This window comes from Paractinoplanes tereljensis, assembly GCF_016862435.1.
GTDB lineage: Bacteria > Actinomycetota > Actinomycetes > Mycobacteriales > Micromonosporaceae > Actinoplanes > Actinoplanes tereljensis.
In genome coordinates, this window is the sequence record NZ_BOMY01000025.1 from 112,935 (window position 1) to 228,277 (window position 115,343).

The 115,343-nt window shown below is 71.1% G+C and carries 98 protein-coding genes, 1 tRNA gene, 1 pseudogene and 1 riboswitch (2 of these 101 cut by a window edge); of the genes and pseudogenes, 78 read left to right on the plus strand and 22 right to left on the minus strand.

The window, feature by feature from the left end; genetic code table 11:
• The 10 genes from Ate02nite_RS19530 to Ate02nite_RS19575 all read left to right on the plus strand — a co-directional run.
• Positions 1-361, plus strand: the 3' portion of a protein-coding gene (locus Ate02nite_RS19530) for an SAV_6107 family HEPN domain-containing protein (RefSeq protein ID WP_239147538.1). 116 nt of this gene lie to the left of the window's left edge; only the last 361 of its 477 coding nucleotides appear in the window; its start codon lies off the left edge, out of view; the stop codon is at positions 359-361.
• A 66-nt stretch (positions 362-427) separates the two neighbouring features.
• Positions 428-1,117, plus strand: coding sequence for a DnaE2-dependent mutagenesis accessory factor ImuA' (imuA', locus tag Ate02nite_RS19535; protein ID WP_203807510.1), 690 nt, complete (start codon positions 428-430; stop codon positions 1,115-1,117).
• Positions 1,110-2,942, plus strand: coding sequence for a DNA polymerase Y family protein (locus Ate02nite_RS19540; protein WP_203807512.1), 1,833 nt, complete (start codon positions 1,110-1,112; stop codon positions 2,940-2,942). The genes imuA' and Ate02nite_RS19540 overlap by 8 nt, the downstream gene beginning before the upstream one ends.
• A gap of 11 nt (positions 2,943-2,953) precedes the next feature.
• Positions 2,954-6,352 (plus strand): error-prone DNA polymerase, encoded by a 3,399-nt coding sequence (locus Ate02nite_RS19545; protein WP_203807513.1) that lies wholly within the window; start codon positions 2,954-2,956, stop codon positions 6,350-6,352.
• Positions 6,353-6,410: 58 nt separating this feature from the next.
• Entirely contained in the window at positions 6,411-6,803 is a 393-nt protein-coding gene (locus Ate02nite_RS19550) for an SSI family serine proteinase inhibitor (protein WP_203807515.1), read from the plus strand.
• A gap of 17 nt (positions 6,804-6,820) precedes the next feature.
• Positions 6,821-7,570 carry a methyltransferase domain-containing protein gene (locus tag Ate02nite_RS19555; protein WP_203807517.1) on the plus strand — a complete coding sequence of 250 codons (750 nt, stop codon included), beginning with the start codon at positions 6,821-6,823 and terminating at the stop codon, positions 7,568-7,570.
• Complete coding sequence (locus tag Ate02nite_RS19560; protein WP_239147523.1) at positions 7,567-8,721, plus strand: alkaline phosphatase family protein; 1,155 nt, start codon at positions 7,567-7,569, stop codon at positions 8,719-8,721. Before Ate02nite_RS19555 ends, Ate02nite_RS19560 begins: the two co-directional genes overlap by 4 nt.
• 40 nt (positions 8,722-8,761) lie before the next feature.
• On the plus strand, positions 8,762-10,057 hold the full coding sequence (gene dinB, locus Ate02nite_RS19565) for a DNA polymerase IV (RefSeq protein ID WP_203807519.1): 1,296 nt from the start codon (positions 8,762-8,764) through the stop codon (positions 10,055-10,057).
• A gap of 112 nt (positions 10,058-10,169) precedes the next feature.
• Positions 10,170-10,556, plus strand: coding sequence for an SCO2097 family morphological protein (locus Ate02nite_RS19570; RefSeq protein WP_203807521.1), 387 nt, complete (start codon positions 10,170-10,172; stop codon positions 10,554-10,556).
• A gap of 159 nt (positions 10,557-10,715) precedes the next feature.
• The gene (locus Ate02nite_RS19575) at positions 10,716-11,216 is read left to right on the plus strand and encodes a DUF402 domain-containing protein (RefSeq protein ID WP_239147539.1); all 501 of its coding nucleotides are present in this window, start codon (positions 10,716-10,718) and stop codon (positions 11,214-11,216) included.
• A gap of 25 nt (positions 11,217-11,241) precedes the next feature.
• Here Ate02nite_RS19575 and Ate02nite_RS19580 read toward each other — a convergent pair whose 3' ends face one another.
• From Ate02nite_RS19580 to Ate02nite_RS19590, 3 genes are read right to left on the minus strand one after another with little or no spacing between them, the layout of a single operon-like run.
• Complete coding sequence (locus Ate02nite_RS19580) at positions 11,242-13,689, minus strand: transglutaminase TgpA family protein (protein ID WP_203807524.1); 2,448 nt, start codon at positions 13,687-13,689, stop codon at positions 11,242-11,244.
• Positions 13,686-14,984 carry a DUF58 domain-containing protein gene (locus Ate02nite_RS19585; RefSeq protein ID WP_203807526.1) on the minus strand — a complete coding sequence of 433 codons (1,299 nt, stop codon included), beginning with the start codon at positions 14,982-14,984 and terminating at the stop codon, positions 13,686-13,688. Before Ate02nite_RS19585 ends, Ate02nite_RS19580 begins: the two co-directional genes overlap by 4 nt.
• Positions 14,985-14,986: 2 nt before the next feature.
• Entirely contained in the window at positions 14,987-16,036 is a 1,050-nt protein-coding gene (locus Ate02nite_RS19590; RefSeq protein WP_438871223.1) for an AAA family ATPase, read from the minus strand.
• A 313-nt stretch (positions 16,037-16,349) separates the two neighbouring features.
• On the opposite strand from Ate02nite_RS19590, the gene Ate02nite_RS19595 reads away from it, so the two are divergent.
• Both Ate02nite_RS19595 and leuS read left to right on the plus strand, forming a co-directional pair.
• Positions 16,350-19,196, plus strand: coding sequence for a M36 family metallopeptidase (locus Ate02nite_RS19595; RefSeq protein WP_239147524.1), 2,847 nt, complete (start codon positions 16,350-16,352; stop codon positions 19,194-19,196).
• Positions 19,197-19,511: 315 nt separating this feature from the next.
• On the plus strand, positions 19,512-22,310 hold the full coding sequence (leuS, locus tag Ate02nite_RS19600; RefSeq protein ID WP_203807528.1) for a leucine--tRNA ligase: 2,799 nt from the start codon (positions 19,512-19,514) through the stop codon (positions 22,308-22,310).
• Between the two features lie 63 nt (positions 22,311-22,373).
• Here the strand turns inward: leuS and Ate02nite_RS19605 are convergent, their stop codons facing one another.
• Entirely contained in the window at positions 22,374-23,099 is a 726-nt protein-coding gene (locus tag Ate02nite_RS19605; RefSeq protein ID WP_203807530.1) for a C40 family peptidase, read from the minus strand.
• Between the two features lie 102 nt (positions 23,100-23,201).
• A riboswitch (cyclic di-AMP (ydaO/yuaA leader) is annotated at positions 23,202-23,342 on the minus strand.
• A 404-nt stretch (positions 23,343-23,746) separates the two neighbouring features.
• Between Ate02nite_RS19605 and Ate02nite_RS19610 the strand changes: the two genes are divergently transcribed.
• From Ate02nite_RS19610 to Ate02nite_RS19755, 30 genes and pseudogenes are all read left to right on the plus strand, one after another.
• Positions 23,747-24,967, plus strand: a complete 1,221-nt coding sequence (locus Ate02nite_RS19610) for a Mur ligase family protein (RefSeq protein WP_203807713.1) — start codon at positions 23,747-23,749, stop codon at positions 24,965-24,967.
• Positions 24,957-25,670, plus strand: coding sequence for a type 1 glutamine amidotransferase (locus Ate02nite_RS19615; protein ID WP_203807532.1), 714 nt, complete (start codon positions 24,957-24,959; stop codon positions 25,668-25,670). The genes Ate02nite_RS19610 and Ate02nite_RS19615 overlap by 11 nt, the downstream gene beginning before the upstream one ends.
• 52 nt (positions 25,671-25,722) lie before the next feature.
• Entirely contained in the window at positions 25,723-26,454 is a 732-nt protein-coding gene (locus Ate02nite_RS19620) for a TVP38/TMEM64 family protein (RefSeq protein WP_239147525.1), read from the plus strand.
• Between the two features lie 228 nt (positions 26,455-26,682).
• On the plus strand, positions 26,683-27,642 hold the full coding sequence (locus Ate02nite_RS19625) for a DUF559 domain-containing protein (RefSeq protein ID WP_203807534.1): 960 nt from the start codon (positions 26,683-26,685) through the stop codon (positions 27,640-27,642).
• Positions 27,643-28,616: 974 nt separating this feature from the next.
• A complete protein-coding gene (gene mraZ / locus Ate02nite_RS19630) occupies positions 28,617-29,048 on the plus strand; it encodes a division/cell wall cluster transcriptional repressor MraZ (RefSeq protein WP_203807536.1) in 432 nt (143 codons plus the stop codon).
• A gap of 252 nt (positions 29,049-29,300) precedes the next feature.
• Positions 29,301-30,356, plus strand: coding sequence for a 16S rRNA (cytosine(1402)-N(4))-methyltransferase RsmH (gene rsmH, locus Ate02nite_RS19635; protein WP_203807538.1), 1,056 nt, complete (start codon positions 29,301-29,303; stop codon positions 30,354-30,356).
• Complete coding sequence (ftsL, locus tag Ate02nite_RS19640) at positions 30,353-31,411, plus strand: cell division protein FtsL (protein WP_203807541.1); 1,059 nt, start codon at positions 30,353-30,355, stop codon at positions 31,409-31,411. Before rsmH ends, ftsL begins: the two co-directional genes overlap by 4 nt.
• 6 nt (positions 31,412-31,417) lie before the next feature.
• Entirely contained in the window at positions 31,418-33,793 is a 2,376-nt protein-coding gene (locus Ate02nite_RS19645) for a peptidoglycan D,D-transpeptidase FtsI family protein (RefSeq protein ID WP_203807543.1), read from the plus strand.
• A 48-nt stretch (positions 33,794-33,841) separates the two neighbouring features.
• Positions 33,842-35,359 (plus strand): UDP-N-acetylmuramoyl-L-alanyl-D-glutamate--2,6-diaminopimelate ligase, encoded by a 1,518-nt coding sequence (locus Ate02nite_RS19650; RefSeq protein WP_203807545.1) that lies wholly within the window; start codon positions 33,842-33,844, stop codon positions 35,357-35,359.
• Positions 35,356-36,741 (plus strand): UDP-N-acetylmuramoyl-tripeptide--D-alanyl-D-alanine ligase, encoded by a 1,386-nt coding sequence (locus Ate02nite_RS19655; RefSeq protein ID WP_203807547.1) that lies wholly within the window; start codon positions 35,356-35,358, stop codon positions 36,739-36,741. Before Ate02nite_RS19650 ends, Ate02nite_RS19655 begins: the two co-directional genes overlap by 4 nt.
• Positions 36,738-37,844 carry a phospho-N-acetylmuramoyl-pentapeptide-transferase gene (gene mraY, locus Ate02nite_RS19660; protein WP_203807549.1) on the plus strand — a complete coding sequence of 369 codons (1,107 nt, stop codon included), beginning with the start codon at positions 36,738-36,740 and terminating at the stop codon, positions 37,842-37,844. The genes Ate02nite_RS19655 and mraY overlap by 4 nt, the downstream gene beginning before the upstream one ends.
• A gap of 83 nt (positions 37,845-37,927) precedes the next feature.
• A complete protein-coding gene (locus tag Ate02nite_RS19665; protein ID WP_203807551.1) occupies positions 37,928-39,316 on the plus strand; it encodes an FtsW/RodA/SpoVE family cell cycle protein in 1,389 nt (462 codons plus the stop codon).
• Positions 39,316-40,428 (plus strand): undecaprenyldiphospho-muramoylpentapeptide beta-N-acetylglucosaminyltransferase, encoded by a 1,113-nt coding sequence (murG, locus tag Ate02nite_RS19670; protein WP_203807553.1) that lies wholly within the window; start codon positions 39,316-39,318, stop codon positions 40,426-40,428. The genes Ate02nite_RS19665 and murG overlap by 1 nt, the downstream gene beginning before the upstream one ends.
• 13 nt (positions 40,429-40,441) lie before the next feature.
• Complete coding sequence (murC, locus tag Ate02nite_RS19675) at positions 40,442-41,878, plus strand: UDP-N-acetylmuramate--L-alanine ligase (protein ID WP_203807555.1); 1,437 nt, start codon at positions 40,442-40,444, stop codon at positions 41,876-41,878.
• A 6-nt stretch (positions 41,879-41,884) separates the two neighbouring features.
• The gene (locus tag Ate02nite_RS19680) at positions 41,885-42,655 is read left to right on the plus strand and encodes a cell division protein FtsQ/DivIB (RefSeq protein WP_239147526.1); all 771 of its coding nucleotides are present in this window, start codon (positions 41,885-41,887) and stop codon (positions 42,653-42,655) included.
• A gap of 297 nt (positions 42,656-42,952) precedes the next feature.
• Positions 42,953-44,071 carry a cell division protein FtsZ gene (gene ftsZ, locus Ate02nite_RS19685; protein WP_203807557.1) on the plus strand — a complete coding sequence of 373 codons (1,119 nt, stop codon included), beginning with the start codon at positions 42,953-42,955 and terminating at the stop codon, positions 44,069-44,071.
• Between the two features lie 6 nt (positions 44,072-44,077).
• Positions 44,078-44,785: a YggS family pyridoxal phosphate-dependent enzyme gene (locus Ate02nite_RS19690; RefSeq protein ID WP_203807559.1), complete on the plus strand. Its 708-nt coding sequence runs from the start codon at positions 44,078-44,080 to the stop codon at positions 44,783-44,785.
• A gap of 264 nt (positions 44,786-45,049) precedes the next feature.
• Positions 45,050-45,763 (plus strand): cell division protein SepF, encoded by a 714-nt coding sequence (locus Ate02nite_RS19695; protein WP_203807561.1) that lies wholly within the window; start codon positions 45,050-45,052, stop codon positions 45,761-45,763.
• 23 nt (positions 45,764-45,786) lie between these two features.
• On the plus strand, positions 45,787-46,092 hold the full coding sequence (locus Ate02nite_RS19700; protein ID WP_203807563.1) for a YggT family protein: 306 nt from the start codon (positions 45,787-45,789) through the stop codon (positions 46,090-46,092).
• 43 nt (positions 46,093-46,135) lie between these two features.
• Entirely contained in the window at positions 46,136-46,951 is an 816-nt protein-coding gene (locus Ate02nite_RS19705; protein ID WP_203807565.1) for a DivIVA domain-containing protein, read from the plus strand.
• 35 nt (positions 46,952-46,986) lie between these two features.
• Positions 46,987-47,172, plus strand: a pseudogene (locus Ate02nite_RS19710) (hypothetical protein); the annotation flags it as partial.
• 787 nt (positions 47,173-47,959) lie between these two features.
• Complete coding sequence (locus Ate02nite_RS19715; protein ID WP_203807567.1) at positions 47,960-48,283, plus strand: DUF167 domain-containing protein; 324 nt, start codon at positions 47,960-47,962, stop codon at positions 48,281-48,283.
• Entirely contained in the window at positions 48,280-49,815 is a 1,536-nt protein-coding gene (locus Ate02nite_RS19720) for a potassium/proton antiporter (RefSeq protein WP_203807569.1), read from the plus strand. Before Ate02nite_RS19715 ends, Ate02nite_RS19720 begins: the two co-directional genes overlap by 4 nt.
• Positions 49,816-50,066: 251 nt before the next feature.
• Complete coding sequence (locus Ate02nite_RS19725) at positions 50,067-50,489, plus strand: TraR/DksA family transcriptional regulator (RefSeq protein WP_203807571.1); 423 nt, start codon at positions 50,067-50,069, stop codon at positions 50,487-50,489.
• Positions 50,490-50,518: 29 nt separating this feature from the next.
• On the plus strand, positions 50,519-51,073 hold the full coding sequence (gene lspA, locus Ate02nite_RS19730) for a signal peptidase II (protein ID WP_203807573.1): 555 nt from the start codon (positions 50,519-50,521) through the stop codon (positions 51,071-51,073).
• A 38-nt stretch (positions 51,074-51,111) separates the two neighbouring features.
• On the plus strand, positions 51,112-51,996 hold the full coding sequence (locus Ate02nite_RS19735; protein ID WP_239147540.1) for an RluA family pseudouridine synthase: 885 nt from the start codon (positions 51,112-51,114) through the stop codon (positions 51,994-51,996).
• A gap of 43 nt (positions 51,997-52,039) precedes the next feature.
• The gene (locus Ate02nite_RS19740; protein WP_203807575.1) at positions 52,040-52,984 is read left to right on the plus strand and encodes a hypothetical protein; all 945 of its coding nucleotides are present in this window, start codon (positions 52,040-52,042) and stop codon (positions 52,982-52,984) included.
• A gap of 227 nt (positions 52,985-53,211) precedes the next feature.
• Positions 53,212-54,621, plus strand: a complete 1,410-nt coding sequence (locus Ate02nite_RS19745; protein WP_203807577.1) for a MinD/ParA family ATP-binding protein — start codon at positions 53,212-53,214, stop codon at positions 54,619-54,621.
• 77 nt (positions 54,622-54,698) lie between these two features.
• Entirely contained in the window at positions 54,699-58,232 is a 3,534-nt protein-coding gene (gene dnaE, locus Ate02nite_RS19750; protein WP_203807579.1) for a DNA polymerase III subunit alpha, read from the plus strand.
• A 55-nt stretch (positions 58,233-58,287) separates the two neighbouring features.
• Positions 58,288-59,022: a hypothetical protein gene (locus Ate02nite_RS19755; RefSeq protein ID WP_203807581.1), complete on the plus strand. Its 735-nt coding sequence runs from the start codon at positions 58,288-58,290 to the stop codon at positions 59,020-59,022.
• Here the strand turns inward: Ate02nite_RS19755 and Ate02nite_RS19760 are convergent.
• Positions 59,015-59,722 carry an LON peptidase substrate-binding domain-containing protein gene (locus tag Ate02nite_RS19760; protein WP_203807583.1) on the minus strand — a complete coding sequence of 236 codons (708 nt, stop codon included), beginning with the start codon at positions 59,720-59,722 and terminating at the stop codon, positions 59,015-59,017. The two genes, Ate02nite_RS19755 and Ate02nite_RS19760, sit on opposite strands and share 8 nt — an antisense overlap.
• Before the next feature lie 97 nt (positions 59,723-59,819).
• On the opposite strand from Ate02nite_RS19760, the gene hisD reads away from it, so the two are divergent.
• The 7 genes from hisD to priA are packed head-to-tail and all read left to right on the plus strand — an operon-like array spanning position 59,820 to position 64,674.
• A complete protein-coding gene (hisD, locus tag Ate02nite_RS19765) occupies positions 59,820-61,175 on the plus strand; it encodes a histidinol dehydrogenase (RefSeq protein ID WP_203807585.1) in 1,356 nt (451 codons plus the stop codon).
• Positions 61,172-62,248, plus strand: coding sequence for a histidinol-phosphate transaminase (locus tag Ate02nite_RS19770; RefSeq protein ID WP_203807587.1), 1,077 nt, complete (start codon positions 61,172-61,174; stop codon positions 62,246-62,248). Before hisD ends, Ate02nite_RS19770 begins: the two co-directional genes overlap by 4 nt.
• Positions 62,245-62,856, plus strand: a complete 612-nt coding sequence (gene hisB / locus Ate02nite_RS19775) for an imidazoleglycerol-phosphate dehydratase HisB (protein ID WP_203807588.1) — start codon at positions 62,245-62,247, stop codon at positions 62,854-62,856. The genes Ate02nite_RS19770 and hisB overlap by 4 nt, the downstream gene beginning before the upstream one ends.
• Positions 62,856-63,017 (plus strand): CG2302 family histidine operon protein, encoded by a 162-nt coding sequence (locus Ate02nite_RS19780; protein ID WP_203807590.1) that lies wholly within the window; start codon positions 62,856-62,858, stop codon positions 63,015-63,017. The genes hisB and Ate02nite_RS19780 overlap by 1 nt, the downstream gene beginning before the upstream one ends.
• Positions 63,014-63,634, plus strand: coding sequence for an imidazole glycerol phosphate synthase subunit HisH (gene hisH / locus Ate02nite_RS19785; protein ID WP_203807592.1), 621 nt, complete (start codon positions 63,014-63,016; stop codon positions 63,632-63,634). Before Ate02nite_RS19780 ends, hisH begins: the two co-directional genes overlap by 4 nt.
• Positions 63,635-63,958 (plus strand): hypothetical protein, encoded by a 324-nt coding sequence (locus Ate02nite_RS19790; RefSeq protein ID WP_203807594.1) that lies wholly within the window; start codon positions 63,635-63,637, stop codon positions 63,956-63,958.
• Positions 63,955-64,674 carry a bifunctional 1-(5-phosphoribosyl)-5-((5-phosphoribosylamino)methylideneamino)imidazole-4-carboxamide isomerase/phosphoribosylanthranilate isomerase PriA gene (priA, locus tag Ate02nite_RS19795; RefSeq protein WP_203807596.1) on the plus strand — a complete coding sequence of 240 codons (720 nt, stop codon included), beginning with the start codon at positions 63,955-63,957 and terminating at the stop codon, positions 64,672-64,674. Before Ate02nite_RS19790 ends, priA begins: the two co-directional genes overlap by 4 nt.
• Here the strand turns inward: priA and Ate02nite_RS19800 are convergent.
• Positions 64,626-65,546 (minus strand): LysR family transcriptional regulator, encoded by a 921-nt coding sequence (locus Ate02nite_RS19800; protein ID WP_203807598.1) that lies wholly within the window; start codon positions 65,544-65,546, stop codon positions 64,626-64,628. The genes priA and Ate02nite_RS19800 overlap by 49 nt on opposite strands.
• A gap of 71 nt (positions 65,547-65,617) precedes the next feature.
• Between Ate02nite_RS19800 and Ate02nite_RS19805 the strand changes: the two genes are divergently transcribed.
• Positions 65,618-66,499 carry an EamA family transporter gene (locus Ate02nite_RS19805; RefSeq protein WP_203807600.1) on the plus strand — a complete coding sequence of 294 codons (882 nt, stop codon included), beginning with the start codon at positions 65,618-65,620 and terminating at the stop codon, positions 66,497-66,499.
• Complete coding sequence (gene hisF, locus Ate02nite_RS19810; protein ID WP_203807602.1) at positions 66,496-67,257, plus strand: imidazole glycerol phosphate synthase subunit HisF; 762 nt, start codon at positions 66,496-66,498, stop codon at positions 67,255-67,257. Before Ate02nite_RS19805 ends, hisF begins: the two co-directional genes overlap by 4 nt.
• Before the next feature lie 3 nt (positions 67,258-67,260).
• Here hisF and Ate02nite_RS19815 read toward each other — a convergent pair whose 3' ends face one another.
• Together Ate02nite_RS19815 and yczE are read right to left on the minus strand one after the other, a co-directional pair.
• Positions 67,261-67,689 carry a hypothetical protein gene (locus Ate02nite_RS19815; protein ID WP_203807604.1) on the minus strand — a complete coding sequence of 143 codons (429 nt, stop codon included), beginning with the start codon at positions 67,687-67,689 and terminating at the stop codon, positions 67,261-67,263.
• A gap of 66 nt (positions 67,690-67,755) precedes the next feature.
• Complete coding sequence (gene yczE / locus Ate02nite_RS19820) at positions 67,756-68,394, minus strand: membrane protein YczE (protein ID WP_203807606.1); 639 nt, start codon at positions 68,392-68,394, stop codon at positions 67,756-67,758.
• Between the two features lie 59 nt (positions 68,395-68,453).
• On the opposite strand from yczE, the gene yczR reads away from it, so the two are divergent.
• Positions 68,454-69,911 (plus strand): MocR-like transcription factor YczR, encoded by a 1,458-nt coding sequence (gene yczR / locus Ate02nite_RS19825; RefSeq protein WP_203807608.1) that lies wholly within the window; start codon positions 68,454-68,456, stop codon positions 69,909-69,911.
• Between the two features lie 7 nt (positions 69,912-69,918).
• Here the strand turns inward: yczR and Ate02nite_RS19830 are convergent, their stop codons facing one another.
• The gene (locus Ate02nite_RS19830) at positions 69,919-71,676 is read right to left on the minus strand and encodes an ABC transporter ATP-binding protein (RefSeq protein WP_203807610.1); all 1,758 of its coding nucleotides are present in this window, start codon (positions 71,674-71,676) and stop codon (positions 69,919-69,921) included.
• Positions 71,673-73,454 carry an ABC transporter ATP-binding protein gene (locus tag Ate02nite_RS19835; RefSeq protein ID WP_203807612.1) on the minus strand — a complete coding sequence of 594 codons (1,782 nt, stop codon included), beginning with the start codon at positions 73,452-73,454 and terminating at the stop codon, positions 71,673-71,675. Before Ate02nite_RS19835 ends, Ate02nite_RS19830 begins: the two co-directional genes overlap by 4 nt.
• Before the next feature lie 108 nt (positions 73,455-73,562).
• Here Ate02nite_RS19835 and Ate02nite_RS19840 point away from each other — a divergent pair, with 108 nt between their 5' ends.
• Entirely contained in the window at positions 73,563-74,183 is a 621-nt protein-coding gene (locus Ate02nite_RS19840) for a TIGR03085 family metal-binding protein (RefSeq protein ID WP_203807614.1), read from the plus strand.
• Positions 74,184-74,248: 65 nt separating this feature from the next.
• Positions 74,249-75,532, plus strand: coding sequence for an APC family permease (locus tag Ate02nite_RS19845; RefSeq protein ID WP_203807616.1), 1,284 nt, complete (start codon positions 74,249-74,251; stop codon positions 75,530-75,532).
• On the opposite strand, the gene pdxR is transcribed toward Ate02nite_RS19845, so the two are convergent.
• Complete coding sequence (gene pdxR / locus Ate02nite_RS19850) at positions 75,421-76,827, minus strand: MocR-like pyridoxine biosynthesis transcription factor PdxR (protein WP_203807618.1); 1,407 nt, start codon at positions 76,825-76,827, stop codon at positions 75,421-75,423. The two genes, Ate02nite_RS19845 and pdxR, sit on opposite strands and share 112 nt — an antisense overlap.
• 204 nt (positions 76,828-77,031) lie before the next feature.
• On the opposite strand from pdxR, the gene Ate02nite_RS19855 reads away from it, so the two are divergent.
• A complete protein-coding gene (locus tag Ate02nite_RS19855; protein WP_203807620.1) occupies positions 77,032-78,270 on the plus strand; it encodes an MFS transporter in 1,239 nt (412 codons plus the stop codon).
• On the opposite strand, the gene Ate02nite_RS19860 is transcribed toward Ate02nite_RS19855, so the two are convergent.
• Entirely contained in the window at positions 78,236-79,120 is an 885-nt protein-coding gene (locus Ate02nite_RS19860; protein WP_203807622.1) for a carbohydrate kinase family protein, read from the minus strand. The two genes, Ate02nite_RS19855 and Ate02nite_RS19860, sit on opposite strands and share 35 nt — an antisense overlap.
• A gap of 128 nt (positions 79,121-79,248) precedes the next feature.
• On the opposite strand from Ate02nite_RS19860, the gene Ate02nite_RS19865 reads away from it, so the two are divergent.
• Positions 79,249-81,072 (plus strand): AMP-dependent synthetase/ligase, encoded by a 1,824-nt coding sequence (locus Ate02nite_RS19865; protein ID WP_203807624.1) that lies wholly within the window; start codon positions 79,249-79,251, stop codon positions 81,070-81,072.
• A gap of 42 nt (positions 81,073-81,114) precedes the next feature.
• Here the strand turns inward: Ate02nite_RS19865 and rpsD are convergent, their stop codons facing one another.
• On the minus strand, positions 81,115-81,723 hold the full coding sequence (rpsD, locus tag Ate02nite_RS19870; protein ID WP_203807626.1) for a 30S ribosomal protein S4: 609 nt from the start codon (positions 81,721-81,723) through the stop codon (positions 81,115-81,117).
• A 92-nt stretch (positions 81,724-81,815) separates the two neighbouring features.
• Here rpsD and Ate02nite_RS19875 point away from each other — a divergent pair, with 92 nt between their 5' ends.
• Complete coding sequence (locus Ate02nite_RS19875) at positions 81,816-82,541, plus strand: DUF2470 domain-containing protein (protein WP_203807628.1); 726 nt, start codon at positions 81,816-81,818, stop codon at positions 82,539-82,541.
• On the opposite strand, the gene Ate02nite_RS19880 is transcribed toward Ate02nite_RS19875, so the two are convergent.
• The 4 genes from Ate02nite_RS19880 to Ate02nite_RS19895 all read right to left on the minus strand — a co-directional run bounded on the left by Ate02nite_RS19880 (position 82,538) and on the right by Ate02nite_RS19895 (position 85,405).
• Positions 82,538-83,131, minus strand: a complete 594-nt coding sequence (locus Ate02nite_RS19880) for a TetR/AcrR family transcriptional regulator (RefSeq protein ID WP_203807631.1) — start codon at positions 83,129-83,131, stop codon at positions 82,538-82,540. The two genes, Ate02nite_RS19875 and Ate02nite_RS19880, sit on opposite strands and share 4 nt — an antisense overlap.
• Positions 83,132-83,141: 10 nt before the next feature.
• Positions 83,142-83,852 (minus strand): ABC transporter permease, encoded by a 711-nt coding sequence (locus tag Ate02nite_RS19885; protein ID WP_203807633.1) that lies wholly within the window; start codon positions 83,850-83,852, stop codon positions 83,142-83,144.
• Between the two features lie 64 nt (positions 83,853-83,916).
• Positions 83,917-84,633, minus strand: coding sequence for an ABC transporter ATP-binding protein (locus tag Ate02nite_RS19890; protein ID WP_239147527.1), 717 nt, complete (start codon positions 84,631-84,633; stop codon positions 83,917-83,919).
• A gap of 184 nt (positions 84,634-84,817) precedes the next feature.
• Positions 84,818-85,405: a TetR/AcrR family transcriptional regulator gene (locus Ate02nite_RS19895; protein ID WP_203807637.1), complete on the minus strand. Its 588-nt coding sequence runs from the start codon at positions 85,403-85,405 to the stop codon at positions 84,818-84,820.
• Positions 85,406-85,485: 80 nt separating this feature from the next.
• Here Ate02nite_RS19895 and Ate02nite_RS19900 point away from each other — a divergent pair, with 80 nt between their 5' ends.
• Positions 85,486-86,232 (plus strand): SDR family NAD(P)-dependent oxidoreductase, encoded by a 747-nt coding sequence (locus tag Ate02nite_RS19900; RefSeq protein WP_203807639.1) that lies wholly within the window; start codon positions 85,486-85,488, stop codon positions 86,230-86,232.
• Here Ate02nite_RS19900 and Ate02nite_RS19905 read toward each other — a convergent pair.
• Positions 86,229-88,262, minus strand: coding sequence for a hypothetical protein (locus Ate02nite_RS19905; protein ID WP_203807640.1), 2,034 nt, complete (start codon positions 88,260-88,262; stop codon positions 86,229-86,231). The genes Ate02nite_RS19900 and Ate02nite_RS19905 overlap by 4 nt on opposite strands.
• A gap of 212 nt (positions 88,263-88,474) precedes the next feature.
• Here Ate02nite_RS19905 and hisI point away from each other — a divergent pair, with 212 nt between their 5' ends.
• The 3 genes from hisI to Ate02nite_RS19920 are packed head-to-tail and all read left to right on the plus strand — an operon-like array spanning position 88,475 to position 90,899.
• Positions 88,475-88,840 (plus strand): phosphoribosyl-AMP cyclohydrolase, encoded by a 366-nt coding sequence (gene hisI, locus Ate02nite_RS19910; protein WP_307873285.1) that lies wholly within the window; start codon positions 88,475-88,477, stop codon positions 88,838-88,840.
• Entirely contained in the window at positions 88,837-90,369 is a 1,533-nt protein-coding gene (locus Ate02nite_RS19915; protein ID WP_203807642.1) for an anthranilate synthase component I, read from the plus strand. Before hisI ends, Ate02nite_RS19915 begins: the two co-directional genes overlap by 4 nt.
• Complete coding sequence (locus Ate02nite_RS19920; protein WP_203807644.1) at positions 90,366-90,899, plus strand: Trp biosynthesis-associated membrane protein; 534 nt, start codon at positions 90,366-90,368, stop codon at positions 90,897-90,899. Before Ate02nite_RS19915 ends, Ate02nite_RS19920 begins: the two co-directional genes overlap by 4 nt.
• Positions 90,900-90,930: 31 nt before the next feature.
• On the opposite strand, the gene Ate02nite_RS19925 is transcribed toward Ate02nite_RS19920, so the two are convergent.
• Entirely contained in the window at positions 90,931-91,191 is a 261-nt protein-coding gene (locus Ate02nite_RS19925) for a hypothetical protein (RefSeq protein WP_239147528.1), read from the minus strand.
• A 354-nt stretch (positions 91,192-91,545) separates the two neighbouring features.
• Between Ate02nite_RS19925 and trpC the strand changes: the two genes are divergently transcribed.
• The 6 genes from trpC to Ate02nite_RS19955 are packed head-to-tail and all read left to right on the plus strand — an operon-like array spanning position 91,546 to position 97,798.
• Positions 91,546-92,349, plus strand: coding sequence for an indole-3-glycerol phosphate synthase TrpC (gene trpC, locus Ate02nite_RS19930; RefSeq protein ID WP_203807724.1), 804 nt, complete (start codon positions 91,546-91,548; stop codon positions 92,347-92,349).
• On the plus strand, positions 92,346-93,587 hold the full coding sequence (trpB, locus tag Ate02nite_RS19935; RefSeq protein WP_203807649.1) for a tryptophan synthase subunit beta: 1,242 nt from the start codon (positions 92,346-92,348) through the stop codon (positions 93,585-93,587). The genes trpC and trpB overlap by 4 nt, the downstream gene beginning before the upstream one ends.
• Entirely contained in the window at positions 93,584-94,387 is an 804-nt protein-coding gene (gene trpA, locus Ate02nite_RS19940; protein ID WP_203807651.1) for a tryptophan synthase subunit alpha, read from the plus strand. The genes trpB and trpA overlap by 4 nt, the downstream gene beginning before the upstream one ends.
• Before the next feature lie 17 nt (positions 94,388-94,404).
• Entirely contained in the window at positions 94,405-95,613 is a 1,209-nt protein-coding gene (gene lgt, locus Ate02nite_RS19945; protein ID WP_203807653.1) for a prolipoprotein diacylglyceryl transferase, read from the plus strand.
• A 17-nt stretch (positions 95,614-95,630) separates the two neighbouring features.
• On the plus strand, positions 95,631-96,821 hold the full coding sequence (locus Ate02nite_RS19950; RefSeq protein ID WP_203807655.1) for an FAD-dependent oxidoreductase: 1,191 nt from the start codon (positions 95,631-95,633) through the stop codon (positions 96,819-96,821).
• Between the two features lie 5 nt (positions 96,822-96,826).
• Complete coding sequence (locus tag Ate02nite_RS19955; protein ID WP_203807657.1) at positions 96,827-97,798, plus strand: YihY/virulence factor BrkB family protein; 972 nt, start codon at positions 96,827-96,829, stop codon at positions 97,796-97,798.
• A gap of 22 nt (positions 97,799-97,820) precedes the next feature.
• On the opposite strand, the gene Ate02nite_RS19960 is transcribed toward Ate02nite_RS19955, so the two are convergent.
• On the minus strand, positions 97,821-98,717 hold the full coding sequence (locus tag Ate02nite_RS19960; protein WP_203807659.1) for a GNAT family N-acetyltransferase: 897 nt from the start codon (positions 98,715-98,717) through the stop codon (positions 97,821-97,823).
• 256 nt (positions 98,718-98,973) lie between these two features.
• Here Ate02nite_RS19960 and gltB point away from each other — a divergent pair, with 256 nt between their 5' ends.
• The 4 genes from gltB to Ate02nite_RS19980 all read left to right on the plus strand — a co-directional run bounded on the left by gltB (position 98,974) and on the right by Ate02nite_RS19980 (position 107,689).
• Positions 98,974-103,515: a glutamate synthase large subunit gene (gene gltB, locus Ate02nite_RS19965; RefSeq protein ID WP_239147530.1), complete on the plus strand. Its 4,542-nt coding sequence runs from the start codon at positions 98,974-98,976 to the stop codon at positions 103,513-103,515.
• Positions 103,508-104,980, plus strand: coding sequence for a glutamate synthase subunit beta (locus Ate02nite_RS19970; protein ID WP_203807663.1), 1,473 nt, complete (start codon positions 103,508-103,510; stop codon positions 104,978-104,980). The genes gltB and Ate02nite_RS19970 overlap by 8 nt, the downstream gene beginning before the upstream one ends.
• A 391-nt stretch (positions 104,981-105,371) precedes the next feature.
• Positions 105,372-106,808, plus strand: a complete 1,437-nt coding sequence (pyk, locus tag Ate02nite_RS19975) for a pyruvate kinase (protein WP_203807665.1) — start codon at positions 105,372-105,374, stop codon at positions 106,806-106,808.
• Positions 106,805-107,689: an acyl-CoA thioesterase gene (locus tag Ate02nite_RS19980; RefSeq protein ID WP_203807667.1), complete on the plus strand. Its 885-nt coding sequence runs from the start codon at positions 106,805-106,807 to the stop codon at positions 107,687-107,689. The genes pyk and Ate02nite_RS19980 overlap by 4 nt, the downstream gene beginning before the upstream one ends.
• Before the next feature lie 70 nt (positions 107,690-107,759).
• Here Ate02nite_RS19980 and Ate02nite_RS19985 read toward each other — a convergent pair whose 3' ends face one another.
• Entirely contained in the window at positions 107,760-108,569 is an 810-nt protein-coding gene (locus tag Ate02nite_RS19985) for a hypothetical protein (RefSeq protein ID WP_239147531.1), read from the minus strand.
• A gap of 512 nt (positions 108,570-109,081) precedes the next feature.
• Positions 109,082-109,155: transfer RNA gene (locus Ate02nite_RS19990), tRNA-Leu, on the minus strand.
• Positions 109,156-109,287: 132 nt separating this feature from the next.
• Here Ate02nite_RS19990 and Ate02nite_RS19995 point away from each other — a divergent pair.
• From Ate02nite_RS19995 to Ate02nite_RS20025, 7 genes are all read left to right on the plus strand, one after another.
• Positions 109,288-109,911 carry an ANTAR domain-containing response regulator gene (locus Ate02nite_RS19995; protein ID WP_203807669.1) on the plus strand — a complete coding sequence of 208 codons (624 nt, stop codon included), beginning with the start codon at positions 109,288-109,290 and terminating at the stop codon, positions 109,909-109,911.
• Positions 109,912-110,124: 213 nt separating this feature from the next.
• Positions 110,125-111,294, plus strand: coding sequence for a branched-chain amino acid ABC transporter substrate-binding protein (locus Ate02nite_RS20000; RefSeq protein ID WP_203807671.1), 1,170 nt, complete (start codon positions 110,125-110,127; stop codon positions 111,292-111,294).
• Positions 111,295-111,373: 79 nt separating this feature from the next.
• Positions 111,374-112,324, plus strand: a complete 951-nt coding sequence (locus tag Ate02nite_RS20005; RefSeq protein WP_203807673.1) for a branched-chain amino acid ABC transporter permease — start codon at positions 111,374-111,376, stop codon at positions 112,322-112,324.
• Positions 112,321-113,463 (plus strand): branched-chain amino acid ABC transporter permease, encoded by a 1,143-nt coding sequence (locus Ate02nite_RS20010; RefSeq protein WP_203807675.1) that lies wholly within the window; start codon positions 112,321-112,323, stop codon positions 113,461-113,463. Before Ate02nite_RS20005 ends, Ate02nite_RS20010 begins: the two co-directional genes overlap by 4 nt.
• Positions 113,460-114,347: an ABC transporter ATP-binding protein gene (locus Ate02nite_RS20015; protein ID WP_239147532.1), complete on the plus strand. Its 888-nt coding sequence runs from the start codon at positions 113,460-113,462 to the stop codon at positions 114,345-114,347. Before Ate02nite_RS20010 ends, Ate02nite_RS20015 begins: the two co-directional genes overlap by 4 nt.
• Positions 114,337-115,047 (plus strand): ABC transporter ATP-binding protein, encoded by a 711-nt coding sequence (locus Ate02nite_RS20020; RefSeq protein ID WP_203807677.1) that lies wholly within the window; start codon positions 114,337-114,339, stop codon positions 115,045-115,047. The genes Ate02nite_RS20015 and Ate02nite_RS20020 overlap by 11 nt, the downstream gene beginning before the upstream one ends.
• 20 nt (positions 115,048-115,067) lie before the next feature.
• Positions 115,068-115,343 carry the start of an ABC transporter substrate-binding protein gene (locus Ate02nite_RS20025; protein WP_203807679.1) on the plus strand. It continues 645 nt past the right edge of the window, so 276 of the gene's 921 nt are visible here — the first part of the coding sequence; its start codon is at positions 115,068-115,070; its stop codon lies off the right edge, out of view.

Consider the following 115,343-nt stretch of genomic DNA (forward strand, 5'->3'; position numbering starts at 1 on the left):
GCAGGGCCTGACCGAGGCGGCGCACACCCGCCCCGACGGCCTGCGTTACGCCGCGGCCCACCTCGCCGCGCTCCGGGCCGCCGCCGCGATCCTCGCGGCCCGCGCCCGCCCGGCCGCACCCACCCGCCGCCGCCCGGTGACCAGCGTCTGGTCCCTGCTGGTCCTGGTGGCCCCCGAGTTCGGCGACTGGGCCGGCTATTTCGCCCTGGGCGCCACCAAACGGGCCGCGGCCGAGGCCGGCATCCCCCGCGTCGTGACTCCCCGGGAGGCCGACGACCTGCTCCGGGCGGCCGAACAGTTCGTGGCGGTGGTCGAAAGCTCCCTGGGCCTGAGCTACCAGCCGCCGCTCGCCGCCGCCTGACCCGCGCGCCATGGCCGGCCCTGATCGCGGGCGGGCGGAAACACTGTGACACGGAGCGGGGCAACGATGGCGGGACGCATGATCAACGGTGCGGCCGCCCTCGCCGAGCTGATCCGGACGGCGGAGGAGACCGACGAACCGGGCGTGCACCGGGTCCTACCGGTGGCACCCGAGCTGAGCGGTCTGCTGCCCGGCCGTGGGCTGCGCCGGGGGAGCACGGTCGCGGTGGCCACCGGGCGGGCCGCGCCGGCCGGCGGTGGCACGTCGCTGATGCTCGCGCTGCTGGCCGAGGCGTCCCGGGCCGGTTCCTGGTGCGCCGTGGTCGGCGTGCCGTCGCTGGGTGCGCTGGCCGCGCAGGAGAGCGGCATCGTCCTGGAACGGCTCGCCCTCGTGCCCAACCCCGGCCCTGACTGGCCCACCGTGGTGGCCGCGCTGATCGACGGCGTCGACGTGGTGGTCACCGCGGTGCCCGGCCCGGTCGCGGCGACGGTGGCCGGCCGGCTGGCCGCCCGGGCCCGGCAGCGGGGCAGCGTGCTGGTGCCGTTCGGCCAGTGGGACGGCGCCGACGTGACGCTGCGGGTCACCGAGGGTCGCTGGGAAGGACTCACCGCCGGGCGGGGCCGGCTGCGCCGCCGCGAGGTGACGATCGTGGTCCGGGGGCGGGGCGCCGCCAGCCGCCCCAAGGAGATAACCATGTGGATGCCGGGCCTCACGGTCCGCCCGGCCGCGCGCGGGCTGCGGGTGCTCCGTGGCTGAGGTGCGCACCCTGCTGGTGTGGTGCCCGGACTGGCCGGTGACGGCGGCCGACATCGTCGACGGGGTGGACGCGGCCGGGCCGGTGGCCGTGCTGCGGGAGAACCGGGTGATCGCCTGTTCCGAGGCGGCCCGCCAGGACGGCGTACGCCGTGGGTTGCGGCGCCGGGAAGCGCAGAGCCGGTGCCCGCGGCTGGTGGTCGTCGAGCACGATTCCGGGCGGGACGCCCGGGCCTTCGAGGCGGTCGTCGCCGCGGTCGAGGCGGTCGCGGTGGGCGTCGAGGTGATCCGGCCGGGGGCGCTCGCGCTGGCCGCGCGCGGCCCGGCCCGCTATTTCGGCGGCGAGGAGGCCGCGGCCGAGCGGATCGTCGAGCAGATCGCCGAGACCTGCGCGGTGGAGAGCCAGGTCGGGATCGCCGACGGAGTGTTCGCGGCCGGTCTCGCGGCCCGCGACGGCCGGGTGCTCGGCCCGGGCGAGACGGTCGCGTTCCTGGCCGGCCTGCCGATCGCCGCGATCGACCGGCCCGAGCTGGTCGACCTGCTCAAACGACTGGGCGTCAAGACCCTGGGCGACTTCGCGGCGCTGCCGGCCGGCGACGTGCTGACCCGGTTCGGCTTCGACGGCGCGCTCGCCCACCGGCTCGCCGGCGGCCGCGACCATCGCCCCCTGGCGGTCCGGCAACCGCCCCCCGACCTGGACGTCGCCGACACCTACGACGAACCGCTGGACCGGGTCGACGTGGCCGCGTTCGCCGGGAAGGTGCTGGCCGAACGCCTGCACGACCGGCTCGCCGGGCACGGTCTGGCCTGCACCCGGCTCGGCATCGAGGCGGTCACGGCGGACGGCCAGGAGCTGCACCGGGTGTGGCGGCACGACGGCACGCTGACCGCGGCCGCCATCGCCGAACGGGTCCGCTGGCAACTCGACGGCTGGCTCACCGGCGCCCGGCGCGGCGCCCCCGCCCGGCCCACCGCCGGCCTGGTGCGGCTGCGCCTGATCCCCGACGGCGTCCTGGTCCATCTCGGACTCCAGCCCGGACTGTGGGGCGACGCCGGCGCCGACCGGGAGCGGGCCCACCGCGCCTTCAGCCGGGTGCAGGGCCTGCTCGGCCCGGATGCCCTGGTGACGCCGGTGCCCACCGGCGGCCGCTCCGCCGACGACCAGATCCGGCTGATCCCGTGGGGCGACGAACGAGACCCGCACCGTCCCACCGCTCCACACACCGACCCCATCCCCGACCTGGTCACCGTCCCGCTGCAGGCGCACGGCGGCGCCGAGGTGATCGAGCTGTCCGCCCGCCGGTCATCCCGGCCCGCGGAGAAGGAAACCCTGGCCACGGTCTCCCACCTGCCAGCACCGGCCCGGCGGCTCCTCGAGCTGGTGCCACCCGCAGCCTCGGTGCCCGCCGAGGCGCACGTCGGCGGGCTCACGGTGGTCGCCGTCCCGCCGGGTCCGCGTAAGGGCCGTGGGCGGCGGGTCGCCGATCCCGCCGCCGGGCTGCCGCCCTGGCCGGGCCGGCTGCCGAAACCGGCGCCGGCGGTGGTGCCGCTGCGGCCGCCGGCCGCGGTGGTGGTCGACGAGAGCGGTACGCCGGTCGGCGTCAGCGCCCGCCTCGAACTGACCGGCGAACCGGCGGCGCTGCTGGTGGAGCGGGGCAGCCCGATCGAGATCAGCGGCTGGGCCGGCCCGTGGCCGGTCGACGAGCGCTGGTGGGCCACCGGCGAGAGCCGCCGCCGGGCGCGGTTCCAGGTGGCGCTGATCGACGGGCGAGCGCTGCTGCTGACCCTGGCCGGCGGTCACTGGGCGGTGGAGGCGATCTATGACTGAGCGGAGCGGCCATGGGCTTCCATAACCCACGGATGCCCTGGTCGGAGCTGGAGGAGGCACTCACCGGCCGGCCGGTGAAACCGCCACCGCCGGAGGAGGGGACCCGGCGGATCGGGGTGGAGAAGCCGCAGCCGTTCGCGGTCGATCCCCTCGCCATCGACGCGGACGGCGGGGATTCGCCGGTCTGGAGCCGGAAACGCCAGCCCTATCAGGCGCCCGCGCTGGTGCGGGCGAAGGAGACCACCGTCCCCTACGCCGAGCTGCACTGCCACACCAACTTCAGCTTCCTCGACGGGGCCAGCCACCCGGAGGAACTCGCCGAGGAGGCGGCCCGGCTCGGGCTCACCGGGCTGGCCGTCACCGACCACGACGGGTTCTACGGTGTGGTCCGGTTCTCCGAGGCGGCCGGGAACCTGCGGCTGCCGACGATCTTCGGGGCGGAACTCTCCCTCGACCTGACCCGGCCGCAGAACGGCGAACCCGACCCGGAAGGCCGGCACCTGCTGGTGCTGGCCCAGAACGCGGCCGGTTACGCCGCGCTGGGCCGGACCATCGGCGAGGGGCAACTCGCGGGCGGCGAGAAGGGCAAACCGGACTACGGCTCGGTGGAGAAGATCGCCGAGGCGCTGCGTGGGCAGGTGCTGGTGCTGACCGGCTGCCGTAAGGGGATCGTCCCGGAGGCGCTGGCCACCGGCGGGATCGACCGGGCGGCCGACGAGCTCGACCGGCTGACCGAGCTCTTCGGCGCCGGCAACGTGGTGGTCGAGCTGACCGATCACGGCAATCCCGACGACGGCGACCGCAACGACGTGCTCTACGAGCTGGCCCGCAGCCGCCGGCTGGGCGCCGTCGCCACCAACAACGTGCACTACGCGACCCCGGCCCGGCGCCGGCTCGCCACCACCCTCGCCGCGGTCCGGGCCCGGCGCAGCCTCGACGAGATCGACGGCTGGCTGCCCGCGGCCGGCACCGCCCACCTGCGCAGCGGCGCCGAGATGGCCCGCCGGTTCGCCGCCTACCCGGGGGTGGTCGAGCACGCCGCCGAACTGGGTGCCGCGCTCGCCTTCGACTTGCACCTGGTCGCCCCGCAACTGCCGGCCTTCCCGATCCCGGAGGACGGGCACACCGAGATGAGCTGGCTGCGCGAACTGACCATGCGCGGCGCCCGGGAACGCTACGGGCGGCCGGAGGAGATGCCGGAGGTCTACGCGAAGCTCGAGTACGAGTTGCAGATGATCGAGGAGCTCGACTTCCCCGGCTATTTCCTGATCGTCTACGACATCGCCAGGTTCTGCCGGGAGCAGGACATCTACTGCCAGGGGCGCGGCTCGGCGGCTAACTCGGCGGTCTGCTTCGCGCTGTACATCACCAATGTGGACGCGTTCGAGTACGACCTGGTCTTCGAACGGTTCCTGGCGCCGGAACGGGACGGGCCGCCGGACATCGACGTGGACATCGAGTCGGACCGGCGCGAGGAGGTCATCCAGTACGTCTACGAGAAGCACGGGCGCCGGCACACCGCGCAGGTCGCCAACGTCATCTCCTACCGGCCGCGGTCCGCCGTACGGGATGTGGCCAAGGCTTTTGGATTCTCGCCCGGTCAGCAGGACGCCTGGAGCAAGCAGATCGACCGCTGGGGCAGCGTCGCCACGGTCGACGTCGAGGACATCCCCGAGCAGGTCGTGGCGTACGCCAACGAGTTGCAGACGTTCCCCCGGCACCTCGGCATCCACTCCGGCGGCATGGTGATCTGCGACCGGCCGGTGAGCGAGGTGTGCCCGGTCGAGTGGGGCCGGATGCCGGGCCGCACGGTGCTGCAGTGGGACAAGGACGACTGCGCCGCGATCAACCTGGTCAAGTTCGACCTGCTGGGCCTGGGCATGCTGTCGGCGCTGCACTACGCGTTCGACATGATCGAGTCCAAGCTGGACTTCACCAGCATCCGGCCGTCCGACAAGCAGGTCTACGCGATGCTGTGCGAGGCCGACTCGGTCGGGGTGTTCCAGGTGGAGAGCCGGGCCCAGATGGCGACGCTGCCCCGGCTCAAGCCGCAGGTCTTCTACGACCTGGTGGTCGAGGTGGCGCTGATCCGGCCGGGGCCGATCCAGGGCGGCTCGGTGCACCCCTTCATCCGGCGCAAGAACGGCCTGGAGAAATGGGAGATGCCGCACCCGACCATGGCGCGGGCCCTGGAGAAGACGCTGGGCGTGCCGCTCTTCCAGGAGCAGCTGATGCAGCTCGCGATGGACTCGGCCGGGTTCACCGCGGTGGAGGCCGACAAACTGCGCCGGGCGATGGGTTCGAAACGTTCGGTGCGGCGGATGGAGGAGATGCGGGAGCGGCTCTACCAGGGGATGGCTGCCAACGGCATCCGTGGCGAGCTGGCCGACGACCTGTACGTGAAGCTGTGTGCGTTCGCGAACTACGGCTTCCCGGAGAGCCACGCGATCAGCTTCGCCTACCTGGTCTACGTGAGTGCCTGGCTCAAGCGGTACCACCCGGCCGCGTTCTGCGCGGCGCTGCTCAACGCGCAGCCGATGGGCTTCTACTCGCCGCAGTCGCTTGTCGACGACGCCCGGCGGCACGGGGTGGAGGTGCGCCGGCCGGACATCAACCTCAGCGACGCGGCCGCCACCCTGGAGTGGACCCCGGACAGCAAGAAGAAGGCCGGCGAGGACGAACCCCGGCACGCGTGGGGGCTGGGTGGGCCGGCCGTCCGGCAGGGGCTCAGCAGCATCCGGACGATCGGGAAGGAGCTGGCCGGGGCGGTGGAGGCGGAGCGGCGGGCCGGCGGGCCGTACCGGAGCATGGCTGATCTTTCCCGGCGTACCGGATGTCAGACCGCGCACCTCGAGGCTCTCGCCACCGCGGATGCCTTCGCCGGGTTCGGGCTTTCCCGCCGGGAGGCGCTGTGGGCGGCCGGCGCGGCCGCCCAGGACCGGCCGGACCGGCTGCCGGGGACGGTGACCGGGACCGACGCGCCGATGCTGCCGGGCATGAGCGAGGTGGATCGGCTGGTCGCGGACGTGTGGGCGACCGGGCTGTCGCCGGAGGCGCATCCGGCGCAGTTCCTGCGGGCGGACTTCGACCGGATCGGGGCGTTGCGGATCTCGCAGCTGGCGGCGGTCGAGGCGGGCACCCGGATCCGGGTGGGCGGGATCGTCACGCATCGGCAGCGGCCGGCCACCGCGGGCGGGGTGACGTTCGTGAACCTGGAGGACGAGACCGGGATGCTGAACGTGACCTGCTCGCCGGGGTTGTGGCAGCGGTACCGGCGGGTGGCCCGGACCAGTTCGGCGCTGATCGTGCGGGGGCGGCTGGAGAAGGCCGAGGGGGTGCTCAACCTGGTCGCCGATCGCCTCGACGCGGCCACGCCGCCGGTCACTCCGGCCTCCCGCGACTTCCGGTGAGTTATTCTCCCGCTTTGCACCATTTATGGCTTACACCGGAAAAGCGGGGGAATGGCAGATGCTCAGCACCATCGTGGGTCTGGCGGCGTCGGCCGCGATCGTCGCCGGCGGAGCGGCAGCGCCGCCGGTGCGCGGCCACGCCGGCTATGAGAGCTCGAAGCTGACGCTCAGTTACCTGGCCGACGCCGGGTTCGCGGCCGCGGTCAAGCTCGAATGCGACCCGGCCGGCGGCGGGCATCCGCACCCCGACCTGGCCTGCGCCGAACTCGCCAAGGTCGGCGCCGAGGTGGACCGGATCGAGCCGGCCGCCAACAAGGTGTGCATCCACCTCTACGCGCCGGTCACCGCGCAGATCACCGGCGAGTGGCGCGGCACCACCATCACGTGGAGTCACAAGTTCGGCAACACCTGCGAGATGCGCCGGGCCACGGCCGACCTCTTCGAGTTCTAGGCCGATACGCTGCCGGGGTGGAAACCGCATCGACGCGCACGGCCCGCCCGCTCGTCACCGCCCGCACCGCCGCCGTCTGGGCGGTGCTGCGCCGGGAACTGGAACGACACGAGGGACGCGCGCTGACCGTCCTCGACGTCGGCGGCGGCACCGGAGGCTTCGCCGTGCCGCTGGCCGAGTCGGGACACACCGTCACCGTCGTCGACGCCAGCCCGGACGCGCTCGCCGCGCTCACCCGGCGGGCCGCCGACGCGGGCGTGGCCGCCCGGATCCGGGCCGTGCAGGGTGACGGCGACGCGCTCGCCGGCCTGGTCGAGCCGGGCAGCGTCGACCTGATCCTCTGCCACGCGGTGCTCGAGGTGGTCGATCAGCCGGCCGACGTGGTCGCCGCGATCACCGCCGCCCTGCGGCCGGGTGGTGCGGTCAGCGTGCTGGTGGCCGGCCGGGCCGCGGCGGTTCTCGGGCGGGCCATCAACGGGCATCTGCGGTCGGCGTCCGCGCTGGTCAACGACCCGGAGGGGCACGCCGGGGCGCGCGACACGCTGCGCCGCCGCTACGACGCGGAGACCGCGGCGGCCCTGCTGAGCGCGGCGGGCCTGGAGGTGGAGGAGACCCACGGCGTACGCGTGCTGGCCGACCTGCTGCCGGCGGCGGTCCTCGAGGAGGACCCGCAGGCGCTGCTCGACCTCGAACTGGCGCTGTCGGCCCGGCCGCCGTTCCGCGACATCGCCTCCCAGCTGCACCTCTTCGCGCGCCGCCGCTCGTGATCCCGGACCACCTGCCGGCCTCGGCGTTCGCGACGGTGCCGCCCGCCTACGGGTCGGGCAGTCTCGCCGACCTGATGCCCAGCGTCGGCTCGGTGCTGGGAGTGCCCGGGATGGCCGACACCCTCGGGCTCGCGGCGGCGCTGGACGGGGTCGAACGGGTCGCGGTGCTGCTGGTGGACGGCCTCGGGGCCTACCAGTTGCCGACCGCCGCGCCGTACTCTCCGGTCCTGGCCGACCTGACGCCCGGCTCGCGCACCCTGACCGCCGGTTTTCCGTCGACCACGCCGGTCAGCCTGGTCACCGTCGGGACCGGGACGCCGCCCGGGGCGCACGGGGTGCTCGGCTTCACCGTGCGGCAGCCGGACGGGTCGATCCTCAACCACATCCAGTGGGGTGACACCCCCGATCCGCGCGCCTGGCAGCCGGTGCCGACCATCTTCGAGCGCGCGGTCGCGGCCGGCCTGCCGGTCACCGTGGTCAGCCGCCCGGAGTACGCCGGGAGCGGGCTCAGCGTCTCGGCGAACCGGGGCGCGACGTACGTGGGTTCCTCGAACGCCGACGAGCTGGCCGACGGCATGCTCCGCGCGTTGTCGGCCGGCCGGGGGCTGGTCTACGGCTACCACCCCGAGGTCGACAAGGCCGGGCACGAGCACGGCGTCGACTCGCCCCAGTGGCGGATGGCCATCACCGGGGTGGACACGCTGCTCGACCGCCTGGTGCACGGCCTGCCGCCCCGGTCGGCGCTGCTTGTCGTGGCCGACCACGGGCAGCTGAACGTTCCGCTCGGTGGCCGGTTCGACCTGGCCGACCAGCCGGAGCTGTCGGCGGGGCTGGTGGCGGTGGCCGGCGAGCCCCGGGTCCGCTATCTCTACCCGGCGGCCGGCGCCCACGACGACGTGCTGGCCACCCTCCGCGGCCTGCTCGGCTCCGGGGCACACGTGCTGACCAGGGATGAGGCGATCGCCGAGGGCTGGTACGGCCCGGTGCCCGCCGGCCACCGGGGCCGGATCGGCGAGATCGTGGTGGTCTGCCGGGAGCGCACGGTCGTGCTGGCGTCCGGCCAGGAACCGCCCACGGCGGGCCGGCTGATCGCCTATCACGGCGCCCTGACCGCCGCCGAGATGACGATCCCGCTGCTGATCGCCCGCTGACCGCCGTTTTTTGTCAGGGGGTCCGGCTAGGGTCCGTGACGTGGGACGAAGTCAGGTGGTGCCGAAAGGGCGCGACCCGCGGTTCGGGCCGGATGCCGACGACGCGGGCTGCACCATCCTGCACGTCGACATGGACGCGTTCTTCGCCTCGGTGGCCGTCCGCTCACACCCCGAGCTGCGCGGGAAACCCGTGGTGGTGGGCGGGGTCGGGCCGCGCGGGGTGGTCAGCTCGGCCAGCTACGAGGCCCGCCGGTTTGGGGTGCGCAGCGCGATGCCCACCGCGCGAGCCCGGGCGCTGTGCCCGCAGGCGGTCTTCCTGCCGGTCGACGGCCCGGCCATCGCGGAGGCGTCCCGGGCGGTCATGGCCATCTTCCGGGACGTGACACCGCTGGTCGAGCCGCTCTCGTCCGACGAGGCCTTCCTCGACGTCGCCGGTGCGCAGCGGCTGCTCGGCCGGCCCGCCGAGATCGCCCGGCAGATCCGCACGCGGATGCTCGCCGAGCAGGAGCTCACCTGCTCGGTCGGGGTGGCGCCGACCAAGTTCGTGGCGAAACTCGGCTCGACCCGGGCCAAACCCGACGGCATGCTGGTGGTGCCGGCCGGCCTGGTGCTCGACTTCCTGCACCCGCTGCCGGTCGACGCGCTCTGGGGCGTGGGGGAGCGGGCCGCCGAGACGCTGCGCCGGCTCGGCCTGACCACCGTGGGTGAGCTGGCCCGGGCCCCGATGGGCATGCTGCGCCGGGCGGTCGGCGAGGCCTCCGCCGCGCACCTGCACGAGCTGTCCTGGGGGCGCGACCCGCGCCGGGTGACCCCGGAGCACGTGGAGAAGTCGATCGGCGCCGAGATGACCTTCGACGTCGACGTGGCCGACCCGCTGGTGATCCGGCGCAGCCTGCTCGCCCTCGCGGAAAAGGTCGGCGCGCGGGTGCGGGCGGCCGGTCAGGTGGGCCGCACGGTGTCGATCAAGGTGCGGCTGGCCGACTTCCGGACGGTCAATCGATCTCGCACGGTGCCTACGAGCACCGATGTGGCACGTGAGATCTTCGAGATCTCCTGGGGATTGTTCGAAGCACTCGGCGCGAGTGATCACATCCGGCTGGTCGGCGTGCGGGTCGAGGGACTGTCCGCCGCGGCCACCACGTCACGGCAGCTCAGCCTCGGTGAACCGGAGCACGGATGGCGCGAGGCGGAGGCGGCGGCCGACGCCGTGGCGGCCCGGTTCGGCGGCGCCAGAGTGGGGCCAGCCAGTCTTTTGGGACGAACTGATCTTCGCCGGGCCGAAAATCACCCGCAGCGGACGGTCGTCCCGCTTTCCGAGCCGCCCACCCCCTCGTAGACTTGCTCGGTAAGGCAGCCGACGGCTGTCCCGCGCCACCTACCTGTTTCACCCCGGCCCCGCCCTTGGGACCGGCTGAGTTTCATCAACGATGCGCCCGGGGAGGAATGCCGTGCCGCTCTCGGAGCACGAGCAGCGGCTGTTCGATCAGATCGAGCGGTCGCTTGCCGAGGACCCCAAGTTCGCCTCGGCTGTGCGGGCCAACGACCCGCGTTTCCATGCACGACGCCGGATCCTCGTCGCCGCCTTCTTGATCATCCTTGGTCTCGCCCTCCTCGTCTTCGGCACCGCGAGCAGCAACGCCCTGCTCGCTGTTGGCGGTTTCGTGGTGATGCTGGGCTCGGCCGCCTTCGCGATGCAGTCCCGTCGCAAGGTCAACGCCCCCGACCTGCACGCGGTCGGCGGCACGGCTACTCGCCGCACACGGCAGACGCGCAAGGCTGGATTCATCGATCGGCTCGAAGACCGGTGGCGTCAGCGCCCGGAGGGGCACCGCTGACACCGGCGCGCTCAACGACCGAGCGCGCGAACTGAACGAACGCCGGCGCCCTCCGGGGCGCCCGCGACCGGCAGATGGCGGCCACCGGCCGCCATCGCCGTTTCTCGATGCTTTGCGTGCTTTTGTCCGCGCTGCCGGGGGGTTCGAGCGTTGATCGAGGTGCGCTACACCAAGTGGGGCGGTAAGCGGCACTGGCGGTTCCTGGCGGAGCCGCTGGGCAGTGACGAGTTCGGCTGGTGGTACGGCTGCCCGGCCGGCACGTCGATGCGCCGCGGCTTCGAGGAGCCGGTCGTCGTCGACTACGAGTTCATCGTGCTGGTGCCGGCCGACGGCCGGTGGATCGCGTCCTGGAACGGCCCGGCGCACCGGCACGTCGCCATCTACGTGGACGTGACCGACCGGCCGGTGCGGGCGAACGGCCTGGTCGAGGCGGTCGATCTGGACCTCGACGTGATCCGGCTGCGGGACGGCAGCGTGGAGATGCTGGACGAGGACGAGTTCGAGGAACACCAGCTGCTCTACGGTTACCCGGCCGAGGTGATCGCCGAGGCCCGGCGGACCGCCGACGCTCTGTTCGCGATGATCGAACAGCGGCAGGAGCCGTTCGGCGAGGTGGGCGACGCCTGGCTGACCCGTTTCACCGCCGAGCGCCACCCCTGAATCAGGAGCGGCGCCCGGCAATGGGTCAGCGGCGGCCGGGCAGCAGCCGCAGCGGGCTGAAGCGGGCCAGTGAGTCCCGCAGCCGGCCGGAGACGGTGACCGTGCGGGTCGAGGCCTCGGCCAGGGCCAGCCGCCACCGCAGCAGCACCGACGGCGGCAGCAGCACCGCCATCAGGCGGGTGCGGCGGTTGGCCGAGCGGGCCAGGCCCTTACGGACCGTGCCCAGCGCCGCCGTCAGCTCGCCGCCCTGCATCGGCTGACGGGCGTACCGGGCCCGCTCCTCGGCCGTGCCGAGCAGGGCGGCCGCGGAGGCCGGCTGCTCGAGCAGGACCGCGTCCTGGATCAGCCGCTGGGCGGTGACCCGGGGCGTCTCGGTCGGGTCGACCGGGATCCGGAAGTCGATCATCGTGTCGAGGAGCTCCTCCCAGGCGGCGTGGGCGTCCTCGCGGGCGCGTGCCGCCTCGGGGGTGACCTCGATGTCGAGATCGACGCCGGCCCCACCGGACGCCGACAGCACCTTTGGTGTCCTGGGCACCGTCGCGGCGTGCCGGTGCCGGCGCAGCAGAACCCGGCGCAGGGCCGGGATCAGCAGCAACGCGATCAGCAGGGCCACGATGCCGAAGATCCACAGGGTGGTCGACGACGTGCCGCCGCCGGTCGTGTCGAAGGCGCTGGAGCCGGCCGTGTTGTTGCCGCCCCGGTCGGCTTCGTCGGGGCCGTTCGCGGCGGCCGACGGGTTGGTGCCGGGCGCTGCCGCCGACGTCGACGACGAGGCCGTCGGGATCGGGGCGTCGGTGTCCGGCGCGTAGTCGGAGCGGGCCGCGCCGAGCACGTTCGCCGCCGGGGTGGCGTCGAACGGGACCCAGCCGAAGCCCTGGAAGTAGACCTCGGTCCAGGCGTGCGCGTTGCGGTTGGTGATCGACCAGCCGCCGCTGTCGGGGGTGCCGCGGGTGAAGCCGAACGCGACCCGGGCCGGAATGCCGGCCACCCGGGCCAGCCAGGCCAGCGCCGCCGCGTACTGCTGGCAGTAGCCGACCTTGGTGCGCAGGAACGCCGCGATGTCCGAGCTGTTGCCGGCCGACTGGGTGGACAGGCTGTAGGTGAACCCGTTGTCCTTGGAGAAGTAGTCGTACAGCGCCCGCATCTTGTCGTAGTCGGTGCTCTTGCCCTTGATCTTCTCGGCGACCAGGGCATCGACCTCGGCGTCGCGCGGGGTGTTGGTGTACTGCGTGCGCAGCGGGTTGTCCTTGCCGAGCGGGTCGGCGGTGCGCAGCTCGGTGGGGGTGTAACTCGCCCGTACGTAGTCGAACTCGTACTTCTTGCCCTTGGTCGTCTGCCGGTTGGAGAAGATGACCTGCTGGTTGGGGTCGAAGGACCAGCCGCCGCCGATGTCACTGATCTGCACGGTGTTCGAGTAGATCGGCATCATGCTCTGCCGCAGCGCGTCGGTGACCTCGACCTCCGCGTGGTACTGCTGGAAGTCGCCGCCGGCGGTGCCGCCGCGCGGGTCGGGCAGGCCCCGGTTGACCGAGTTGCCGACCGGCGCGCGGTTGCCGAAGCCCAGGTTGGTGAGCTGGTCGGCGACCCCGAACCGCAGGTAGAACGGGTTCTTCTCGGTGGTCTTCAGCTTGATCAGCTGGGTGGTCTCGCTCTGCTGCAGCTGGCCGCTGAGCCCGGCGAACAGGCTGATCCGGCCGCCCGCGCCGTTGCCCGCCCCGGCTCCGCCGATCCCGCTGCCGCTCTGGGTGATCTGCGACAGCAGGCCACCGCTGACGGTCGGCACCAGCAGCGGCAGCACGACCGCCGCGGCCACGCCCACCACGCCGAGCCGGCGGCCGGCCGCGGCCAGCGGGGAGGGTTCCCACACGTCCACGTCGCGGCCGTCGCCGGTGAACCGGCGGCCGAACCGGCGGACCCGGTCGACGTTGTCGGAGACCAGCAGCCACATGAAGCCGACCGCGCCGATGATGAACGGCAGCACCGGCACGCTGTCGACGTAGACGGCCACCGGCACCGAGTAGATGGCCAGCATCGGCAGCCCGGCCAGGGCCGGGCGCCGGGCCACCACGGTGAGCAGGTCGACGGCGATCGCCACCGACCCGACCCCGAAGGTGGTGATGAACAGCAGGCCGTCGCGGTCGGGGACCGGCACGCCGTACGACCGGGTGTCCTGGCCGGCCTGCTGGACCAGCTCGGCGAAGTGGGTGAAGGTGGCCGGCTGGGGGATCAGGATCTCGTGGCCGCTCGGGTACATCCAGGTCAGGGTCAACAGCAGCACCAGGACCTCGGTGACCGCCACCGCCCAGACCGGGAACCGGAGGGTACGGGCGAGCAGTGCCGCCCCGGCGATCAGGCCGACCGCGAGGATGCAGCGCAGCAGCCAGGCCCAACTGTCGAAGATGGACGAGATCGGCGCGGCCGCGAGCAGCGTGGCCCCGGCCGCGATGACGCCCAGTCGCCTGCGCCCGGTCATCGGATCACCCCGCCGACCGTCTCGGCCATCGCGGCCCGCCAGGCGAACCCGCTCGAGCCACGGGCCGCGGCCGGCCACAGGTCGGGCAGGGTGGCGCCGTGCGTGACCGGCACCGACCGCCAGCCGGAGTGCACCAGGGCGAGCGCCGCGGCGGCGTGCTCCCGGTCGGCCTCCTGCCGTTCGCCGGCCGTCATCGACACCCAGGTGGAGCTGTCGATGGCGAAGCCGATGCAGGTCGCGCCGTTGCCGCGCAGCCCGGCCAGCAACTCGGCCTCGGCCACCGTGAGCGAGCCGAAGATGCCGATCACCAGGCCGCCGTCGGACCGCCGGCGCACCTGCTCGACCAGGACCGAGATGTCGCCGTTCTGGGCGAGCTTCGCGTCGGCGAGGGTGTCCAGGATCACGCCCTCGCCGGCCACCTCGGCGGCGTCGATGTCGACGCCCGAGCCGGTGACCAGGCGCAGCTTGTAACCGGCGTGCCGCAGGTGCATGGCGATGCTGGCGGTGGCCGACACCGCCCATTCGAAGCTGGCGGTCGGGCCCTCGCCGCGGTGGGCGTAGACCCGGGTGTCCAGCACCACGGTGGCCCGGCTCTCCCAGGGCTGTTCCTCGCGGCGCACCATCAGTTCGCCGGTGCGGGCGGTGGACCGCCAGTGCACCCGGCGCAGGTCGTCGCCGCGACGGTATTCACGGGTCGCGGCGTCGTCCTCACCGTGCACCGCGACCGACCGGGCGCGGCTGTCGCCGGTGCCGGCGTATTCCCCGGCCAGGCGCACCGTGGGCAGCGGGATCACCTGCGGGATGACGGTGAGCCGGTCGACGCTCGGGAACGAGCGGGTCAGTTCGCACAGGCCGAACGGGTCGGTCAGCCGGATGACCAGCGGGCCGATCGGGTAGCGGCCGCGCACGTCGGCACGCACCGTGTACGCCACCGAGCTGGCCTGGTGCGAGCCGAGCCGCTCCAGGACCACCCGGGGGCGGCTGCCCAGGGCGTACGGCAACTTGTCCTCCAGCAGCAGGGTGCCGGTGGGCAGCCGGGACATGTTCTGCAGGCGCAGGATGACCCGGGCGCTGGAGCCGACCGGGGCCCGGCCCGGTTCCAGCGACCGGGTGCAGGCCAGCTTGTAGCGGCTGCGACCGACGTACGCCGCGGCGAGCAACGGCAGCGCCGCGAGCAGCACCGCCACCCGCAGCAGGTCGCGTTCGCCCAGGACGATCGCCGAGATGCCGGCCGCCGCCGCGGCGGCCAGGAACGATCGGCCGCGCGTGGTGAGTCCCCGCAAGGCCTCTCGCATGATCAGTGCCCCCGCGCCTCGTACTGGGTGCCCCCGTTGGAGGACGGCCGGGTGTCGTACGGCGAGCGGTTGCGCTCGTGCGGCAACGGCAGCCGGTGCACGATCTCGGACACGATCGCGTCGGTGGTGCGCCGGTTGAGCTGGGCGTCCGCCGTCGGGATGATGCGGTGCGCGAGGACCGGCACCGCGAGGGCCTGCAAATCGTCGGGGAGCACGTAGTCGCGGCCGTCGAGCGCGGCGACCGCCTTGGCCGTGCGGATCAGCTGCAGCGTGCACCGCGGCGACGCGCCGAGCCGGATCTCCGGGGCCTCCCGGGTCGCGGTGACCAGCGCGATCGCGTACTGCTGGACGGCTTCGGCGGCGTGCACGCCACGGGCCGTGGCGATCAGCCGGCGGACCGTGGCGGCGTCGGTGACCGAGCGCAGGTCGTTCAGCGGGTCGTGGGCGCCGTGGCCGTTGAGCATGGCCAGCTCGGCCCGCGGGTCGGGGTAGCCCATCGCGATGCGGGCGGTGAACCGGTCACGCTGAGCTTCGGGCAGCGGGTAGGTGCCCTCCATCTCGATCGGGTTCTGCGTCGCGATCACCATGAACGGCGCCTGCAGCTCATAGGTGGTGCCGTCGACGGTGACCTGCCGTTCCTCCATGCACTCCAGGAGGGCGGACTGGGTCTTCGGCGAGGCCCGGTTGATCTCGTCGCCGACCACCAGGTTGGCGAACACCGCGCCCGGCTTGAACTCGAAGTCGCGCGTCTCCTGGTTGTAGACGCTGACCCCGGTCACATCGCTGGGCAGCAGGTCGGGGGTGAACTGAATACGGCGTACGGAACAGTCGATGGAACGGGCGAGCGCCTTGGCAAGCTTGGTCTTGCCGACGCCCGGTACGTCCTCGATCAGCAGATGGCCCTCGGCGAGCAGCACGGCCAGCGCCAGCCGGACCGTTGCGCTCTTGCCCTCGATGACCTGCTCGATGTTCGACATGATGGCCTGCGAGGCGGTGCGGAAGTCCTCGCCGGTCATCGGTCCACCGGGCGCGTCCCAGGTCGGGGTTGTCACGGGCCTCCTCCAAGTCGTTCTCGCCGCATTCCAGCGGCTCCGGCGCCGCGGAAAATAGGGCAGCGAAGAGTGCGCGGGCCGTCCAGGACGCGCCCGTCCCCACAGGTTAGCCCGATCACACCAACTCGCCGAGTGTCGCCGTCCGTCGCCATTCGGCGACCGTCAACCAGACACGAATATCGGATAGGTAAAGAATCAGACATCGGTCTAGTTGCATTTACCGATCTTCAGACAGAGTCAGCCATCGACGGGCGCCACCATCGGGCGCTCGGCCGAGAGGGGCTTAACTTTGAGACCGTTATCCGTACCGTCCGTGACCCGGCGGGTCGGGGCGGCGACCGCAGGCGTGTTCTTGCTGGCAGGACTGTTGCCGGCAACCGCGCAGGCCGCACCGGACCCGGCGAAGGCCGCCGCCACCGACCGCAAGCAGGCGGACCGCCGCGCCGACTACGACAGCCGGGACAGCCTCGGCGCCGCCGCGGCGGCCCAGCCGACCGCCGCACTGGCCGCCAAGGTCGTTCCGCAGGCGTCGGCCACGGCGGTCAACAAGCTGCGTGATTCGCTCGGCGTGCAGGGCATCGTCGACGTGGACAAATCGACCGGAACGCCCCGCCGGGTCGCCAAGCTCGACGGTTTCCTGACCGCCAAGAGCAAGGCCAAGCCGGAGAAGATCGCCCGGGACTACCTGGCCGCGCACGCGGACGTGTTCGGCCTGGACGCCGGCACGATCGCCAACCTCACCCTGCGCCAGGACTACGTCGACATCGAGGGCACCCACCACCTCAGCTTCGTGCAGAGCGTCGGCGGTGTCCCGGTCTTCGGCAACGGCCTGAAGGCACATATCACCTCCGATGGGCAGCTCGTCCAGCTCGACGGTGCGCCGCTGCGGCAGCTCCCGGCAGCGGCCGGCACTGCGAAAATCACGGCGGCCGGTGCGCGGGCGGCCGCGGTGAAGGACGTCTTCGGCACGTCCGCCGCCAAGGTCACCACGACCGACACGGGCGCCGTCAAGAAGACAAACTTCTCCGACGGCGGCAACGCCAAGCTGGTCTGGTTCCAGGCCGCCGGCGGGGCCCGCCTGGCCTGGCAGACCATCGCGGTCGACGAGGGTTACGTGCACGTCGTCGACGCGGCCAGCGGCGAGATCCTGTACCGGCAGAACACCGTCGACGCCGACTCGGCCGAGACCTGGACCAACTACCCGGGCGCGGCCAAGGGTGGCGTCCAGAAGAAGGTCAGCCTCAGCAAGTGGCTGCCGAACAACTCGCCGCGGCTGGCCGGCAACGTCGCGCACGTCTACTCGGACGTCAACGACGACGATGTCGCCAACCCGGCCGAGGAGGTCCTGCCATCCGGGAAGAAGAGCTTCGACTTCCCGTTCACCGACTTCTCGGCGACCGTCGGCGGTAACTGCTCGGCGACCAACCCCTGCTCCTGGGACCCGAACACGCCCAACTCGTGGCAGGTCAACCGGGCCCAGAACGCCACCCAGATGTACTACTTCCTGGGCACCTGGCACGACCACCTGCTGAGCAAGCCGATCGGCTTCACCCGCACCGCCGGCAACTTCGAGGCGGTCGACGGTGACGCGGTGCAGGGCCAGTCGGACGACGGCGCGAACACCGCGAACGGGCTGCCCGACGGCAACCACGTCGACAACGCCAACATGAACACCCCGCCGGACGGCACCCCGCCGACCATGCAGATGTACCTGTTCCTGCCGGACGACCTGTTCATCGCCGGCAACTCCGGCGACGAGGCCGACATCGTGTACCACGAGTACACGCACGGCCTGTCCAACCGGCTCGTGGTCGACGCCAACGGCAACTCCACCCTCGGCAACGTGCAGGCCGGCTCGATGGGTGAGGCCTGGAGCGACTGGTACGCGATGGACTACCTGATCAACGAGGGCCTGGAGAAGGACACCTCGAAGATCGGTGACGTCCTGGTCGGCAAGTACATCACCAACAACAGCACGATCCGCAGCGAGGCGCTCGACTGCACCGTCGACGCGCCCGCCACCGCCTGCCCCGGCACCGTCGGCGCCGGCCCCGGCGGCTACACCTACGGTGACTTCGGCCGGGTCTCCTCGCGAGGCGCCGAGGTGCACGCGGACGGCGAGATCTGGGCCCAGACGCTGTGGGACCTGCGCAAGGCGATCGGCAGCAAGCAGGCCGAGTCGCTGGTGACCCGGGCCATGGAGCTGTCCCCGGAGAACCCGTCCTTCCTGGACGAGCGCAACTCGATCCTCGCGGCCGACCTGGTGGTCAACGGCGGCAAGCTGTCCAAGACCATCTGGAAGGTGTTCGCCAAGCGCGGCATGGGCTACTTCGCGGCCTCGCTGGACGGCAACGACGGGGCTCCGGTCGAGGACTTCTCGGTGCCGCCGGCGGCGAACACCCCGAAGGGCGCGCTCACCGGCAAGGTGACCGACCAGGACACCGCCGGCCCGGTCGCCGGTCTTACCGTCGGTTTCGGCGGCCACGTCTCCGGCTTCGCCGGCGACCTCTCGGCCACCACGGCCGCGGACGGCACGTACACCATCTCCGGGATCATCCCCGGGACGTACGCCAAGGTCTTCGCGAAGGGCGCCGGGTACGACCAGCAGGTCGCCACGTTGTCGATCCCGTCGCACACGGTCCGCAAGGACTGGGTGGTCCGCAAGGACTGGGCGGCGTCGAGCGGCGGCGGCACAGTGGTCGACTTCACCGGCCCGGACTACTCGCCGTACGGCTGTGGCCCGGCCAAGCTGATCGACAACTCGCAGATCTCCGGCTGGGGTTCGGATGTCGCCGCCGACGGGCAGTGGATCATCCTCCAGCTGGGCGCCAAGGTGAACATCGCCGAGCTGGTGATCAACCCGTCCGCGACCTGTGGTGACGACACCACCGCGTCGACCGGCGGGTACCGGGTGGAGACCTCGGCCGACGGCACGACCTGGGCCGCGGCGGCGTCCGGCACCTTCCCGGACGGCACCGTCACGCCCACCGCGGTCGCGCTGGCCGCGGGTACCGGCACCGGCGTCGAGTACATCCGCTACACGATGCTGACGACGCAGGGCCAGGACGCCGGGCTCTGCCCGGCCGACCAGCCCCCGGCGTTCAGCGGCTGCGTCTTCCAGGACTCGACCGAGCTCGCGGTCTACGGAGGCGCTGCGTAACACAGTACCGGCGATTGCCGCCGGTGAGATGGCACGCGGTTCCCAGCGCCCGCGGGGTTTGCGGGTGTTGGGAACCGCGAGTCATCTCGCTGGCCTAAAAGGCAATCGCCCCGCGGAGCGAAGCGGAGCCAGCCAGCTCAGTGATACCGGTCGCCGTCTGCGGGCGGCGACCGGTACCATGCAAGCCATGGCCCGGCCGTTCCTGCTTCTTAGCCGGCCGTGCTGCCTCCGCCGCTAGTTGCGGGCACAGCACGGCGAACCCCTCCTGCGTGAGGGGTTTTTTCGTGCCCATCGACTGATTGAGATGCCGACACCATGAGCGAGTCAGAGACACCGCGGTTCCGTTACACGGCCGCGCTGGCCAACGAGATCGAGCCGCGCTGGCAGGCCTGGTGGGCCGAGCACGGCACGTTCCACGCCCCGAACCCGTCCGGTGATCTGGCCGACCCGGCGCACCCGCGGGCCGGCGCGCCCAAGCTGCACGTGCAGGACATGTTCCCGTACCCGTCGGGCGCGGGCCTGCACGTCGGTCACCCGCTCGGGTACATCGGCACCGACAGCTACACCCGCTACAAGCGGATGGCCGGTTTCAACGTCCTGCACCCGATGGGCTTCGACGCGTTCGGCCTGCCCGCCGAGCAGTACGCGGTGCAGACCGGCACCCACCCGGCGATCACCACGGCCGCCAACGTCGAGCGCTACAAGACCCAGCTGCGCCGGCTGGGCCTGGCCTACGACGATCGCCGCTCGTTCGCCACCACCGACCCCGAGTACTACCGCTGGACCCAGTGGATCTTCCTGCAGGTCTTCAACTCCTGGTACGACGAGAAGATCCACAAGGCCCGGCCGATCCCCGAGCTGATCGCCGAGTTCGAGGCCGGCACCCGGCCTGCCCCGGAACAGCCGTGGGCGGAGCTGTCCCCGGTCGAGCGCCGCAAGCTGATCGACGACCACCGCCTGGCCTACGTCAGCGAGGCCCCGGTCAACTGGTGTCCCGGGCTGGGCACGGTGCTGGCCAACGAGGAGGTCACTCCGGACGGCCGCAGCGAGCGGGGTAACTACCCGGTCTTCCAGCGCAGCCTGAAGCAGTGGATGATGCGGATCACCGCGTACTGCGACCGCCTGATCGAGGACCTGGACACGCTGGACTGGCCGGAGCCGGTCAAGCTGATGCAGCGCAACTGGATCGGCCGCTCCAAGGGCGCGCACGTCGACTTCCCGGTCGGCGACGACGTGATCACCGTCTTCACCACCCGGCCGGACACGCTGTTCGGCGCCACCTACATGGTGCTGGCGCCCGAGCACGAGCTGGTCGACAAGATCGCCCCGGCGGCCTGGGCTGCGGGGACAAATCCGACATGGACCGCTGGTGCGGCGACGCCGGGGGAGGCCATCCGGACATATCGGGCAGCGGCCGCGGCCAAGACCGACGAGGAGCGCACCGAGTCCAAGGAGAAGACCGGCGTCTTCACCGGGGCGTTCGCCACCAACCCGGTCAACGGCGCGCAGATCCCGGTGTTCATCGCCGACTACGTGCTGGCCGGTTACGGCACCGGCGCGATCATGGCGGTGCCCGGCCAGGACGAGCGCGACTGGGCCTTCGCCGAGGCCTTCGAGCTGCCTGTCATCCGTACGGTCAAGGCTCCTGATGATTTTGAAGGTGCCTTTACCGGCGACGGCCCGGCGGTCAACAGCGACTGGCTGGACGGCATGGGTGTGGCCGAGGCCAAGGCCGCGATGATCGCCTGGCTGGAGCAGCACGGGCACGGGCGGGGCGCGACCACCTACCGGCTGCGCGACTGGCTGTTCAGCCGGCAGCGCTACTGGGGTGAGCCGTTCCCGATCGTCTACGACGAGACCGGGCTGCCGATCGCCCTGCCCGACGCGATGCTGCCGGTCGTGCTGCCGGACGTCGACGACTTCTCGCCGCGCACCTTCGACCCGGACGACGCGAACAGCGAGCCGGAGACGCCGCTGTCCCGCAAGAAGGACTGGGTCAACGTCGAGCTGGACCTGGGGGACGGCCTGAAGTCGTACACCCGGGAGACCAACACCATGCCGCAGTGGGCCGGCTCCTGCTGGTACGAGCTGCGCTACCTGGACCCGCGCAACTCCGGCGCGCTGGTGGGCAAGGAGAACGAGGCCTACTGGATGGGCCCGGCCCGGGACGGCGACTCCGGCGGCGTCGACCTGTACGTCGGTGGCGTCGAGCACGCCGTGCTGCACCTGCTGTACGCCCGCTTCTGGCACAAGGTGCTGTACGACCTGGGTCACGTCTCGTCGTTCGAGCCGTTCCGCAAGCTGTTCAACCAGGGCTACATCCAGGCGTACGCGTTCCGCGACGCCCGCGGCGTCATCGTGCCCGCCGAGGAAGTCGTCGAGCGCGACGGTGCCTACTTCTACGGCGACGCTCGCGTGACGCGTGAATACGGGAAAATGGGCAAGTCGCTGAAGAACGTCGTCACCCCCGACGAGATGTGCGAGCAGTACGGCGCCGACACGTTCCGGGTGTACGAGATGGCGATGGGCCCGCTGGACGTCTCCCGTCCCTGGGAGACCCGGGCGGTCATCGGCTCGCAGCGCTTCCTGCAGCGGGTGTGGCGCCTGGTCGTCGACGAGGAGACCGGCGCGACCCGGGTCACCGACACCGCTCTGGACGAAAAAACCCGGAAGCACCTGCACCGCACCATCGCCGGGGTCCGCGAGGACATGGACGAGCTGCGGTTCAACACCGCGATCGCCAAGCTGATCGAGCTGACCAACACGCTGACCCCGCTGCCGGTGGCGTCGCGGGAGGCGATCGAGCCGCTGCTGCTGATGACGGCGCCGTTCGCGCCGCACCTGGCCGAGGAGCTGTGGAGCAAGCTGGGTCACGAGGGCACGCTGACCTACACCGCGTTCCCGGTGGCCGACCCGGAGCAGCTGAAGGCCGAGTCGATCACCTACCCGGTGCAGGTCAACGGGAAGGTGCGCGGGCGGGTCGAGGTGTCACCCGAGGCTGACGAGGCGTCGGTCCGGGAGGCGGCGCTGGCCGCCGTGGCCGAGGTGCTCGATGGGCGTACGCCCAAGAAGGTCATCGTGGTGGCCGGCCGCCTGGTGAGCGTCGTCGTTTAACACCAACCATGCCGAAAGGGGCGTCGCGCGAACCGCGCGGCGCCCCTTTCCGATCAACTACTTTCAGGCGACAAGCCGGCGTACGACGTAGTTGCTGCCGTAGATCTTGTGCTTGCCGACCCGGGCGCCGGTGTGCGGCGAGTCGTACATGTAGCCGCCACCCGCGTAGATGCCGGCGTGGTAGCCGTACGAGCCCGAGCGGAAGACGATCAGGTCGCCGACCTGCTTGTTGCTCTTGGCGACGGACTTGCCGTACTTCTGCTGGGTGTTGGCCTTGTGCGGCAGGGCCTTGCCGGTCGTCTTCTTGTAAACGTACTTCGTGAAGCCGGAGCAGTCGAAACGCGACGGCCCCGACGCGGCGAACTTGTACAGCGCGCCGGTGTGCGACTTGGCCTCGGCGAGCACCTTGGCACCACTGGCCTTCACCGTGAACCGGTAGCCGTTGGTGTACTTCACGTTGTAGTCGCCGTTGCCCAGGAACACGGCCCGGAAGTTGATCGTGGCCAGCGGCTTGGCGTACAGCGTGACTGCGCCGTTGCCGTTGACCTTCGCCGACCCCCAGGAGGTCCACGCGCCGCCGCGGTTGCCCTCGAGGCGGACGTAGCCGGTCGTAACCGCCTGGCCCGTCTGGGGGTTGTAGACCCGGGCGGTCACCCTGACTCTCGAACCCCACGCGACGGTGCGGGTGCTCGAGTTGATGGAGACGGCCGGGGTCACCTTGGCGGTGGCCTGGACTGCCGCTACGACGGGAGTTGACGTCGTGGCAGCGCTTGCCGCGGTCGGAGCCATGAGCTGACCTGCGCAGAGGCAGAGACCCAGGGACAGCGCGGCAGTACCGGTTCCGACGGACAGCCGTCGACGCCGGCTCGAGTTGTGCTCGTGCACGGTAAGGGATTCCCTCCGGCACGCCTGCGAGGTTAGCTGTCGGGTTCGGGCGGGAAGGTGTGCCCGGTCGCCGTGATGGCCGACTTCACCCCGAGGGCTGCTCCGTGGATCGCCACCGGAGCGGGTGGCGCGGAGCGGACCAGAATTGGGTCCCCCGTCCCTGCCCCCGTATGCCTATGTGGTCGTGAGCGTGGTCGCGGCGATCGACCCGGGGCAGGGCTCGGCGTGAGCCTGATCGTCGCGAGCCGGTTCGCTCGGAACCGGCCCAACCTTGCTACCCGAAATTTTCCATGATCGTCGGGCCGTTTTCGTCACTCTCCGTGTTTGGCATATTGGATGCTGTCCGGTTTGTTATCTCCGCGAGACAAATGCCATGACGTCGGGTAGCTGAGTTATTACTGAACGTCCAAGGTTACGGGTGAAACAGAACACACAAAAAGTGGCCGTAACCCCGCGTTTGCTGGCCCGAAACGGTTCAGTAGACTGCCCGCCCTCCGCAACTCGACGTAATCGCCGGGTCCGGTACCCTCGCTGGCGTGACGGACGGGAAGATGCCCCTGCGGGCCAAGGTCGCGACCTCCGTGTCGAAAACCGCGGCCGCGCTCTCCAGGGCGGCGGGACGCGGCGACGGCTCGGTCATCGGCGGATGGATCGGCCTCAAGATCGACCCGGAGCTGCTGAACCACCTGGCCGGCGGCCGCGCGATCGCGCTGATCTCGGGGACCAACGGCAAGACCACCACCACCCGGCTGGCGACCGCCGCGCTCGAGGTGATGGGCCGGGTCGCGACCAACTCGTTCGGCGCCAACATGCCCACCGGGCACACCTCGGCGCTGGCCAAGGCCGGTTCCACGCCGTTCGCGGTGCTCGAGGTCGACGAGCACTACCTGGCCCGGGTGATCGACGCCACCGAGCCCCGGGTCGTGGCTCTGCTCAACCTCTCCCGCGACCAGCTGGACCGGGCCAAAGAGGTCTCGATGATGGCCCAGATGTGGCGCGACGCGCTGGCCAACCACCCCGACGTGCGGGTGGTGGCCAACGCGGACGACCCGATGGTCGTGTGGGCCGCCGGGGACAGCGCCCACGTCACCTGGTTCAGCGCCGGTCAGCGCTGGCACGACGACTCGTTCGTCTGCCCGCAGAGCGGCCACCCGATCGAGCGCGCCAACGGCGACTGGTGGTGCGTCGGCTGCCCGCTGCGCCGCCCGCAGGCCCAGTGGCGGGTCGAGGACGAGGGCGTGGTCGACCCGCGCGGCGACTGGCACCTGGTCAAGCTGCAGCTGCCCGGCACGGTCAACCTCGGCAACGCGGCCACCGCGCTCGCGGTCGCGGCCGAGTTCGGTGTACGCCCGATAGAGGCTCTCCCGCGGCTCTCCAACGTCGCGTCGGTCGCCGGTCGATATGCCCAGGTTGACCGGGACGGACGAAATGTCCGCCTACTGCTGGCCAAGAACCCGGCAAGCTGGCTCGAGGCGTTCGACATGGCCGAGCAGGCACCCACCCTGCTCTCGGTCAACGCCCGGGACCCGGACGGCCTGGACACCAGCTGGCTGTACGACGTCGACTTCTCCCCGTTGCGCGACCGGCCGGTGCTGATCACCGGGGACCGGGCCTACGACCTGGCAGTTCGCCTCGAGGTGAACGCTGTGCCGTTCCGGCACGTTAGGACTTTTGACGAGGCGATCCAGGCCGTTCCATCGGGCCGCCTCGAGGTGATCGCCAATTACACGGCGTTCCAGGACATCCGAGCGGAGTTGGATCGTGTCCTCTGAGAGCACGCTGCGGATCGTGTGGATCTACCCCGACCTGCTGTCCACCTACGGTGACCGGGGCAACATGCTCATCCTGGCCCGGCGGGCCGCGATGCGCGGCATCCCGGTCGAGGCGTACGAGATCCGCTCCGACCAGCCGATGCCGTCCAGCGCCGACATCTACCTGATCGGCGGCGGTGAGGACGGCCCGCAGGCCCTGGCCGCGCAGCGCCTGATCGCCGACGGCGGCCTGCACCGCGCCGTCAACCAGGGCGCCGCGGTTCTGGCCATTTGTGCCGGTTACCAGCTGTTCGGCCACTCGTTCTTCGCCAAGGGCACCAAATGTCCCGGGCTAGGCTTGCTGGACCTGCACTCCGACCGGGGCGAGACCCGCGCCGTCGGGGAGCTCCGCGGCGACATCGATCCCCGGCTGGGCTTGCCCCCGCTGACCGGTTTCGAGAACCACGGCGGCCGCACCCACCTGGGCCCCGGGGTGTCACCCCTGGCCCGGGTCACCGCGGGCATCGGCAACGACAGCCAGACCGAGGGCGCCTGGCACGGCAAGATCCTGGGCAGCTACTCACACGGCCCCGCGTTGGCTCGCAACCCAGCTATAGCCGATCTGCTACTGCGTTGGGCGATCGGCGCGGATAGCCTTTCACCCGTTGACGACACCTGGGCCGACCGGCTCAGAGGCGAAAGGCTCGCAGCCGCGGGCGCTTGACCAGCACGTTCACAGATCATGAACCGACGATGAGTTGGGGCGGTTTGCCTGCATGACTGACACCTTGATCGCACCTCCGGCCCCTTCGACGGTCGCGCCGGCCCTGCCGGTCACCGAGCCCATGGGCTGGAAGCGCCGACTGATCCGCGTGGCGGCCCTGGCGCTGGTGGTGGGCGGCCTCGCCGCCGCCGCGGCGCTGCTGCCCCTGCGTGACATCGGCGACGCGATCCTGGCGCTGGGCCACGGCGCCCCCGTCGCGATCGCGGTGGTCGGCGGCCTGCTGCTGTCGGTCCTCGTCCCGCGCACCGCCATCACCCTCGCCTGCGGCGCCCTGCTCGGTGCGGCCACCGGCGCCGCCACCGCGCTGGCCGCGGCCGTGATCGCCGCCACCGCCACCTACTACGCCGGCCGCTGGGCCGGCCGGGGCGCCCTGAACGCCCGGGCCGGTGGCCGCCTGGCCCGCCTGGACGGCTGGCTCAACCGCCGCGGCCTGGCCGCGGTGCTGCTGGTCCGCTTCCTCCCGCTGGCCCCGTTCGGCCTGATCGGCTACGCCTACGGCACGACGAGCGTCTGCCGCAAGCGCTACCTGCTGGGCACCACGCTCGCCTCGATCCCGTCGGCGGTCAGCTACGCGGTGATCGGCGCCGCGGTCGCCAACCCGGGCGGCCTGAACCCGCTGAGCCTGGCGCCCGCCCTGATCGGCTTCACCTTGACCACCACGATCGTCTGGCGCTGGAAGCGCAGCGCCCGCCGAGAGGCCGCCCTGGCCACCGCCGCGGCCTGAAAGACCCAAGCTGACTGAAGGCCCGCCTCTCCAGGCGGGCCTTCAGCTTTTCCGTATATAAGAGGTGTACGGGGTTGCTACCGCCGATCTTGTTGACCTGCCGCTTCGACCGGCGATCTTGTTGAGCTGGCGCACCGGCCGAACGGGAAATCGACATCCTCGAGCGTCGCTGCGGAGTTATCCACAGGGCTGGAGCGGCGTCGGCGGCAGATGCGGCAAGGTCTGCCGATGCGCAACGTCCCCGGCCCCGACGCATCCGACCTCGACTGGCTGATCTTCGAGCAGGCCGGCGTGCTGACCACCGCCCAGGCGGAGCAACTGATCACCCCCGGAAAAGCGCGCGGCCACCTGCGCCTGAACCGATGGCGACGCCTGTGCCGCGGAATCCTGCTTGCCGAGAACGGTCTCCTCCGGCGCGACCAGCAGCTGTGGGCCGCGGTGCTGCTCGCCGGGCGCGACGCCCACCTGGCCGGCGCGACGGCGGCGACCGAGGGCGGATTGACCGGTTTGTCGCCGGACCCGATCGAGGTGCTCGTGCCGGCCATCCGCAGCCGAAGTCTCCGCATCCCGCAGCTGCCTCCGGACATGCCGCCGATCCGGCTGTACCGGACGGCGGCCCTGCCCGAGCACCACCGGCAGATCGGCCGGCCACCGCGTACGACGATCGCCCGCGCCGCTATCGACGGCGCCGCCTGGGCCCGGACCGACCGGGCGGCCGCCGGTCTGATCGCGCGGGCGTATCAGCAGGGCTGCGCGACTACCGGTGAGCTTCGGGCGGTGCTGGACATGTTCCCGACGATCCGCCGTCACCGGCTGATCGGGACGACGATCGCCGACCTGGCCGGCGGCGCCATGGCGCTCTCCGAGATCGACCTGCTCGCGTTGTGCCGGCGTCATCGGATTCCGGCGCCGAACCGCCAAGCCCCGCGCACCGACGGCACCGGCCGCATGCGGTTCGTCGACGCCCACTGGGCCGATGCGCGTCTGCTGGTCGAGGTCGACGGCGGGTATCACCTGGATGTGCGGCAGTGGGCAGCGGACATGCTGCGGCAGAACGAGATCTGGATCAGCGGCGATCGCATCCTGCGCTTCCCGGCGTGGCTGGTGCGCGCGGAGCCGGCCACGGTGGCCACCCAGATCCGCGCGGCGCTGGCCGCGGCCCTCCGCCCTCCGGCGCCACCCGGGTAGCCGAGGTTGTCGACCTCCTGTCCGGAGCTAGCGGCATTTCCACAAGATCGCGGGTGGGGGGAGCGCGAGGCGAGCGGGCGGCGGCGGTCGTGTTGCGCCGCAGGCCCGAGGCTGTGGAGTTGGCGCTCGGAGCGAGCGCCAACTCCACAAGATCGCGACAGGAGTAGGGCCGGGCGGCCGAGGTTGTGGGCTTGCCGTTTGGAGCGAGCGCGTTTTCCACAAGATCGCGGGGTGGGGGCGGGCCGCTGAGCGGTGGGGGCGGCGGGCCGGCGGGCCGGCGGGCCGGCTGCGGTTGTGCGGCCAAGGGCGGCCGAGGTTGTGGAGCTGGCGTTCGGAGCTAGCGCGTTTTCCACAAGATCCCGGGTGGGGCGGAGCGCGGAGCGCTGGGGTTGGGGCTGGCCGGCCGGCGCCGGCCGAGGTTGTGGGGCTGGCGCTTGGAGCTAGCGCGTGCTCCACAAGATCGCGGGCGGGGTGGAGCGCGCCAGCGCTCGGGCGGGGCGCCGGGACGGCCGCGCGGCCGTGGGCCGCCGAGGTTGTGGAGCTGGTGTCAGGAGCTCGCGCCAACCCCACAAGATCGCGATAGGGGGTGCGAGTGGCGGGCGTGCGTGTGAGGGCTGCTCGGCTCCACTTTGCTCCACTGGAGGGCTCCACTTCCCTCCCTAGGAGGGCTTGACAGGGTGTTGGATGCGGCGAAATGGGACATTTTGCGGTGGTATGTCGGAGGTGCCTGCGGGGGTGTCGGCTACCGGACGTGGATGATCATGGGAATGCCCTCCACCGGGTGGACTCGTCACTGACCAGGGGGTTTGGGCTTGACGATTGATTGCCGACGTGCTCAATCCGCTTGCGGGTGGAGGGAAGTGGAGTAGAGTGGAGCGCAGTGGCAGGGCCGATGGGGGAGCTAGACCGGGGAGCCTGCCGGCCCGAGTTGACAAGCGGACCGCGAACCGCTGGGGGCAGGGGGTGGACGGCCGATGTTCCTCGGCACCCATACCCCACGCCTCGATGACAAGGGGCGGCTGATCCTTCCGGCCAAGTTCCGAGATGAGCTGGCGGGAGGTGTCGTGATCACCAAGGGGCAAGAGCGCTGCTTGTACGTGTTCCCGATGCCGGAATTCCAGCGCATCGCGGGTCAGCTTCGTGAGGCACCGGTGACCAACAAGGCCGCCCGGGCATACAGCCGGGTGTTCTTCGCCAGCGCGCATGACGAAGTGCCCGACAAGCAAGGCAGGGTGACCATCCCGGCGCACCTGAGGGAATACGCGGCACTTGACCGCGACCTCGTGGTGATCGGGGCGAGCACCCGGGTGGAGATCTGGGACAAGCAATCCTGGGACGACTACCTCGCGGCGAGCGAAGACGAGTTCGCCGACATCGAGGAGGGGGTGCTGCCCGGCGGACTGTGAGGCGTGGCACCGGCCGGGCCTGCGATCAGTCCCGGACGTCACCGCCGCCGTACTGCGAGATCTCCAGCCGCTCCGGCTCCTGACACCTCTTCCCCGGTGCCAGGCGCCCGCCAGGCAACAGCGAGCCCGCTGGCAACGGGCCGCGAACACCGGGCACGAGCGGATGGGGATCTGGCGGTACGGACGCGGTGCGGACGACGTCCGGGCAGGTGCGACGACTTGGGGTACGGCCGGGGCACGAGGGGGGTCGACATGGGGGAGCCACGTGGCACGCACGTGCCGGTGCTGCTCGAGCGCTGCCTCGAGCTGCTCGCCCCCGCCCTCGAACTGCCCGGTGCCGTGCACGTGGACTTCACTCTCGGGCTGGGCGGGCACGCGGAGGCGGTCCTCGAGCGGCACCCGGACGCGGTCCTCATCGGACTCGACCGGGACACCGAGGCGCTCGCGCATTCCCGGCAGCGGCTGGCGCGGTTTCGCGCCCGGACCCATCTCGTGCACGCGGTCTATGACGAGCTCCCGCAGGTGCTCGCTGACCTCGGTTACGAGCGGTTCCACAGTGGCCTGTTCGACCTCGGTGTCTCCTCGTTGCAGCTGGACGAGGCGGACCGCGGTTTCGCGTACGCCCAGGACGCGCCGCTGGACATGCGGATGGACCAAACCGGGGGGATTACCGCCGAGGAGGTCGTCAACTCGTACGAGCCGGGCGATCTGGTCCGGATCCTGCGGCAGTACGGCGAGGAGAAGTTCGCTCCCCGGGTCGTCTCGGCGATCGTGCGGGAGCGCGCGAAGGGGCGGATCACCTCCACGGCCCGGCTGGCCGAGCTGGTCAAGGAGTCGATCCCGGCCGCCGCGCGACGAACGGGTGGAAATCCCGCGAAAAGAACGTTTCAAGCTTTACGTATCGAGGTAAATGGCGAGCTCGCCACGCTCGAATCGGCCGTACCGGCCGCTTTGGACGCATTGGCGCCGAAGGGGCGCCTTGTGGTGATGAGCTATCAATCTCTGGAGGACCGGATCGTCAAGCGCGCCCTCACCGCGAGGACGCGCAGCACGGGCCCGATCGACCTGCCGGTCGAACTGCCCGGAACCGGTCCCACCCTGCGGCTGCTGACAAGGGGGTCGGAGCCGCCGACCGACGAGGAAGTCGAGGCCAACCCGCGGGCGGCCTCGGTGAAGCTGCGCGCGGTGGAGCGCATCGGACAGAACCAGGCACCGGAGGCCGGCCGCGAGTGGCCCCGGTTGTCAACGCACGGGGGACGAGGGCGGTTACGCCCGGGGGAACGCGACGAGGGGGAGGGGAAAGCATGAGCGAGCGCACTGCGCCGCGGCCGGGGGGCCGGGCCACGGATCATGCGGACGCCCAGCGAAGTGACGCCCGGGGGGCGCGCCACTTCAAGGACGAGAAGTCCGACACGCGCCGGTCAGGGATCGGGCGGGAGGCCGCCGGCAAGCCGGCGCCGCGCAAGACCGACAAGACCAAGGCCGACCAGACCAAGACCGATGGCGTACGCGGTGAGCGTGCCGAATTGGTGCGGGGCAAGGGTCGTCGGCCGGAGCCGGCCATCAAGACGCGCCGCGAGGAGGCTCTCGAGGAGCGGGCGCAGCGGGACGGCAAGGGGCGCCGGCCGGTCGCCGACGCCCCGGTGAACGGCACCGCGGCGCTGCGCGTCGACGAGGTCGTGGCCGAGCCGGTGCTGGTCACCGGCGAGGTTCCCGCGCCCCGGTTGCGGGTCGCGCCGCCGGCTCCGATCAGCGCGCCGCGAGCGCCGTTCGTGGCCTCGGTGATCGGCGTGGTGGTCGTCGGGGTGCTCGGCATCCTGCTGATCAACACCAAGACCAACGAGAACTCGTTCCAGATCGCCGACCTGCAGAAGCAGGGCGCGGCCCTGGACAACCAGCAGCAGGACCTGGAAAACCAGCTGGTCGCGGCGTCCAGCATCGGCAACCTGGACGCGGCCGCCCGCCGGCTCGGCCTGGTCAAGGCGGACAACCCGGCGGTGTTCCGGCTGCCCGACGGCAAGATCATCGGCATCCCGAAGCCGGCCAACGGCCGCCCGGCCGTGACCGCGCAGGACGCCAAGACGCCGGGTTCGTCCGACGCGGGCGCCGGCAAGGTCGCTCCGGTGAGCCCGACCAACGTTAGTGGCGCGAACGTTAGTCCCACTAACGTTAGTGAGACGAACGTTAGTGAGACGAACGTTGGTGGCACGAACGTTGGTGGCACGAACGTTGGTGGCACGAACGTTGGTGGCACGAACGTTGGTGGGACGAACGTTGGTGGGGCTAACGGCACGGACAGCGGCGGCACGGCGAATGGGGCGACTGTGAGTGACGGGCAGACGCAGAGCGGCACGGGGCAGTAGGCCTTCATGTCGCCACGATCCGAAGACACACCGCGCCGGGGCAATCAGCCCCGGCGCGGTACGTCTCGTGACCTTCCGACCGGGGACACCGGCGCGGAGGAGACCGAGGAGACCGGCCGGGGCCGCGGCTTCGGCGGTATCGGCGACGCGCGGGCGTACACCCCGCGCGGGCGCACCATGGCCGAGCGCGACCAGCGCACCCGCTCACCGCGGGCCGGCCGCACCACCGACCCGTTCCGGCCGGCCCTGCAGGTGCTCGACGGCGGCCGCCCGCAGCGTGGGCGCCGCCCGGCCGAGCCGGCAGTGCCCGCCGACAAGACCACCACCGGCAAGACCGGCACGAAGACCGGGAAGACCGGCACCGGCAAGGCGGGCACCGGGGAGAAGGGTGACACCGGGCGCCGGGACCAGAGTGACCCGCGGCCGGCCCCGCCTCGCACCCGCCGGCCCGAGCCGGACGATCGCGACGAGCTCAAGCAGCGCCGCGACCGTACGCCGGCCCGCGGCTCCCGGGGCAGCGAGCGATCGCGCACCGGGGCGCCGTCGCCCCGCTCACCACGTGCACCGTTCGGTTCCCGTACGAAAAAATCGTCTGGCCCGAGCCGCGCCGTGCGGGCCATTTCGACGGAGCCGCCCAAGCTCGCGAATTCCACCCGCCGCCTGCGGCTGGGCACCGTGCTGGCCCTCTCCCTGTTTGTGATGATCGGCGTTCGCCTGGTCGTGCTGCAGGTCGCCTCGTCGCCCGGCGACGCGGCGCGGCTGATCAAGCTGCGTGAGCAGCGGATCACCGAGGTCACCCTGCCCGCGCAGCGGGGCAGCATCCTGGACCGGGACGGCACCGTGCTGGCGCACAGCGTCGAGGCGCGGTACGTCGGTGCCGACCCGGTGCTTGTCGAGAACGTGTCGCAGACCGCGGCCACGCTGGCGCCGCTGCTCGGCGTGCCGCAGTCGAAGCTCATCGAGAAGATGACCAAGCACAAGCGGCCGGGCGGTGGCGAGTCGCGGTTCGAGTTCCTGGCGCAGGGTGTCGACATCTCGATCGGTGACCGGATCACCTCGCTCGACCTCAAGGGCATCGTGGTCAAGCAGGATGAGCGGCGCGACTATCCCGGCGCCGACCTGGCCGCCAACCTGGTCGGGTTCACCGGCGCCGACAACTCCGGCCTGGAGGGTCTGGAAGGTCGCTACGACTCGCTGCTGCGTGGTACCGCCGGCAGCCAGGAGTTCGAGATCGGCAAGGGCGACCTGAACACCCCGATCCCGGGTGGCTACCAGAAGTACGTGGAGCCGCAGCCGGGCACGTCGCTGCAGCTGACCATCGACGCCGACCTGCAGTACGAGGTGCAGCGCATCCTGTGCGAGCAGGCCACCGACTGGAAGGCGACGATCGCCGGCGCGGTCGTGCTGGACGTCAAGACCGGTGAGGTGCTGGCTCAGGCGAGTTGCCCGACCTACAACGCGGCCAAGGCGCTTGACTACACGCCGGCCGACCGGGAGGACGTGCCGAGCGCGATCGTGGCCGACCCGGGCTCGGTCCACAAGGCGTTCATGATCGGTGCCGCCCTGCAGGAGGGCCTGATCAAGCCGGACTCGCTGATCACGGTCGGTCCGGCGCTGGAGCGCGGTGGTTACCGCTTCCAGGACAGCCACGTGCAGGACAAGGGCACCAAGATGACCATCCCGGGCATCCTGGCGCTCTCCTCCAACGTCGGCACCATCCTGATCGGCGACAAGCTGGGCAAGCAGAAGGTGTACGAGTATCAGCAGAAGTTCGGGCTGGGCAAGGCCACCAACGAGGGCATGGGCGGCGAGGCCACCGGCAAGATCCTCACGCCGGACGAGTGGAGCGGTTCGGCGTCGGGCTCGGTGCCGATCGGGATGAGTGTGGACGCCACGCTGATCCAGATGGCGGCCGGTTACGGGGCGATCGCGAACGACGGCACCTACATCCAGCCGCACCTGATCAAGGCGCTGGTCTCCGGCAAGGACGGCAAGGTGGAGCAGACCGCCAAGCCGGAGACGCACAAGGTGCTGGACCCGGGCGTCGCTTCCGAACTGCGGACCATGATGGAGTCGGTGGTCGACGACGCGGACGCCACCGGTACGCAGGCCGCGGTCACCGGTTACCGGGTGGCCGGCAAGACCGGCACCGGCAAGCGGCTCATCGACGGGCAGTACACCAGCAGCAACTACGGCTCGTTCATCGGGATGGCGCCGGCCGAGAACCCGCGGTTCGTGATCGCGGTGTCGGCCGAGGTGGCGCACGGCACCGGCGGCGACGTGGCCGCGCCCGCGTTCAGCAAGATGATGTCCTTCGCTCTGCTGCACTACCAGGTGCCTCCGTCGACCACGAAGGCGCCGACATTCCGCATCAAGGAGTAGACGTGGCGTTTTTCGTGGAAACCCGGGCACGGGGTAGGGTCTGACGCCGTGCCCGGAGTTCCACGTCCCGAGACCGTCGCGCCGCTGCGATTGACTCAACTGGCAGCGTTGCTGCCGGCCCAGCTCAGCGGCCAGGACCTCCAGGTCACCGGCATCACGCACAGCAGTCGCGAGGTGCGTCCGGGTGATCTTTACGCCGCGTTGGCCGGTGCGAACCGGCACGGTGCGGAGTTCGTGACGGGGGCCGCCGAGGCGGGTGCGGTCGCGGTGCTGACCGACGCCGCGGGCCGCGAGGCGGCCCTGGCGGCCGGACTTCCGGTGCTGGTGGCGGACGACCCGCGCGCGGCGCTGGGCGCCGCCGCGGCGGCGATCTACGGCGATCCCTCGGCCCGGCTGATGATGATCGGCATTACGGGTACGGCGGGGAAGACGTCCACTGCCTATCTGGTCGAGTCCGGGTTGCGGGCGGCCGGCCTGACCACCGGCCTGATCGGCACCGTCGAGACCCGCCTGGGCGACCTGGTGGTGCCGAGTGTGCGGACCACCCCGGAGGCGACCGACCTGCAGGCGATCCTGGCCGCGGCGGCCGAGCGGGAGGTGACCGCGGTGGTGATGGAGGTGTCCAGCCACGCCCTCGCGGTGGGCCGGGTCAACGGCATCAGCTTCGCGGTCGGCGGCTACACCAACTTCGGGCTCGACCACCTCGACTTCCACGCCGACGCCGACGACTACTTCGCGGCCAAGGCGAAACTGTTCGACGGCCGCTGCCGGTCCGAGGTGCTCAACTTCGACGAACCGGCCCTGCGACCGCTGTTCAAGCCGTCGACGATCAGCTACTCGGCGGCCGGCGACCAGACCGCCTCGTGGTGGGCGTCGCAGGTGCGGCCGTCCGCGTTCGGGCAGCGGTTCGTGGCGCACGGGCCCGGCGGCATCCAGGTCGAGGCCGGGGTGGCGCTGCCCGGCCGGCACAACGTGGCCAACGCGCTGCTGGCACTCGCCTCGCTGGTCGCGGCCGGTATCGACCCGGCCGTGGCGGCCCGCGGCATCGCGGCCTGCCCGGGGGTGCCGGGCCGGCTCGAGCAGGTCGACGCGCCCGGTGACGTGCTGGGCGTGGTCGACTACGCGCACAAGACGGACGCGATCGTGGCGGCGCTGAGCGCGCTGCGCGAGCTGGCCACCGGGCGCGGCGGGCGGGTCATCTGCCTGATCGGCGCCGGTGGCGACCGGGACAAGGGCAAGCGGCCGCTGATGGGCGCGGCCGCCGCCCGCGGGGCCGACCTGGTGATCGTCACCGACGACAACCCGCGCACCGAGGACCCGGCCGAGATCCGGGCGGCGGTGCGGGTGGGTGCCGAGGGTGCCGGTTCCTCCGCCAAGATCATTGAAGTGGCCGGGCGGCGGGCCGCCATCGACGAGGCGGTCCGGCTGGCCGGGTCCGGGGACGTCATCGCGTTGCTGGGCAAGGGGCACGAGCGGGGCCAGGAGGTCAACGGAGAGATGCTGCCGTTCGACGACCGGATCGAGCTGGCCGAGGCTCTGCTCACCGCTTCAGGGGGACTTTCTTGATCCGCATGACGCTGGACGAGATCGCCAAGGTAACCGGCGGGCGTCTCGTCAACGCCGCGCCGTCGGTGGTCGTGTCGGGGCCGGTCGAGTACGACTCCCGTCGCGTCGGCGCCGGTGGGCTGTTCGTCGCCTTCGACGGCGAGAAGGTCGACGGGCACGCGTTCGCGCCGACCGCCGTGGCCGCCGGGGCCGCCGCCGTGCTGAGCAGCCGGGACACCGGGCAGCCGGGGGTCGTGGTGGAGGAGCCCCTGGTGGCTCTGGCCGCCCTGGCCCGCGAGGTCGTGTCGCGCCTGCCCGACCTGACGATCATCGGGCTGACCGGCTCGTCCGGAAAAACTACGACGAAGGACTACATCGGGCAGTTGCTGGCCCGGGTCGGACCGACCATCGCACCGGCCGGTTCGCTGAACAACGAGCTCGGATTTCCCTACACCGTTCTGCAGGCCACCGAGGAGACCCGGTTCCTGGTGCTGGAGATGGGTGCGCGCGGCATCGGGCACATCCGGTACCTCTGCGACATCGCCCGGCCCAACGTCGGCCTCGTGCTGAACATCGGGGCCGCGCACATCGGCGAGTTCGGCTCGATCGAGGGCACCGCGCAGGCCAAGGGCGAGCTTGTCGAGGCGCTCACGCCGGCCGGGATCGCGGTGCTCAACGCGGACGACCCGCTGGTGGCCGGGATGGCGTCGCGCACCTCGGCCCGGGTCCTGCTCACCGGGGAGTCGCCGGAGGCCGCCGTGCGCGCCACCGAGGTGTCGCTGGACTCGGCCGGGCGAGCTTCCTACCGCCTGGGCTACGACGGACATTTCGGAAATGTACGGCTTGGGGTGGCCGGTCGGCATCAGGTCGCCAACACCCTCGCCGCGGCGGGGGTCGCGCTCTCGCTCGGGATGGACTTCGACGACCTGGTCGGCGCGCTCGGCGAGATCGGGATCGTGTCGAGCCGGCGGATGGACGTGTTCACCCGGCCCGACGGGGTCACGGTGATCGACGACTCGTACAACGCCAACCCGTCCTCGACCGCGGCCGCGCTGCACGCGCTCGCCGCGATGTCGGCGGGGGGCCGCCGGATCGCGGTACTCGGGTACATGGCCGAACTCGGCCGCCACGAGGTGTCCGGGCACGTGGAGGTCGGCCGGCTGGCGGCCGAACTCGGCGTGGACCGGCTGATCGCGGTGGCCGACAACGCCCGCTCGATCCTGGACGGCGCTTCCGAGGTGGGGGACTGGACCGGCGAGGCCATCTTCGCCGATGATCAAGCATCCGCCCTCGGGTTCGTCACGAGGGATCTGCGAGCCGGCGATGTCGTGCTCGTGAAGGGCTCGAGGTACCGCACGTGGGACGTGGTCGATGGACTGCGCCCCGAGGAGGGTCGCCCGTGAGGGCAGTCATCGTCGCGGCCGCGGTCGCGTTCATCATCTCCCTGTTCGGCACGCCGGTCGCGATCAAGGTCTTCACCGCGCTCAAGGCCGGCCAGCCGATCCGCGGCACCCTCGGCCTGGCCAGCAACCAGGGCAAGAAGGGCACCCCGACGATGGGCGGGGTCGCCTTCATCGTGGCGACCGTCTTCGCGTACGTGGCCGGGCACATCGCCCTGACCACCCTGCCCGAGCGGCAGATCGCGCAGGAGGGGCCGACGATGACGGCCCTGGTCCTGCTCGGGTTGTTCGTCTTCTGCGGCGTGGTCGGCTTCCTGGACGACTTCCTCAAGATCCGTAAGCGCAACTCCGACGGCCTGTCGGCCAAGGGCAAGCTGCTCGGCCAGCTGATCGTCGGCACCGGGTTCGGCATCGCCGCGCTCTACGTGGCCAGCACCAACGGGCAGACCGTGGCCAGCGAGCACATCTCGTTCATCCGGGATGTCAGCTGGCTGAACGTCGGCAAGGTCGGCTCGGTGATGGTGTTCGTCTTCGTCATCATGGCGATGTCGAACGGCGTGAACCTCACCGACGGCCTGGACGGCCTGGCCACCGGCGCGTCGATCCTGGTCCTGGGTGCGTACGCGCTGATCGGGTTCTGGCAGTACCGGCACTGGTGCGGTGACACCGCGTACCAGCGGGCCAACGACTACTGCTACCAGGTGCGAGATCCGCTGGAGATCGCCATGATCGCGGCGGCGGCGGCCGCCGCCTGCGTGGGTTTCCTGTGGTGGAACACCTCGCCGGCCCGGATCTTCATGGGCGACACCGGGGCGCTCGGCCTCGGTGGCCTGATCGGCGGGCTGGCCGTGGCCACCCGCACCACGCTGCTGTCGATCATCATCGGCGGGCTCTTCGTGATCATCACGATGTCGGTGGTGATCCAGATCATCTCGTTCAAGACCACCGGTAAGCGGGTCTTCCGGATGTCCCCGCTCCAGCACCATTTCGAGCTGGCCGGCTGGAGCGAGGTCAACATTGTGGTGCGGTTCTGGATCGTGGCCGGCATCTGCGTGGCGATCGGTCTGGGCCTGTTCTACTCGGACTTCCTAGCGGTAATGGGCTGAGTCCAATTCAAATCCGCATATCTCTTTGCGACACGCCACGGTCATGACAGGGGCTCGCGTGTCGCCGGACAGATGATGTGTCCATGGCGGACGACCGAACGCAAGCGGCGGCTCGCCCGTCACTCAGCCGGCAGCTGCTGCCCGCCGTGCACGGGCTGCTCGCCCGTCCGCTCTCCTCGTACTACCTGCTGATCGCCAGTTCCGGCCTGCTGCTGCTGATCGGCCTGACGATGGTGTTCTCGGCGACCAGCGTCCGGGAGTACGCGAAGAACGGCAACGCCTTCTCGGCCATCGCCAACCAGGCCATCTACGCGCTGTTCGGCCTGGTGGTCTTCTGGATCTGCCAGCGCCTGCCCAGCGGGACGCTGCGGGACCTCGGCAAGTACATCCTCGGTGTGGCGATCGTGCTGCTCGCGGTCCTCGACCTGCTCGGCGCGCTGGAGTCGGTCGGGGTGCTCAAGTCGGCGGCGCTCGGCCCGCTGCACGCCGAGCTGCTCTGGCTGTACGTCGGCCCGATCGGCATGCAGCCGGCCGAACTGGCCAAGCTCGGCATGGTGCTGTGGGGCGCCGACGTGATCGCCCGCAAGGGCCCGGCGCTCGGACACTGGCGGGAGTTGTCCCGTCCGCTGTTCCCGGTGATCGGGCTGCTGTTCGTGCTGGTCGGCTACAACGACCTGGGCACCATGCTGGTGCTGCTCGCGCTGATCGTCGGGCTGCTCTGGGCGGCCGGGGTGCGGTTGCGGGTGTTCGCGGCCCTCGGCGTACTCGGACTGGCCGGCATCGGCCTGCTCATCGCGGCCGCCTCCGGCGGCGCCGGCTCCGGGTCGACCGGCGCCGAGAACTACCGGCTGGCCCGGCTCACCGACTTCCTCAAGCCGCTCGACCAGTGCGACACGAGCGGGCCCTGCTACCAGCTCATCCAGGCCCGGTCGGCGATCTTCGAGGGCGGCTGGTTCGGGGTCGGGCTCGGCAAGGGCGTGATGAAGTGGAACTGGCTGCCCGAGGCCTCCAACGACTTCATCTTCGGGGTGGTCGCCGAGGAGCTGGGCGTGGTCGGCTGCGCCGTGGTGCTGGCGCTGTTCTCGGTATTGGCGTACACCGGGTTCCGGATCGCCCGCCGCTCGGCCGACCCTTTCCGCCGGCTCGCCGCGACCGCGATCACCACCTGGCTGGTCTCCCAGGCCGTCATCAACATCGGCGGCGTGACCGGCATGCTGCCCATCACCGGCCTGCCGCTGCCGTTCATCTCCGCAGGCGGTAGCGCCCTCGTGGTGACGCTCGCGGCGATCGGCATGCTCGCCTCGTTCGCCCGGGCCGAGCCGGACGCGGCCAAGGCCCTGAACGCCCGTCCGCCCGCGCGATGGGTACGCCTACTATGGGCCCCGCTGCCGCCCCTCCCCCCGCAACGGCAGCCGGCTCCCAAGAAGAGCAGCCGGGCACCTGCCGACGCCGGGGGTTTGAGGAGACGGTGATGGGTTTGCTGCGGTCGGTCGTGCTCGCCGGAGGAGGCACCGGCGGTCACATCTATCCGCTGCTCGCCTTTGCCGATGCCGTGAAACGGCACTTCCCGGATGTCCGGATCACCACTCTGGGCAGCCCGAAGGGCATGGAGAACGAGCTGATCCCGCCGGCCGGTTACGACCTTCGGGTCATCCCGGCCTTCCAGCTCCCGCGCTCGGTCAACCTGAACCTGCTGCGCACCCCGGACCGGATGTACAAGTCGTCGCACGCGGCCGGCAAGATCATCGACGAGGTGCAGGCCGACGTCGTGGTCGGCTTCGGTGGGTACGTGTCGGTGCCGGCCTACCTCGCGGCCTGGCGCCGGGAGCTGCCCATCGTGATCCACGAGGTGAACGTGCCGCCGGGGGTGGCCAACCGGATGGGCATGAAGTTCACCAAGAACATCGCGGTCGGCTTCCCCAACCAGCCGAAGGCCGCCGAGTCGCTCAAGGATGCCCGGGTCGTCGGCGTGCCGCTGCGCACCGCGCTCACCCACCTCGACCGGGCGGCGCTGCGACCGCAGGCGCTCTACCACTTCGGCCTGCGCCCCGACCTGCCGGTGCTGTTCGTCTCCGGCGGGTCGTCCGGGGCCCGCACGATCAACCTGGCGGTGGCGGCGGCGGCCAAGCGGCTCGCGCACGCCGGCATCCAGGTGCTGCACGTGCAGGGCGGCCGCAACGACCCGTTCGAGGTGCCCGCCGACCTCCCGGTGCCGTACGTGGTGATTCCCTACCTTTCGGACATGCAGCTCGGGTACGCCGCCGCCGACCTGATGCTCTGCCGGGGCGGGGCGATCACGGTGGCCGAGACGACCGCGCTCGGCGTGCCGGCGGTCTACGTGCCGTACCCGCACAGCAACCAGGAACAGAAGCGAAATGCCCTACCGGTGGTGGAGTCGGGTGGGGGCATGCTGGTGGACAACGCCGAACTGACCCCCGAGTGGATCGAGCAGCAGATCATCCCGTTGGCACGCGACCGCCAGCGGCTCGCGATGATGGGTGCCGCCGCTTCGCGCTACGGACGACGCGACGGCGACGAGGCCCTGCTGGAATTCGTTCTCGAAGCGGTGGCGAAGGCAAAGTGAAGGGGACTGGACAGTGAACACCGCGGAGCTCACCCCGGCCGGCAAGCTGACCGCCGAAGAACTGGGCAGCGTGCACCTGATCGGCATCGGCGGGGTCGGCATGGGCGGTCTCGCCCGGCTGCTGCTCACCCGCGGGGTGCCGGTCTCCGGCAGCGAGCTGCGCGAGTGGCCGGCCCTGGCCGCTCTGCGCGCGCTGGGCGGCACCGTGCACATGTCGCACGTGGCGTCGAACCTGGACGGCGTCGACACCGTCGTCTACTCCACCGCGATCCCGCACGACCACCTCGAGCTGGCCGAGGCGCGCAAGCGTGGCCTGCGCATCCTGCACCGCTCCGAGGCCCTGGCCGCGGCGATGACCAACCGGCAGGCCATCGCGGTGGCCGGCACCCACGGCAAGACCACCACCACCTCGATCATGACGGTGATCCTGCAGCACGCCGGGCAGGACCCGTCGTTCGTGATCGGCGGCGAGATCTCCGAGGCCGGCTCGAACGGGCACCACGGCACCGGCCCGCACTTCGTGGCCGAGGCCGACGAGTCCGACAAGTCCTTCCTGATCTACCGGCCGCACGTCGCGATCATCACCAACATCGAGGGCGATCACCTCAACAACTGGGGTGACCTGGAGGGGCTCAAGGCCGGGTTCCTGCAGTTCGCCGGGCTGACCGACGACGACGGCTTCGTGGTGACCTGCGCCGACGACCCCGGCACCCAGGAGCTGATCGCGGCCCTGCGGGCGGCCGGTCGCACGATCTACACGTACGGCGAGCGTGACGACGCCGACCTGCGGATCAGCGAGGTCGTCTCCACCGTCAGCGGCGTGCGCTACCTGGCGTGGCTGGACGGCCAGCCGCTCGGCGAGATCAAGCTGGCCCTGCCGGGCAAGCACATGGGCCTGAACAGCGCGGCCGCCGTGCTCACCGCGCTGCGCCTGGGCCTGCCGCTCGACAAGATCACCGAGGCGCTGGCCTCGTTCCCCGGGGTGCGCCGGCGCTTCGAGCGCAAGGGCATCGCCGCCGGGGTGCGGGTCTACGACGAGTACGCGTACCACCCGACCTCGGTCAAGGCCGCGCTGCTGACCCTGCGCGAGGTGGCCGGCGACGGCCGGTTGCTTGTCGTCTTCCAGCCCTACCGGGTCTACCGCACCCGCGACCTGCAGGCCGAGCTGGCCGAAGGGCTGGCGATCGCCGACCAGGTGATCGTGATGGAGGTCTTCGGACCGGGCGAGGTGCGCGGGCCGGGCGAGGGCGGGGTGTCGCTGACCGCGGCCATCGACCTGCCGGCCGAGCAGAAGGTGTTCGTGCCCGACTGGGAGGACGTGCCGGCCGAGGTGCTGCGCCGCAGCCGCCCCGGTGACGTGGTGGTGACCATGGGCGCCCCGCCGATCTCGATGATGGGCGACGAGCTGCTGACCGCGCTGGCCTCGGCCTCGCCGGACCAGGCGGAGTAGGCGACCGTGAGCGGGGGCGGCGGGCGCAACTGGCGGCTGGTCCGGGCGAACACCGACGCGGTGCCGCCCTCGGCCCGGCGTTTCATGGCGCGCGCCCGCCAGCGGCGGTTACGGGCCGTCCTGCCGTGGGCGGTGGCGGCCGGGGTGGCCCTGGTGATCGGCGGTCTGACCTGGGTCGTCTACGGCACGCCGCTGCTCGGGGTGCGGGACGTCAAGGTGGTCGGCGTCCAGTTCCTCACCACGCTGCAGGTCGAGGAGGCCGCCGCGGTGCCGATGGCCGAGCCGCTGGCCCGGGTCGACCTCGACTCGGTGCGGGCCCGGGTGCGTGGCCTGGCCGCGGTCGACCGGGTCACGGTGCGGCGCAGCTGGCCGTCGACCCTGGTGGTCGAGGTGGTCGAGCGCACGCCGGTGGCGGCGGTGCCGGTCGCGCCGGGCAAGCTCACCCTGATCGACGCGACCGGGGTGCCGTACCGCGAGGTGAGCCGTCAGCCGGACGGCCTGCCGCTGCTGCGCACCGCGTCGCCCGGCCCGACCGACCAGAACACCCGCTCGGCGCTGACCGTGCTGGACGCCCTCAGTGCCGAGCTGCGGGAGCAGCTGGTCGCGATCTCGGCGGCCACCCCGGCGCAGATCCGGCTGCAGCTGACCAAGGAGCGGGTCGTGGTCTGGGGCGACGACACCGAGAGCGACACCAAGAGCCAGGTGGCGACCGCCCTGCTGAAGAAGGCAGCGAAGCAGATCGATGTGAGCGCGCCGAAGGTCGTGACTATCCGCTGACCGGGTGACCAAGCGGACATTCGGGCAGGAACGGTGTATTTTTCTGGAGGTTACGGCCGCGTCGGATATTCGCCAGCTAAGCGCTCGTCGACACGCCGCGCCGGTCCTTGGTTGCGGCATTACATGCGTTTACGTTGCCCCCAGAGGTTGAATGGTTGACATAACCCTAAGCCTCTAGTAGAGGGTGAGGGTTTCCTCGCCCTCCCTTGTACGGCAGCGGATGTTCGAGTTGCGGTTCCTGGCCGGATCGCACGGGGCCCACGACATCCGCCAACCCCGAAGGGAAGGCTGAGCCCGATGACACCTCCACACAACTACCTGGCGGTCATCAAGGTCGTCGGGATCGGCGGTGGCGGCGTCAATGCCGTGAACCGCATGATCGAGGTGGGGCTCAAGGGTGTTGAGTTCATCGCGATCAACACCGACGCCCAGGCGCTACTGATGAGTGACGCCGACGTCAAGCTCGACGTCGGCCGGGAGCTGACCCGCGGCCTTGGCGCCGGGGCCCAGCCCGAGGTCGGCAAGAACGCCGCCGAGGACCACCGCGACGAGATCGAAGAGGTGCTCAAGGGCGCCGACATGGTCTTCGTGACGTGTGGCGAGGGTGGCGGCACCGGCACCGGCGGCGCGCCCGTCGTCGCCAACATCGCCCGCAAGCTGGGCGCGCTCACCATCGGCGTGGTCACCCGGCCGTTCTCGTTCGAGGGCAAGCGCCGCCAGGTGCAGGCCGAGGCCGGCATCGACGAGCTGCGCAACCAGTGCGACACCCTGATCGTCATCCCGAACGACCGGCTGCTCGCCCTGGGTGACCGCGGCATCAGCATGATGGACGCGTTCCGGCAGGCCGACCAGGTGCTGCTCTCCGGTGTTCAGGGCATCACCGACCTGATCACCACGCCGGGTCTGATCAACCTGGACTTCGCCGACGTCAAGAGCGTGATGAGTGGCGCCGGCAGTGCCCTGATGGGCATCGGCAGCGCGCGTGGCGACAACCGCGCCGTCGAGGCGGCCGAGAAGGCGATCTCCAGCCCGCTGCTGGAGCAGAGCATGGACGGCGCCCGCGGCGTGCTGCTCTCCATCGCCGGCGGTTCCGACCTGGGCCTGTTCGAGATCAACGACGCGGCCCAGCTGGTCACCGACGCGGCCCACCCGGACGCGAACATCATCTTCGGTGCGGTCATCGACGACGCGCTCGGCGACGAGGTGCGGGTCACCGTGATCGCGGCCGGGTTCGACGGCGGCACCCCGTCGTACAAGCCGGTCGAGACCACCCGCAAGGTCACGCCGCCGGTGCAGACCGCACCCGCGACGCCGGCCCCGCCGGTGGTCAGCACGCCGGCCCCGCCGGTGCAGCCGACGCGGCGGGTGCTGTTCGACGACGTGGACGTTCCGGACTTCCTCAAGAACGGCTCCTGAGGGCCGGTGACCGACGCCGCGCGGCGCGACGAACTCGCCGTTTCCCTCGCCGAGGTGCGGGAGCGGATCGTGCGCGCCTGCGTGGCGGCCGGCCGGGAGCCGGACGCGGTCACGCTGGTGGCGGTCACCAAGACCTACCCGGTCAGCGACGTGGTGTTGCTGGCCGGGCTCGGCGTCACCGACGTGGGGGAAAACCGCGATCAGGAGGCCGGGCCGAAGATCGAGGCGGCGCGGGCCGCCGGCGCGACGCCGCGATGTCACTTCATCGGTCAGTTGCAGCGGAACAAGGCCAAGTCGGTGGCCGGGTACGCGGACGTGATCGAGACGGTCGACTCGGTCCGGCTGGTGACCGCGCTGGACCGCGCGGCGGCCGACCGGCCGGAACCGCTCGGTGTCCTGGTGCAGGTGAGCATCGACGGGGACGTGGCCCGGGGCGGCGCGGTCGAAGACGATCTATGGCGGATATCCGACGCGGTGGCCGCCACGACCACGCTCCGGCTCGGCGGCGTGATGGCGGTGGCGCCCCGGGAGTGGGACCCGGACCGCGCGTTCGAGCAGCTGGCCGTCCGGTCCGCCGGGCTCGTCGAGCGGCATCCGGTGGCGACGGCCATCTCGGCCGGCATGAGCGGCGACCTCGAGGCGGCCGTCCGGCACGGTGCGACACACGTCCGGATCGGCACTTCTTTGCTCGGAATGCGAAACCTGCTGCGGTAGCCTTGCGGCGGGCAGCAAACTACATAGGTGTTGTTTAGCAACATGGCGTTGCCGGTCCGGATCGGACGGTCGGCACCGTGAGGGGGGAGCGGTTCGCCGGGGGGCGCGCACCGCGTAGCGGACTGAAGGTGGGGGACATGTCTGGTCGGGTCGACATCGCCCGGGTGCGGAATGGGGCGGGGGCATGAGCGAGCGCAGCGAGCGAATCAGCAGGCTCAGTGCGGAATTTGCTCTTGGCAGCTCGGAGCGAAGCGAGGAGCTGACATGAGCGCTATTCGGAAGGCGGGCGTCTGGCTGGGCCTGGTCGAGGAGGACGAGGACCGCGACTACGGCGAGCATGACTACCGCGAGTCCTCCTACCGTGGCCGTGAGCGCGATCGCGATCGCGACCGTGGCGACCGCTACTCGAGCTCCCGCTACATCGACGACGAGGACGACGAGGCCGAGGAGGAGGAGCGGGCCGTCCCGCGCGCCCGCACCGAGCGGACCCGCGTCTCGGAGCGGCTGTCCCGCGCCGACCTCGATGACCACGATCGGGTGGATTCCGGCGATCGGGCCCGGGTGCGTTCGATCACCCGGCCGAACACGTCGAGCGAGCAGGCCGCGCCGCTGAGTTACGCCACCCGGGACAACCTGGCCCTGGCGCCGCAGCAGGTGCACCAGCCGCAGCCGCAGGCCCGCCCGGTCGAGGAGGAGCAGCGGTACCAGATCACCACGCTGCACCCGACCACGTACCGCGAGGCGCGCACCATCGGCGAGCACTTCCGGGACGGTGTGCCGGTGATCATCAATCTCACCGAGATGGACGAGAGTGACGCTAGACGACTGGTCGACTTCGCGGCCGGTCTGGCGTTCGGTCTTCGCGGTACGATCGAGCGCGTGACCAACCGGGTTTTCCTGCTCTCACCGGCAAATGTCCAGGTCACGGCAGAGGACAAGGCCAAGATCGCCGAGGGTGGGTTCTTCAACCAGGCCTGACCCCGAACGAGGGACCCTCAGACGTGCTGTCGATCCTGTTCCAAATCCTCTACCTTGTGGTCTATCTTTTCGTCCTGGTCCTGCTGGCCAGGTTCGTTCTGTCCGCGGTACTCCAGTACGGACGGCGGTGGCAGCCCGGCAGGGGCGCGTCGGCGGCACTCGAAACGGTGTGGAGCGTCACTGACCCGCCTCTCAAGGCGTTGAGGCGTGTGATCCCACCGCTGCGCATTGGTAACGTGAGCTTGGACCTGGCTTCCATCGTGCTGCTGGTTATCCTGTTCGTGCTCATGGAACTAGTGCTAACAAAATTGATCTCGACGTACAGCTAGACAGCAGCCCCCACCGCGGCCGCGACTGACCCGAGGAGTTTCGATGCCGCTGACCCCGGCCGACGTGCACAACGTCGCCTTCAAGAAGCCCCCGATCGGCAAGCGGGGGTACGACGAGGAGGAGGTCGACGCCTTCCTAGACGAGGTCGAGCGCGAACTCGCTCGTCTTATCGAAGAGAACAACGAGCTGCGCGCCCAGGTGGAGCGCGGCGGCCGGGGTGGCGCGCCAGCCGTCTCGGGTGCCGACCCCCGTCTTGCCGCCGAGCTCAACGACGTCAAAGCGCAGTTGGACCGCGTCCAGCGGGACAAGGCGCAGGCCGAACAGGCCGCCCGGCAGATGCAGGCCGAGCTGGAGCAGGTCCGGGCCCAGGGCCCGGTCGGTGCGCCGGCTGGTGCCACCGGTGACGGTGAGCAGCAGGCCCTGCGCGTGCTGATGATGGCCCAGCGCACGGCCGACGACCACGTGTCGGACGCCCGTCGCGAAGCCGACAAGCTTCTCTCCGACGCCCGTTCCAAGGCCGAAGAGGTCACCCGCGAGGCCCGCGCCAAGGCCGACGCTCTCGAGCGGGACGCTCGCCAGCGCCACCAGGAAGCCATGGGCGGCCTGGACGCCAAGCGGTCGGCACTGCAGAAGCACATCGAGGAGCTCAAGCAGTTCGAGCGGGAGTACCGCACGCGACTGAAGGCCTACCTCGAGAGCCAGCTGCGCGACCTCGACGGTCGTGGCCAGGGCCTCGAAGCCGAGATGTCGCGAGCCGACTCGGCCCGCGCGGTCGGTGGTTCCGGCGGACTCGCCGCGGCCGGCCTCGCCGGTTCGTACGGCGGTTCCCGCACCGGTGCCATCGAGTCCGGGCGCTGACCCTCCACCCCCGGTAACCCCGACGAGGATGAGCCATGATCGTTGCTAGTTTGCTGCTCATCCTCGTCGCGGTGACGCTGCTCGTGCTGGGCCTCACCGGCGGTTCGAGCAACCTCCTGATCAGCTCGATCGTCGCCAGTCTGTTGGCCGCGGTCGCCCTGGTCATCGGCGCGCGCCAGAACGCGAGCGCCCGCCGCGCCGCGGCCGAGGCGGAACCGGCGACCGGCCGCACCGACGATTTTGCCGACCCGCCCCCGGCCTTCGCAGCCGAACCGGCATTTGCGGCCGAACCGGCATTTGCCGCCGAGCCCGAGTTCGCCGCCGACAGCCAGGACCGTCGCGAGACCGTCCAGTTCGACACCGGCCCGTTGCGTGACGACTTCCGCGACCAGGCCGATTTCCGCGAGCCGGACTTCCGCGAGCCGGACTTCCGCGAGACAGACTTCCGCGACGAGCAGGCCGAAGCCTTCGAGGCCGGGCGCCGGGACACCGTCGCCGGCATGACCGCCGGTGCCCCGGGTGCGCATGACGACCTCGACCTGATGGACGACTTCGACCTGGACCGCGAGCACGCCGCCGAGCCGGAACCCGACTACGAGCGGGCGGCCGAGGCGATCAACGCCGCACGCAGCGAGACCCCCGGCGTGGACGCCTGGCGCCGCCCCGACGCGCACGCCGAACCGATCGACGCCGACCTGGCCGACGACGACCTCGGCGAGGCCGACGACGACGATCCGGCCGACGAGCCGCTGCCGCAGGTGGTCAGCCCGGGCGACGCGGTCCGGGTGGCCCGGATGGACGCCGAGGTGCTTGTCGTCGACGGGCGCCCGCGCTACCACGTGCCCGACTGCCAGCACCTGGTCGGCCGGCTGAGCGAGCCGATCCCGGTCAACGAGGCCGTCGAGCTGGGCTTCAGCCCCTGCGGCCTGTGCCGCCCGGTCGACCGCCTGGTCGCCGCCGCCGCCCGCAACTGAGGCCCCAGGCGACCCTGCCTGCACAATGTTGGGCATGGTCAACCGCCGTCCCGCTGAAACCGCCGCCCTGTCCGTGGCCGTCCGGGTTCGTCCGGGGGCCGGCCGGGACCGGGTCGGCGGGCGATACGAGGGGCCGCACGGGCCCGCGCTGATCGTCGCGGTGGGGGCGCCGGCGGTCGACGGCAAGGCGACCGAGGCGGTCCGGCGGGCGCTCGCCGACGCGCTCGGGGTGCGCCCGGCGGCGGTGACGCTGCGACTCGGCGCGACCAGTCGCGACAAGGTCTTCACGGTGACCACGGAGAGCGACGAGACGCTCGCGCGCCTGGTCGCGGTACGTGACGGCGCCGGGTCGGCGTGACCGGCCACCTCGATATCGCGCTGCTCGTCGGGGCCGCGGTTCTGCTGGTCGCGGTGTTCGCGGTGCGGGTCTCCACCCGGCTCGGCCTGCCCAGTCTTCTCGTCTACCTGGCGATCGGCATGATCATCGGGGAGGCCGGCTTCGGCATCCGCTTCGACGACGCCGAGCTGACCCGGACGCTCGGCTTCTGCGCGCTCATCGTGATCATCGCGGAGGGCGGGCTGACCGCCCGGTGGAGCACGCTGCGGCCGGTGCTCGGTCTGTCGGTCTCGCTGGCCACCGTCGGCGTCGGGGTGAGCATCCTGGTAGTCGGCGTTGTCGCACATTTCGGCCTTGGTCTGAATTGGCGGTTGGCGCTGCTTTACGGTGCGGTGCTCTCCTCGACCGACGCCGCGGCGGTCTTCGCCACCCTGCGGCGCCTGCGGCTGCCGCGCCGGCTGGTCACCACCCTGGAGGCCGAGTCCGGCCTCAACGACGCCCCGGTGGTCCTGCTGGTCGTCCTGCTGAGCGCTACGACGGTGGGCCACCACCCCTGGTGGTACGAGGTGCTGCTGGTCGCGTACGAGCTGGCGGCGGGCACCGCGATCGGGCTGGCGGTGGGCGTGGCCGGCCGGTGGACGCTGCGCCGCGCGGCCCTGCCGTCGGCCGGTCTCTATCCGATCGCCGCGGTCGGGCTCACCGTTCTCGCCTATGCGGCCGGCACCGTCGCGCACGCCTCCGGCTTCCTCGCCGTCTATGTGGCCGGGGTGGTCCTCGGCAACGGCCGGCTGCCGCACCGGCGGGCCGTGCTGGGTTTCGCCGACGGCCTCGCCTGGCTCGCCCAGATCGGCCTGTTCGTGCTGCTCGGCCTGCTCGCCTCGCCCGACCGGCTGGCCGACGCCCTGGTTCCGGCGCTGGTCGTCGGCCTGGCCCTGGTGCTGCTGGCCCGCCCGCTGTCGGTGATCGTGTCGGCGGTGCTGGCCCGGCCGGTGCGCGGCCCGCGCCGGCCCGGCAACCGGGTCGGCTGGCGCGGCACCGCGTTCCTGTCCTGGGCCGGGCTGCGCGGCGCGGTCCCGATCGTGCTGGCCACGATCCCGCTCTCGGCCGGCTCGCCGGGCGCGGACGGCCTGTTCGACGCGGTGTTCGTGCTGGTCATCATCTTCACCCTGCTGCAGGCGGGCACGCTCGGCCGGGCCGCGAAACTGCTCAAGGTGACCGCGCCGGACGAGCCCGCCGAGATCCATGTGGAGACCGCGCCGCTGGAGAACATGCAGGCCGACCTGCTGCAGCTGGACGTGGCCCCGGGGTCGCGGCTGTCCGGGGTCTACATCGACGAGCTGCGCCTTCCGGCCGGCGCCTCGGTGACCTTGGTGGTGCGCGACGGTGCCGGCTTCGTGCCGGGCCCGGACACCCGGCTGCGGACCGGGGACGCCCTGCTGATCGTGGCCACCGCGGCGGTCCGCGACGTGGCCGAGCGGCGCCTGCGGGCGGTGAGCCGGCGCGGCCGGCTGGCCCGCTGGTTCGGCGAGGACGGCCGGGAACAGCAGTCCTGAATCGGGAACGGTCAGGTATCCGACCGGGAGATATATGACCTTTGTCGGGTCAAGATCGGTGGGCCGTGTTGTCGCTATCAGATACGTTCCGTATCCTTGCGAACCTCCGGAGTGCGCGGCTGACCGTTCAGCCGCGCCATTTGTGCAGGTGGGGCAAGATCTAACGACGTGCCCGCCTCCGGAGCCCGGCGCCGGCCGGGTCTCGAGGACCGCTGATCGCCGCGCCGGGGGGTGTGGCTGAGGGAGCGACGATGGCCAAGGCAACCGAAACCAGGACCGCCTCGACCGCCAAGGCCGCTACGCAGCGGACCCGCAGCGCGGCCGAGACGGAGACGATCCGGGTCGCGCTGACCGAGCGTCTGGACGAGCTGCAGACGGAGTACGACCAGTCGATCACCGAGCTCACCGAGCTCCAGCGGGATCGGCTGGCCGACTCGGCCGGGGACGACCAGGCCGACACCGGCAGCAAGACGCTCGAGCGTGAGCAGGAGATCACTCTCGCGAACAATCTGCTCGAGCGGATCAATCAGGTGGAGCGCGCCATCGACCGGGTCGGCGAGGGCAACTACGGTTGGTGCGAGCGGTGCGGCAACGCGATCCCGGTCGAGCGACTGGCGGCGTTCCCCTCCGCGACTCTCTGTGTGTCCTGTAAGCAGTTGGAGGAACGACGCTGAACGCCGACGAGGCAGCGGGCGCAACGGTCGTGGGCGAGCCGGAGCCGGGTTCGACACCCCGCTTCAGCGGCCGGGCCGTCGCCGTGCTGGGCGCTACCGCGGTGCTCGCCGTGGCGCTCGACCAGTGGGTCAAGTGGCTGTCCACGGAACACCTGACCGAGGGCGAGCCGGTACGCATCCTGGGCGGGCTGATCTACCTGTCGCTGCTGCGCAACAGCGGCGCCGCCTTCAGCCTGGGCCAGAACCACACCTGGGTCTTCCCGGTGATCACCCTGGTGGTGATCGGCTGGATCGTCTACATGGCCACCCGGCTGCGGTCGGTGCCCTGGGCGGTCTCGCTCGGACTGGTGCTCGGGGGTGCCTTCGGCAACCTCGGCGACCGGCTGTTCCGCGCGCCCGGCCCGTTCCACGGGCACGTGGTCGACATGATCAGCCTCTTCGCGCCGTACGCCGAGAAGTTCGCGGTCTTCAACATCGCCGACAGCTGCCTCACCGTGGGCGTCTGCCTCGCCGTACTTCTGGAATTGACCGGACGTCAGCGCGACGGCCGCAAGGTCGTTCGCAAGAAAGTTGAATCAGCGTGACCCAGCGCTCCCTGCCGGTGCCCGACGGGTTGGACGGCATGCGGCTCGATCAGGCCGTCTCCCGGCTCTTCGGGCTGTCCCGCACCGCCGCCGCCACCCTGGTCGAGTCGGGTGACGCGCTTGTCGACGGCTATCCCCGGCCGAAGTCCGACAAGGTCGCGGCCGGCTCCTGGCTCGAGGTCACCCTGCCCGCGCCGATCGTGGCGCCGGTGGTGGTCGCCGAACCGGTGACCGGCCTGACCATCGTCTACAGCGACGACGACATCGTGGTGGTGGACAAGCCGGTCGGGGTGGCCGCCCACCCGAGTCCGGGCTGGACCGGCCCGACCGTCATCGGCGGCCTGGCCGCGATGGGGCAGAACGTCGCGACCAGCGGCGCCGCCGAGCGCCAGGGCATCGTGCACCGGCTCGACGTCGGCACCACCGGGCTGATGGTGGTGGCCAAGAGCGAGATCGCCTACAGCGTCCTCAAGCGGGCCTTCAAGGAGCGCGAGGTGGACAAGCGTTACCACGCCGTGGTGCAGGGCCACCTCGACCCGCTGCGCGGCACCATCGACGCCCCGATCGACCGGCACCCCACCGCCGACTACAAGTTCGCGGTGATGAACGGCGGTAAGCCCAGCGTCACCCACTACGACACGCTCGAGGCGTTCCGCTCGGCCAGCCTGATCGACGTGAAGCTGGAGACCGGCCGCACCCACCAGATCCGGGTGCACTTCTCGGCCATGCGGCACCCGTGCGTCGGCGACCTCACCTACGGTGCCGACCCCACCCTGGCGGCCCGGCTCAAGCTGAACCGCCAGTGGTTGCACGCCCGAGAATTGGGGTTCATCCACCCCCGAACGCACGATGAGGTTCGGTTCGTCAGCGAATACCCTGACGACCTGAAGTACGCGTTGGACGTCCTTCAGGATGCGAGCTGATTCGGGGAGCAGTGTGGTGCCCGCCGGAGGAGTGCGGGAGCCGATGGTGGACCGCGGGGCAGTGATGCGAGTGCTGAGCGGACTGGCCGTGGTCGCGGCCGCCGTTCTGGTGCTCGGCATCATCTGGGCCACCCGCCGGGAAGCTGTGCCGCCCGGCGGCGATCCGGGCGACGTCGTGCGGGTCGGTGTCGTGCAGGGCCAGACCGTCGGTGGCTACCTGCACTCCAGCGCGACCGAGCTGGCCGCGCTCTCCGATCCCTCGGCGCCCGCGTCCGGCGACACCTGGGCGCTGGTGAGCCTGACCGACTACGTCCCGCCGGGTGCGCTGGGCCCGCTGTTCGAGGGGGCGGCGGTGGCGCAGGTCTACGCCCGGGTGCCGATCGCCGGGGCGCACACCCAGGTGGTCCGGATCCCGGTCTTCCGGCTCTCCTCCGACGTGCTGGCCGGGATGCTCGACGCGGCCCTGCAACGCGATCAGGAGCAGGCCGAATACGAGCAACTGGGCCGTCGGCTGGGCGGCGACGACGCGAACCGGCGGGCCCGGGCGGCGTACGAGTCGGCGGCGCGGACGGCCCGGAACGAGGCCGACGCGTACCGGTCGGGGTGTGCCTGTGTCTTCGCGGCCGTGGTCCGCGCTGCTCCGGCCGCGTTGCAGGCGGTCGCGGCCCGGACCGGGGTGCGCAGCGTCGATCCGGCGCCCGAGGTCCGGGAGCTCGAGCGGGCCGAGTTCCGGCCGCCGCAGCCGGAACAGGAGGGCACGATCCCGGCGGAACCGAGCGGATCTCCGATTCCTGTGCCAAACGGCGGTTCTGCCATTGCCTCGCGCACGCCCGCGCCGATAATCTCTTCGTCCGGAGCGCCTGTGACATCCAACTCACCGGCAGTCTCCGATCCCTCGCCTGATTCGTCAGCCACGGCACCGGAGGAGCGCACTGCCGTGCCCTCAGCAACAGACGTGAGCGCTGCTCAGGGCGTGCCGAGTCCTTGACGAACACATCTCCAGCGCCATCCGGCCGTTAGATTTCTCGTCCGCGAAACGTACGGTTGGCCAGTCGAGCACGACCATTGAGCCGTTGTTCGATCAAGGAGAACAATCAGGGTTGGTCGCTCGGGCAGTGGCCCGAACAGGGTTCGCTCCGTAGCCTGTCATGGGCGTAGCACGAGCCGTGGAATCACCGGAAGTAAACCGGAAGTAACGTGCAGGGAGGACGAGCCGTGGATGGGACCGAGACCGGCTGGGGCCGGCCTGCGGAACCAGCCCCGCGTTGGCGGGCGCTGCTCGATCGTGCCCGGCACGGCGCACGCGCCGCCGCCGAGGAAACCGAACCGGAGCAGGACGCACCGCAGGCGCCGCCGCAGCAGTTCGGCCAGCCGCTGCCGACCCGCCGGCCCTACAACCCGCTCGACCCGCGCGCCCAGCAGCCGCCGCAGCCGCACGACCGGGCCTACGAGCAGCGGGCGCCCGAGCAGCAGTTCGATCCCCGGCCGATGCCGCAGCGGCCGATCAACCCGCTCGACCCGCGCCATCAGGTCCGTCAGCCGCCGCCGGCCCCGCCGGTTCCGGCTCCGGCGCCACCGGCCGAACCCAACGGGAACGGCCGCCGGGGCGCTCCCGAGCAACCGCACAGCTACTTCAGCCCGGCTCCGGCCCGGTCCGCCCCGGTGGCGCCGCCGGCCCCGCCGCAGCGTGACTATCCGCAGATCCGGGCGTCCGCCGCGGCGCCGGTGCGGCCACCGGCCCCGGCTCCCGTTCCCGCGCCGGCCCCGACCTCACCGGCCGGTGCCCGCATCGAGTGGCGGCAGACCGAGCCGGCCGGCGAGATGGACCGCGCCGTCGCGGTGCTGCGCCGCAAGCTCGGCAAGCCGCGCGTGCTGGCCTTCGCCAACCCCAAGGGCGGCGTGCACAAGACCACCGCCACCGTGCTGGCCGCGGCCACCATCGGCAGTGTCCGCGGTCGCGGCGTGCTCGCCTGGGACGACAACGAGCTGCGCGGCACGCTCGGCCTGCGGGCCGGCAGCGCCCGGCACGCCCGCACCATCAAGCACCTGCTCGCCGACCTGATGCAGATCGAGAACCTGCACGGGGACGGCCTGCTCAGCGAGCTCGACGCCTACCTGCGGCACGCCTCCGACGGCTCCTACGACGTGCTGGCCGGCGAGGAGAACCCGCGCTTCGCCCAGCGGCTCGACCAGGGCACCGTGCGCCGGGTGATGGACCTTTTGCGCCGCACCCACGACGTGATCTGCGTCGACACCGGCAACAACGTGGAGAGCGTCAACTGGCAGACCGTGATGCGCCAGGCCGACCAGCTGGTGATCACCACGGTGCCCCGCGAAGATGCGGCGTTCACCGCCGACTGGATGCTCGACGTGCTCGACGAGAGCGGCATGGGCGATCTGGTGGCCAACGCCGTGACGTTGATCTCCTGTCCGTCGCCCGGGCCGCTGCCGATGCTTGCCGATTTCGCCAAGCACTTCGCCACCCGCACCCGCGCGGTCGCGGTCGTGCCCTACGACCCGTCGCTCGAGGTGGGCTCCTCGATCGAGTACCAGGATCTCCAGCCGGAGACCAAGCAGGCGTGGCTCAAGGCCGCCTCGCTGATGATCGAGCCCTTCGCCGAATAGGCACCGCGCGCCCCTCGAATCTTGTCGGGGGGTCGGACTAGAGTCGCTCGGGTCGTCATAACTTAAGGGGGCCCCGGGTGTCTGACTCGTTCGTGCATCTACACGTGCACACCGAGTATTCGATGCTCGACGGAGCTGCCCGGGTCAAGGAGCTGCTCGCCGAGGCCAAACGGCTGGGCATGCCGGCCGCGGCGATCACCGACCACGGCAACATGCACGGCGCCTACGACTTCTACAACCAGGCCAAGGCGGCCGGCATCACCCCGGTGATCGGCGTCGAGGCCTACGTCGCCCCCGAGTCGCGGCTCACCAAGAGCCGCATCAAGTGGGGCCGCCCCGAGCAGAAGAGCGACGACATCTCCGGCAACGGTGCGTACACCCACATGACCATGTGGGCCCGCAACGCGGTCGGCCTGAAGAACCTCTTCCGGCTCAACTCGCGGGCGTCGATGGAGGGCCAGCTCGGTAAATACCCGCGGATGGACTTCGACATCATCGCCGAGCACGCCGAGGGCATCATGGGCACCACCGGCTGCCCGTCCGGCACCGTGCAGACCCGGCTGCGGCTCGGCCAGTTCGACGAGGCGCTGAAGTCCGCCGCGAAATACCAGGAAGCCCTCGGCAAGGACAACTACTTCCTCGAGATCATGGACCACGGTCTCTCGATCGAGAAGCGGGTCCGCGACGGGCTGCTCGAGATCGGTCAGAAACTCGGCATCAAGCCGCTGGTGACCAACGACTCGCACTACGTCCACGAGGCGCAGTCCGAGGCGCACGACGTGCTGCTGTGCGTGCAGACCGGCAGCAACGTGGCCGACCCCAACCGGTTCCGCTTCGACGGCAACGGCTACTTCGTCAAGTCGGCCGACCAGATGCGCGCGGTCGACTCCTCCGAGGCGTGGCAGGAAGGCTGCCGCACGACGCTGCTGGTGGCCGAGCGAGTCGACATCGAGGGCATGTTCACCTTCAAGAACCTGATGCCCCGGTTCCCGATCCCGGACGGCTACACCGAAGAGGAATACTTCCGGCACGTCGCCTACGAGGGCCTGCACCGCCGGTTCCCGGACGGCATCCCCGACACGCACGTCAAGCAGGCGGAATACGAGCTCGGCATCATCATCCAGATGGGCTTCCCGTCCTACTTCCTGGTGGTCGCCGACTTCATCCAGTGGTCCAAGAACAACGGCATCGCGGTCGGCCCGGGTCGTGGTTCCGCGGCCGGCTCCCTGGTGGCGTACGCGATGGGCATCACCGACCTCGACCCGCTGCCGCACGGCCTGATCTTCGAGCGGTTCCTCAACCCCGAGCGCATCTCGATGCCCGATGTCGACATCGACTTCGACGAGCGCCGGCGCGGCGAGGTCATCAAGTACGTGACCGACCGCTGGGGCGAGGACAAGGTCGCGCAGATCGCCACGTTCGGCACGATCAAGGCGAAGGCCGCGATCAAGGACTCGGCCCGGGTGCTGGGTTACCCCTACTCGGTCGGCGACCAGATCACCAAGGCCATGCCGCCCGACGTGATGGGCAAGGGCATCACCCTCGGTGGCATCTTCAACAAGGACGACAAGCGGTACAGCGAGGCCGGCGAGGTCCGCAGCCTGTACGAGCAGAACCCCGACGTCAAAAAGGTGATCGACACCGCGCGCGGGATCGAGGGCCTGATCCGGCAGACCGGTGTGCACGCGGCCGGCGTGATCATGTCGGCCGAGCCGATCATCGACCACATCCCGCTGATGCGCCGGGCCGCCGACGGCGTGATCATCACGCAGTTCGACTACCCGACCTGCGAGACGCTCGGCCTGCTCAAGATGGACTTCCTGGGTCTGCGAAACCTGACGATCCTCGACGACGCCGTCAAGAACATCAAACTCAACCACAGCCTCGACCTCGACCTGCTGGCGCTGCCGCTGGACGACCAGGCGGCCTACGACCTGCTGGCCCGCGGTGACACGCTGGGCGTGTTCCAGCTCGACGGCGGGCCGATGCGGTCGCTGCTGCGGCTGATGAAGCCCGACAACTTCGAGGACATCTCCGCGGTCCTGGCGCTCTACCGGCCGGGCCCGATGGGCGTCGACTCGCACACCAACTACGCGCTGCGTAAGAACAAGCTGCAGGACATCACGCCGATCCACCCGGAGCTCGAGGCACCGCTGCGGGAGATCCTGGAGCCGACCTACGGCCTGATCGTCTATCAGGAGCAGGTGCAGCGGGCCGCGCAGATCCTGGCCGGCTACAGCCTCGGCCAGGCCGACCTGCTCCGCCGGGCGATGGGTAAGAAGAAGAAGGAGATCCTCGACAAGGAGTTCGGTCCGTTCCAGCAGGGCTGCATGGAGCGGGGCTACTCCAAGGAGGCCATCCAGGCGGTGTGGGACGTCCTGGTCCCGTTCGCCGGCTACGCGTTCAACAAGGCGCACTCGGCGGCGTACGGCCTGGTCTCCTACTGGACGGCCTACCTCAAGGCGCACTACCCGGCGGAATACATGGGTGGTCTGCTCACCAGCGTCGGCGACGACAAGGACAAGATGGCGATGTACCTGGCCGAGTGCCGGCGCATGGGCATCCAGGTCCTGCCGCCCGACGTCAACGAGTCGGCCGGCCCGTTCACCCCGGTCGGCAAGGACATCCGGTTCGGTCTCGCCGCGGTCCGCAACGTCGGGCACAACGTGGTCGAGGCGGTCGCCCGGTGTCGCCAGGAAAAGGGTAAATACCAGGACTTCTACGACTTCCTGTCGAAGGTGGACGCGGTCGCCTGCAACAAGAAGACGATTGAATCGCTGATCAAGGCCGGCGCCTTCGACTCGATGGGGCACAGCCGCAAGGGCCTGCTCGCCGTGCACGCCGAGGCGATCGACGCGTACGCGGACGTCAAGCGCAACGAGGCGGCCGGCCAGTTCGACCTGTTCGGCGCGTTCGGGGACACCGACGGCGGCAGTGCCGCCACGGTCGCGATGCCGACCATCACCGACAGCGAGTGGGACAAGCGCGACAAGCTGGCCTTCGAGCGCGAGATGCTCGGACTCTACGTCTCCGACCACCCGCTCGCCGGCCTCGAAGGGCTGCTGGCCAACGCGGCCGACACCACCATCGCCGCCCTCAACGAGGAGGGCTCGGTCCCCGACGGGCAGATCGTCACCCTGGCCGGCATCCTCACCGGCGTGCAGCGGCGCATCACCAAGCAGGGCCGGGCGTGGGCGTCGGCCACCCTGGAAGATCTGGCCGGTGGGGTCGAGGCGCTGTTCTTCCCGAACACCTACGAGGTGATCGGGCAGTACATCGCCGAGGACGCGATCGTGGTGGTCAAGGGCCGGGTCGACCGTCGCGACGACACCCCGCGCATCATGGCGATGGACATGTCGCTGCCCGACGTCACCCACAACCCGGACAGCAAGCCGGTCACCCTGACCATGCCGATCACCCGGTGCACCCCGCCGCTGGTGTCGGAGCTGAAGGAGATCCTGATCAGCCACCCGGGCGACTCCGAGGTGCACGTCCATCTGCAGAACGGCAGCCGCACCACGGTCCTGCGGCTGGGTGCGGTGCGGGTGGCGCCGACGCCCGCGCTGCGCGCCGACCTGAAGATGATTCTCGGTCCGTCCGCGGTCGCCTGAGCCGTGCCCGGGGCCGATCGCGACAGTTGCCCGGCGAACCTGGCAGGATCGTAGGGTGAATCCGAGTCAGGAGCCGGCGCAGCCGCCCGATGAACCGGTCGGTTACGGCCTGGCCCACCCGTTCGGCCCCGAGGGCGAGAGCCCCGAGGCGACCGGTCCGGAGCCCTGGTGGACGCTGAGCCGCACCCCGCGCCGGCCGTGGCGGCGCACCGCGCTGGTCGCGACCCTCGCCGCGGTCGTGGTGTTCGTGCTCGGCGCCCCGTTCGGCCTGCTGTGGGCTTGGCTGGCGCCGGCCGTCCCGGTCGTGCAGACCGGCACCGACATCGTCATCAACGACTCCTCCCCCGAGGAGTACATCGCCGCCGACGGTTGGTACACGTTGCTCGGCCTGGGCTTCGGCCTGCTCGTGGCGATCGTCGCCTGGCTGCTGCTGCGCCGCGACCGTGGCCCGTTCCTGCTGCTCGGCGTGGTGGTCGGCACGCTCGGCGCCGGTTACCTGGTCGGCCCGTGGATCGGCGAGATGATCGGTCGCGACGACTACCGGCGCTGGAGCGAGACCGCGGCCAAGGGTGCCGCCTACCTGGCCCCGCCCGAGGTGCACTCGACCGGGCCGCTGCTGGTGCCGGCGTTCGCGGCGGCGATCGTGCTGACCCTGCTGGCCGGCTGGTCCAACGACCCCGACCTCGACCAGCCGGGCGCGAAGCCCGGTTACGGGCCCAACGCGGCCGCCCAGGAGGACGCCTGGCCCGACCTCGAAGAGGCCGAGCCGGGGCGCCCGTCGGTCAGTTAGGGCTGGCCGGGCGGGCCAGGTCGGACAGCGGCACCGGCACCGCCCGCACCCGGGCCAGCAGGCCGGCCTCCCGGTTGAGCAGTTTCAGCTCGGCGCGCAGCCGGCTGGCGGTGTCGGGCGCGGCCAGCAGCAGCTGCCGCTCGTCGATGGTCAGCTGGGCGGTGGCGGCGATCAGATGGGACAGCACGGTCGGGTCGCCGGGCACCGCGTCGAGCGCCTCGGAGTCGGGGCGCAGCAGATCGAGATAGGTGCGGAAGGCGGCGAGGGCCCGCGGGGCCAGCTGGGCGGCGGTCTCGTCGGCGGACTCCTCGGGGAGCCACTCGATGCCGGCCGTCAGGTAGGGCTCGGGGCCCTGCCGGACGTCGAGGATGGTGAACCGGCGCCGGCCCACGGTCATGATGTCGAACCGGCCGTCGGGCAGCTCGGTGACCTGACGCAGCTCGGCCGTGCACCCCACCGGGTAGAGGTCGTCGGCCTTGATCGGTGGTGGTTCGGGGGCCGGGTCGTCCTCGGACTCGGGGGAGGGCGCCTCCACCCCGCGGCGGAGGGTCACCACCCCGAACTCGTGCGGGCCGTCCTCGGTGCTGGCCACCAACTCGCGGACCAGCGAACGGTAACGCTCCTCGAAGATGTGAAGGGGGAGCACAAGGCCGGGAAACAGCACCGTACCCAGGGGGAATACTGGTAGCCGCTCGCTCACGACCTCAGCCTATCGGCACCTTCACCATGGTCAACCCGTCCCCGGGCCGACCGAGGGCCGGAAACCGTCCCACGCGCTGGGCGCCTAGAATTGACGCGTGCTGAAACTGACTGACCTGCGTGGCTCCCGCCGGGATCCCCGAGGCATCCTGCCCCGGGCTCAGCTCGACGTCTCCGAGGCCGTCGAGCGCATCCGTCCGGTGGTCGAGGCGGTCCATCAGCGCGGATTCGCGGCCATCCAGGAGGCCACCGCCCGGTTCGACGGCGTCGAGCTGACCCGGCTGCGGGTTCCGGTGGAGGCCATCGCGGCGGCCGGCGAGGCCCTCGAGCCGGAGATCCGCGAGGCGCTGCTCGAAGTGATCACCCGCACCCGCAAGGTGCACCGCGATCAGCGCCGGGCCGACGTCACCACCCAGGTGGTCGACGGCGGCACGGTCACCGAGCGCTGGCTTCCGGTGCAGCGGGTCGGCCTCTACGTCCCCGGCGGCCTGGCCGTCTACCCGTCGACCGTGGTGATGAACGTGGTGCCGGCCCAGGAAGCGGGGGTCGACGCGCTGGTGGTGGCGTCGCCGCCGCAGAAGGAGAACGGCGGCCTGCCGGACGCCCGGGTGCTGGCCGCCTGTGCGCTGCTCGGGGTCGACGAGGTCTACGCGGTCGGCGGGGCCCAGGCCATCGCGATGCTCGGCTACGGCTCGGACGGCGCCGACGAGGGCGACCGCTGCGAGCCGGTCGACGTGATCACCGGGCCGGGAAACATCTGGGTCACCGCGGCCAAGCGGCTGCTGCAGGGCACGGTGGGCATCGACGCCGAGGCCGGGCCGACCGAGATCGCGATCCTGGCCGACGAGACCGCCGATCCGCGGCACGTCGCCGCCGACCTGATCAGCCAGGCCGAGCACGACCCGCTCGCCGCCAGTGTGCTGGTCACCGACTCGGAGCAGCTGGTCGCGGCGGTCGAGACCGAGCTCACCCGGATGGTCGCGGCCACCAAGCACTCGCAGCGGGTGCTCACCTCGCTGACCGGCGCGCAGTCCGGCGTCGTCCTGGTCGACGACCTGGAGCAGGGCCTGGCGGTCGTCGACGCGTACGCGGCGGAGCACCTGGAGATTCAGACGCGCGACGCGCGGCAGTGGGCCATGCGGGTCCGCAATGCCGGCGCGATCTTCGTCGGTGCCTGGTCGCCGGTCTCGCTCGGCGACTATGCGGCCGGCTCCAACCACGTCCTGCCGACCGCCGGCTGTGCCCGGCACTCCTCGGGGCTCTCGGTGCAGTCGTTCCTGCGCGGGATCCACGTGGTGGAGTACACCGAGGCCGCTCTGCAAGACGTTGCGAGGCACGTGGTGACCCTGGCCAACGCCGAGGACCTGCCGGCGCACGGGGAGGCCGTCCAGGTTCGTTTTCAGTCTGATCAAGGGCGGTCGGGTGGGGTGGCGGACGTGAGGTTCGACGGATGAGGATCGACGATCTGCCGATCCGGGACGACCTGCGCGGGCAGACGCCGTACGGCGCGCCGCAGCTCGACGTCGCGGTGCGGCTGAACACCAACGAGAACTCCTACCCGCTGCCCGACGACGTGGTGGAGGCGATCGGCAAGGCCGTGCAGGGCGAACTGCGCGACCTCAACCGCTACCCCGACCGCGACGCGATGGCGCTGCGCACGGTGCTCGCCGACTACCTCGGGCACGGGCTGTCGCCGGCCAACGTGTGGGCCGCCAACGGGTCCAACGAGGTGCAGCAGCAGTTGCTGCAGGCGTTCGGCGGGCCGGGGCGCAAGGCGCTCGGGTTCGGCCCGTCCTACTCGATGCACCCGCTGCTGGCGCTGGGCACCGGCACCGATTGGATCGGCGCGCTGCGCGATCCCGACTTCGGGCTCGACCCGGTGGCCGCCGTCGCACAGATCGAGGAACACGACCCCGACCTGGTCTTCCTCTGCTCGCCGAACAACCCGACCGGCACCGCCCTCGACCCCGAGGTGATCGCCGCGGTGCTCGACCGGGCCCGCGGCGTGGTGATCGTCGACGAGGCGTACGCCGAGTTCGCCCGGGCCGGCACGCCGAGCGCGCTGACCCTGCTGCCCGAGCACCCGCGGCTGATCGTCAGCCGCACCATGAGCAAGGCGTTCGGGTTCGCCGGCGGCCGGCTCGGCTACTTCGCCGCGCACCCGGCCGTGGTGGAAGCCGTCCAGCTGGTCCGCCTGCCCTACCACTTGAGCGCCCTGACCCAGGCGGCCGCGCGCGCGGCGGTGGCGCAACGTGACGCCCTGCTCGCGACCGTCGAGGCGATCAAGGAACAGCGTGACCGCATCGTGGACACGCTGCGTGAGCGCGGGTACCGCGTCGCCGACAGCGACGCCAACTTCGTGCTTTTTGCTGTGTCACCAGGCGAGGCGAGCGGCAACCAGAAAGTCACCTGGCAGCGACTGCTCGATCGAGGAGTGCTGATCCGCGATGTCGGCCTGCCGGGCTGGCTGCGGGTCACGGCCGGGACCCCGGCGGAAACTGATGCGTTCTTGGAGGCCCTCGGATGAGCCGGACCGCGCGGATCGAGCGCGTCACCAAAGAGACCAAGGTGCTGGTCGAGATCGACCTCGACGGCACCGGCAAGGGCGACCTGAACACCGGGGTCGGCTTCTACGACCACATGCTCAACCAGATCGCCAAGCACGGCGGCTTCGACCTGACCGTGCGCACCGAGGGTGACCTGGAGATCGACGCGCACCACACGATGGAGGACACGGCCATCGCCCTCGGCGAGGCCTTCTCCCGGGCGCTGGGCGACAAGGCCGGCATCCGGCGGTACGGGTCGGCGACCATCCCGATGGACGAGGTGCTCTGCCGGGCCGCGATCGATTTGTCCGGCCGGCCGTACGTGGTGCACGACGAACCGGAGCTGGCGCCCTACATCGGACCGGTCTACCCGACCAGCATGACCCGGCACATCTTCGAGTCGTTCGGGTTCGCGGCCAAGGTGACCCTGCACGTCAGCGTGCTGCGGGCGGCCCGCGACGGCGGCAAGCCGGACGCCCACCACGTGGTGGAGGCGCAGTTCAAGGCGTTCTCCCGGGCGCTGCGCGAGGCCGTCGAGATCGACCCGCGCAACGCCGGCGCGCTGCCGTCCACCAAGGGCGTGCTCTGATGGCGGTGGTCTGCTTCATCGTCGCGGGCTTCCTGGTCGGCGGCGTGATCCAGCTGGTCAGGTCGGGTGCCACCAAGTTCAGCGTGGGGCTGGTCGGCGTGCTCGCGGCGCTGGCCGTCGCGGGCGGCGTGGCCTGGATGCTCCCCGGAGGCGACTCGTGACCTCGGTGGTGATCCTCGATTACGGCTCCGGCAACCTGCGGTCGGCCGAGCGCGCCGTGGCCCGCACCGGGGTCGACGTCACGGTCACCAGTGACCTGCAGGCGGCGGCCGCGGCGGACGGGCTGTTCGTGCCGGGGGTGGGCGCCTACGCGGCGTGCATGGCCGGCATCGAGGAGCTCGGGGCCGGGCCGGTGATCGCCGAGCGGGTGGCGGCCGGGAAACCGGTCCTCGGCGTCTGCGTCGGCATGCAGATCCTCTTCGACTCGGGCGTCGAGCACGGCGTCGAGACCAAAGGGCTGGGCCTGCTGCCCGGCGTGGTCAGCAAGCTCGACGCGGCGCGCATCCCGCACATGGGCTGGAACACGGTGGACATTCCCGACGAGTCGCTGGTTCTGAAGGGGCTACCCGCGGAGGTGCGGTTCTACTTCGTCCACTCGTACGCCGCCTCGGATCTTGAAGGTCTTCGGCAAGCCGGCGGCAAAGTGACCACCGCGAGCCACGACCGGCCGTTCGCGGCCGCCGTCGAACTCGGCAGCCTCACCGCCACCCAGTTCCACCCGGAGAAGTCGGCCGACGCCGGCTATGCGCTGCTGCGCAACTGGGTCGCAGGACTGTAGGTGTCGAAGGAACGGGCAAAACGGCGGGCCGAGCGGCTCGCCGTACTCGAAAAGGAGAAAGCCGCCCGGGCCCGCAAGGTGTCCCGGCGGCAGCGCCGCCGGCAGCTGGTCCGCAAGCTCACTCCACAGCGGATGGGCCGGCCCGGCCGGATCTACCGGCGCAGCCGGGGCCAGCGGCTCGGCATCGTGCTGGTGCCGCTGATCGCCGTCGCCGCGGTCTGGCTCTTCGTGCCGGACGTCCCGCTGCGCATCGTGCTGACCATCGTGATCGTCATGGCCATGCCGGCCCTGGTGGTACTGATTCTGAACAGGGAGAGAGCATGACCCTCCAGCTGCTGCCGGCCGTCGACGTTGCCGACGGCCAGGCCGTCCGCCTCGTGCAGGGCGCCGCCGGTTCCGAGACCGCCTACGGCGACCCGCTCGAGGCGGCCCTGGCCTGGCAGAACGACGGGGCCGAGTGGGTGCACCTGGTCGACCTGGACGCGGCGTTCGGGCGCGGTTCCAACGCTTCGCTGCTCGCGGACGTGGTGCGGCGGCTCGACGTGAAGGTCGAGCTGTCCGGCGGCATCCGCGACGACGCGTCGCTTACCGCGGCGCTCGCCACCGGCGCGGCCCGGGTCAACATCGGCACCGCCGCCTTGGAGGACCCGGAGTGGTGCGACCGGATCTGCGCCGAGTACGGCGACCGGGTCGCGATCGGCCTCGACGTGCGTGGCCGCACCCTGTCGGCGCGCGGCTGGACCCGCGACGGCGGTGACCTGTACGAGGTGCTGGCCCGGCTCGACAAGGCGGGCGCGGCCCGGTACGTCGTCACCGACATCACCAAGGACGGCACCATGCGCGGCCCGAACCTCGATCTGCTCCGCGAGGTGTGCGCGGCCACCGACAAGCCGGTCATCGCCAGCGGCGGCGTGTCCACCCTGGACGACCTGCGCGCCCTGGCCACCCTCGAATCCGTCGGGGTGGAGGGCGTGATCGCCGGCAAGGCGCTTTACGCCGGCGCGTTCACCGTACGCGAGGCCCTGGCCGCGCTGGCCTGAGTCCAGGACGCCCGCAGTGCCTGCTCGGCCGCCTTGATGGCCGGGCGGGCCGCGGCGGCCTCCCGCCAGGCCACCACGACCCGGCGGCGGGGCTCGGGGTTGAGCTTCACGATCCGGGCGCCGTCGGGAAGAGCGGTCCGGGCCAGCCGGGGGATCACCGCGATGCCCAGGCCGGCGGCGATCAGCGTCATCTGGGTCTCGAACTCGCCGACGTGGAAGTCGGGCTGCAGGCCCGGCATCACCCGCATCAGCCACTCGTGGCAGATGTCGCCGACCGGCGCCGCGATCCACCGCTCGTCCCGGCATTTCGCCAGCGTCGTCGTGCCGCTGAGCCGGTGGCCGCTCGGCACCACCAGGTCGACCAGGTCCCAGCCCAGCTCGACGTGCGCGATGCCGGCCGGGTAGCGCAGCGGCGCCTCCGGCCAGTCGTCCAGCACCGCCAGGTCGACGTGCCCGCGGTGCAGCGCGTCGAGCCCCTCGTGCGGGTTGGCCTCGAGCAGCCCGGTGGACAGCTGCGGATGCTCGGAGGCGAGCCGGTGCAGCGCCCACGGCAGCAGCGCCCGGCAGGCGGTGGCGAACGCGACCACGGTGAGCCGGCCGGTCACCGTGTCGCGGTGCGCGGCCAGCGCGGCCTCGGCCTCGTCGACGGTCGCCAGGACCCGCTCGGCGTGCCGGGCCAGCAGTTGGCCGGCCTCGGTGAGGCGCAGGCCGCGCCCGTCCTTCTCGACGAGTGTGGTGCCGGTCTCCCGCTCCAGCTTGGCGAGCTGCTGGGAGACCGCCGACGGGGTGCAGTGCAGCGCCTGGCCGGCCGCCAGGACCGTCTTGTAGCTGGCCACGGCGTGCAGGGCGCGCAGGCGGCCGAGGTCAATCATGTAGCCAACCTACAACGTGGGTGAAGCACTATTCGATGGTGCTTAATCTTTAGCGGGCGCATTTTAAACAGATGAAACCGAAGCACATCGCCCTGGCCGTGGCGATCATGGCGATCTGGGGCGTCAACTTCGTCGCCATCGAAAAGGGCCTCGACCACTTCCCGCCGCTGCTGTTCAACGCCCTGCGGTTCACCCTCGCCGCGTTCCCGGCGCTGTTCTTCGTCGGCCGCCCGCAGGTGCCGTGGCGCTGGATCGTCGCGGTCGGCCTGATCCTCGGGGTCACCAAGTTCTCGCTGCTGTTCGCGGGCATGGCGGCCGGGATGCCGGCCGGGCTCAGCTCGCTGGTCCTGCAGAGCCAGGCCGTGTTCACCGTGCTGTTCGCGGTGCTGCTGCTGCGCGAACGCCCGCGCCCGGTGCAGGTCGGCGGCCTGGCCGTCGCGCTGGCCGGCGTGGTCGTGGTGGGCAGCCGGACGGGCGCCGATCTCGGTGCGTTCCTGCTGGTCATCGGGGCGGCCGCGGCGTGGGGCCTGTCGAACATCGCCACCCGCAAGGCGTCGCCGCCGGACACCCTGCGCTTCATGGTCTGGGCCAGCGCCGTCGCGTGCGGCCCGCTGCTCGTACTCTCCCTGCTCATCGACGGCCCGGCCGCCGACCTCACCGCGCTGCGCGCGATCGACGGCGAAGCCGTCCTGGCCCTGGCCTACGTCGCGCTGATCTCGACCCTTGCGGGATTCGCGGGTTGGGGTTTCCTGCTCAAGCGGTACGGCGCCAGCACGGTCGCGCCGTTCTCGATGCTCGTCCCCCTGTTCGGCATGACCTCCGCCGCCCTGTTCCTCGGCGAGCAGATCCACCCCACCGACCTGCTCGGCGGCGCCCTGGTGATCGGCGGCATCCTGCTCGGCCTGGCCCGGACACCTGCGCGGCGAAGTGCGCTGGTTAGGGTGGACGCATGACGGTGGCGGTGCGGGTTATCCCTTGTCTCGACGTGGATGCCGGGCGGGTGGTCAAGGGGGTCAACTTCGTTGACCTGCGGGACGCCGGCGACCCGGTCGAGCTGGCCGCCGCCTATGACGCGGCCGGGGCCGACGAGCTCACCTTCCTGGACGTGACCGCCTCCTCCGACGACCGGGGCACCATGCTCGACGTGGTGCGGCGCACCGCGGAGAGCGTGTTCATCCCGCTCACCGTGGGCGGCGGGGTCCGCTCGGTGGCCAACGTCGACGTGCTGCTGCGGGCCGGGGCGGACAAGGTGGGGGTCAACACCGCGGCGATCAACCGGCCGGCGCTGATCTCCGAGATCGCCGAGCGGTTCGGCAACCAGGTGCTGGTGCTGTCGCTGGACGTGCGGCGGTCGGCCGAGCAGCCCAGCGGGTGGGAGGTCACCACGCACGGCGGGCGGCGCAGCGCGGGCCTCGACGCGATCGAGTGGGCCCGGACGGTTGCCGAGCTGGGCGCGGGGGAGATCCTGCTCAACTCGATGGACGCCGACGGCACCAAGGCCGGCTTCGACCTCGACCTGATCGCGGCGGTGCGGGCGGTGGTCGACATCCCGGTGATCGCCAGCGGCGGTGCGGGTGCGGTGGAGCACTTCCCGCCGGCCGTGACCGCGGGAGCCGACGCGGTGCTGGCCGCGAGCGTCTTCCACTTCGGAGACCTCAGCATCGGCCAGGTCAAGGACACCCTGCGGGCCGCCGGCAACCCGGTGCGGTAGGGCCTAGCGGCCGTCGGCCAGCCGGAGAGAATATTCGCGGACGGCGGTGTTGTAGGTCTGGTCGTCCAGCACCCAGTCGGACTCGCCGGGGCGGGTGGATCGGTTTAGCTGGGCCTGCAAAGTCATCACTGCCGAGGACAGGCCGCTGAACGGGCGGGTGCGCCACAGCTGCTCGCCGCTGGGGGCCACCTCGATGATGTCGTCCTCGACCACGATCAGGCCGGCGCCGGCCAGGCGTCGCAGCGACTCCTGCAACTCCTCGCGGCTCGGCACGGCGTGGTGCAGGAAATCGGCGGCGGCCAGCAGGTCGGCCAGGCTCGCGCCGGTCACCGGCAGGGCCGCGTGCAGGGCCCGGTCCCGCTCCAGGCGCTCGGCGATGACCGCGGACACGAAGATCCAAGCGTCGTTCCACTGCCAGCCGCCAGCCCCCATGTCGCAATGATGCCGTGCGATGAGCCCGCCCGGAAGAAAATGTGTCCGGATGATCACCGAGGTGTGTCAGTCCACAGAGGCCAGATCCGGCTTGCGGGTGGGCGCGACGGTGCACAGGGGCAGGAAGAGGTGCACGAGTGGGCCGATGGCCAGGGCATATGCCACCGTGCCGACGCCGACCGTGCCGCCCAGCAGAAATCCGACACCGAGGACGGACAGCTCGATCGCGGTGCGGACCAGACGGATCGAGAGCTTCGGGAAACGACCCACGATTCCGGTCATCAGGCCGTCGCGCGGACCGGGGCCGAAGTTGCTGCCGATATAGAGGCCGGTCGCCAGACCGTTGAGCAGGATTCCGCCGACCAGATAGGCGATCCGGGCCGGGATGCCGTGCCCGGCCGGAAGCATGGCCAGGGCGGCGTCCACCGCGAAACCGACCACGAACAGGTTGGCGATCGTGCCGATGCCGGGCCTCTGCCGCAGCGGGATCCACAGCAGCAGGATCGGGACGCCGAGCAGGATCACCACCCAGCCGAAGCTGATGCCGGTCGCCTTCGACAGGCCCTGGTGGAACACGTCCCAGGGGTTGAGACCCAGGCCGGACTTCACCATGAAGGCCATGCTCACCCCGTAGAGCACCAGGCCCACGAAGAGTTGGGTGAACCGCCGGGTGAGACGACGATCTCCGTTGCCAGTTGCTCTCATAGATGCCACTCTGGGGGCCAATTGGCCACGACTGAAGAGCCAATTTCTGGGAGGTGGCTGTGACGAGCACCGTACGAGGCACGCAACTGGCCCGCCTGCTCGGTCAGTGGCACTCCCTGCCCGGCCGGCATCGCAGCCCGGACTACGTCGCTCTGGCCGCCGCCGTGCGCGGCCTGCTCTCCGACGGGCGGCTGCCGCTCGGCGTCCGGCTGCCGGCCGAACGGGAACTCGCCGAGTCCCTCGCGGTCAGCCGCACCACGGTCAGCGCGGCGTACCGCACGTTGCGGGAGAGCGGCCACCTCACCAGCCGGCGCGGCGCCGGCAGCTGGACCACCCTGCCCAACGGGCACCGGGTGGCCACCTCCGGACTGTGGGCGGCCGGCGACGACCGGGACGTCATCGACCTGGGCGTGGCCGCGCACCGGGCCCCCGACGAACTGCTCGGCGCGGCCCAGGCCGCGGTCAACGAGGACCTGCCGCGCTACCTGGGCAGCGCCGGTTACCACCCGACCGGGCTGGTCGAGCTGCGCGATGCGGTCGCGGCCGGTTACACCGCCCGCGGCGTCGCCACCAGCGCCGAGCAGATCCTGATCACCGCCGGCACCCAGCAGGCCCTCGACCTGGTGCTGCGGCTGTCGGTGCCGGCCGGGTCGCCGGTGCTGGTCGAGGCGCCGACCTATCCGAACGCGCTGGCCGCGCTGTCCGCCCGGCGGGCCCGGATCGCCACCCACGGCCTCGACACGGCCACCGGCTGGGACGCCGAGATGCTGCTCGGCGCGCTGCGGCAGGGCCGGCCGCGCTGCGCGTACGTGATCCCGGAGTTCCACAACCCCACCGGCCACCTGATGGACGCCGGCCTGCGCGAGCGCCTGGTCGCCACCGCGCACGCGGCCGGCACCGAGCTGATCGTCGACGAGTCGTTCGTGGATCTGCAGCTCGACGGCGACGAGATGCCCCCGCCGGTCGCGGTCTTCGACCGGCACTCCCGGGTGGTGTCGATCGGCGGGATGAGCAAGGCGTACTGGGGTGGCCTGCGGATCGGGTGGGTGCGGGCGTCGGCGCCGCTCGTGCAGCGGCTCGCCGCCATCCGGGTCGGCGTCGACATGGCCAGCCCGGTGCTGGAACAGCTGGTCGGGGTGCGGCTGCTGGAACAGTCCGAGCGGATCGTCGCGGCCCGCCGGACCGAACTGCGCACCCGGCGGGACGTGCTGATCGATGCGCTGCGCGAGCACCTGCCCGAATGGACCTTCACGGTGCCGGGCGGCGGCGTGATGCTCTGGTGCGAGCTGGACGGGCCGATCTCCAGCGCGCTGGCCCGCGCGGCCGAGGACGTCGACGTGCGGCTCGCGCCCGGGCCGCGGTTCGGCCTGGACGGGACGCTCGAACGCTTCCTGCGGCTGCCGTTCACCCTGCCCGAGGGCACCCTCGTCGAGGCGGTCAAGCGGATCGCCTCGGTCCGCTACGACCTGGACCGCGGGATCCGCCCGTCCTGGCGAAGCCCGGCCGTCATCGCATAAAGAAGCTTCAGCGGGTCTGCTCCAGCCACGAGGCGTAAAGCTTGGCGTAGATCGAACCCTCGTCGGCGACCAACACTGCGTGCGGGCCGCGCTGCACCACCCGGCCGGCGTCCACCACGATCACCTCGTCGGCGGCCTGCGCGGTGGACAACCGGTGTGCGATCGCCACCGTGGTGCGACCCCGGGTCACCGTGTCCAGGGCCCGCTGCAACCGCACCTCGGTGGCCGGGTCGACGGCGCTGGTGGCCTCGTCCAGCACCAGCAGGTCGGGGTCGGCGACGTACGCCCGGACCAGCGCGACCAGCTGCCGCTCGCCCACGCTGAGCGCCTCGCCGCGCTCGCCCACCGGGGTTTCGAAGCCGGCCGGCAGGCCCGCCGCCCAGTCGGCCAGACCGAGTTCGGCGAAGGCCGCCGCCAACTCGTCGTCGGTCAGCTCCGGCGCGGCGAACCGGATGTTCTCGGCGATGGTGGCGTCGAAGAGGAAGCCGTCCTGCGGCACCATCACCACCCGCGAGCGCAGCGAGGAGAACCGCACCGAGGTCAGCGGCGTGCCGGAGAGCAGCACCTCGCCGGCCGTCGGGTCCATCAGCCGGGTCAGCACCTTGGCGAACGTGGTCTTGCCGCTGCCGGTCTCGCCGACCACCGCGTACTTCCGCCGGGCGTCCAGGGTCAGATCGACGTCGGCCAGCACGATCGGGCCGCCCGGGTAGCGGAACGAGACGTCGTCGAACCGCACCGACAGCGGGCCCGGCGGCAGTTGCACGCCCTCGTCGTCGGGGTCGGCGACGTCCGGGTCGAGGTCGAGCACGTCCAGCACGCGGCGCCAGCCGGCGACCGCGTTCTGCGCCTCGTTGAGCATGTCGGTGGCGATCTGCACCGGCTGGATGAACAGCGTGACCAGGAACAGGAACGCGGTCAGTTCGCCCACGCTGAGCCCGCCGCCGATGCCGAGCAGGGTGCCCACCACGACCACCGCGGCGAGCGCCAGGCCGGCTCCGATCTCGCCCGAGGAGAAGCTGGTCACGCTGGTCCGCAAGGCCCGCTGCTGGGCCACCCGGAGCCGCTCGATCGAGGTGTCCAGGCGCTGTTCGGTGCGATCGCCCACGCCGTACGCCCGGATGACCGTGGCCCCGACGACGCTCTCCGCGACCGCGCCCAGCATGACGCCGGTCCGCTCGCGGACCGTGCGGTAAACGGCGCCGAGCCGTTTCTGAAAGAGCCGGATGATCAAAACCGAAGGGCCGAAGGCGAGGAGTACGACGAGAGCGAGCTGCCACGAGTAGATGAACATGACAAGCGTCGACACCAGCAGCTGACCGGCCGAGAGCAGCAGTTGCACCCCGCCGAACTGCAGGAACAGGGAGATCTGGTCGACGTCGCTGGTCACCCGGGACACCATCGAACCGCGCCGCTCGGACTGCTGGTGCAGCATCGACAGGTCATGGATGTGCCGGAACGTGCGCGAGCGCAGGGCGCCGAGCGCGGTCTCGGAGACGGTGAACAGCCGGCGGGTCATCAGGTAACCGGCGATCGTGGAGATCACCAGGGCGACGAAGGTGAACGCCACCACCTCGACGACGAAGCCCAGGTCGGGGCCGCCGGCACCGCGGATGCCGTGGTCGATGCCCTGCTGGACGGCGATCGGGACGGCGACCCGGCCGCCCATCTGCACGAGCGCGAGGGCGACCGTGCCGGCCATGCCGGGGCGCAGCTCGGGGGAGAGGGCCAGGCCGCGGCGAACGGTGGCCAGGGTGCCGTCGCTCATGCTTCCACCCGCTCGGCCTTCTCGTAGGCGGTGACCAGGTCGGCGTACCCCTGGTTGGTGGCCAGCAGACCGGCGTGCGTGCCGACCGCGACCACCTTGCCCTGCTCCAGGTAGACCACCTCGTCGGCGAGGGCGATGGTGGCTCGCCGGTAGGCGACCACCAGGATCGACGCGCCGGCGTCGGACGAGCGCAGCGAGGCCAGGATGGCCGCCTCCACGCGTGGATCGACGGCGCTGGTGGCGTCGTCGAGGACCAGCAGCCGGGGGTGGCCGGCCAGGGCGCGGGCCAGGGTGATGCGCTGGCGCTGGCCACCGGAGAGCGAGGTGCCGCGCTCGCCGACCGCGGTGTCCAAGCCGTCCGGCAGCTTCTCGACGAAGCCGCCGGCCTCGGCCAGGCGCAGCGCCGACCAGGCGTCCTCGTCGGTCAGGCCGTCCCGGTCGAGGGTGACGTTGCCGCGCACGGTGTCGTCGAAGACGAACGGGATCTGCGGTACCAGGGCGGCCGTCCGGGCCAGCGCGGCCTCGGTCAGCTCGCGGGACTCGACGCCGTCGATCGTGATGGTGCCGTCGGCCGGGTCGACCAGCCGGATCGCCAGCGACGCGATGGTGGATTTGCCGGATCCGGTCGGGCCGACCAGGGCTACCGTCTTGCCGGCCGGCACCTCGAAGGAGACGTCGTGCAGGACCAGGGGGCCGTCGTCGTAGCGGAAGTCGACGTGGGCGAACTTGAGAGATGCCGGATTTGTCGACGGCAATGTCTGAGTGCCGTAGTGCAAATCGCCTGTCGCGGACAGAACGGCCTGCACCCGCTCCCAGCCGGCCACGCTGCGGGGCAACTCGGCGACGACCCAGCCGATCGCGCGCACCGGGAACGCCAGCACGGTGAACAGGAACGACACGGTGACCAGCTCGGCCACGCTGATCGCGCCGTTCTGCAGGCGCCAGGCGCCGAGCAGCAGCACGGCCAGGGTGCCGACGCTGGGCAGGCTGTCCATCACCGGGTCGAACAGGCCGCGCAGCCGGCCCACCGAGATCAGCGCGTCGCGCAACTCCGACACGATGACGCCGAACCGCTGCGACTCGTCCTCCTCGCGGCCCATCGTCTTGACCACGAGCGCGCCGTCGAAGCTCTCGTGCGCCACCGCGCTGACCTTGGCCCGCATCTGCTGGGCCTTGATCTGCCGGGGCGACATGTACCGGGAGTAGATGACGTTCAGGCCGAACAGGGTGGGGAACAGCGCGACGCCGACCAGGGCCAGCACCCAGTCGGTGAGGAACAGCACGAGCACCGCGGCGAAGACCATGACGATCGTGCCGACCGCGAACGGCAGCGGGGCGATCGGCACGAACGCCGCCTCGACGTCCGAGTTCGCGTTGGACAGCAGGGTGCCGGTGGCGTGCTTCTGGTGCCAGGACGGCGGCAGCGAAAGGTAGCGGCGGGTCACCGCGCGGCGGTAGCGGGCCTGCAGCCGGAACTGCATGTAACCGGCGCCGAGGCGGCGGCCGTACACGCCGGCCACCCGCAGCGCGCTGATGCCGAGGAAGGCCGCGGCGACCAGCGCGAGCGATCCGGTGGTGGCACGATGGTCGGCGAAGGCGGGCACCACGACGCGCCCGATGACGGCGCCGACGACGTAAGAGTTCGCGATGATCAGCAACCCGAACAGCGTGCTGCCGACCACCCCGATGGTGAACAGCCGCGGCTCGGTCCGGATCGCCTGCCCGAGCACCCGCAGTCCCCGTCCCAGCACGTCGCGGCTGGCCCTGCTGTGGCTCATTTCCTACCTGACTGGTAAGGGTTAGCCGGGGTTGCCGGCCTTACCAACCCATCCTGCCGAACGGGCGCGATCGTTTACACATGTGACGATGTGTCTACGATCACGTTCGTGACTGCCTTTGCTAAGAGCGAGCGTCATCAACTCGCCGACCTGTTGCTGCGGCTCGGCCCGGACGAGCCGACGCTGTGTGCCGGCTGGACCACCCGCGACCTGGCCGCCCACCTGGTGGTGCGGGAACGCCGGCCCGACTCCGCGATCGGCATGCTGGTGCCGCCGTTGCGGGCCCGCGGCGAGAACATCCGGCTGGCCAAGGCGGCCGAGCCGTTCGAGCGGATCGTGGAGCAGGTGCGCAACCCGCCGTGGTGGAGCCCGGTCAGCAATCCGCTGACCGACGAGCTCGCCAACGGTGGTGAGTTCTTCGTCCACCACGAGGACGTGCGGCGCGGCACCGACGGCTGGGAGCCGCGCGTCCTGGGGGCGGAGCAGGCGGCGGTGCTGTGGCGGAACGCGCGGTTCGCCGGGCGGATGGCCCTGCGCCGGGCCAAGATCCCGGCTCGGGTGGTCGAGTCGAGCGGGCTGGGCGAGTTCACCGTGGGCGACAACCCGCAGGTGACCCTGCGTGGGTCGGCGGGCGAGCTGGCGCTGTTCCTGTTCGGCCGGCAGCGGGCCGCCCGGGTGCAGATCGACGGGCCGGCCGAGCGGATCCGGCAGGCTCGGCTCGGGCTCTGATTGGCCCAACTGGACCCGACGGTATTGGCCCAAACGGTGAGCCAATTACGCCGTACGTTTCGGGTATGAAGCTTTCTGTGGCGCAGGGGACCGCGCTCAGCGTCGGGGCCGTACTCGGCACCGGCGTGATCTCCATGCCCGCCCTCGCGGCCGGCGTGGCCGGACCGGCCTCGCTTGTCGCCTGGCTCGCCCTGATCCTGCTGTCGGCCCCGCTGGCCTGGACGTTCGCGGCGCTCGGCGCCCGGCATCCGGATGGCGGCGGGGTGTCCACCTATGTGCGGCTGGCGTTCGGCCGGCACGCGGCCGCGGCGGTCGGCTGGTGTTTCTACTTCGCGGTGCCGTTCGGCGCGCCGGCCGCGGCCGCGTTCGCCGGTGGTTACGTGGCCGACGTGGTCGGCGGCGGGCGCACCACGGTGCTTGTCACGTTCCTGGCGACGGTCGGGACGGTCTTCGCCTTGAACTGGTTCGGGCTGCGGATCTCCGGCCGGGTGCAGCTGGTGCTGACCGGGGTGCTGGCCGTCCTGCTGCTGATCACCGTGGTGACCGCGCTGCCGCACGCCGACCTCGGCAACCTGACCCCGTTCGCGCCGCACGGCTGGGCCGGCATCGGGGCGGCGGCGGCCGTACTCGTCTGGGGATTCGCCGGGTGGGAGGCGGTCTCGTCGCTGTCGCCGGACTACCGGAATCCGAGGCGGGACGTGCCGCGGGCGACCGTGGCGGCGGTGGTCGTGGTGGGCGGGCTCTATCTCGCGGTCGCGGTGACCAGCGTGCTGGTGCTCGGCCCGGCGCTGGGGGAGAGTTCGGCGCCCCTGGCCGACCTGCTGGCCGTCGGGGTCGGCGGGCCGGTGCGGATCGGCACCGCGGTGGTGGCGGTACTGCTGACCGTCGGCGCGGTGAACGCGTACTTCGCCGGGGCGACCCGGCTCGGCACGGCGCTGGCCCGGGACGGTGCGCTGCCGGCCCGTGCCTTCGGCACCCAGCGGAAGTCGCTGACGTTCCTGCTGGCCGGCAGCCTGGTGTCGGTGGTGCTGCCGATCGCGCTGCACACGTCGATGCTGCTGGTCACCGGGTGTTTCACACTGGTCTACGTGCTCGGCACGGCGGCCGCCCTGCGGTTACTGCCGCGTGGCGCGTCCCGGGCGGGGGCGGCGGTCGCGTTCGTGGCGGTGCTGGTGCTGCTCGTGCTGACCGGGCCGCCGGCGCTGCTGAGCCTGGTGGTGGCGGCCGGCGCGATCGTTTACCAGGCGTGGCGGGCCAGCAGGTCGGCGAAGAGCACCATGGCCTCGTCGATCAGCGCGGAGTCGGCCGCACCGAACCCGAACACGAACCCGGCGTGCGAGGTGGTGTAACCGGCCAGGTCCTCGACGGCCAGGCCGGCCGAGGCGGCCGCGGCGACCACGGGGGCCGCCGATCCGCCTCGCAGCAGCGCGGTCACGTGCAGGCCGGCCGCGGACGGCAGCACCTCCAGGCCGGGCATGGCGGCCAGCGCGGCGACGATCCGGGTGTGCCGCCGGGCGTACTCCTTACCGGCCCGGCGCACGTGCCGGGCCAGCTGTCCGTCGTCGATGAACCGGGCCAGCGCGGCCTGGATCGGCGGCGAGCCGTACCCGTCGCCGAGCTGGCGGGCGGCCGCCAGGGCGTCCCGCAGGCCCGGCGGGACCAGCACGAATCCGGTGCGGATGGACGGCAGCATGCTCTTGGAGAAGGTGCCGGCGTAGAGGACCCGGCCGGCCGTGTCGAGGCTGTAGAGCGGTTCGAGCGGGCGGGCGGAGAACCGGAACTCGCTGTCGTAGTCGTCCTCGACCAGCGCGACCGCCCGGCTGCGGGCCCATTCCAGTAGTTCCCGGCGGCGGGCGAGGCTCATCGGCCGGCCGAGCGGGAACTGGTGCGACGGGGTCGTGTAGACCAGCCGGCAGCCGGCCGGCAGCGCGGTGACGACCAGGCCCTGTTCGTCGACCGGCACCCCGATCACCCGGCAGCCGTGCGCCTCGAACAGCATCCGGGCCTGCGGATAGCCCGGGTCTTCCACCGCCACCACGTCGCCCGGCCGCAGGAGCACCCGGGCGATCAGGTCGAGGGCGTGCTGGGTGCCGTTGGTGATCACGAGGTCGGCCGGGTCGGCGCGCACCGACCGGGAGACGCCGAGGTAGCGGGCGATCGCCGCGCGCAGCGCCGGGTGCCCGGCCGGGGCCGGGTAGGTGCCGGGGCTGTTCGCGCCGAGCCGGATCTCGGCGGCGACCAGGCGCCGCCAGGTGTCGAACGGGAAGAGCGTCGCGTCCGGGATGCCGGTGCGGAAGTCGTAGCGCGGGGCCGGCTGCTCGTCGCCGGTGGGCCGCGGGATCAGCGGCCGGCCCGGTCGGGGCCGGAGCGGGTCGGCCGGGGTGCGCCGGGGCCCGCGCGGGGCCGGGACCTGGGACACGTACGTGCCGGAGCCCACTCGCGCGACCAGGTAGCCCTCGGCGGTCAGGCGTTCGTAGGCGGCCGCCACGCTGCCCCGGGAAACCCCGAGGTCGGTGGCGAGTGCCCGGGTCGGCGGCAGCCGGTGCCCGGCCGGGAGCCGGCCGTCCACGATGGCCGCCCGCAGCGCCCGGTAGACGAGCACGGTCTTCTCGCCGTTGCCGCTCGTCTCCAGGACCAGATCCACCCCACCATTCTGGTATGAGGAAAGCGGTATGCGGTCCAACCCGGGATCGCCACTTACGCTTTTGATCATGCGGAGCGACGGCCGTCGCGCTGCCGGGTCACGAGCCCGTAGACGGCCGTCGGCCGAGCCCTACGGTTGCGAGAATTGCTCGCGGTACATACCTTGCGCTAGGTGACCAAGCCGTTACCGAGCGGGGTTTGACTGGTGAGCACGCTGTGGCGCAATCGCGAATTCAATCTCCTGTGGACGAGCCAGACGCTCTCCGACCTCGGTGGCGCGATCGCGCAGCTCGCGGTGCCGTTGCTGGTGCTCGAGATGACCGGCTCCGCCGTACAGGCCGGGGTGGTCGGCACCGCGGCCCTGGTCGCCAAGCTCGCCGCCCGGCTGCCCGCCGGTGTTCTCGCCGACCGGGTCGACCGCCGCCGGGCCCTGCTCGCCTGCGACAGCGTCCGGCTGCTCGCCTGCCTGCTGCTGGCCGGCATGATCGCGACCGGCCGGGTCAGCCTGGCCGTCATCATCGCGGTGGCCGCGCTCGACGCCATCGGCACCGCCCTGTTCAGCACCGTCGAGTACGCCGCCCTGCGCAGCATCGTCCGGCCCGGCCAGCTGCCCGCCGCGGTGGCCCGCAACGAGGCCCGGGCCTACGGCGCCTCGCTGGCCGGGCCGCCGCTGGGTGGCCTGCTGTTCGGCGTCGCGCCCGCGCTGCCGTTCGTCGGCAACGCGGTGTCCTATCTGTTCTCGCTGTTCGGGATCGCGCTGATCCGGAAGCCGCTGCAGGCGGTCCGGGACACCGATCCGCCCGGGCACGCCGCCGCGCTGGCCGAGGGGTTGCGGTTCGTCTTCACCAACCCGTTCCTGCGGGCCGTGCTGGTGATCGCGGCGCCGCTGAACTTCGCGCTCAACGGGGCGGTCTTCACCATCATCGTCACGCTGCAGCGGCACGACGTACGGCCCGGGGTGATCGGCCTGACCGAGACGATCGTCGGGGCCGGCGGCCTGGCCGGCGCGCTGTTCGCGCCCCGGCTGCTGCGCTGGTTGCCGTTCCCGCCGCTGATCCGGTCGATCTGCTGGGCCTCGGCCGGGGTGCTGGTGGTCAGCGCCTGGCTGACCTCGAGCGTGGCCGCCGCGGTGCCGCTGGCGCTGGCCATCTTCATCGGGCCGGCCTGCAACGCGGCCCTGTTCGGCTATCAGGCCGCGATCACCCCGGACCACCTGCAGGGCCGGGTGCTCAGCGTGATCTTCCTGTCCGCGATGTCGGCGTCGGCCACCGCGCCGCTGCTGGCCGGGGTGGTCGTCTCGGGCTGGGGCAGCCGGGCCGCCCTGCTGATGTTCGCGGTGGCGGTGACCGTGTCGGCGCTGACCGCGAGCCTGGCTGCCGGCATTCGCGACATGAAGCCGATCGACGAGGTCAGCGCCGCCTGGCCAGCTCGGCCCGATCGATGAAGCAGTCGGGGCCGACGGGACGCGTACACGCGTACGCCCCGGCGATGACCGCCTGCCGCAGGCTTTCGTCGTCGCTGTCACCGGCCAGCCAGGCCCGCAGGAAGGCGGCGGCGAAGGCGTCGCCGGCGCCGTTGGTGTCGGCGATCGGCGCGCCCGGGTCGGTGGCCGGTTGGTGCCGGGGGCCCTTTGCTCCGGTTTCTCGGGAGAAGAGCGTGGCGCCCTTCGCGCCGTCGGTGACCAGCACGTGCGACGCCACGCCGTCGGTCAGGATCCGCTCGGCCGCGCCGGCCGCCAGTTGCACCGCGCTGACGAAGACGATGTCCGCCCCGAGTGCGAAGTCGAGGTGGTGGGGGTTCGTCCCGTCCCAGTCGTGGAGGTCGGTCGAGACGGTGACGCCTGCGTTTCGCAAATCGGGCAAAAGGTGCCGGGCGAAGTCGTTGATCGTGAGATGTGCGTGCGAGCTTTCGGATAAAAGGGGCAAATACAACGACGCCGGCAGCCGGTAACCGGGCACGTCCCGGCCGTCGTAGAGGGAGAGGCGGCGCCCGTCCGGGCTCATCAGGTTGACCGCGCGCCGGGTGCCGCCCGGCGAGACGGCGGTGTGCAGGGGAATGCCCCAGGACGCGAAGGCTTCGGCGACCCGCCGCCCGGCGTCGTCGGCGCCGATCGTGTCGGCCACCGTGACCGGCACGCCGAGCGCGTGCAGGGCCAGCGCCACGCACGTGCCGGTGTGCGACACGTCGTCATGGATGGGTCCGGTGGGCCGGGCCGAGTCGGCGCCGAGCACCGGCAGGCCGGCCACCGGGACCACCGTGTCGATTCCGGTACCGCCAACCACAAGCACGCTCATTCTTCCGGACGTTACCGGCTTGTCGGTCGATAGACTCGTCGGTACTAGCCCTCCGGCCGCACTTTCAATACCCTCCGGTAACTAGTACGCAATAAACCCCCAAGTCCCGGTTCGTAAGGCGGCGCCCGATGGCTCTCGACGTTCCCTACCGCTCGATCCCCGACATGTTCTTCAAGCGCGTCGCGGCGACCCCGAACGGTCAGGCGTTCGCGACGCCCACCCCGGACGACTCCGGCATGGTCTGGCACACCTGGTCCGACGTCGGCGAGCGGGCCACCCGCATCGCCGCCGGCCTGCGTTCGCTGGGCGTGGTCCTGGAGGACCGGGTCGCCATCCTGGCCGGCACCAGCTACGAGTGGGTCCTCGCCGACCTCGGCATCAACTGCGCCGGCGCCGCGACCACCACGGTCTACCCGACCACCGAGCCCGAGGACGCGAGTTACATCGTGGCCAACTCGGGTTCCAAGGTGCTGATCGCCGAGACCCCGAAGCAGGCCCTCAAGATCTCCGGGGCCGACACCAGCGTCACCCACGTCGTGCTGATCGAGGGGCAGGCCGACGCCGGCGCCACTCCGCCGCAGCTCACCCTGGCCGAGCTGGAGGAGCGCGGGGCGGCCGCGCTGCGCGACAACCCGAAGCTGATCGACGAGGTGGTTGCGAGCATCGGCCCCGAGCACCTGGCCACCCTGATCTACACCTCCGGCACCACCGGCCGGCCCAAGGGCGTGCAGCTGCTGCACCACGGCTGGACCTGGGAGGGTGTCGCGCAGGAAGACCTCGGCCTGTTCGAGTCCACCGACCTTCAGTACCTGTGGTTGCCGCTGTCCCACTCGTTCGGCAAGACGCTGCTCTGCGGCATCATCCACGTGGGCGTGCCGACCTACGTCGACGGCCGGGTCGACAAGCTTGTCGACATGCTGTCGGTGGTGAAGCCGACGCTGATGTGCGCGGCTCCCCGCATCTTCGAGAAGGTCTACAACAAGACCGTCACCACCGCCCTGGGTGGCGGCGGCGCCAAGGCCAAGATCTTCGGCTGGGCGGTCGGCGTCGGCAAGGAGAAGGTCGCGCTCGAGCAGGCCGGCAAGCCGGTGCCCGGCGGCCTCAAATTGAAATATGGCGTGGCCGAGCGGCTGGTCTTCTCGAAGCTGCAGGAGCGGCTCGGTGGCCGGCTGCGGGTGCTGGTCAGCGGCTCGGCGCCGCTGAGCCGGGACATCGCCGAGTTCTTCGCGGCCGCCAACCTTCCGATCATGGAGGGCTACGGCATGACCGAGTCGAGCGCCGCCAACTTCGTCAACCGGGCCGGCAAGCTCAAGATCGGTACGGTCGGGCAGCCGCTCGGTGACCTGGAGTGCAAGATCGACGCGGACGGCGAGATCCTGCTCCGCGGCGCGCCGGTGATGCGGGGCTACCACGACCTGCCCAAGGAGACCGCCGAGGCGTTCACCGAGGACGGCTTCCTGCGCACCGGGGACATCGGCGAGCTCGACAGCGACGGCTACCTGCGCATCACCGACCGCAAGAAAGACCTGGTCAAGACGTCCGGTGGCAAATACATCGCGCCGTCGGCGATCGAGGGCATGTTCAAGGCCGTCTGCCCGTACACCTCGCAGGCGGTCGTGGTCGGCCAGGCCCGCAACTTCGTCTCGATGCTCATCTCGCTCGACGAGGACGCGATCGTGTCCTGGGCGGCCGGCGGCCCGCTCGACGGCAAAAGCTACGAGGAGATCGTGGCGGCCCCCGAGACCGAGAAGCTCGTCGCCGACTACATCGACGAGCTGAACGGCAAGCTCAACAAGTGGGAGACGGTGAAGAAGTTCGCCATCCTCCCGCGTGACCTGAGCATCGAGGCCGGCGAGATCACGCCGTCGATGAAGATCAAGCGGCGCAGCGTCGAGACCAACTTCTCGGCCGAGATCGACAAGATGTACGCGGGTTCGCTCGCTCAGCTCTGACGCGCATCGGGGGCCGCGAAAGCGGCCCCCGATGAGACAGAGTCAGCGCGCGTAGAACTCGACGACGAGCTGCTCGTCGCACAGCACCGGGATCTCCTTGCGCTCCGGCAGCCGGATCACCGTGGTGCGCAGCTCCTCGAGAGCCGTCGACAGGTACGGCGCGGTCGGCCCGTCCAGGTGCGCGCCGGTCGCGGCGATCTGGAACGGCGGCTTCTGCCGGCTCTTCTCCTTGACCTCCACGACCTGACCCGGCTTGAGCCGGTAGGCCGGCCGGTCCACCTTCTGGCCGTCGACCGTGAAGTGGCCGTGCACGACGAGCTGGCGGGCCTGGTAGATGGTGCGGGCCATGCCGGACCGGACCACCACGGCGTCCAGGCGACGCTCCAGCAGGGTCACCATGGTCTCGCCGGTCTTGCCCTCGGCGCGGTGCGCATCGTCGTACGCCCGCCGCATCTGCGATTCGCTGATGTTGTACTGGTGCCGCAGCCGCTGCTTCTCGAGCAGGCGCACCTGGTAGTCCGAGGTCTTGCGACGGGACCGGCCGTGCACACCCGGCGGGAACGGCCGCTTCTCGAAGTACTTCACGCACTTGGGCGTCAGCGGGATGCCGAGGGCACGGGACAGTTTGGCCTTGGGCCGTGAGTTGTTCATGAAGTCTCCGGAGTCACTTGCGCTTGAGGCCGGTGTTACGGTTAGCCTCACCTTACTAAGGTCAGCCTAACCGGTCGTCGGAGGTACACACCATGCAGCCCAGCCACGCCGAGGTAGCGAGGACGCTCGCCGCCGGGCACCTGCCCGCCGTCGCGCACATCGCCTGCTTCCCCGGGCCGCTCCCGGTTCGGCACGTGACCGACTCGCACGGCCGTGTGCTGCTGCTTTCGCCGGCCGACGGCGCGTTCGCCGCCGCGACGCGACCGCAGCCCGGCACCGACGACACGGCGATGGTGCTCGACATCACCGACGTCCCGCCGATGGCCGGCTCGCCCGCCCTCGGCCGGGTGTGGGTCTCCGGCTGGGTCACCCGCATCGAGGGCGACGAGCTGAAGCGGGCCGTGCTCGACTACGCCGACATCGACGCCACCGGCGACCTGCTCGACGTGGGCGACAGCAAGGTGATGCACCGGATGGACGTCGCCGAGGTGCGTTACGAGCGCAACGAGAAGCTCGTCGACATCGACCCCGACGACTTCGCCGAGGCCACCCCCGACCCGCTGCGGCAGATCGAGTTCGACCTGATCGCCGACCTCGCCGATCACCACCTCGACGAGATGAGCGCCTACGTGCGCCGTCAGCTGGGCAAGTCGTTCCAGCCGAAGAACGAGCCCCAGGTGGTCCGGCTGGACCGCTACGGCTTCATGGTGCGGCTCGACGACAAGCTGGCCCGGCTCGGCTTCCCGCGCCCGGTCACCGACCGGCACGACCTGGCCCACCTGCTGCACCCGGTGCTCTGCCACCGCTGCGGCCACTAACCGAGGGGCTCATCCAGGAACCGCTGCACGTTGGGCCCGATCATGGTGGCCAGCAGCTCCGGGTCGGCGCTGGCGACCGGTTCGATCCGCAGGACATAACGGACCACCATGAGGCCTGCGATCTGCGTCGCCACCAGCGCCGATCGCAGTGGAGCCTCGTCCGGGTCGACGATCAGCTCGCTGACCGCCCGCCGCAGGATCTGGGTGACCACGAACTCGCGCAGCAACCGGGCTGTCCACTCGTTGCTCAGCGCCGAGCGGAACATGGCCAGCGCGGCGGTGCCGGCCGGCGAATCCCACACGCTCAGCGCCATCCGGATCAACCGGACGCCGGCCTCCGCCCGCGGCCCGGCGAGCGCCTGCGGAATCAGCTCGCCCGGGTTGATCGGCGCGTTCATCGCGGCCAGGAAGAGCTTCTCCTTGGTGCCGAAGTAGTGATGCACCAGGGCCGGATCAACTCCGGCGTCGCCGGCGATCCCCCGGATCGAGGCCTTGTCGAACCCCTTCTCGGCGAACGTCTGGCGGGCGGCCTCCAGGATGGACGACTTGGTGTCCTGATTGCCCGGGCGTCGCCCGCTGCGCTTGACCAACCCATTGCTCCTAGGGTGTGCGCCGCCGCAATGTCGCGGCGGCCAGAATCAGCGCCACCACGGCCGCCCCGGCCACAATGGTCACGTCCCGCCACATCGTGGCACCGGCCGAACCGAGGGCGTCCACCGCATAGGTGAGCGGCAGCACGTCGCTGATCGCCTGCAGCCACCCGGCCATCTGCTCCCGCGGCACGAACAACCCGCACAGCAGGATCTGCGGCACGACCACCACCGGCAGGAACTGTACGGCCTGGAACTCGGTGCGGGCGAAAGCACTGCAGAGCAGCCCGATCGCCACTCCCAGCACGGCGTCGACCACCGCGATCAGCAGAATGAGCCCCGCACCGGCCGAGGTATCCAGCCCGAGCAGCCAGTAGGCGACGCCGGTGGCGACCGCCCCCTGCACCACGGCGGCCAGCGAGAACGCCAGGCCGTACCCGAACAGCAGGTCGGTCTTCCGCAGCGGCGTGGTGAGCAGCCGTTCCAGCGTGCCGCTGGTCCGCTCGCGCAGCATCGCGATGCTGGTCACCAGGAACATGATGGTGAACGGGAAGATCCCCAGCATGATCAGGGCGATCCGGTCGAACGCCGGCGGCGTGTCCTGGTACATGAAGTAGAGCAGCGTCAGCAGCAGCGCCGGAACAACCAGCAGCAACGCCACCGTCCGCCGGTCATGCCGCAGCTGCCGCAAAATGCGTGCGGTGGTGGCCAGCGCGATCATGCTGCCCTACCTTGACGAAAAAGCGGAAGACCCAAAACGCGATCATGACACTCGCTTCGCTCGGTCATGCCGCCACCTCCTGCCCCTGCGAACGGATCAGCCGCAGGAACGCTTCCTCGAGGTCGTCGGTCCCGGCCGCGGCCCGGATGGCGGCCGGCGTGTCATCCCCGATGAGCAGCCCGTCGCGAATGAGCAGCAGCCGATCGCAGCGCCCCGCTTCATCCATCACATGGCTGGACACCAGCAGCGTCGTCCCCGCCGCGGCGAGCGCGTGAAAGCGCCCCCACAACTCGGCCCGCAGCACCGGATCCTGCCCCACCGTCGGCTCGTCCAGCACCAGCAGCTGAGGCTGCCCGATCAGGGCGCAGGCGAGCGAGGCCCGGCTGCGCTGCCCACCGGACAGATTCCCGACGAGCTGCCCGGACGCGTCCTTCAACCCGACGTCGGCGACGGCCTGGTCGGCTGCTGCCGCGCCGAGCCCGTAGAGCGAGGCGAAATATCGGGCGTTCTCCCGCACCGACAGATCCGCGTAGACGCTGGGCGCCTGCGTCACATAGCCGACGCTGCGGCGCAGCGCCGCACTCCCGGCCGGCTGCCCAAGAACGGTGACGCTCCCGGACTTGACGATCTGCACCCCGACGACCGCCCGGATCAGCGTCGTCTTCCCACTCCCGCTGGGCCCGAGAAGCCCGGTCACACTCCCCGCCGGCACCACACAGCTGATCCCGTGCAACACCCGCCGTCGACCCCGCTCCACCACGAGATCGCGCACTTCGATCATCACAGCCTCCGATTTCATCAAGCGATGAGTTCAACGCTAGATGAATTCCTTCAAGACCAGAAGCCCCCAGATGTACGCCCTACGAAAAGTCCCGAATCCAGCGCCCGGCCAGGCGGCCCCTCCAGGCCGTCGCGAGCTACCGGCGGCCCGGCCCGGCCCCAACCGCCCGCCTCCGGCGGACGGCTCAGGCCCGCAGGTTCTCGATCGCTACGTCCAGGGCGGCCTCGAGGTGGGTTATCTGGCCGGTGCCCAGGAAGACGACCACGCCGCCCTGGATGCCGGCGATCAGGGCGGCGGCGGTGCGGTCGGGGTCCAGGGTGGGGGCGATCTCGCCGGCCGACTGCATGTGCTTGATGCCGGTGACCAGGGCCTGCTGCCACTGGCGGATCAGCTCGGTGGTCACCGCGCGGGCGCCGGGGGAGCGGCCGCTCATCTGGCCGAGCAGGGAGTTGAGCGGGCATTCCGGGCCCTGGGCCAGGTAGCGCCGCACCACGCTGTCGCGCCAGGCCTGCCAGGCCGGCCACGAGGTCAGGTCGCCCAGCATCGGCTGCTGGTCGGCCAGGACCTGGTCGGCCTCGTGCTGGGCCACCGCCAGCAGCAGCTCTTCCTTGCCGCCGGGGAAGTAGTGGAACAGCTGGCTCTTGCTGGTGCTGGTGTGGGCCATCACGTCCTCGAGCCGGGTGGCGGCCGCGCCGCGCTCGCGGATCTCGGCGGCCGCGCCGGTGACGATGCGCTTGCGGGTCTCTTCGCCCTTGCGGGTCAGGACGGTCATGGGGGCCTCCGGCTTCTGGACTTGCGGGTCCAATTTTAGCGACGCATCGTGGGCCGCGAGAGCCACGAACGGAGAAAATCATGAGCACTTCCCTGGCCGGCAAGATGGCCCTGGTCACCGGTTCCACCGACGGCATCGGCGCGGCCATCGCCCGCACCCTGGCCGACGCCGGCGCGCACGTGGTGGTGAGCGGCCGCGACACCGCCCGCGGCGAGAAAGTGGTGGCCGGCATCGCCGAGCGCGGCGGCCGCGCCACCTTCGTCCGGGCCGACCTGGCCGAGGGCGGGCCGGCCGTGCGGGCCCTGGCCGAGGCGGCCGGGCCGGTCGACATCCTGGTCAACAACGCCGCGATGCTGATCACCCCGGCGCCGACCGCGGACGTCGACGAGGAACTGATCGACCGGGCGCTGGCCACCAACGTGAAGGCGGCGTTCCTGCTGACCGGCGCGATCGCCCCGGCGATGGCCGCGCGCGGCGGCGGGGCGATCGTCAACATGGGCTCGGTCAACGGCTTCGGCGGGACGGCCCACTCGGCCCTCTACAGCGTCACCAAGGCCGCCGTCCACTCGCTGACCATGTCGTTCGCCGACGAGTACGCGTCGCAGGGCGTCCGGGTCAACGCCGTCGCCCCCGGCCCGACGATGACCGAGAAGGTCACCGGGATGGGCGCGCACATCACCGACATGGTGGCCCGCTTCCCGTCCCGGCGGGCCAACACCCCGGACGAGGTCGCCAAGGCCGTGCTGTTCCTGGCCGGTGACGACGCCGCGAACATCCACGGCGCCGTCCTGCCGGTCGACGGCGGTGCCACCGCCAGAGCGCTCTAGAGCGCGAGGATGCGGTCGAGGAATTCGCGGTAACCGCGCATCGCCATCCGCATGCTCTCGGTGTCGGGGCTCGCGTTGCCGCGCAGCGGGTCCAGCTCGTCGCGCTCGGCCAGCAGCGCCTCGGTCAGCTCGTTGACCGCGTCGGTGAGCAGGTCGTGCGCGCGGGTCAGGGCCCGCTCCGGGTCGTCGACGAACTCGGCCTTCACCTCGTGCCAGGCGGCCCGGAAGTGGCGGGTGGCGTCGTCGTCCCAGAAGGCGATGTGCCCGGCCTCGACGTCGCCGGGGCGCAGCGGCTGGTCCTCGGCCGGGGAGTCCTGGTCGTCGTCCGGGTCGGGCGCGGCGCGGCGTCCGCGGCGGACCGGCTCGACGTCCTCGAGGCTGGCCGACCGGCGCGGCGACGGCGCGTGCAGGGCGCTGTCGTCCTCCCACGGCCGGCGGATGGCCTGGTCCTCGGCGATCCGGGCGGCGGCGACGGCCGCGATGGCCTCGGCCGCGGACGGCTTGAGCAGCTCGGACGGCTTGAGCAGCTCGGCCGGCTCGCGCTTCTCGACCGGCGGGGCGGCCGGTCCGGCCGGCGCGATCGGCGGGCCGACGGGCGTGCCGACCGCGGCGGCGGACGGCGGGGTCACGGTCGGCCGGAGGCGGTCACTGTCGACAGCCGGTTTCGCCGACACCGGCGCATTCGCCGCCGGGGCGGGTGAGCCTGGGGCCAGTGAGCTCGGGGTCAGCGAACCCGGGGTCAGTGAGCTCGGGGCCGGGGACAGCGGGGCCGGTGGGCGTGGCGCCGGGGACAGCGGGGGCGGAGCCGGCGAGCGCGGGGCCGAAGCGAGCGGGGCCGGCGAGAGCGGGGCCAGCGGCGAGGCGGAACCCCGGGGCGCGGGCACACCGGAGACCGGGCCGGAAGTCGGGTCGGGCAGCGCGGGCACATAGGACGGCGGCTGGCCGTACGCCGGTGGGTGGAAACCGGGGGAGACCGGCGCGGCCGAGACCGGCGCGCCGGAGGTCGGGTTGACCACCGGGTGCGTCGAGGTCGGCACGGACGCCCAGCCGGTCGCCTGGCGGCGCGCCTCGGGCGCGGCCGGCTCGGCGTTCTCGGCGGGGTCGCGGCGGCGGCCCTCGGGACCGTCCGCGGCGGGTACGGAGTCCACGGGAACCGTGAAACCGGGAACGCCGGCCCGTCCGTTCATGTCAACACGCCCGTTCTCGTCGGTTGCTTCAGCCGAATCCGTCTTCGCGGCCGGCTCGCCCGCCGCCGGGCCGTCCACAGTAGACGGCTCGTCGTCCGGGTGCTTCATCCGTCCGTTCAGTTCCGGGCCACCGTGCCCGTTGCCACCGTGCCCGTTCAAGCCGGGTCGTGGCTCGTCGCCGGTGTTGCGCCCACCGAACAGGAACCGGCCGTTGCGCCCGCTCAACCCGAAGCCACCGAACGCGCCGGTGTCCCGGTCCCACGGATTAGCTCGCCGAGACTCTACGTCCTGAGCTGCGTCTTCGTCGGTGTCCGACGCGCCGGAGTGATCTGGATCGCCCCCCGGAGAGTCGTGCTGGCCACCGGCGTCCGACACCGGCCGCGCACCCGGCCCGCCGCGGGCGGCAGCGGCCGAGCCGCCCTGGACCGGCCCGTTCGAGACCGGGGCGGAGCCACTCGTGGCAGAGGTCGGCGAGGCCGGTCCGTCCGGCTTGGGTCCCTCCGGTGCCGGGCCACCCACGGGCGGCCGGGCCGCCGCGAACGGCGACGCCGGAGCGACCCCGCCGTGCTGGCCCGGACCGAGCGCGATCGGATTGCCGTGCACCGGCCCGGGCGGCTGGGAAAGAGGCGGCTGGGAAAGGGGCGGCGGGGGAAGGAACAGACCGGCGTTCTCCTCGGTGCGCCGCGAACCGAGCGCGACCATCTCAGGTTCACCCGGAAGGACTACCGAAATTTCGGGCTGCTCGGCGGTGTCGGCCGGGTCCCCGGCATCCCGATGGACCGGCCAGAAGCGGGACAGCCCGCGTGATGACCGGTTGTTGTCGGGGCTGGACGTCGGCTCCATCGGTGTAAGACTCCCGTCGCGAGGCTGCCCCACCCGCGCCCGTGAGCTGCGCGGACCCATATCCGGCGGGCAGGCACCCGCGCCCTGGGCCGGGCGCGGCGCTTGACGACGGTACCGTCCCCGGCGTCCCGGCACATCCCCTGTGCCCGGATCGTGGCCGCGTCGCGGGGCCGATCCGGGGCGGGCTCGGCCCGCGGTGGACAATCGGTGTCGTGGCAGTGAAGACCGACCTCGATCCGGCCATCGCGGCGCGCCTCAAGCGCACCCCCGACGGCCTCGTCGCCGCGATCGTGCGCGAGCACGACACCGGCGACGTGCTCATGCTCGGCTGGATGGACGACGAGGCGCTGCATCGCACGCTGACCACCGGCCGGGCCACCTACTGGTCGCGCAGCCGCCAGGAGTACTGGGTGAAGGGCGCCACCTCCGGCCACCACCAGTACGTGAAGTCGGTCGCCCTGGACTGCGACGGCGACGCGCTGCTGGTCACCGTCGAGCAGGTCGGCGCGGCCTGCCACACCGGCGAACACACGTGTTTCCACACCGAGCTGCCGGTGACCGGCGGGGAGCGACGATGACCAGCGGTGCGGTCCGGCCCGACGAGGCGGAATTCCTGCGGCAGCGGCGCCGGGTGGTCCCGGTGACCCGGCGGCTGCTCGCCGACGGCGAGACCCCGGTCGGCGTCTACACGAAGCTGGCCGGCGGCCCCGGCACCTTCCTCCTGGAATCGGCCGAGCAGGGTGCTGGCCCGTCCGGCGCGGCCTGGTCGCGCTACTCGTTCATCGGCGTGCGCAGCGCCGCCACCCTGGTCGAGCGGGACGGCTCGGCGCACTGGCTGGGCACCCCGCCGGCCGGCGTGCCGACCGGCGGCGACCCGGTCACCGTGCTGCGCGAGACGGTCGCGGCCCTGGCCGACGGCCCGGTCGCCGAGGGCCTGCCGCCGCTGACCGGCGGCATGGTGGGCTATCTGAGCTATGACCTGGTACGCCGTTTCGAACGGTTGCCGGCCACCGCCGTCGACGACCTGCCCCTGCCCGAGCTGGGCATGATGCTCGCCACCGACCTGGTGGTGCTCGACCACTACGACGGCTCGGCGATCCTGGTGGCGAACGCCGTGGTGGGCGAGGACGCGGGCGACGCCGAGCGGCTCGCGGCGTACCACAACGCGGTCGGCCGGCTCGACGCGATGACCACCGCGCTGTCCCGCCCGACCCCGCCGATGATCTCCACGGTGGACCGCCGCCCGGCCGGCGAGCCGGTCAGCCGCACCGCCCCCGGTGAATATCAGAAGGCGGTCGAGGAGGCCAAGGAGGCGATCCGGGCCGGCGAGTGCTTCCAGATCGTGGTGGCGCAGCGCTTCGAGCGCCCCACCGACGCCAACCCGCTCGACGTGTACCGGGTGCTGCGGGCGACCAACCCCAGCCCGTACATGTATCTGTTGCGGTTTGATGATTTTGACATTGTCGGGTCCTCGCCGGAGGCGCACCTCAAGGTCAACAGCGACGAGCAAGGAGTACGGCGGGCGCTGCTGCACCCGATCGCCGGCACCCGCTGGCGCGGCGCCACCCCCGAGCAGGACGCCGCGCTCGCCGCCGAGTTGCTGGCCGACCCGAAGGAACGCTCCGAGCACGTGATGCTTGTCGACCTGGGCCGCAACGACCTGGGCCGGGTGTGCAAGCCCGGCACGGTCGAGGTGCCGGAGTTCGCCCGCATCGAGCGGTACAGCCACGTCATGCACATCGTCTCCACGGTGACCGGCGAGCTGCGCGACGACCAGAGCACCTTCGACGCGCTGGCTGCGACGTTCCCGGCCGGCACTCTTTCCGGCGCGCCCAAGGTCCGGGCCATGGAGATCATCGAGGAGCTGGAGCCGACCCGCCGCGGCCTCTACGGCGGCACGGTCGGCTACTTCGGCTTCGCCGGCGACATGGACATGGCGATCGCGATCCGCACCGCGCTGCTCAAGGACGGCGTCGCCTACGTGGGCGCCGGCGCCGGCATCGTGGCCGATTCGGATCCAGCCGCGGAAGAGACCGAGACCCGCAACAAGGCGGCCGCTGTGCTGGCCGCCATCGCCTCGGCGGAAACCCTGCGCGCCGCGCGATGAACAACCGCCGGACGTACGTCCTGACCCTGCTGGCCGCGCTGGCCGGGTCGGCGCTGGCGCTGTACGCGATCACCCGCACCTGGTCGATCCAGCTGACCCCGCGAACCGGCCTGTCCGACCTGCGCGAGGCCCACACCGGCACCGACCGCGAACCGTGGGTGACCGGCCTGGCCGTGGTCGCGCTGGCCGGCACGGGCGCGCTGCTGGCCACCGCCGGCTGGGTCCGCCGCGCCCTGGGCGCGTTGCTGGCCCTGGCCGGCGCGGGCGTGGCAGCCGGCGCGATCCTCGGCCGAGCCGGCCTCGACCCCGGCTCGGCGGGCGCCGCCGGCACGATCTGGCCGATCGCCTGCGCCATCGGCGGCGTGATCATCGTCCTGGGCGGCCTGACCGCCTTCACCCAGGGCCACCGCTGGCCCGGCATGTCAGCCCGCTACGACCGCAAACCAGCCGCCCCGGAACGCCCCTCGGTAGCCGCCGACAACCGAGCCGCCTGGGACGCCCTGGACCGAGGCGACGACCCAACCGACTAACCCGCCAGGTGGATTTGCTGTCCCGCGCGGCTCAGCGGGTCTTGGCCAGGTTGCGGGTCGGGGTGGTGGAGAGCAAGGCGGCTACCTCGCGGGTCAGGTCGTCTCGGGCCTGGTTTCGGGCTCGGTCGGCCAGCATGGCGAAGTAGGCGTTGTCGCGGGCCGTGGGGACCTTGGTGGGGCCCGCTACGGCGCGCTGCACGTTGGTCACCAGGCTGGCCGCCACCGAGACGACGGCCCGGGACACCTCGGCGAGGGTCGGGGACTGCTGGGAATCGGCCACGGGCAACTCCACGTCGATCATCTCCACTGGTGGGCGTCAGGGGGCGACCACCAGTCTGCCTTGTCGTCAGCATGGATGATTCGTGTTTCTGCGGCGTGACGTCGGCTTCAACGCGCCGGGGTATCCACCGATCAGATGAGGGGGCCCAGCGCAGAGCGTTGTGGCTTTTGTGTTTCCTGTGACTGACGTGACAGCATCCGCGGGCAGGCGGCATTATGCCGCAGCCCAACTCGTGAGGCTCGCCATACCCCGGGGGGCCGGTGAAGACCGCGACCTCCTAGCATCGGGCGGAGGACACCCGGAGAGGGGAGTCATTACGTGACATCCGATCAGCAGGCGGAAGCGGGCACTGGCGGGCCGCAGAACGTGCTGGAGGAAATCCTCGCCGGTGTGCGCGAGGATGTGGCGGCCCGGCAGGAGAAGGTGCCGCTCGAGCAGGTTCGAGAGCTCGCCGCGGCGGCACCACCGGCCATTGATGCTTACGCGGCGTTGCGTAAGCCCGGCGTCGCTGTGATCGCCGAGGTGAAGCGGTCGTCGCCGTCCAAGGGCGCGATCGCCGACATCCCGGACCCGGCCGAGTTGGCCGGGGAGTACGCGGCGGGCGGCGCCCGCTGCATCAGCGTGCTCACCGAGGGCCGATGGTTCGGCGGGTCGCTGGCCGACCTGGCGGCGGTTCGGCAGTCGGTCGGCATCCCGGTCCTTCGCAAGGACTTCGTGGTCTCCAGTTATCAGGTGCACGAGGCGCGCGCGCACGGCGCCGACCTGGTGCTGCTGATCGTGGCCGCGCTCGAGCAGAACGTTCTGGTCGGGCTCCTCGAGCGGATCGAGTCGCTGGGCATGACCGCCCTCGTCGAGGTCCACAACGAGGAGGAGGCCGACCGGGCGCTCGAGGCGAACGCGAAGGTCATCGGGGTCAACGCCCGCGACCTGCGGACGCTCGAGGTCGACCGGTCGGTGTTCGAGCGGATCGCGCCCGGGCTGCCGAACAACGTCGTCAAGATCGCCGAGTCTGGCGTGCGGGGCCCGCACGACCTGATCCGGTACGCGTCGGCCGGTGCCGACGCCGTGCTGGTGGGCGAGGGCCTGGTGACCCAGAAGTCGCCGCGGGACGCGGTGGCCGAGCTGGTCAACGCGGGCAACCACCCGGCGACGCCGAGGCCGGTCCGATGACCGCCCCGGCCCTGCCTGACTTATCCGGGCATTTCGGCAGATACGGCGGCCGGTTCGTCCCCGAAGCGCTCGTGCGAGCGCTGGACGAGCTGGACGCCGCCTACCGGTCGGCCAAGACCGACCCGGAGTTCCAGGCGGAGTTCCAGGACCTCCTGCTCAACTACGCGGGTACGCCGTCCCTGCTCTACCCGGCCAAGCGGCTGTCCGCCAAGGCCGGGGCGGAGATCCTGCTCAAGCGGGAGGACCTCAACCACACCGGTGCGCACAAGGTGCGCAACGTGCTGGGGCAGGCCCTGCTCGCCAAGCGGATGGGCAAGCCCCGGGTGATCGCCGAGACCGGCGCCGGCCAGCACGGCGTGGCCAGTGCGACCGCGGCCGCCCTGCTCGACCTCGAGTGCGTGGTCTACATGGGCGAGATGGACACCCAGCGCCAGGCGCTGAACGTGGCCCGGATGCGCATGCTGGGCGCCACCGTCATCCCGGTGACGAACGGCTCGCGCACCCTCAAGGACGCGCTCAACGAGGCCCTGCGCGACTGGGTGGCCAGCGTGGACAACACGCACTACCTGCTCGGCACGGCGGCCGGCCCGCACCCGTTCCCGGAGATCGTCCGCGATTTCGTGGGCGGCATCGGGGTGGAGGCGCGTGCGCAGTGCCTGCGACAGATCGGGCGGCTGCCGGATGTGGTCGCGGCCTGCGTCGGCGGTGGCTCCAACGCGATCGGCATCTTCCACGCCTTCGTCCCCGACGAGGAGGTCCGCCTCTACGGCTTCGAGGCGGGCGGCGACGGGGTGGCGACCGGGCGGCACGCGGCGTCGATCACCGGCGGCTCGTCGGGAGTGCTGCACGGCGCCCGGACGTACGTGTTGCAGGACGACGACGGCCAGACACTCGAGTCGCACTCGATCTCGGCCGGCCTGGACTACCCGGGCGTCGGCCCCGAGCACGCCTGGCTGCACGACACCGGCCGGGCGGAATATGAGCCGGTCACCGACGCCGAGGCGATGGCCGCGTTCCAGCTGCTGTGCCGCACCGAAGGCATCATCCCGGCGATCGAGAGCGCGCACGCGGTGGCCGGTGCCCTCCGGATCATTCCCGAAATAACGGCAGAAATCGGCCGCAAGCCCACGATCGTCATCAACCTTTCGGGGCGCGGCGACAAGGACGTGCACACGGCCGGCGCCTACTTCGGCATCCTCGACGAGGTCGAGACGCTCGTTCCGGGGGAGCAAGAGTGAGCATTTCCGACGTTTTCGCGAAGGCGAAGTCTGCGGACAGGGCAGTACTCGTCGGCTGCATGCCGGCCGGGTTCCCGACCGTGGACGACAGCATCGCCTCGATGATCGCGATGCACGAGGCCGGCTGCGACGTCATCGAGGTCGAGCTGCCCTACTCCGACCCGGTCATGGACGGCCCGGTCATCCAGAAGGCCAGCGACATCGCCCTCGCCGCCGGCGTGCGCACCCGCGACACGCTGCGGATCATCGAGGCGGTCGCGAACGCCGGCGCCCCGGTCGTGCTGATGACCTACTGGAACCCCATCGAGAAGTACGGGGTGAACGCGTTCGCCCGCGACCTGGCCGCGACCGGCGCCACCGGGATGATCACGCCCGACCTGATCCCGGACGAGGCCGAGGAGTGGATCGCGGCTTCGGACGAGCACAGGATCGACCGTACGTTCCTGGTCTCGCCCTCCTCGACCGAGGAGCGGATCGCGATGACCGTGGCGAACTGCCGGGGCTTCGTCTACGCCACCGCGCTGATGGGCGTCACCGGCGCCCGCACCGCGGTGTCCGGGCAGGCTCCGGAGCTGGTCGACCGGGTGCGACACGCCGACCGCGACATGCCGGTCGGCGTCGGCCTGGGTGTCGGCAACGGCAAGCAGGCCGCCCAGGTGGCGGCATTCGCCGACGGCGTGATCGTCGGCAGCGCGTTGATCCGCTGCGTGCTTGACGCGCCCGACCGCGCGACCGGGCTGTCCCGGCTGCGGGCCCTGAGTGCGGAACTCGCCGAGGGAGTCCGGAACCCGGAAAAGTAGGCCCGCCCTGGGCGACCATGGCGAGCGTCGCGACGGTAGCGTGTGCACCCGTGAACTTTGCTGCGATCCCGAGTCCGACAACGTCCGTCTGGCACGTTCTCGGCCTGCCCATCCGGGCGTACGCGCTCTGCATCGTCCTGGGCATCGTCGCCGCCGTACTGCTCATGGAGGTGCGCCTCCGCCGGCGCGGGGTGGCGCCCTGGGCGTCCCTCGACATGGCGGTGTGGGCGGTGCCGATGGGCATCATCGGAGCTCGGCTCTATCACCTGGCCACCTCCCCGCAGGACTACTTCGGTTCCGGCGGGGACCCGATCCGGGCCCTCTACATCTGGGAGGGCGGCCTCGGCATCTGGGGCGCGGTGGCCGGTGGGGCGGTGGGCGCGTGGATCGCCGCCCGGCAGCTCGGCCTGCCGTTCGCGATCTTCGCCGACTCGCTGGCGCCGGCCCTGCCGGTCGCGCAGGCCATCGGCCGGTTCGGCAACTGGTTCAACAACGAGCTGTACGGCAAGGCCACCACGCTCCCGTGGGGTCTGCGGGTGCACGACATGGACACGTCCAACCCGGGGCACGCCACCGTGATCGACGGCGAGGCGGTGACCAAGACCGGCCTCTACCATCCGACCTTCCTCTACGAGGCGATCTGGGACCTCGGCGTGGCCGGGCTGGTCTGGGCGCTCGACCGGAAGTTCAAGTTCGGCCGCGGCCGGGCCTTCGCGGTGTACGTGATGGCCTACACCGCCGGCCGGTTCTGGATCGAGATGCTCCGCATCGACGAGGCCAACAAGATCTTCGGCATCCGGCTCAACGTATTCACCGCGCTGGTGCTGTTCGTGCTGGCCGCCATCTACTTCGTGGTGGTCCGCGGCCCCCGGGCCTACGTGGTTCCGGACGACGCGCCGGAGACCGCGCCGGTGGCCGGGGCGGAGAGCGATGTCTCCCAGGTCGACGTGACGGCGAGCAGCGAGCCGCAGCGGGCGCCGAAGAGCTACCAGGTGGTCAGCGAGGCCCGGTTCGAGGCCTACCAGCGCACCGGTGTGCTGCCGCCGGACACCGAGGAGGACGTCGCGCTGGAGGTCGCCGCCGGCGCCCACCCGCACGACGCGGCCGATCCGGCCGGTCCGGCCGGGGTGGGTGAGGCGGTGCTGGCCACCGGGGCCGCCGCCGGCAACGGTCCCGAGGCCAAGAGCGACGCCGAGCCACCCGCCTCCCGCACCGACGAGAACTGATCCGCGGGCCGGTCGGCGTGCGCACAGCGGTGGTGGTGGGCGCGGGAATGGCCGGGTTGGCCACGGCCGGCGCCCTGTCCCGGGCCGGCTGGCAGGTGACACTCCTCGAACGCGGTGAGCGGGTGGCCGCCCCGCCGACCGCCCTGGTGCTGTGGTCCAACGGGCGCCGGGCCCTGGAGTCGCTCGACCCGGACGGCGGCTGGTCGGCCATCGCGTCGCCGCTGCCGGACGGCGGTGTGCGCCGGCCCGACGGCCAGTGGCTGGTCGGGCCGCGCGGCCGCACCGGGGCCGGCCCGGCCCCCGCGGTCGTGCACCTGGAAGACCTGTACGACGCGCTGGTCGCCGGTCTCGGCGACCGGGTGGAGATCCGCACCGGCTTCGACGTGACGACCGTGCGGGTCGGGCGCCGCCAGCGGCCCGCGGTGAGCGACGGCCGCACCTTCCTCGACGCCGACCTGGTGGTGGCGGCCGACGGCATCGACAGCCCGATCCGGCGCGCGCTGGCCCCCGAGTCGGTGGCCGTCGGCTCCGGCTTCGCGGCCTGGCAGGCGGTCGTCCCCGGTTACCGGGTGCCGAAACTGACCCCGGAACAGGCGTCCGGCGGCGAGACGCTGGGCGCTGGCTACCGCTTCGTCTCGATCCCGCTCGGCGAGCGGGCGGCCGGCAAGGGCGGGGTCTACTGGGTGGCCACCGCGGCCGGAGCGCCGCGTCCCGAGTCGCCCGCGACCCAGCTGGCGCTGCTCCGGCGCTGGTTCGCGAGCTGGCACGCCCCGGTCGGCGACCTGCTGGCCGCGACCCACCCGGAAGACCTGGTGCCGCAGGAGGTGCGCGAGCTACGGCCGCTGCCCCGGGCGTACGGCTTCGGCTCCGGTCCTGGGGGTGTGGTCTTGTTGGGGGATGCGGCCCATGCCATGCCGCACCACCTCGGCCAGGGCGCCTGCCTGGCCTTCGAGGACGCGGCCACGTTGCGGTCGCTGGTGGCGGACGTCCGGGTCGGGCCCGACCTGATCGCGGCCATCGAGACCTTCAGCCGCACCCGCCGGCCCCGCACCACGAGCGTGGTCCGGCAGACCCGGCGCATGTCGGCGGTGGTGCAGGCCCGGGGGCGCCTCGCGTTGCGGGCCCGGGACGCCGCGCTCAACCACATGCGGCCCCGCATCCTGGGCAACCACACCCAGCTTCAGGCCGACTGGATTCCCCCGGAGTAATCGACGTGGTGACCTGGGCCGACCGCCGTCAGCGCCGGAACGGCGGGTGGGCGTTCGCGTGGGCGGTGCTCCGCAAATACCTGGACGACGACGGCCCGCGGCAGGCCGCGCTGATCACCTACTACGGCTTCCTGAGCCTGTTTCCGCTGCTCCTGCTGGGCGTGGCGGTCGTCTCCCGGGTTCTCGAGGCGAGCCCGGACCTGCGTCATCGGCTGATCGTCGCGATCGTTCCGGCGGCGTTGCAGGACACCGTCGACTCGGCGGCGGCCCTGCTGCCCACCTCGCCGGTGGCGTTCGTGCTCGGCGCGGCCGGCCTGCTCTACTCCGCGACCGGCGTGGTCTTCGCCGCCTACCGCACGGTCAATCACCTGGCCGCGGTCCCGGTCCGGGAGTTGCCCGGGATCGTCGGCTGTTACCTGCGGGTGGGCGCCGCGCTCCTGCTGCTGCTGGCCGGCGTGATCTGCGCGGGCGGCCTGACCGTGCTGGTCTCGGCCATTCCCGGGATCGCCGGCGTCTCCGCCTCCGACCGCATCCTCGCGGTGTTCGGCACCCTCGGTACGGCCTTTCTGGTCCTGCTGCTGGGGGCCAGGGTGCTGCTCTGCCGGCCGGCGTCGTGGCGGTCGCTGTGGCCGGCGGCGGTCTCCGGCGCCGCGATCCTGACGCTCATCCTGCACGCCGGCGGACCGCTGCTGACCTACCTGGTGCGTAAGGCCGGGCCGGTCTACGGGGCGTTCGCCACGGTGGCCGGCCTGTTCACCCTGCTCTACCTGGCGAGTCAGGCCATGGTGATCTGTGCCGAGATGGCCGCCGTGCGGCACGCCCACCTCTGGCCGAGGTCACTCGACCCCGCCCACCCCACCGACGCCGATGCTCGTGCGTTGGCGCTGCTGGCCCGCGAGCAGGAGCGGGTCCCGCTCCAGCGGATCACTTCTGAGCTGCGGAAAGATCCCGATCAAGAGCAGAAGGACCCCGATTGAGTACGGACACGCAGGCGTGCCGTCAGAGCTTGGCGGTGGCCGGCTCGGCGATGCACGCCGTGCCCTGCCGGCGGAAGCCGACCTTGGTGTAGAGCCGGGCCACGTCGTCGTCGCCGGCCGACAGGAAGACCAGGTGGACGCCGTCGTTCAGGGCCTGGCGGGCCAGCGTCGCGGTCAGCTGGGAGGCGTAGCCGCGGCCGCGGGCGGTGGGCAGCGTCGCGACGCCGGCGATCTCGGCCACGTCGCCGTCCCGCATCAGCGCGCCGGTGGCCAGGATGCCTTCGGTCGGGGAGACCACCACGGCGGTGTGGTAACCGCCGGACGCCACCCGCTGCCGGAAGCCCTCGACCACGGCCGGGCTCAACTCGGCCACCGCGGCGTCCCGCTCGGCCGGCCCGGCCACCCCGGTGATCAGGGCGGTCTCGGTGGGGCCGGCCAGCGCGACCACCTCTTCCAGCGGGGTCGCGTGCGGCGGACTGCCGAAGGCGAGCTGGGCCACCGCGCGGGTGGCGGCCAGGTCGGCCGGGTAGCTCGAGGACGCCGGGTCCAGCACCGAGACGGTGGCGTCGCGCACCGGGAGATCGGGGACCAGAGCCGCCGGGTCCAGGGTCAGCAGCGGGGCCAGCAGCACGTCGAGGTCGGCCGAGCGGGCCACCGCGAGCAGATCGGGCGTCGTCTCGTGCACCCATTCGAAAGCCTCGGGGATGCCCAGCTCTCGTTGCCGGCGGCGAACGGCAGTAATATCAGCGGCGGAAGGCGTCTCCGCCCCTATCCGGGGCCGGGCGTAATAGGGCCAACCGTCGCCCTCGCGGACGAAAAGCACCAGCCCCCCGATGTCCTCAACACGTGCGTAGGGTCGGGGGAGAGCGTCATAGAAACGCTCGAGCCTGACGAAGACGTCGGTTTCCGGATGCGCCACCGCGCGAGACTACCCAATTCGGCGCGATGTCGCGCCGTACGCGTTGTGGGCCTTTCAATTTCTGCCTTGATGGGCGGTTTGGGGCGATCGAAGTGTGATCCATCCGAACTGGCGGAGATCGGTGCCCCTTAACGTAGACTCTAGAGACTTTGCAGGGCCGACGTCGTCCCGACCTTGATCTGAAACAGAGACGACAGGAGGTCCGGTGGCATCTCCGCACCCCCAGGGACCGAGCCAACCCGCGGCGGAAAACAAAATGCCAAACCGTGGGCTGTACGACCCGTCGAATGAGCGAGACGCCTGCGGTGTGGCTTTCGTGGCCGATCTGCATGGGCGCCGTTCCCATGATGTGGTCGCCAAGGGCCTGTCGGCGCTGATCCGCCTCGACCACCGGGGCGCCCGCGGCGCCGAGTACAACACCGGCGACGGCGCCGGGATCATGATTCAGGTCCCGGACGCGTTCTACCGTGAAACCACCGGGATCGACCTGCCCGACGCCGGCGGCTACGCCACCGGGCTGGTCTTCCTGCCCAACGACCCGGACGCCCAGGCCCGCTCCATCAAGATCTTCGAGAAGTACGCGCTGGTCGAGGGCGGCGAGGTGCTGGGCTGGCGGGACGTCCCGGTGCGCCCGGACGGCCTCGGTGCCACGGCTCTGGAGGCCCGCCCGTACATCAAGCAGGTCTTCCTCGCCGCGCACCGGCTCACCGACAGCGCCGCCGGTCCGAAGGACGCGCCGCTGACCGGCCTCGAGCTGGACCGGGTCGCGTTCACCATCCGCAAGCAGGCCGAGCGGGAGTCGTCGCAGCGTGGCGTGGGGGCCTACTTCCCGTCGCTGTCCTCGCGCACGATCACCTACAAGGGCATGCTCACCCCCGATCAGCTGCCGGAGTTCTTCCCGGACCTGACCGACGAGCGGGTCGCCAGCGCGATCGCCCTGGTGCACTCCCGGTTCTCGACGAACACCTTCCCGTCCTGGCCGCTGGCTCACCCGTACCGTTTCATCGCGCACAACGGTGAGATCAACACGATCCGCGGCAACAAGAACTGGATGGCCGCCCGCGAGGCGCTGCTCCAGTCGAAGGTGCTGCCCGGCAGCATCAAGCGGCTGTTCCCGATCAACACGCCGGAGGCGTCCGACTCGGCCAGCTTCGACGAGGTGCTGGAACTGCTGCACCTGGCCGGCCGCACGCTGCCGCACGCGATGATGATGATGATTCCGGAGGCCTGGGAGAACGACCCGGGGATGGAGCCGAAGCGGCGCGCGTTCTACCGCTTCCACGCCTCGCTGATGGAGCCGTGGGACGGGCCGGCCGCGGTCGCGTTCACCGACGGCTCGTCGATCGGCGCCGTGCTCGACCGCAACGGCCTGCGCCCGGGCCGCTGGTGGCACACCGTCGACGGCCTGGTCGTGCTCGGTTCCGAGGCCGGCGTGCTCGACCTCGACCCGGCCACCGTGGTCGCCAAGGGCCGGCTCCAGCCGGGCAAGATGTTCCTGGTCGACACCGAGCAGGGCCGGATCGTGCACGACGACGAGATCAAGGCCGGGCTGGCCGCCGCCGAGCCGTACGACGAGTGGCTGCACGCCGGGCTGATCAACCTGGCCGACCTGCCGCCGCGCGAGCACGTCATCTACACGCACGACTCGGTGACCCGCCGCCAGCAGGTGTTCGGTTACACCGAGGAGGAGCTGAAGATCCTGGTGGCGCCGATGGCGCGCACCGGGGCCGAGCCGCTCGGCTCGATGGGTACGGACACTCCGATCTCGCCGCTGTCCACCCGGCCGCGGCTGCTGTTCGACTACTTCCACCAGCTGTTCGCGCAGGTCACCAACCCGCCGCTGGACGCCATCCGGGAAGAGCTGGTCACCTCGCTGAGCGCCACGATCGGGCCGGAGGGCAACCTGCTCGACCCGGGCCCGGCGTCCTGCCGGCAGATCGTGCTGCCCTACCCGGTGATCGACAACGACGAGCTGGCCAAGCTGCTCTCCATCGACGAGGACGGCGACCTGCCCGGCTTCAAGGCCGTCCGGGTGTCGGGTCTCTACCCGCTGCGGGACGGCGCGGCCGGCATCAAGGCCCGGCTCACCCAGATCTGCCGGCACGTGTCCGAGGCGATCGAGGACGGCGTCCGCATCCTGGTGCTGTCCGACCGGGACTCCAACGCCGAGCTGGCCCCGATCCCGTCGCTGCTGCTCACCGCCGCGGTGCACCAGCACCTGGTGCGCGAGCAGACCCGCACCCAGGTGGCGCTGGTCGTCGAGGCCGGTGACTGCCGCGAGGTGCACCACGCCGCCACGCTGATCGGCTTCGGTGCCGCCGCCATCAATCCTTACCTGGCGTTCGAGTCGGTCGACGACCTGATCGCGACCGGGTCGCTGGCCGGGCTCGACCCGCGCGCCGCGGTGCGCAACTACGTCAAGGCGCTCGGCAAGGGCGTCCTGAAGATCATGTCGAAGATGGGCATCTCGACCGTCTCGTCGTACTGCGGGGCCCAGGTGTTCGAGGCCGTCGGCCTGGACAACAAGCTGCTGCAGCGCTACTTCGCCGGCACCAGCGGGCGGATCGGCGGTTCCGGGCTGGCCGAGATCCACGCCGAGGTCAAGGCGCGGCACGGGAAGGCCTATCCGGCCAACCCGGCCGAGCGCAGCCACCGCCGGCTCGAGGTCGGCGGCGAGTACCAGTGGCGCCGCGAGGGTGAACTGCACCTGTTCAACCCGGAGACGGTGTTCCTGCTCCAGCACGCGACCCGGTCCAAGCAGTACGACGTCTTCCGGAAATACACCGAGAAGGTGGACGCGCTGGCCGCGCAGGCCGGCTCGATTCGCGGGCTGTTCGAGTTCAAGCAGCGCACCCCGGTGCCGATCGACGAGGTCGAGCCGGTCAGCGAGATCGTCAAGCGGTTCGCCACCGGGGCCATGTCGTACGGCTCGATCTCGGCCGAGTCGCACGAGACCCTGGCGATCGCCATGAACCGGATCGGCGGCAAGTCGAACACCGGCGAGGGCGGCGAGGACCCCGACCGCCTGTACGACCCGCAGCGCCGCTCCGCGGTCAAGCAGGTCGCCTCCGGCCGATTCGGCGTGACCAGCGAATACCTGGTCAACGCGGACGACCTGCAGATCAAGATGGCGCAGGGCGCGAAGCCCGGCGAGGGTGGCCAGCTGGCCGGCAACAAGGTGTGGCCGTGGATCGCCAAGACCCGGCACACCACCCCGGGCATCGGCCTGATCTCCCCGCCGCCGCACCACGACATCTACTCCATCGAGGACCTCGCGCAGCTCGTGCACGACCTGAAGAACGTCAACCCGCAGTCCCGGGTGCACGTGAAGCTGGTCAGCGAGATCGGCGTGGGCACGGTCGCGGCCGGCGTCGCGAAGCTCAAGGCCGACGTCATCCTGATCTCCGGGCACGACGGTGGCACCGGCGCGTCCCCGCTCAACTCGCTCAAGCACGCCGGTTCCCCGTGGGAGCTGGGCCTGGCCGAGGCGCAGCAGACGCTGCTGCTCAACAAGCTGCGCGACCGGGTCACCGTGCAGGTCGACGGCCAGCTCAAGACCGGCCGGGATGTGGTGATCGCGGCCCTGCTCGGCGCCGAGGAGTTCGGCTTCGCCACGGCTCCGCTGATCGTCTCCGGTTGCATCATGATGCGGGTCTGCCACCTGGACACCTGCCCGGTCGGCATCGCGACGCAAAATCCGGTGCTGCGCGAGCGCTTCACCGGCAAGCCCGAGTTCGTGGAGAACTTCTTCCTGTTCATGGCCGAAGAGGTCCGGGAGATCCTGGCCGAGCTGGGCTTCCGCACCATCGACGAGGCGATCGGCCACGCCGAGGTGCTGGACATCCGGCCGGCCGTCGACCACTGGAAGGCGAAGGGTCTCGACCTGTCGCCCATCCTGTTCGTGCCCGAGCTGCCCGAGGGCGCCGCCCGGCGTGGCGTGGTCGCCCAGGACCACGGTCTCGACAAGGCTCTCGACAACAAGCTGCTCGAGCTGGCCCAGCCGGCCCTGACCAGCGAGCTGAAGGTGGCCGAGGAACTCGCGGTCCGCAACGAGAACCGCAGCGTCGGCGCGATGCTCGGCGGCGAGGTGACCCGCCGCTTCGGCGGGGCCGGCCTGCCGGACAACACCATCGAGTTCACCCTGCGTGGCACCGGTGGGCAGTCGTTCGGCGCGTTCCTGCCGCGCGGCGTCACCCTGCGGCTGATCGGCGACACCAACGATTACGTCGCCAAGGGCCTCTCCGGCGGCCGGGTGATCGTCCGGCCGGACGAGAACGCGCCGTTCGTGGCCGAGGACAACATCATCGCGGGCAACACCATTCTGTACGGGGCGACCACCGGCGAGCTTTACCTTCGGGGACGGGCCGGTGAACGTTTCGCGGTCCGTAACTCGGGCGCGGCCGCCGTCGTCGAGGGCGTCGGCGACCACGGCTGCGAGTACATGACCGGCGGCACCGTGGTGGTGCTCGGCCCGACCGGCCGCAACTTCGCGGCCGGGATGAGCGGTGGCACCGCGTTCGTGCTCGACCTGGTGCCCACCCGGGTCAACCCGGAACTGGTCGACCTGACCCCGCTCACCGGCGACGAGCAGGTCGTCCTGCGCGGACTGGTCGACAAGCACCTGGCCGAGACCGGCTCGGCGGTGGCCGAGAAGCTGCTGGCCGACTGGCCGGCCGCGGTCGACCGGTTCACCGCCGTGGTGCCGCGCGACTACAAGCGTGTAATGGAACTCATCCGGACCGCCGAAGCCGCCGGTCGCAATGTCGACGAGGCGGTCATGGGGGTCAAGAGTGCCTGATCCGAACGGTTTCCTCCGCTACGAGCGGCAGCTGCCCAAGCGGCGCCCGGTGCCGGTGCGGATCCGCGACTGGCGGGAGGTCTACCCGCCCGCCGGTGAGGATCTGATCCGTGACCAGGCCACCCGGTGCATGGACTGCGGCATCCCGTTCTGCCACGAGGGCTGCCCGCTGGGCAACCGCATCCCGGACTGGAACGACCTGGTCCGCACCGGGGCGTGGCAGTCGGCGGCCGAGTCGCTGCACGCCACCAACAACTTCCCGGAGTTCACCGGCCGGCTCTGCCCGGCGCCGTGCGAGGCCGCCTGCGTGCTGGGCATCTCGGACGACCCGGTGACCATCAAGCAGGTCGAGGTGGAGATCGCCAACCACGCGTTCGACCTCGGCTACGTCAAGCCGCAGCCCGCCCCGGTGCCGTCCGGTTTCAAGGTCGCGGTGGTCGGTTCCGGCCCGGCCGGCCTGGCGGCCGCCCAGCAGCTGGCGCGAGCCGGGCACGCGGTCACCGTCTTCGAGCGCGACGATCGCATCGGCGGCCTTCTGCGTTATGGAATTCCCGACTTCAAGATCGAGAAGTCGGTGGTGGACGCGCGGCTGGCCCAGATGGAGGCCGAGGGCGTGGTCTTCCAGGCCGGCGTGAACGTGGGCGTCGACATCACCGCCGACGACCTGCGCGAGCGGTTCGACGCGGTGCTGCTCGCGGCCGGTGCGCTGGCCGGCCGGGACACCGCGGAGACGCCGGGCCGCGGGCTGAACGGTGTCCACCTGGCCATGGACCACCTGGTCCCGGCCAACCGGGTGGTGGCCGGTCTGCAGGAGACCACCCCGATCGACGCGGCCGGCAAGCACGTCGTGATCATCGGCGGCGGCGACACCGGTGCCGACTGCCTCGGCGTCGCGCACCGGCAGGGCGCAGCCGGCGTCATCCAGCTCGACCAGTACCCGGTGCCGCCCGAGGCCCGGGCCGGCGACCTGCACCCGTGGCCGACCTGGCCGGTCATCCTGCGCAACTACCCGGCCCACGAGGAGGGCGGCGACCGCGTCTTCGGGGTCGCCGTGCAGGAGTTCGTGGACGACGGCGAGGGCAACGTCGCGGCGATCCGGATCGCCGACGTCGTGGTCGAGCGGATCGACGGCGTACGCACGGTGACCGTTGCCGAGGGCAGCCAGCGCGACCTGCGGGCCGAGCTGGTGCTGCTGGCGATCGGTTTCGACGGCACCGAGCAGCAGCCGCTGCTGGAGCAGTTCGGCATCGACCGCAACCGCCGGGGCGTCCTGGACGCCGACGCGAACTGGCAGACCTCGGCCGAGGGCGTGTTCGTGGCGGGCGACATGCACAAGGGCGCCTCCCTGGTGGTCTGGGCGATCGCCGAGGGCCGCTCCGCGGCCGCCGCTATCCACTCCTACCTGGGCGCCAAGGGCGACCTGCCGGCCCCGGTCCTGTCCAGCGCCCAGCCGCTGAGCGCTTGAGTTGAGCGAGCCGCCGGCCCGTTTTGACGGGCCGGCGGTGCAAAGCCCGGCCATCGCCGCACGCGAGACGCGCGTTTTCGGCCTGGGGTCGCGGGTAGGTCGCGCCTGACCGGCGGTGCGCTGTCGATGCCCGTATCTCTGAAAAGCGCGACCGAACCTCCTGGCCGAAGTCGGGTCCAACGGCCTGACATCGAGCCCGGGGAGGGGTTGTCGCCGCGCCCGCCTTGGCCAGGCGGATAAGCTGTTGCGCGCGGTCGTTGAAGCCCGCATGACGGCGATGCGCGCCCTCCAGACACCAGGAGAGTCTGTCCCGAGGACCCACGCCGCCCAGAGAGTTCACCCTGTTGACGGGGGTCGGCCGCCGGGCCGATCCGAAAGAGAGACTAGCCTGATGGCTGTGACACGCCGCGTTAAAATCGTCTGCACCATGGGTCCCGCCACCGCCTCCGCCGAGCGCATGCTCGGCCTCGTCGAGGCCGGTATGGACGTGGCCCGCATGAACTTCAGCCACGGCAGCCACGAGGACCACCAGAAGATCTACGAGCTGGTCCGGGAGGCCGCCCGGCAGACCGGGCGGGCCGTGGCCGTCCTCGCCGACCTGCAGGGTCCGAAGATCCGGCTGGGCAAGTTCGCCAATGGGCCGCACGTGTGGAGCACCGGTGACCTGGTCACCATCACCAGCGACGACGTGCTCGGCACGCCCGACCGGGTGTCCTGCACCTACAAGAAGCTGCCGCAGGAGGTCAAGGTCGGCGATCGCCTGCTGATCGACGACGGCAAGGTCGCCGTCGAGGTCGCCGCGGTCGAGGGCAACGACATCCGCTGCCTGGTCATCGAGGGTGGCCCGGTCAGCAACAACAAGGGCGTCTCGCTGCCCAACGTCGCGGTCAGCGTGCCGGCGATGAGCGACAAGGACGAGGAAGACCTGCGCTTCGCGCTCAGCCTCGGCGTCGACCTGGTCGCGCTCTCGTTCGTGCGCTCGCCCGACGACATCAAGCTCGTGCACAGCATCATGGCCGAGGAGGGCAAGACCGTCCCGGTCATCGCCAAGGTCGAGAAGCCCGAGGCGGTCGACCACCTCGAGCAGATCGTGCTCGCCTTCGACGGCGTCATGGTGGCCCGCGGTGACCTGGGCGTCGAGCTGCCGCTCGACCAGGTGCCGCTGGTCCAGAAGCGGGCCGTGCAGCTGTGCCGGGAAAACGCCAAGCCGGTCATCGTCGCCACCCAGATGCTCGACTCGATGATCGAGAACTCTCGTCCGACCCGCGCCGAGGCCTCCGACGTCGCCAACGCGGTGCTCGACGGCACCGACGCGGTGATGCTGTCCGGCGAGACCTCGGTCGGTAAGTACCCGGTGCTCACGGTCAGCACGATGGCCAAGATCGTCACCACCACCGAGGGTGGCTCGATCCCGGTCCCGCGCCTGCAGCACGACCCGCGCACGCACGGTGGCGCGCTGACCGTCGCCGCCTCGCAGATCGCCCGCAACATCGGCGCCAAGGCACTGGTGGCGTTCTCGCAGACCGGTGACACCGTGCGGCGGCTCGCCCGGCTGCACTGTGAGCTCCCGCTGTTCGCCTTCACACCGGTCCCCGAGGTGCGCGACCAACTGGCGCTGAGCTGGGGCGTCGAGACGTTCCTGACCGACTTCGTGGAGCACACCGACGACATGTTCCGGCAGGTCGACGCGAAGATGCTCGGCCTCGGCCTGGCCAAGCCCGGCGACTACGTGGTCGTCGTGGCCGGCTCCCCGCCGAACGCCCCGGGTTCCACCAACACCCTGCGGGTGCACCAGCTCGGTTCGCTCGTCGACCCGGCGACGGTGTGACCTTGCCTCTGCACGGACAGGCCGCCGTCGACCAGCTTCTGGAGATTCTGGACCTGAAGCAGGTCGACGCGGCCACGTTCGTAGGGGAGAGCCCGCAGACCGGCGCCCAGCGCGTCTTCGGCGGGCAGGTCGCCGGCCAGGCCCTGGTCGCCGCCGGTCGCACGGTCGACCCGTCCCGGTTCGTGCACTCGCTGCACGGCTATTTCGTGCGGCCGGGCGACCCGACCGAGCCGATCCAGTTCACCGTCGAGACGATCCGCGACGGACGGTCCTTCTCGGTCCGGCGGTCCACCGCCCAGCAGCACGGGCGCACGATCTTCTTCATGTCGGCGTCGTTCCAGGTGCTCGAGGAAGGCCTCGACCACTACCTGCCGGCGCCGGTCGACGTGCCCGGCCCCGACGAGATCCCGACGATGGCCGACTGGGTGCGGAAATATCCCTCCCGGGCGGGCATTTTCGCGTCCTCGCCGCAGGCCATCGACGTGCGCTACGTCGGTGTGCCCGGCTGGGTGCCGCCCGGCGACCGGGACGCCAGCGAGCAGCAGCGGGTCTGGATGCGGATCAACGGCACGCTGCCGGACGACCCGCTGATCCACGCGTGCGCCCTCGCCTACGCCTCCGACCTGTCGCTGCTCGACTCGGTGCTGTCGGCGCACGGCGAGGTGTGGGGCCCGGGCGGGGTGATCGGGGCCAGCCTCGACCACGCGCTCTGGCTGCACCGGCCGTTCCGCGCCGACGAGTGGTTCCTCTACGACTGCACCAGCCCGTCCGCCTCGGGCAGCCGGGGCCTGGCCACCGGGCGGATGTTCACCCAGGACGGCCGGCACATCGCCAGCGCCGTGCAGGAGGGGCTGCTACGCCGGGTGGGCGAACGGAAATAGCCCCGCCAAGTGGGATCCCGGCCCGGCGACTGGCCGTTTGCGGATCCCACCCGGCGGGGCGTCGGGGACATCAGTGGCGATGGTCCTCGCCGACGGTGGCCTCCTCGGCGCTCTCCGCGGTGTCCGGAACCGGCGGGATGTCCGCCTCCGCCGTCCGGTGCGCCGCGGTGGCCGACACGCCCGCTTGCGCGAGCATCAGGTCCAGGTCGGCGGTGGTCCGTAGTACCTCGTCGTGGAACGTCTGCGGGCCCTGTCCGGCCCGGTGCCGGGCCCGGCCCGCCTGCGGCGTGCCGTCGTAATCCTCCCGGCCGGCCGAATATCCGATCACCCCGGCCTCGCGTTCCGGTGACAACTGCAAAACGTCATGCCGTACGCCGGAAGCCTCCCGCAACCGCAACGCCGTCACCAGATCGGCGACCGCGCGCAGCAACCCGAGCCCGCCGAGCAGCAGAATCATCGGGTCGGCGGTGCGGGCGAGCGGCCCGGCCGCGTAGAAGCCCAGCCCGGCCTGGGCCACCCCGAGCGCCATCATCAGCCCCCAGGTGCGGTCGGTGCCCCGGTTCATCGTCGACACCGCGACGTCCATCGCGCCGCGCACCATCAGGAACCAGCCCACCAGCGACGCCGGCGTGGCATAGCTCGAGCCCGAGTCGACCAGCAGGACCAGGCCGGTCACCGTGAACAGCCCGGCCATGCCCGCGTTGAGCCACCAGGTGCGGGTGCCGGCCAGTGCCCGCACCCCCTCGCACAGCGCACCGAACAGCACCACCGGCCCGGCCACGTCGGCCACGCTGACCGGCTCCAGCCGCAGCACGCTCCAGGCGATCGCCAGCCACGCCACTCCGGCGAACATCAGGAAGCCCCACATGCTGTCACGCATGACCGTCAGGGGTGATGAACCGGACCACAGCATGGGGCCTCCAGCGAAGGTGTCTCTGCCATGACAACATCCGCGCTCGCGGCCGGGCCGGGGTTCGGGCAGATTCACAGCGCGTCCCCAGGGGCCCTGGAGCAAGATCGATGTCACCGAGCGCAGTCGAACCGGGCACCCGTTATGTCAGCCCGCCGGTGTGCGAACGGGCATCGCCGGATATCCCTCGATGACCGTGGATTCGTTTACACAGGCGTAACGCGTGAATGCGCGATTGTTGCCGTTCTGTGCGCCACGATTCGTGTACCGGCGCGACGCGAAACTTTCCGGCCGAAGGCGCCGGAATTCGAAAGTTCTGCGCCCGGGAGTGGTGGCGGCGAAAGGGCGATCCGGGGTGGTGAGCTGATGTTGGTTCCCGAGTTGGATCATGTGGGGGTGCCGGTGGGAGCGCGAATGCGGCCTTTCCGGCCGGGCACGCGCGTGAATCCCGCAGGCATTGCGGGAGGATTTGACAATTCTTGTGCCCCCGGTGGGATTCGAACCCACACTGTATGGTGTTTGAGACCATCTTCTCTGCCGGTTGGAATACAGGGGCCGGCCGGCTCGGTCCCCGACACGGTATGGCCACGCCAGGATGAGCTTCCGACAGCCTACCCACTACGCTTAGGACGGCGATACCCACATACCGGGGTGTCGCGACTTCGGGAGTGTTGGGGGTAGAGGTTCCGTGGCCGACACGCAGGCTGGGGCCGATCGCAAACGGGTGCTGATCGCCGAGGACGAGGCCCTCATCCGGTTGGACCTGGCCGAGATGCTGGTCGAGGAGGGCTACGACGTGGTCGGCGAGGCCGGCGATGGCGAGACCGCCGTCCGCCTGGCCGAAGACCTCCGTCCGGACCTGGTCATCCTCGACATCAAGATGCCGATCATGGATGGCCTCGCGGCCGCCGAGCGGATCGCCGGTGGGCGCATCGCCCCGGTGGTGATCCTGACCGCGTTCAGCCAGCGCGACCTGGTCGAGCGGGCCCGGGCCGCCGGCGCGATGGCCTACCTGGTCAAGCCCTTCCAGAAATCCGACCTGGTGCCGGCGATCGAGATCGCCCTCTCGAGGTACTCGGAGATCGCCGCCCTCGAGTCCGAGGTCGCCGGGCTCACCGACCGTCTGGAGACCCGCAAGTCGGTCGAACGGGCCAAGGGTGAGCTGATGACGAAGTACCAGATGACCGAACCGCAGGCATTCAAGTGGATTCAACGCACAGCGATGGACCACCGCATGACGATGCGTGAGGTAGCCGACCGGATCTTGGCCGAGGGCCAGGAAGCCGGCGGAGCCCAGGCAACCACAAGTTGATCTAGCGGAAACACGAGTGTTGTAACACCTCCTCCTGCCTGGGCGTCTCTGCACGTAACGGTTCGGTGAAAGCCCGATCGAAGTCTTTTGGCAGGCCCGGATCCTGGGATAGCGTCCCGGCCCATGACGGGCGCAGCGTGGTCGCGCGGGCACGCAAGTGCCAATCGACCAGCCGTGGCTCGGTGGGTTCGGTATGGAGGAGAGGTTCCAACCTTGAGGCAGGTTCTCGCACGAGCCATCGGCGGGGTGGCCATCATCGGGCTCATCGCCGGTGCCGCTGCTTGTAATAAGGACACGAGTAGCAGCAGCGACACGGCGAGCGGCTCGAACTGCGGCTACAAGCTCGCATACTTCGGCGCTCTGACCGGCTCGGCCGCCAACCTCGGTGTGAACATCGAGCAGGGCTTCGAGCTGGCGATCAACCAGTACAACAAGACCAAGGGCTCCGACTGCATCACGGTCGCGAAGTTCGACTCGCAGGGTGCGGCCGAGGTCGCTCCGGGTGTTGCCCGGAACCTGGTGGCGGACAAGAAGATCCTCGGCATCGTCGGCCCGCCGTTCTCCGGCGAGTCCGAGGCCGCTGACCCGATCTTCGAGGCCGCCGGCATCCCGACGATCACCCCGTCCGCGACCCGGGTGTCGCTGTCGGCCAACGGCTGGAAGACCTTCCACCGCGCGGTGGCCAACGATGACGCCCAGGGCCCCGCGGCCGCGGCGTACATCAAGGACAACCTGAAGGCCACCAAGGTCTTCATCGCGGACGACCAGTCGGCGTACGGCGCCGGCCTGGCCGACGTCGTCAAGTCCAAGCTGGGCGCGCTGGTCGTCGCCTCGGACAAGACCGAGGGTGACGGCAAGCAGACCGACTTCTCGGCGCTGGTGCAGAAGGTGACCTCGTCCGGTGCGACCGCGCTCTTCTACGGCGGTTACTACACCAACGCGGGCGTCATCCGTAAGCAGCTGACCTCGGCCGGCTGGAAGGGCACCCTGCTCGGCGGCGACGGCATGAAGGACCCGGGCCTGTCCAAGGCGTCGGGTGTGGCCGCTGCGGTCGGCACCGTCGTTACCTGCCCGTGCTCCCCGCCCGAGGCCGCCGGCGGCACGTTCGTCAACGACTACAAGGCGCAGTGGAACGTCGACGCCGGTACCTACTCGGACGTCGCGTTCGACGCGGCGAACATCCTCCTGCAGGGTATCGACGCCGGTAACACCACCCCGGAGAAGCTGAACACCTACCTGTCCACGATCAACTACAAGGGGATCGCGAACACGTACAAGTTCACCTCGACCGGTGAGCTCGACCCCACCCTGATCAAGGTGTGGGCGTTCAAGTTCGACCAGAGTGGCGACGCCAAGTCCGACGTGGAGATCAAGACCTCCTGATCGCGCAGTAACTCTCCGTAGGGCCGGTGTGGCCGGATGATCTCCGGCCACACCGACCTCGTCGTTTTGGAGCCCCTCTGTGGATTTTTCCGGCCTGATCAACGATTTCGGGCCGCTCACCGTGACCGGGCTTGCACAGGGCGCGATCATTGCCCTGTTCGCACTGGGCTACACCCTGGTCTACGGTGTCTTGCGGCTGATCAACTTTGCACACTCCGAGGTCTTCCTCCTCGGCACCTACGGGTGCCTCATCGCCTGGGGATGGTTCGGCCTCGACCAGAACTCGAAAGCGCCGAACTTCGGCGCGATGCTCGCCTACATGGCCCTCGGCCTGGTGGTGGCGATCGTCGCGTCGGGTCTCACCGCGCTCGCGGTGGAGCTGGTGGCCTACCGGCCGCTGCGCCGGCGTAACGCCCCGCCTCTCGCATTCCTGATCACGGCGATCGGTGCCTCGCTCGCGATCTCGGAGACGGTGGGTGTTCTGACGCACCGCAACCAGAGGGGTGTCCCGCCGATCATCCAGGCCCGGACGGTCATCACGATCGGCGACACGCATATCACGAACCTGCAGATCCTGATCGTCGTCCTGGCGCTGGTGATGATGTTCGTGCTCGACCGCTTCATCAACGGCTCGCGTCTCGGCCGGGGCATCCGCGCGGTGTCCCAGAACCCGGACAGCGCGGCCCTGATGGGCGTCAACAAGTCCCGGGTCATCTCGCTGGTCTTCCTCCTCGGCGGCCTGATGGCGGGCATCGCCGCGGTGATGTACGACCTGAAGATCGGCGTCACCAAGTACGACGCGGGCTTCCTGCTCGGCATCGACGCGTTCACCGCCGCGGTGCTGGGCGGCATCGGCAACCTGCGGGGCGCGCTGCTCGGCGGCCTGCTCCTGGGGGTGCTGCAGAACTACGCGGCCGGCCTGTTCGGTTCGCAGTGGCTGCACGCGGCGGCGTTCGTGCTGCTGGTGCTGATCCTGCTGTTCCGTCCGACGGGCCTGTTGGGTGAGTCTCTCGGAAGGGCACGAGCATGAGCGACACCGCAGTGGCCCCTTCGAAGGAAAAGACCTCGTTCCGCGGCAACGGCGGCGTTCGTGGCTGGTTCGGCCGGCAGCCGACCTGGGTGCGGGCGATCGTGACGGTGGTGGCGCTGGTCCTGGCCATCCTGCTGCCGTACGCGGGTGACGTCCCGCTGATCGGCCCGCAGATCGTCACCCAGGGCATCGACTGGCCGTCCTCGCTGTTCAACATGTCCTACTACGTGCTGCTGGCGCTCGGCCTGAACGTGGTGGTCGGCTACGCGGGCCTGCTCGACCTCGGTTACGTCGGCTTCTTCGCGATCGGCGCCTACGGCACCGCGCTGCTGACCTCCCGGGACTCGCTGCTCTACGCGCACTCCGGCTGGTCCTGGCTGGCGGCGGCGCCGGTGGCGCTGGCGATCACGATGGCGGCGGGCCTGATCCTGGGCTGGCCGACACTGCGGTTGCGCGGCGACTATCTGGCCATCGTGACGCTCGGCTTCGCCGAGATCATCCGGATCGTGGCCACCAGTACGCCGAACTTCCTGCGTGGCGACCGCGGCTTCACCAACATCCCGCACCCGCCCGGCCAGGGCTCGGACGGCAAGCCGATCTTCGGCGTGACCGACGCGACGCCGTACTTCTGGCTGGGTCTCGGGGTGATCGTGGTGGTCATCCTCGGGGTCCGCAACCTCGACCGCAGCCGGGTCGGCCGCTCCTGGCTGGCGATCCGGGAGGACGAGGAGGCCGCCGAGATCATGGGCGTCCGCACCACCCGGTTCAAGCTGTGGGCGTTCGCCATCGGCGCGTTCATCGGTGGTCTCGGTGGTGTGCTGTTCGCCGGCGAGCAGGGCTTCATCAACTCGCAGACGTTCGTGCTCCAGTTCTCGATCCTGGTGCTGGCCGGCGTGGTCATGGGTGGCTCCGGCAACATGGCCGGTGCGATCCTGGGTGGTGCGCTGATCTCGTACATCCCGGACCGGCTCCGTGGCATCTCGGACCCGTTCTTCCACACCGACCTGTACGAGTACCGGTTCGCGATCTTCGGCGTCGTGATCATCGTCATCATGGTCCTGCGCCCGCAAGGTCTGATTCCCAGCCGGCGCCGGGCGATGGAGCTCAAGGACCGGGAGAAGGAGGTGGCTCCGCAATGAGTGAGCCGCACATCGAGACTCCGGAGGAGCTCGACCGTTCCGACGCCCGGCCGGTGGACCAGGCGGCACCGACCGGTGGCCCGGACCTCACCACGCCGACCGTCGGCGACCCGGACCTCCTGCTCGAGGTCGACCACGTCACCCTGCGCTTCGGTGGTGTCGTGGCGCTCAACGACGTCAGCTTCTCGCTGCGCAAGGGTGAGATCTTCGGTCTGATCGGCCCGAACGGGGCCGGCAAGACCACCTGCTTCAACGCGATGACCGGCGTCTACCAGCCGACCGAGGGAGCCATCCGGTTCCAGGGCGAGTCGATCGTCGGCAAGAAGAAGCACGAGATCACCCGGGGTGGCATCGCCCGCACGTTCCAGAACGTGCGGCTGTTCCCCGAGATGACCGCGCTGGAGAACGTCATGGTGGGCGCCGATGCGCACCACAAGACGAGCGTGCTGAGCGCGCTGTTCCGGCTGCCGCGGTTCTGGCAGGAGGAGAAGTCGGGCCGGGCACGCTCGATGGAACTGCTCCGCTTCGTCGGCATCGCGCACCGGGCCGGCGACGTCAGCCGCAACCTCTCGTACGGCGAACAGCGCCGGCTCGAGATCGCCCGGGCCCTCGCCACCAACCCGACCCTGCTCTGCCTGGACGAGCCGGCCGCCGGCTTCAACCCGGCCGAGAAGGTGGATCTGCTCGCGCTGATCCGCCGGATCCGGGACACCGGCGTCACGGTCCTGCTGATCGAGCACGACATGCGCCTGGTCATGGGTGTCACCGACCGGATCGTGGTGCTGGAGTTCGGCAAGAAGATCGCCGAGGGGACACCCGCCGAGGTGCGGGACAACCCGGCGGTCATCGCCGCGTACCTGGGGGTTCCGACCGATGCTGCTTGAGCTTGACAACGTTTCCCTCGCGTACGGCCGCATCCAGGCCCTGCACGGCATCAGCCTGAACGTCGCGCAGGGCGAGATCGTCGCCCTGATCGGCGCCAACGGCGCCGGGAAGTCGACCACCATGCGGGCCATCTCCGGCCTGCGCCCGGTCTCCGAGGGTTCGATCCGCTTCGACGGGCAGGACATCTCCAAGCTGCGGGCCGACCTGCGGGTGGTCCGGGGCGTCTCCCAGTCACCCGAGGGCCGGGGCATCTTCCCGGGCATGTCGGTGCGGGAAAACCTCGAGATGGGCGCCTACACCCGGAAGAACCGGGCCGAGATCAGCGAGGACCTGGAGCGGGTGTTCACCCTGTTCCCGCGGATGAAGGAGCGGGAGAAGCAGTCCGGCGGCACGCTGTCCGGCGGCGAGCAGCAGATGCTCGCGGTCGGCCGGGCGCTGATGAGCCGGCCCAAGCTGCTGCTGCTCGACGAACCGTCGATGGGGCTGGCCCCGATGCTGATCCAGCAGATCTTCGACATCATCGTCGAGATCAACGAGCAGGGAACCACCGTCCTGCTCGTGGAGCAGAACGCCCAGCAGGCACTTTCCCGGGCACACCGGGCGTACGTTCTGGAGACCGGACGGATCGTGAAGGAAGGCACCGGCGCCGAACTTCTGCACGACCCGGCGGTCAAGGACGCCTACCTCGGCGTTGCTTAATTCTCTTTGAGGAGACATCCATGTTCCGCACCACCCCTGGCCGTCGGGCGATCCTCGGGCTGGCACTTGCGGCGGCGCTGACCACCTCGGTCGCCGCCTGCGGCTCGGAGTCCGGCGACGACACCGGCAGCAGCACCCCCACGGGCGCCTCGTCCGCCAGCACCGCGGTCGACGCGGCCCTGGTCGCGAAGCTCCCGGCCGACATCAAGTCGGCCGGCAAGCTGACCATCGGCACCGACTCGACGTACGCGCCGAACGAGTTCCTCGACGCCGACGGCAAGACCGTCATCGGCTTC

Excerpts from the sequence above, each read along its gene's own strand:
- murG (WP_203807553.1), top strand. The coding sequence starts at position 39,316 with ATGGGTTTGCTGCGGTCGGTCGTGCTCGCCGGAGGAGGCACCGGCGGT.
- Ate02nite_RS20010 (WP_203807675.1), top strand. The coding sequence starts at position 112,321 with ATGAGCGACACCGCAGTGGCCCCTTCGAAGGAAAAGACCTCGTTCCGC.
- Ate02nite_RS19610 (WP_203807713.1), top strand. The coding sequence starts at position 23,747 with ATGCCCCTGCGGGCCAAGGTCGCGACCTCCGTGTCGAAAACCGCGGCC.
- Ate02nite_RS20015 (WP_239147532.1), top strand. The coding sequence starts at position 113,460 with ATGAGTGAGCCGCACATCGAGACTCCGGAGGAGCTCGACCGTTCCGAC.
- Ate02nite_RS19645 (WP_203807543.1), top strand. The coding sequence starts at position 31,418 with ATGTCGCCACGATCCGAAGACACACCGCGCCGGGGCAATCAGCCCCGG.
- yczE (WP_203807606.1), bottom strand. The coding sequence starts at position 68,394 with ATGAGAGCAACTGGCAACGGAGATCGTCGTCTCACCCGGCGGTTCACC.
- Ate02nite_RS19695 (WP_203807561.1), top strand. The coding sequence starts at position 45,050 with ATGAGCGCTATTCGGAAGGCGGGCGTCTGGCTGGGCCTGGTCGAGGAG.
- ftsL (WP_203807541.1), top strand. The coding sequence starts at position 30,353 with ATGAGCGAGCGCACTGCGCCGCGGCCGGGGGGCCGGGCCACGGATCAT.
- Ate02nite_RS19545 (WP_203807513.1), top strand. The coding sequence starts at position 2,954 with ATGGGCTTCCATAACCCACGGATGCCCTGGTCGGAGCTGGAGGAGGCA.
- rsmH (WP_203807538.1), top strand. The coding sequence starts at position 29,301 with ATGGGGGAGCCACGTGGCACGCACGTGCCGGTGCTGCTCGAGCGCTGC.
- Ate02nite_RS19715 (WP_203807567.1), top strand. The coding sequence starts at position 47,960 with ATGGTCAACCGCCGTCCCGCTGAAACCGCCGCCCTGTCCGTGGCCGTC.
- Ate02nite_RS19740 (WP_203807575.1), top strand. The coding sequence starts at position 52,040 with ATGGTGGACCGCGGGGCAGTGATGCGAGTGCTGAGCGGACTGGCCGTG.
- Ate02nite_RS19770 (WP_203807587.1), top strand. The coding sequence starts at position 61,172 with ATGAGGATCGACGATCTGCCGATCCGGGACGACCTGCGCGGGCAGACG.
- Ate02nite_RS19580 (WP_203807524.1), bottom strand. The coding sequence starts at position 13,689 with ATGACCGGGCGCAGGCGACTGGGCGTCATCGCGGCCGGGGCCACGCTG.
- Ate02nite_RS19835 (WP_203807612.1), bottom strand. The coding sequence starts at position 73,454 with ATGAGCCACAGCAGGGCCAGCCGCGACGTGCTGGGACGGGGACTGCGG.
- Ate02nite_RS20020 (WP_203807677.1), top strand. The coding sequence starts at position 114,337 with ATGCTGCTTGAGCTTGACAACGTTTCCCTCGCGTACGGCCGCATCCAG.
- imuA' (WP_203807510.1), top strand. The coding sequence starts at position 428 with ATGGCGGGACGCATGATCAACGGTGCGGCCGCCCTCGCCGAGCTGATC.
- gltB (WP_239147530.1), top strand. The coding sequence starts at position 98,974 with ATGCCAAACCGTGGGCTGTACGACCCGTCGAATGAGCGAGACGCCTGC.
- Ate02nite_RS19625 (WP_203807534.1), top strand. The coding sequence starts at position 26,683 with ATGCGCAACGTCCCCGGCCCCGACGCATCCGACCTCGACTGGCTGATC.
- Ate02nite_RS19780 (WP_203807590.1), top strand. The coding sequence starts at position 62,856 with ATGGCGGTGGTCTGCTTCATCGTCGCGGGCTTCCTGGTCGGCGGCGTG.
- ftsZ (WP_203807557.1), top strand. The coding sequence starts at position 42,953 with ATGACACCTCCACACAACTACCTGGCGGTCATCAAGGTCGTCGGGATC.
- Ate02nite_RS19550 (WP_203807515.1), top strand. The coding sequence starts at position 6,411 with ATGCTCAGCACCATCGTGGGTCTGGCGGCGTCGGCCGCGATCGTCGCC.
- priA (WP_203807596.1), top strand. The coding sequence starts at position 63,955 with ATGACCCTCCAGCTGCTGCCGGCCGTCGACGTTGCCGACGGCCAGGCC.
- trpB (WP_203807649.1), top strand. The coding sequence starts at position 92,346 with ATGACCGCCCCGGCCCTGCCTGACTTATCCGGGCATTTCGGCAGATAC.
- Ate02nite_RS19725 (WP_203807571.1), top strand. The coding sequence starts at position 50,067 with ATGGCCAAGGCAACCGAAACCAGGACCGCCTCGACCGCCAAGGCCGCT.
- Ate02nite_RS19905 (WP_203807640.1), bottom strand. The coding sequence starts at position 88,262 with ATGGAGCCGACGTCCAGCCCCGACAACAACCGGTCATCACGCGGGCTG.
- Ate02nite_RS19900 (WP_203807639.1), top strand. The coding sequence starts at position 85,486 with ATGAGCACTTCCCTGGCCGGCAAGATGGCCCTGGTCACCGGTTCCACC.
- Ate02nite_RS19815 (WP_203807604.1), bottom strand. The coding sequence starts at position 67,689 with ATGGGGGCTGGCGGCTGGCAGTGGAACGACGCTTGGATCTTCGTGTCC.
- Ate02nite_RS19705 (WP_203807565.1), top strand. The coding sequence starts at position 46,136 with ATGCCGCTGACCCCGGCCGACGTGCACAACGTCGCCTTCAAGAAGCCC.
- Ate02nite_RS19860 (WP_203807622.1), bottom strand. The coding sequence starts at position 79,120 with ATGAGCGTGCTTGTGGTTGGCGGTACCGGAATCGACACGGTGGTCCCG.
- Ate02nite_RS19735 (WP_239147540.1), top strand. The coding sequence starts at position 51,112 with ATGCGGCTCGATCAGGCCGTCTCCCGGCTCTTCGGGCTGTCCCGCACC.
- leuS (WP_203807528.1), top strand. The coding sequence starts at position 19,512 with ATGAGCGAGTCAGAGACACCGCGGTTCCGTTACACGGCCGCGCTGGCC.
- Ate02nite_RS19830 (WP_203807610.1), bottom strand. The coding sequence starts at position 71,676 with ATGAGCGACGGCACCCTGGCCACCGTTCGCCGCGGCCTGGCCCTCTCC.
- Ate02nite_RS19915 (WP_203807642.1), top strand. The coding sequence starts at position 88,837 with ATGACCAGCGGTGCGGTCCGGCCCGACGAGGCGGAATTCCTGCGGCAG.
- Ate02nite_RS19885 (WP_203807633.1), bottom strand. The coding sequence starts at position 83,852 with ATGATCGCGCTGGCCACCACCGCACGCATTTTGCGGCAGCTGCGGCAT.
- lgt (WP_203807653.1), top strand. The coding sequence starts at position 94,405 with ATGGCGAGCGTCGCGACGGTAGCGTGTGCACCCGTGAACTTTGCTGCG.
- Ate02nite_RS19805 (WP_203807600.1), top strand. The coding sequence starts at position 65,618 with ATGAAACCGAAGCACATCGCCCTGGCCGTGGCGATCATGGCGATCTGG.
- Ate02nite_RS19665 (WP_203807551.1), top strand. The coding sequence starts at position 37,928 with ATGGCGGACGACCGAACGCAAGCGGCGGCTCGCCCGTCACTCAGCCGG.
- Ate02nite_RS19895 (WP_203807637.1), bottom strand. The coding sequence starts at position 85,405 with ATGACCGTCCTGACCCGCAAGGGCGAAGAGACCCGCAAGCGCATCGTC.
- Ate02nite_RS19605 (WP_203807530.1), bottom strand. The coding sequence starts at position 23,099 with ATGGCTCCGACCGCGGCAAGCGCTGCCACGACGTCAACTCCCGTCGTA.
- Ate02nite_RS19985 (WP_239147531.1), bottom strand. The coding sequence starts at position 108,569 with ATGCGTGACAGCATGTGGGGCTTCCTGATGTTCGCCGGAGTGGCGTGG.
- hisB (WP_203807588.1), top strand. The coding sequence starts at position 62,245 with ATGAGCCGGACCGCGCGGATCGAGCGCGTCACCAAAGAGACCAAGGTG.
- Ate02nite_RS19875 (WP_203807628.1), top strand. The coding sequence starts at position 81,816 with ATGCAGCCCAGCCACGCCGAGGTAGCGAGGACGCTCGCCGCCGGGCAC.
- Ate02nite_RS19800 (WP_203807598.1), bottom strand. The coding sequence starts at position 65,546 with ATGATTGACCTCGGCCGCCTGCGCGCCCTGCACGCCGTGGCCAGCTAC.
- rpsD (WP_203807626.1), bottom strand. The coding sequence starts at position 81,723 with ATGAACAACTCACGGCCCAAGGCCAAACTGTCCCGTGCCCTCGGCATC.
- Ate02nite_RS19585 (WP_203807526.1), bottom strand. The coding sequence starts at position 14,984 with ATGCGAGAGGCCTTGCGGGGACTCACCACGCGCGGCCGATCGTTCCTG.
- Ate02nite_RS19865 (WP_203807624.1), top strand. The coding sequence starts at position 79,249 with ATGGCTCTCGACGTTCCCTACCGCTCGATCCCCGACATGTTCTTCAAG.
- pyk (WP_203807665.1), top strand. The coding sequence starts at position 105,372 with ATGGCTGTGACACGCCGCGTTAAAATCGTCTGCACCATGGGTCCCGCC.
- Ate02nite_RS19890 (WP_239147527.1), bottom strand. The coding sequence starts at position 84,633 with ATGATCGAAGTGCGCGATCTCGTGGTGGAGCGGGGTCGACGGCGGGTG.
- Ate02nite_RS19845 (WP_203807616.1), top strand. The coding sequence starts at position 74,249 with ATGAAGCTTTCTGTGGCGCAGGGGACCGCGCTCAGCGTCGGGGCCGTA.
- Ate02nite_RS19620 (WP_239147525.1), top strand. The coding sequence starts at position 25,723 with ATGACTGACACCTTGATCGCACCTCCGGCCCCTTCGACGGTCGCGCCG.
- Ate02nite_RS19920 (WP_203807644.1), top strand. The coding sequence starts at position 90,366 with ATGAACAACCGCCGGACGTACGTCCTGACCCTGCTGGCCGCGCTGGCC.
- hisF (WP_203807602.1), top strand. The coding sequence starts at position 66,496 with ATGACGGTGGCGGTGCGGGTTATCCCTTGTCTCGACGTGGATGCCGGG.
- mraZ (WP_203807536.1), top strand. The coding sequence starts at position 28,617 with ATGTTCCTCGGCACCCATACCCCACGCCTCGATGACAAGGGGCGGCTG.